The sequence below is a fragment of the Xanthomonas euvesicatoria pv. euvesicatoria genome (assembly GCF_020880415.1).
Lineage (GTDB): Bacteria > Pseudomonadota > Gammaproteobacteria > Xanthomonadales > Xanthomonadaceae > Xanthomonas > Xanthomonas euvesicatoria.
Genome location: NZ_JAJIUJ010000113.1, coordinates 1 through 95,710, shown reverse-complemented (window position 1 = coordinate 95,710; position 95,710 = coordinate 1). Strand labels below are relative to the sequence as shown.

The following is a 95,710-nucleotide window of genomic DNA, read 5'->3' as shown; positions in this document are numbered from 1 at the left end:
CGGTCGGGGTGCATGCGATCGTGCGCTGCCACTGCACTTCAAAATTCGCCACCATTTCGGCTAACGGGCACAGCACCGGTAACCGCTGAAGATTCCACGCTCAGACACGACGCGATCGGTCTGCCAACCGACCGCTTCGCCATGCGCTTACACCGCAGACGGCGCCAATTCGCGCAGCTTGCCCTGGTTTAGCTCCAGCACGCGGTCCAGACGCCGTGCCAAGCCGCGGTCGTGCGTCACCAACACCAGGCTGGTGCGCTGGGCGCGGTTGAGCTCCAGCATCAGCTCGAACACGGTGCCCGCGGTCTTGTCGTCCAGATTGCCGGTGGGCTCGTCGCCCAATACGCAGCCCGGCTTGTTGACCAATGCACGCGCCACCGCACAGCGCTGACGTTCGCCCCCGGAGAGTTCGCTGGGCTTGTGTTCGACGCGATGCCCAAGCCCAACCGATTCCAGCAGTTGCAGTGCCTGACCCTTGGCGACGGCCACATCCTTGCCGGACAACAGTACCGGCATCATCACGTTCTCCAACGCGGTGAATTCGGGCAACAAGTGATGGAACTGGTAGACGAAGCCAAGCGCCTGGTTACGCAGCTTGCCGCGCTGCGCGTCGGACAGCGCCGACATGCGCTCGCCGGCCACATACACCTCGCCGGAGGTCGGAATATCCAGCCCGCCGAGCAGATGCAGCAAGGTGCTCTTGCCGGCGCCGGAGGCACCGACGATCGCCACGGTTTCGCCGGTGGCCACCGAGAGATCCAGGCCATCGAATACCGGCGTGCGCATCTTGCCTTCGGCGTAGGTCTTGGCCAGCGCTTCGGCGCGGATCACCGCAGTTGCCTGTTCTGGTGTTTGCACGGCCGCTTCCCGGATCTCATTCATAGCGCAGCGCCTCCGCCGGCTGGGTGCGCGAAGCGCGCCACGCCGGGTACAAGGTCGCCAGGAAACTCATCACCAATGCCACCACGGTGATCACTACCACGTCCTGGGTTTGCATATCGGTCGGCAGGCCGGTGATGTAGTACACGTCTTCGGGTAGCAACTTGACGCTGAAAATCGTTTCGATCACGCCCAGGATGCGTTCGAGGTTGAACGTCAGCACGATGCCGCCGATCACGCCCATGAAGGTACCCATGAAGCCGATCAACGAGCCCTGCACCATGAATACCTGCATCACCCCGCCCGGCGACAGCCCGAGCGTGCGCAAGATGGCGATATCGGCCTGTTTGTCGGTCACCAGCATCACTTGCGAGGACACCAGGTTGAACGCTCCCATCGCCACGATCAGCGACAGCAGGATGCCCATCACCGTCTTTTCCATCTTCAAGGAGTGGTACAGGTTGGCGTTTTCCTGGGTCCAGTCGCTGACCCGATACGGGCCGTGCAACTTCACCGCCAGATCGCGCGCCACCGGCCAGGCCTGATCCATGTCATGCAGGCGCAGGCGCACGCCGGTGACGCCATCCATGCGCAGCACGCGCGCAAGGTCCTGCATGTTCACCACGGCCAGGCCGCGGTCGATCTCGTTGTATCCGGCCTCGAAAATACCGCTCACGGTAAAGCGCTTGAGCCGCGGCATCGCGCCCAGCGGCGTTGCCTGGGTGTCGCTGAGCAACACGACGATGCTGTCGCCGACATCCACGCCAAGCCACAACGCCAGCTCCTTGCCGATGACGATGTTGTACGAGCCAGGGGTCAGGCTGTCGACCGAGCCCTGCTGCATCTTCTTGGCCAGCACCGACACCTTGCCTTCTTCGGCAGGAATCACGCCGCGCACGATGGCCGGCTGCTTGCGCGGGCCCTGCAATAAGGATTCGGTTTCGATGTAGGGCGCGGCACCGGCTACGCGCGGATCGGACATGGCGACCTCGACCGCATGCTGCCAGTCGCGCATCGGCGCGCCTTCTGCACTGACAGTCGCGTGGGCAGCCATCTGCAGCAGGCGGTCGCGAATTTCCTTCTGGAAACCGCTCATCACTGCAAGCGTGGTGATCAGCACGGTCACGCCCAGGGCGATGCCCAGGATCGACGCCATCGAAATAAACGATATGAAGCCATTGCGCCGCTTGGCACGCAGATAGCGCAAGCCGATGGCAACCGGGATAGGTTTGAACATGCGGTTCAACCGGGAAAGGGATGCTATGGTGCCACTAGCGGCCGCCCCGACGAAATGGCGTGGGCCTGAGCGGCCAGACGCAGTTCACGTCGTTGCGGCGCCGGCAAGGTGTCCGGCCAGAAATGCAGGCGCTCGCGCCGGCCATCCGCTCGCCTCCACGACACCACCGCAAGCGGTCCGCGCCAACGGACCTGCAGCCCTTCCACCTGCATACCGTCAATGCTGGCGGGCGTTTGCGTCCATGGCACCAGCAACTGCCTCACTGGCGAACGCAACAGCTGGCGCACTGCTCGCCCGCCTGCAAACACCGCGTACGCCGACAACGACACGGCCAGCCACGGTGGTACGCCACTGCGCCACACCGCGCACACGGCCAGCGCCACCAACACGCTCAATGCGCAAATCAACCAGCGCGAGGGGCGCCACTCAAGCCGGCAAGGCGCGAATATCGGCGATGAGTGCGGCGTTGGCGGCATCGGGGCAAGCCTCGTATCCCATGAACCAGCGCCACAACTTATCGTCTTCGCAATCCAGTAGCTGTAGGAAAACCGCGCGCTCGGCGTCGGGAGCCTGCGCCCAGCGTTGATCAAGGTAGCGCCCGAACAATTGGTCGAGTTCGCGCATGCCGCGCCGGCAACGCCAGCGCAGTTTTTTCAGCAGGGTTTGTTCGTCCATTCTCACTCTCCACCGCACCGCATGGCGGGCCAAAAACGACAGCGGCACCTGACCCAAGGGCCGGTGCCGCTGCAAACCACATCCCCGTGGTGGGGAATCAATGCCGTGCAATCAGGCGCGACGCGCCATCATCAGCTTCTTGATTTCGGCGATCGCCAGCGCCGGGTTCAAGCCCTTCGGGCAGGTCCGTGCGCAGTTCATGATGGTGTGGCAGCGATACAGCTTGAACGGGTCTTCCAGATCGTCCAGACGCGCACCGGTGTCTTCGTCGCGCGAATCGATGATCCAACGGTAGGCCTGCAGCAGGATCGCCGGGCCCAGATACCGCTCGCCATTCCACCAGTAGCTTGGGCAACTGGTCGAGCAGCATGCGCACAGGATGCACTCGTACAATCCGTCGAGCTTGCGACGGTCTTCCGGCGACTGCAGGCGCTCGCGGTCCGGCGGCGGCGGGGTCTGGGTACGGATCCACGGCTTGATCGACGCGTACTGCGCATAGAAATGCGTCAGATCCGGCACCAGGTCCTTGATCACGCTCATGTGCGGCAGCGGATAGATCGGCACCTCGGACTTGCCGCATGCGGCAATCGCCTTGGTGCAGGCCAGCGTGTTGGTGCCATTGATGTTCATCGCGCACGAGCCGCAAATGCCCTCGCGGCAGGAGCGACGGAACGCCAGCGTCGGGTCGATCTCGTTCTTGATCTTGATCAGCGCGTCCAGGACCATCGGGCCGCATTTATCCAGATCGATCTCGTAACTGTCGGTGCGCGGGTTGGCGTCGACGTCCGGATCCCAGCGGTAGACCTTGAAGGTGCGCGTGTTCTTGGCGCCCTTTGCAGGGTAATGCTTGCCCTTGCCGATCTTTGAATTCTTGGGGAGGGTGAACTCTGCCATAGCTGCTCTCGTTGGCTCAGGCGATGCGCGGTGCGGACGACAACTGCACCGTGCGCATGAAGGTAAAGATGACGGATGCCACTGCCGAAGCAGTCGCACAGCGGCCGGCCATGTGCCGGCGCTGCTCCAGCGTCATGCCACGACCACACTGCTGCACCGACTCGCCGCCACGCGCCGAGGCGATGGCAAGCGATGACAAGGCAACGGTGGGTCGCTGCATGCGCATCGATCAGTAAACGCGCGGCTTCGGCGGGACCACGTCCACGTCCTTGCTCAGCGTGTACATGTGCACAGGGCGGTAATCGAATTCGCACTTGCCCTTGTCGTCGACGGTCACCAGCGTGTGCTTCTGCCAGTTGACATCGTCGCGATCCGGGAAGTCTTCGTGCGAATGCGCGCCGCGGCTTTCCTTGCGCTGTTCGGCCGAATTGATCGTCGCCACCGCGTTGAGCAGCAGGTTGTTCAATTCATAGGTCTCGATCAGGTCCGAATTCCACACCAGCGAACGGTCAGACACCTTGACGTCTTCGAAGGTGGCGAAGATCTCGGCCATCTTGTCCACGCCCTCTTTCAGCGTCTTGCTGGTGCGGAACACGGCGGCGTCCGATTGCATGGTGCGCTGCATGTTGTCGCGGATCACGGCCGTCGGCGTGGAGCCGTTGGCGTGACGCAGCTTGTCCAGCAGGCCCAAGGCCTTGTCGCAGGCATCGGACGGCAGCGTCTTGTGCGGCTGATTGGGCTTGACCGTCTCGGCACAGCGATTGGCAACCGCGCGGCCGAACACCACTAGGTCCAGCAGCGAGTTCGAACCCAGACGGTTTGCACCATGGACCGAGACGCACGCCGCCTCGCCGATGGCATACAGGCCCGGCACCACTGCATCCGCATCGTCGCCCTGCTTACGCACGACCTCGCCGTAGAAGTTGGTCGGAATGCCGCCCATGTTGTAGTGCACGGTCGGCAGCACCGGGATCGGCTGCTTGGTCACGTCCACGCCGGCGAAGATGTGTGCGCTTTCGGCGATGCCGGGCAGCTTTTCGTTGATCACTTCCGGACCAAGGTGGGTCAGGTCGAGCAGGATGTGATCCTTGTGCTCGCCCACGCCACGGCCTTCTCGAATTTCCACCGTCATCGAACGCGACACCACGTCGCGCGACGCCAGATCCTTGTAATGCGGTGCGTAGCGCTCCATGAAGCGCTCGCCATTGCTGTTGCGCAGGATGCCGCCTTCGCCGCGCACGCCCTCGGTGATCAGGCAGCCCGCGCCGTAGATGCCGGTGGGGTGGAACTGCACGAATTCCATGTCCTGCACGGGCAGGCCGGCACGCATCACCAGGCCGCCGCCGTCACCGGTACAGGTGTGTGCGGAGGTGGCGCTGAAGTAGGCACGGCCGTAACCGCCGGTCGCCAGCACCACACCGTGGGCGCGGAACAGATGCAGCGAGCCTTCGGCCATGTCCAGTGCGAGCACGCCACGGCAGACGCCTTCTTCGTCAAAAATCAGATCGAGCGCGAAGTACTCGATCATGAAGCGTGCGTTGTGCGCTAGCGACTGCTGATACAACGTATGCAGCATGGCGTGGCCGGTCCGGTCGGCTGCGGCGCAGGTACGCTGCGCGGACGGGCCTTCGCCATACTTGGTGGTCATGCCGCCGAACGGGCGCTGGTAGATCTTGCCCTCTTCGGTACGCGAGAACGGCACGCCGTAGTGTTCGAGCTCGATGATGGCCGGAATCGCTTCGCGACACATGTACTCGATCGCGTCCTGGTCACCCAGCCAATCGGAGCCCTTGATGGTGTCGTAAAAGTGGTAGCGCCAGTCGTCCTCGCCCATGTTGCCCAGCGCCGCGGAAATACCGCCCTGCGCTGCAACGGTGTGCGAACGGGTCGGGAAGACCTTGGTCAGGCAGACCGTCTGCAGGCCCTTCTGGGCCAGGCCGAACGTGGCGCGCAGGCCGGCGCCACCGGCGCCCACCACGACCATGTCGTACTTGTGTTCTGTGATCTTGTAAGCGGACATCGAATTATGGGTTCCTGTTTGGTCGCTGACGACTCAGCTCATGCCCAGCGCGATACGCGCCACGGCAAATACGCTGACGATGGCGCCCAGCACGGCAACAAAACGCACGAGGGTCTGCGCAATCAGTGCGAGCAGCGAGTCGTGCACGTAGTCTTCCAGTACCACCTGCATGCCAAGCTGGGCATGCCAGAACGAGGCAATGAGGAAAGCGACAAGCAAAATCGCATTCCACGGCTTGGCCACTGCGGCGGTGGCGGCGGCGTGATCGGCACCGATCAGGCTCAGCACGAAGATCAGGAACCAGATCGACAGCGGCACCAGTGCGGCCGCGGTCAGGCGCTGGATCACGAAATGTTCGGTACCGGTCTTGGCGGCGCCCAGGCCGCGCACATTCTTCAGAGGGGTACGGTAGCGGCTCATACGGCACCTCCGGACAGCAGTACGTAAGCCCAGATGGCGATAGTCAGCACAAGGCTCAGAACCACCGACAACCACCCCATGCTGATGAACGAGCGCACGGCGTAGCCTTGCCCGAAGTCCTGCAGCATGTGGCGCAAGCCACCGAACAGGTGGAAGGCAAAAGACCAGGTCCAGCCGAACAGGAATACCTGCCCATACCAGGTGGCAGCCTGATCGCGGAAACAATTCCAATGGTCGGGGCCAAGCATCAAGGTGAGCAAGGCAGCGGCAATTCCCAGTGCGCCGACGGACAGTACGATGCCGGTGGCTCGATTGAGAATCGAGGTCACCATCTGTATCTGCCAAAGGTATACCTGGAGATGCGGGGAGAGAGGACGTTCGCGGATCGCCATTCGCTGGGCTCGTTTTCTCGGCTGGGCGGCACTAGGCCGCTGTGGCTAAAAGCTGCTCAAAAATCGATGCAGCGTCCATTTTTTTCCCAGTCGCCGTAGCGCGTTGGCTCGGGGCCGTCGCGCCCACCAATCTCCTTCGGCAGTTGCTTTTTCTCGGGAATATGCTCCTGAGAAGAAGGCTGCGTCTCGGAATCCTGCGCTGGGGTGGGGGTTGGATGGCCTATCATAGTGCTCTCACAACTTGGCGATTTTAGTCCTCCCCTTCCGTGGCTGACAACCTGAATCTTATTCCGCAGGGTTTTGGCTCCCTGCACGACATGCAATACGTCCGATTGGCCGGTACGGATGCAGTGGCGTTTGCGCATGCCCAATTTGCCAATGACGTACAGGCGCTGGCGGTTGGGCAGTGGCAGTGGAACGCGTGGCTGACGGCGAAGGGGCGCGTGATTGCCATCTTCGCACTCCTGCGTGAGGACGACGCACACCTGCTGATGCTGTTGCCGGACGGCAACTCAGCCGAGATCGCCGCGCAACTCAGCCGTTTCGTGTTCCGCCGCAAGCTGAAAATCAGCGCTGCCGCGCTGCTCGCCTACGGCGGCTTCGTAGCGCCGGAACACGCGCATGCCGCGCAAGCCGATCTCGGAACCCAGCGTATCGAGCTGGATCTGGGTAGCGCAGCGCTGCCGCGCACGCTATTGCTCTACAGCCCGGATGCATTGGCGATGCCTATCGAACTGCCGAGCGCACAGGCGCAGTGGCGGACGACCGATCTGCAACTGGGGCTCGCCCGCCTGGTCGAGAGCCAGCGCGAACAGTGGACGCCGCAGCAGTTGGCACTGGACCGCCTGCAGGCGTACAGCGTCAAGAAAGGCTGCTACCCGGGTCAGGAAATCGTGGCGCGGACGCACTTCCTGGGCAAGGCCAAGCGCGTCTTGCAGCTGCTCGAAACGGATGCGGCCGTGGATGCAGGCGATGCCGTCGCATTGGACGGTAGCGCGATCGGCACGGTGGTGAGCGTGGCCGGCAACCTCGCGCTGGCGGTATTGCCGTTGGAGCTGACGCTGGACGCCGGTGCCGCGTTGCAGGCAGGCACGCAGGTCGCCCGCCCACGCGCACTCACGACGGGGCTGGAGCGTTAGCGGCAAAAAAAGCAGCGAGCCATGCCAGACGGGAATGGACATCGCGCAGCACGCAGTGGCCCAACGACACCCGCCAATTCCGAGCGCCGGCCGTGCCCGTCTGGCGGCTGCGTCGCTGTTGACCAGTTTGCCTAAGCCGCCTCCAGCCGCTGGCCGGTGGCTGGATCGAAAAAGTGCAAGGCCTCGCTGCGCAATGCCAGGCGCAACGGCTGGCCCACCGCCGGCAAGCTCTGCGGCGGGACACGGATCACCAGCGGCTGACCGCCACGGTCGAGATTGAGGAAGATCTCGTTGCCGACCGGCTCGATCACATCGACCCGCGCATCGAAGCCCAGGACCGCATCGTCGGACGGCTGCAAGTGCTCCGGGCGCACACCGACGATCACGTCCTGGCCGAACCAAGCCGCATCGACCCGCGCCGCACCCAGTGGCACGCGCCAACCATCGGCCATGACCAGGTGCAGGCCGTCCTGCGCGTCCAGACGCCCCTGCAGCACGTTCATCGCCGGGCTGCCGAGGAACCCGGCCACGAACAGATTGGCCGGACGGTCGTACAGCGCCATCGGACTGTCGATCTGCTGGATCACGCCATCCTTGAGCACCACGATACGCTGGCCAAGCGTCATCGCTTCGACCTGATCGTGGGTGACGTAGATCATGGTGGTGCCAAGCTTGCGGTGCAGCTGCGCGATCTCGGTGCGCACGCTGTGGCGCAACTTGGCGTCCAGGTTGGACAGCGGCTCGTCGAGCAGGAACACCGAGGATTCGCGCACCATCGCCCGGCCCAGCGCCACGCGCTGACGCTGACCGCCGGACATCGCCTTGGGCAGCTTGTCCAGCATCGGCGTCAGGCCCAACAGCTCTGCGGCGTTGTTGACGCGTTCGGCGATGACCTGCTTCGGATGCCCGCGCAGCTTGAGCCCGAACGCCAGGTTTTCGGCCACGGTCATGTGCGGATACAGCGCGTAGCTCTGGAACACCATGGCGATGTCGCGATCCTTCGGCGCCACGTCGTTGACCACGCGCTCGCCGATCTTCAGCGTGCCGGCGCTGATGTCTTCAAGCCCGGCAATCATGCGCAACAGGGTCGACTTGCCGCAGCCGGACGGCCCCACCAGCACCATCAGCTCGCCGTCGGCCACTTCGAAACTTGCGCCCTGCACCGCCACCTGGCCATTGTCGTAGACCTTGCGGACACCTTCCAACTGCACTTTCGCCATCGTTCGGCCTCAACGTAAGTTGTGCGCCCTGCCCTCGGCCCTCCCGATGGCGGTGACGCCGCATGCGCTTGCGAGGAATTCCCTGCAAACGAATGCATTGGTTTATTCTGACATGTAATCGTTTTCACATGGCAACATCGATCTCTGGAGGACCATGCCGCCACGCAGGTATGACGCATTGCCTGCAGTGCAGCTCGCCGCACGACGCATGGCATGCCATCACGCAGGTGCAGCTATGCCGCCATGGCGCTAACCGCTGATCGCCAGTTGCTGCAACAATCCGGGACTGGGTGTCAGCGTCCATCCCCCGCTGCGCGCACGCAAGTGTCGCTCAGGAACAGACGTACCGACCGCCGGACGACCGGCGCCTTTCCGACAAGCTGCTGATAACGATGTCTCCAGAATCTGAAACGCGGTCCATGCACAACACCCTGATCCTGTTTGGCGCCACCGGCGATCTTGCCCAGCGCTATCTCTTTCCTTCCCTGCTGCGCCTGTTCATCGACGGCCTGCTGCCGGAGGACTTCCGCATCCGTGCGCTGGCGCTGTCGCCGCACGACACCGATGCATTTCGCGAAGTACTGCGGCCACGCCTGACCGAAGCATTGCCGATCGCGACCGCCGAACAGATCGACACGCTGCTGCAGCGAATCGATTACCGCTCGGTGGATCTGCGCGATGCCGAGTCGGTGGCCAATGCGGTCCGCGAGCTGGCCAGCCGCCGCTGTGTGAGCTACCTGGCGATCCCGCCGGGCCTGTACATCAGCACCTGCCAGGGCCTGGCGCTGGGTGGCGCGCTGGAGGCACCGCATCGCTTGATGCTGGAAAAACCGATCGGCCACGACTCCGACAGCGCCCGCGACATCCTGCAGTCGATCGGCGCGCTGATCGACGAGGACCGCGTGTTCCGCCTGGACCACTACCTGGGCAAGGCGGCGGTGCAGAACCTGATCGCACTGCGCTTCGGCAACACGCTGCTGGAGGCGGTCTGGAACCGCGCCTACATCGAGTCGGTGCAGATCCTGGTCGCCGAAAGCGAAGGCGTCGACGGGCGCGACGCCTACTACGCCCGCTCCGGCGCACTGCGCGACATGGTGCAGAGCCATATCCTGCAGCTGTTGTGCCTGGTGGCAATGGAGCCGCCGGCCTCGCTGGAAGCCGACCGCATCCGCGATGAGAAGGTCAAGGTGCTGCGCGCCCTGCGTCCGATGACCGCCGAGCACGCCGCGCATGACTGCGTGCGCGGCCGCTACACTGCCGGCAGCATCAACGGACAGCCGGCGCAGGCCTACCACCCGCCGGAAGGCAGTGACGTGGAGACCTTTGTCGCCGTCACCGCGCATATCGACAACTGGCGTTGGGCCGGCGTGCCGTTCCACCTGTGCACCGGCAAGCGGCTGGCCGAGCGCTCCACCCGCATCGTGGTGACGCTCAAGCCGGTGACGCATTGGCTGTTCGAACGCCCCGACCGCCAGAATGCGGTGCCGAACCGCCTGACCTTCCAGTTGCAGCCGCAGGAAAACATCGAACTCGGCCTGATGAGCAGCCTGGCTGGCCCGGAATGGGGCGCGATCGAACTGCAGCCGCTGGAACTGGAACTGTCGGTGCCGACGGGCCTGCACCGTCGTATCGCCTACGAACGTCTGTTTGTGGACGCCTTCAACGGCAACCCCGCGCTGTTCGTGCGCGACGACGAGGTCAAGGCAGCGTGGTCGTGGATCGACAGCGTCAGCGACGCCTGGAAAGACGCCGCGCTGCCGCTGCAGCCCTACCCGGCCGGCAGCTGGGGGCCCGAATCTGCTGCCCACTTCCTGCCCCCGGCCACCGACGCACAGGGAAACAACGCATGACCGCTCCTTCCAAGCCGGTGCTGGTTGCCGATATCGGCGGAACCAATGCGCGCTTCGCGCTGGCCGATGTCGACGCTTCGGTGCCGTTGCTGGATGACACCTCGCGCGAATTTGCCGTGGTGGACTTCGGTTCGCTGGGCGAAGCCGCGCGCTATTACCTCGACCAGATCGGCGTGCAGGCCACCCAGGGCGTGTTCGCCGTGGCAGGCCGCGTGGATGGCGACGAGGCACGCATCACCAACCATCCCTGGGTGATCTCGCGCTCGCGCACCGCCACCATGTTGGGTTTCAGTACCTTGCATCTGATCAACGACTTTGCCGCGCAGGCCATGGCCATCAGCCTGCTGCGCCCGCAGGACGTGGTGCAGGTGGGCGGCGCCAGCTGGCGGCCGGCGCCGATCGATCAAGCGCGCAACTATGGCGTGATCGGCCCGGGCACCGGCCTGGGCGTGGGTGGCCTGATCATTCGCAACGGGCGCTGCTTTCCGCTGGAAACCGAAGGCGGCCATGTCAGCTTCCCGCCCGGCACGCCGGAAGAAATCCGCATCCTGGAAATCCTGTCCGAGCAGTTCGGCCGGGTCTCCAACGAGCGGCTGATCTGCGGCCCTGGCCTGGTCAACATCCATCGCGCGCTCAGCGAGATCGCCGGCGTCGATCCCGGCCCGCTGCAACCCAAGGACATCACCGCGCGCGCGGCCGCGGGCGACCCGCGGTCCTCGCGCACCATCGACCTGTTCTGCGCCATCTTCGGTGCGATCGCCGGCGACATGGTGCTGATGCAGGGCGCCTGGGACGGCGTGTTCCTCACCGGCGGGCTGGTGCCCAAGGTGCTGGATTCGCTCCAGCATTCCGGCTTTCGCCAGCGCTTCGAGCACAAGGGCCGTTTCTCCGCGATCATGTCGAAGGTGCCATCGCTGGCGGTCATGCACCCGCATGCCGGCCTGCTGGGCGCCGCCGCATACGCGGTGGATGCACAACGTCAGCACCCCGGGGAGCAGCGATGAACCTGCAGGACAACCCGCGCATCGCCCTGGTGCGCTACGACGACCCGGCCGAGTGGACCGAGGCGGTGGCCAGCGAAATGGCCGACCTGCTGGAACAGGAAATCTCCCGGCGCGGCCAGGCACGCATGCTGTTGTCCGGCGGTACCACGCCTGCGCCGGTGTACGAGTCCCTCGCCCACCGGCCGCTGGACTGGTCGCGGGTGGAAGTGGGCCTGGTCGATGAGCGCTGGTTGTCGCCGCAGGATCAGGACAGCAATGCCTGGCTGGTGAATCACAGCTTCCTGACCCACGCACCGGCCGCGACCTTCATCCCGCTGGTTCGCCCAGGCAAGCAATTGCCCGAATGCGTGCACACCGCCAACCTGCAGGCCAAGCATGCCGAACCGGCCTGCCTGGCGGTGCTGGGCATGGGCGGTGACGGGCATACCGCGTCGTTGTTCCCGGGTGCCACCGACCTACCCAAGGCGCTCGCCAGCCCGCAGCCGTATGCCTCGCTGGATGCCACCGGCTGCCCGGGCTCGAACCAATGGCCGTTACGCATCACCCTCACACCTGCAGGGCTTGCCAGCATTCCGACGCGCCTGCTGTTGTTGCGCGGCAAGCAGAAGCTGGACGTGCTCCAGGCTGCGCTGGCAGGCGACGATGTCAACGAATATCCCATCCGCGTGGCGCTGCAGCAGCCTGGTCCGCGGTTGCGGGTGCATTGGTGTGCTTGAATGCGAGTGGTTTGATGCGAGTCCTTCGCAACAGCCGATGCGATGCGAGTCCCTCGCAAAAACCCGCACATCCATGTGCGGGGAATTAAAAGAGCATTTTCTGCCCCCCTGTTTCTCATAGCCGGTAGCCAATGAGCCTGCATCCGAATATCCAAGCCGTCACCGACCGTATCCGCAAGCGCAGCGCTCCCTCGCGCGCAGCGTATCTGGCCGGTCTCGATGCTGCCCTGCGTGAGGGTCCGTTCCGTAGCCGCTTGAGCTGCGGCAATCTTGCGCATGGCTTCGCTGCGTCCGAGCCGGGCGACAAATCGCGCCTGCGTGGTGCGGCCACGCCGAACCTGGGCATCATCACTGCCTATAACGACATGTTGTCGGCACATCAGCCGTTCGAACACTACCCGCAGCTGATCCGCGAGACTGCCCGCGCGCTCGGTGCCACCGCACAGGTGGCCGGTGGCGTGCCGGCGATGTGCGACGGCGTCACCCAGGGCCGCGCCGGCATGGAGCTGTCGCTCTTTTCGCGCGACAACATCGCCCAGGCGACAGCCATCGGCCTGAGCCACGACATGTTCGACAGCGTGGTGTACCTGGGCGTCTGCGACAAGATCGTGCCGGGCCTGCTGATCGGTGCGCTGGCGTTCGGCCATTTGCCGGCGATTTTCATGCCGGCCGGCCCGATGACGCCGGGCATTCCGAACAAGCAGAAGGCCGAAGTGCGCGAACGCTACGCCGCTGGCGAAGCCACGCGCGCCGAGCTGCTGGAAGCCGAGGCCTCGTCCTACCACTCGCCGGGCACCTGCACCTTCTACGGCACGGCCAACTCCAACCAGGTCTTGCTCGAAGCGATGGGCGTGCAGCTGCCCGGCGCCTCGTTCGTCAATCCGGAGCTGCCGTTGCGTGATGCGTTGACCCGCGAAGGCACCGCGCGCGCATTGGCGATCTCGGCGTTGGGCGAAGATTTCCGTCCATTCGGTCGCCTGATCGACGAGCGCGCCATCGTCAACGCCGTGGTCGCGCTGATGGCGACCGGTGGCTCAACCAACCACACCATCCACTGGATCGCAGTGGCGCGTGCGGCCGGCATCGTGCTGACCTGGGACGACATGGACCTGATTTCGCAGACGGTGCCGCTGCTGACGCGCATCTACCCGAACGGCGAAGCCGACGTGAATCGCTTCCAGGCCGCTGGCGGCACGGCATTCGTGTTCCGCGAGCTGATGGACGCCGGCTACATGCACGACGACCTACCCACCGTGGTGGAAGGCGGCATGCGTGCCTACATCAATGAGCCGCGCCTGCAGGACGGCAAGGTGACCTACGTGCCAGGCACTCCCACCACCGCCGACGACAGCGTGGCGCGTCCGGTCGGCGATGCCTTCGAATCGCAAGGCGGGCTGCGCCTGCTGCGCGGCAATCTCGGTCGCTCGTTGATCAAGCTGTCGGCAGTCAAGCCGCAGCATCGCAGCATCCAGGCGCCGGCCGTGGTGATCGATACGCCGCAGGTGCTCAACAAACTGCATGCTGCCGGCGTGTTGCCGCACGATTTCGTGGTGGTGTTGCGCTACCAGGGCCCGCGCGCAAACGGCATGCCGGAGCTGCATTCGATGGCGCCGCTGCTGGGCTTGCTGCAGAACCAGGGCCGGCGCGTGGCATTGGTCACCGACGGCCGCCTGTCCGGTGCCTCGGGCAAGTTCCCGGCCGCAATCCACCTGACGCCCGAAGCGGCACGCGGCGGCCCGATCGGGCGCGTACGCGAAGGCGACATCGTGCGCCTGGACGGCGAAGCCGGCACCCTGGAAGTGCTGGTCTCGGCCGAAGAATGGGCATCGCGCGAGGTTGCACCCAATACGTCCGTTGCCGGCAATGACCTGGGCCGCAATCTGTTCGCCATCAACCGCCAGGTCGTCGGCCCCGCCGACCAGGGCGCGATTTCGATTTCCTGCGGCCCGACCCATCCGGACGGTGCGCTGTGGAGCTACGACGCCGAGTACGAACTCGGTGCCGATGCTGCCGCTGCGGCAGCACCCCACGAGTCCAAGGACGCCTGATCCCCTTCCCTCTGTGCGGCCGCTCCGGCGGTCGCCGTCACCCGGAGTTGCAATGACGATTGCCCAGACCCAGAACACCGCCGAACGTTTGCTGCGCGATGCCGGCATCCTGCCGGTGGTCACCGTGGACACGCTGGACCAGGCGCGCCGCGTCGCCGATGCGCTGCTCGAAGGCGGTCTGCCCGCGATCGAGCTGACCCTGCGCACGCCGGTTGCCATCGATGCGCTGGCGATGCTCAAGCGCGAGCTGCCCAACATCGTGATCGGCGCCGGCACGGTGCTCAGCGAGCTGCAACTGCGCCAGTCGGTGGATGCCGGTGCAGACTTTCTGGTGACCCCGGGCACGCCGGCGCCGCTGGCGCGCCTGCTGGCGGATGCACCGATCCCGGCGGTTCCAGGCGCGGCCACCCCGACCGAGCTGCTGACGTTGATGGGCCTGGGCTTTCGCGTCTGCAAGTTGTTCCCGGCCACCGCCGTGGGCGGTCTGCAGATGCTCAAGGGCCTGGCTGGCCCGTTGTCCGAGCTCAAGCTCTGCCCCACCGGCGGCATCAGCGAGTCCAACGCCGCCGAGTTCCTGGCGCAGCCGAACGTGCTGTGCATCGGCGGCTCGTGGATGGTGCCCAAGGACTGGCTGGCGCAGGGCCAGTGGGACAAGGTCAAGGAAAGTTCGGCCAAGGCGGCGGCGATCGTGCGGCAGGTGCGTGCAGGCTGACGCGCTGACGCCATCTCCAGCGGGTTGATCGTTGGATGACTTCGAATCTGTACGCCGATACAGATGTACGGATTCGCTAAGGACGGCATTGGAGATCGAGTGATCCTGCATGACGGCGATCACTGCAGTGTTCGCCCGTAGGCCGAAAAAAATCTTTCGAAGCATCCTTGAGCGCGGCTTTTCTGCTCGAGGTCATGGCGATGGCACACCGATCTGCTCGAAGCCACGGTAATGAAACACCGAAGCGGCAGCGCGGCCGGCGATCGGCGGAGAGCGGCGCACGGAGGTGTCGCGACGGCGCGTCAGACAGGATGTCTGTCGCTCCGAAGAGCCGATCCCCGGCTGCGCTGTCGCCCCTTACCGGAGCCGCTGATTGGCGGTCGGGTGCTTTGGTTGTCGTACGAGCCGAAGGAAGCAACCGTACCCCAACCCCTCTCCCGGGGGGGGAGAGGGGCTTAACGCCTTACCTCGTTCACGATTCCAACGCTGCGCTCGACCGCCTCGCCTTCGGCACACCACGCGCACGCTGTACCAGCGCAGCCGCACCGCTGCTCATGTCGTCGAGGATCGCGTAGATCGTCGGCAGGAACAGCAGGCTCACCACCGTCGAAAACGCCAGGCCGCCGGCGATGGCGCGCGCCATCGGGAAGTACGGTGGGCCGTCGCTGAACATCGTGGTGCTGGTCAGCGAGATCGGCACCATCGCCAGGATCGCGGTGCCCATGGTCATCATGATGGGCCGCAAACGCTCGCGTGAGCCTTCGACCAGCGCCTGCGTCCGCCCCATGCCGCGGCGGCGCAGATTGTTGATGTGCTCGATCATCACGATGCCGTTGTTCACCACCACGCCCATCAGCACCAGGATGCCGATGAAGGACATGATGCCGAACGAGGTACCGGTGATCCAGAACAGCCAGAACACCCCGAAGATCGAGAACAGCACCCCGCTCATGATCGCCGCCGGGAACAGCAGCGATTCGAACACCGCGGCCATCACCACATAGATCATCACCAGCGCGATCACCAGATTGAACACCATCTGGTTCATCGCCTCGCCGTCGTTCTGGTAATCGCCGCCGTCGAAGGTGTAGCTGTAACCGGCCGGGAAACTCATCGCCTTGAGCGGCGCTTCCATCGCTGCGCGCGCCTCGGGCATGGTGACCTTTTCGGCGAGATTGGCCTTGATCGTCAGCGTCGTCTGCCGATTGGTGCGCCCGATCTGGGTGGCGGCCGGACGGATCTGCACCTCCACCAGACTCAGCAACGGTACGCTGCGGCCGTCCTTGGTGCGCACGGTGAAGCTGGCCAGATCTTCCGGCTTGCTCTGCTCGGCGCCGGCAAACCGCACCCACACCGGCACCTCGTTGTCGCCCCGGCGGAACTCGCGCAGCGGTGTGCCGCGCAACGCCAACCCGACAAAACTGGCCACCTGCTCGGCACTGAATCCGAAGGCAGCCGCGCGCTCGCGATCGACACGAATCGCCAGCTCGCTGGTGCGGTCGCCCGTATCCACATGCACATCACGCAGCTCCTTGCGCTGCGCCAGCAGTGGAATCACATCGTCGGCCAGCGCTTTCAGTGCATCAGTCGAATCGCCGACCAACTGCACCTGCACGCCCTGGTTGCCATTGCCGCCATCGCCCTGATTACCGATGCTGTAATCGGCGCGCGCAGAGCGCGGCAGCTCCTTGCGGATCTTTTCCAGCAGCGGCGGCAGGTCCTTGACCTTGCTCGCATCGAAGGTCACCACCGTATTGCTGCCTTCCACTTCGCTGAACCACGAATAGATCTGCGTGATGTGGTACCTGGCGCGATTGGCTTGGAGATAGTTTTCGACACGGCCGATCTCTTCGCCCAACTGCTCACGTGTGTACGAACCTTTCCACTGATACTGGATAAAGGCTTCGTTGCCCCCGTCGCCACCGAACATGTCGACCTTGGTCAACTTCATGGGCACCAGGCTGATCGCGCTGACCAGGATGATGCCGGTCACGCTCCAGCCGCGGTGCGCCAACGTCCACGCCAGCACCTTGGCGTAACGGCGCTGCAGCCGTGCAATCACGCCGTGCTCGGAGGTCACCATCGGCGGCGTTTTCATGCGTGCCGACAACATCGGAATCAAGCTGATCGCCACCAGCCACGACGCCAGCAACGACACCGAGATGGTGATGGCGATCTGCGCCATGAAAATACTGATGTTGTTGGTTTCGCCAAACAAATTCGGCACGAACACGATGCAATGGCAAAAGGTGCCGGCGCTGAGCGCAATGGCCACGCTGCGCGTTCCCAGCAGCGCGGCAAGCTGCGGTTGATCGGGCATGCGCTCGCGTTCCTGGTAGATGCTTTCCACCACCACCACCGCGTTGTCCACCAGCATGCCCACTGCCAGCAGCAACCCCATCATGGTCAGGATGTTGAGCGTGACCCCGACGAAATACATGAAGCCCAAGGTGATGGCGAAGCAGATCGGGATCGCCAATGTCACCATCAGCGTCGATGGCCAGTGCCGCAGGAAGAAGAACAACACGGTGATCGATAACAGCAGACCCACCGCGCCGGCTTCGGCCAGTTCGGCCAGCGACGAGGTCACCGCCTTGCCATGGTTGTCGATCACCTTGACCTGCACATCGCGCAGCGCCGGTTGGGCGCGGATGTCTTCAACCTCTTTCAACGCCGCCTTCGACACCTCCACCAGATTGGCGCTGCGTTCCTTGTAGACATCCAGGCCGATGGCCGGGCGCCCATCCAGGCGCCGGCCATAATTCATGCGCGTCGGCTTGAGCCGCACCTCGGCGATGTCGCCCAGCCGCACACCTTTGGCATTGAGCACCAGCTCGCGCAATTCCTGCAGGTCGCGCAGCTCGCCGATTGGCTGCACCCGGATACGCTGGCCGTTGTCGTCGATCTGGCCTGCAGACACCGAGAAATTGAGCTTGCCCAAGCGCTCGCTCAGGTCGTTGAGGCTGAGGTCGTGCGCGGTGAGCCGATCCGGTGCGATCGCGATCTCGACCTCGTTCGGCGGCGCACCGGAAATCTCCACCTTGGCCACGCCGGGGATGCGCTCGATGCGCCGCTTGAACTCGCGGTCGAGCATGTCGTACGCACCGGTCAGATCGGTCTGGCTGGCCAGGCGCACCTTGAGCACCGGCTCGTCGCTGCTGGACCACTTGAAGACGTGGAAGCGCTGCAGATCCTCCGGGAAATCGTCGCGCACCGCATCCAATCGCTCGCGCGCATCGGATGCGGCGATGGCGATATCGCGGTCCCAGTCGGAGAATTCGATGAAGATGTTCGCGCCGTCCGCGGTGGCGGTCGAGCGCATGCGCTTGATGCCGGTCATCGTTGCCAGCGCTTCCTCGGCCGGTCGCACCAGGTTGCGCTCCACCTCGTCCGGCGTGGAGCCGGTGTAGGGCAATTGCACGAACAGGAATGGCGCGGAAATATCCGGCAGCGCCTCCAAGGGCAGCCGGAACGCCGCGATCAAGCCCACCACCACCAGCGACACGAAGCACATGATGGTGGTGACCGGGCGACGGATGCTGAAGGCGGCAATGCTCATAGCGCCCCCAGTCCGTCGGCATTGCTCGCCGCCTGTGCACGTTGCCCGGCCATGCGCCGGCCGCGCTCCAGGTAGTACGCATCGGCACGGCGATCCAGCAGGTCGTACACCACCGGGATGACCAGCAGGGTCAGCAAGGTCGACACCAGCAACCCACCGATCACGGTGATCGCCATCGGTGCACGCACTTCAGCGCCCTCGCCCATCGCCACCGCCAGCGGCAGGAAGCCGAACAAGGTGCACAAGGTGGTCATGATGATCGGCCGCAGGCGCGAGCGCGCACCTTCGATCAGCGCCTCGCGCTTGGGCACGCCGTCTTCGCGCAGCTGGTTGACCTTGTCGATCAGGATGATCGCGTTCTTGGTCACCAGGCCCACCAGCAGGATCAGGCCGATGAACACCACCACCGAGATCGGCTTGCCGGTCATCAGCAGGGCCAGCACCGCACCGACCATTGCCAACGGAATGGTGAACAGAATGACGAATGGATGCAGCAGCGACTCGAACTGCGAGGCCATCACCAAATAGACCAGGAAGATCGCCAGGCCGAACGCGAACAACAGCGACTTCACCGATTGCGCCAGCTCCTCGCCCTGCCCGCCGATGTGCATGCCCACGCCGGCAGCAAGCGGGTCCTTGCGCACCATCGTTTCCACTTCGCGTACCGCGCCGCCCAGGTCGATGTCCTTCAGGCTGGCCGACACGATCGCCACGCGGGTCTGGTCGGCACGATGGATCTCGCTCGGCCCCGTCGTCGCCAACACCTCGGCAACGGCCGCCAGGCGCACCGGCCGGCTGCTGCCCGGGTTGACGATCAGCTGACGGATCGCATCGACACTGGCGCGATCGGCTTGTTGGGCACGCACCAGCACATCAATCTTGCGGTCACGGAAGCTGTAGCGCGTGGCCACATCGCCACGTACCTTCTTGACGATGACATCGGCGATCTGCCGCGTGGTCAGCCCCAAGGCACCAGCGCGCTCCTGGTCGAAACGGATCTGGATCTCCGGGAAGCCCTCTTCCACCGTCGATTTGACGTCGGCGTAGTGGCCGTTGGCGCGCAGCATCGCGGCCAACTTCTGCCCGGCGCGTTCCAGCTCGCCCAGATCCTGGCCGCGCAGTTCCACTTCCAGCGGTGTCGAAAAACTGAACAACGCCGGCCGCGCGAAATCCACCTGTGCGCCCGGGTGCCCGACCATGCTGCTGCGCAGCCGCTCGGTCGCCGCCGCCTCCACTGCCGGGCTGCCGCCACCGGCCATCACCACGGTGAGCTTGCCGATGTTCTCGCCGCTCTCGGTGGGGTTGGCATCCAATCGCGTGCCGCTACCGCTGACGCCGTACAGCGAGGCGACGCCCGGGTCCTTGTCGTGCGCCAGCTGCAACTCGCGCACCACTGCATCGGTCTGCGCCAGCGGCGTGCCGGAAGGCAGTTTGACGGTCATTTCGAAGCGATCCTGCGCCAGCTGCGGAATCAGATCCGCGCCCAGCATCGGCACCAGAAACACTGTCCCGATGAACGCCGCCGCGGCCAGCCCCAGCACCAACCAGGGACGCCGCAGCGCCGCCGGCAACATCCCCAGATAGCCACGCTCGGCACGGGCATACGGCGCCATCGCCAGGTCGCTGGCCTTGCGCATCACCGGCCCCACCACGCGGCTCAACCCGCGCCACACCTTCACCACCGCCCACGCCGCACCGAAGAACGCATAACGCACGCTCGCACCCGCGCCGCGCCGCCCGGCCGCCACCGGCTTGAGCCAGCGCTGCTCGGGCCGCCAATCCGGATGGCTCGGCTCGTCCGGGAACGCCATCGGCGGCGCGCCCTTGAGCGAGCTCAGCATCGGAATCAGCGTCATCGACACCACCAGCGAAATCGCAATCGCGATCGCCACCGTCAATGCCTGATCGCGGAACAGCTGCCCGGCGATGCCTTCGACGAACACCAACGGCAGGAATACCGCAATGGTGGTCAACGTGGACGCCATCACCGCCATGCTCACTTCGCGGGTGCCGGCGATGGCCGCGTCCAGTACGCCCAGGCCACGCTCGCGTGCCTTGGCGATGCTCTCCAGCACCACGATCGAATCGTCCACCACCAGGCCGGTGGCCAACGCCAGCCCGCCCAGCGACATCACGTTGAGGCTCAACCCCAGCTGACCCATGAAGAAGAACGTGGTGATGATCGACACCGGCAACGACAGGCTGATCACGAACGTGCTCCAGCCATCGCGCAGGAACAGGAAGATGATCAGGATCGCCAGCACGCCGCCAATCACCGCATCTTTTTTGACATCGCTGATCGCATGCTCGATGAAGTGCGATTGGTCCTCGATCGTGGTGATTTCCACATCGCCCGGCACCGTCGCCTTGAGTTGCTCCAGGCGCTTGCGCAGCGCCGCGGCGGTGGACACGGTATTGGCATCGCCTTCCTTGTAGATCGCCAGCTCCACCGCTTCCTTGCCGCCCAGGCGGATGATCGCCTCGCGTTCCTTGTAGCCCTGGCGCACCTGCGCCACATCCTTCAGCCGCACCGGCATGCCGCCGGCGATGCTGCTGCTGGACGAGGAGGAGGTGCTCTGCACTTCGGCCGCTGCCGCCAGCGCCGCCTGCGAACCGGTGGACGCCGCAATGGCGTACATCTGTTGCATCGCCGCTTCGGCCGCGCTGCCACTGCTGCTTTGGGTGGTCACCAGCATGTTGCGGATCTCGTCCAGATCCACGAACTGGTTGACCGTACGCACCAGGTAACGCTGCGAGCCTTCTTCCAGCCGACCGCCGGAGATGTTGACGTTCTCCTCCTTGAGCCGGGTGATCACGTTGTCGATCGGCAGATTGAGCTGCGCCAGCTTCTGCTGATCGATGTCGACCTGGATCTCGTCTTCCAGCCCGCCGCCGACCTTCACCGCTGCCACGCCGGCCACCGGTTCGAGCTTCTTTTTCAGGTCTTCGTCGGCATAGCGACGCAAGCCGGTGAGCTGGCGGATCGCATCGGTATCGGAGGCCGGCGCCTGCTTGGGCGACAACGCCAGCCGCATGATCGGCTCGGTGGAAGGATTGAAGCGCAGCAGTACCGGCGGCTTGGTTTCCAGCGGCAGCGACAAGGCCTCCATTTTGTCGCGCACCTCCAGGCTGGCCTGGTCCATATTGGTGCCCCAGGCAAACTCCAGCACCACATCGCTCTGCCCTGTGCGCGAGATCGACTTGAGCTTGCGCAGGTTCTTGACCACCCCGACCGCTTCTTCCACCGGCTCGGTCACCAGCGTTTCGATTTCCGCCGGCGCCGCGCCGGTGTATTCGGTGCGTACGGTGAGCGTGGGATAGCTCAGATCGGGCAGCAGATTGACCTTGAGGCTGCGTAACGCGATCAGCCCGAACAGCAGCATCGTTACGGTGATCATGGCGATGGTCACACGCCGCCGCGTGGCGAAGGCCACCAGGCCACCGCCGCCAGGCAGTGGTGCGTGCGGATCATGCACGGGTCCGTGCGGGTTGCCGTTCTCGCTCATGCGTGCGTCTCATCATGTGCGGGCGCAGCGGCCTTGGTCGCGACCGGCTTGCGATCAGGTTGGCCGATCACCTGCACCGCAGTGCCGTCGCGCAGCGCCACCTTGCCGGCAGTCACCACCTGGTCGCCTTCCTTCAGGCCCTGCCGCACTTCCAGCCACGGCCCCTCGGCATAGCCCAGTTTCACCGGCACCCGGCTGGCCTTGCCGTTGCGCACTACGAACACTGCCGGTTCGCCATCGTCCAATAACGCCAGGCGCGGGATCACCAAGGCGTCCTTGCGCTGGTCGTAATCGATACGGATGCGCCCGAACATGCCCGGCTGCAACGCTTCGGCCCCCTGGCCGAATGCGCAGACCACGCGAAACGTGCCGCTGCCCGAGTCCACCACCGGCGCGATGCGATCCACCTTGCCGACGAATTGTTGGCCCGGTAGCGCATCGGCCAGCAAGGTCACCGGCTGGCCCGACTTGAGCGTGGCCAATTCGCGTTCGGGCACGTTGAGCGTGGCCTCCAGCTGCGAATCGTCGACGATGCGGAAGATCGGCGTATTGATCTGCACGAAGTTGCCGGTCTTGATCGAGCGCGATGCGATCACGCCGGAGATCGGCGCCTGCACCGTGGTGTACGACAGCTCCAACGATGCAAGCCGGTGCTGCGCACGGCTGTTTTCGACATCGAATTTGAGCTGGTCCACATCCGCGGCGCTGACCAACTGCTGCCCTACCAACTGGGTGGCGCGGCGATAGCTGTTTTCCAGCTTGCGCAGCTGGGCTTCGCTCTGCGCCACCGCCAGGTGTGCGCGATCCGGATCCAGACGCACCAGTGCCTGGCCCGCCGACACCTTCTGCCCCTCTTCCACCATCACCGACAGCGCAACGCCCGAGGTCTTGGCCACCACTTGCGCCTCGGCACGTGGCTCCAGCGCAGCGGTGCCGGTGTAACTGGCGGCCACCGCACGGCGCGCGGCCTTGGCGATTTCCACCGGCACCGCATCGACGGCCTTCTTTTCCTCGGCGGTCTTGGCCTGGCCCTCTCCTGCCTTGCAACCCCCCAGCAGCAGGCTCGTGGTGATCAACAATGCAGCGGCGCAGGTTCCGCTGCGACCCGGCAAGAAGGAGAGTGGCGACATCGTCGTGTCCTAGTGGATGCGTGAACAGGTGTTGTAGGCAAGTAGACCACCCAGATGCACATGCCGCCAATGCGCCAAAGGTCATGGTCTATTCAACTTTGCCTATTCACCCGGTTTGCGCCGCGCCAAATCGCAGGCATACTCGGTCCGGTTCCGTCACGCCCCCACGTGCGGACGCTCAATCAGTCTTCCGGATACGAAACCATGCGCCCGCAGCCGCTCGCCGCTTGTCTCGCTCTGGTCGTCTTCCTGCCGTTTGGGGGCGCATCAGCAACACCGCAAGCCACACCCGCAGCTCCGGCCCCCCCGGCACCTGCTGCCGCGGTGGCAACCCCTGCCGCGCCGACCGGCAACCCGTCGAATGGGCGCTTGCTCGCCTATACCTGCCAGGGTTGCCACGGCGTCACCGGCTATAAGAACGCCTACCCCAGTTATCGCGTGCCCAAGATTGGCGGCCAGACCAGCCAGTATCTGACCCAGGCGTTGACCGAATATCGCCAGGGCAAGCGCAAGCATCCAACCATGCAGGCGCAGGCGCAGAGCTTTTCCGAGCAGGACATCGCCGACATCTCCGCCTTTCTGTCCACTCTCAAATAAGCGCCCACATGCCGAACGCCCTGCACGCTCCGCGTCTAGCCATCGTCCTGGTCGCTGCCCTGATGATGGCGGCCTGTTCCCAATCCCAGGTTGAGTCCACCGATCACTCCGCTGGCGACCCCGGCCACGCCAGCGGCGAGCACGGCTCCGGCTCGTCGGCAGGTCTGCCCACCGGCCGCGCCGACGCCGGCGACAAACTCGCCCATGCCAAGGGCAAGGCGACCGGCCAGAGCTGCGTGGACTGCCACGGTGCCGATGGCAATGCGCCGATCGATCCCAGCTATCCCAAACTGGGCGGCCAATACGGCGACTATCTTGCGCATGCGCTGCAGGCCTACCGTAGCGGCGACCGTCAGCATCCGTTGATGACCGCCCAGGCCACGGCGCTGAGCGATCAGGACATCGCCGACCTGGCGGCGTACTTCGGCGCGCGTCAGACGCAGTTGCGCGATCTGCACGGCGTCAACTGAGTGCGATGCGAACATCGCACCGTCTCATTCGGGATGAAAAAGCGCTTGCGCGAACATTAACAGGCCGCTATCATTTCGTTCTCAGTTTCGTGGGGCCATAGCTCAGCTGGGAGAGCGCCTGCATGGCATGCAGGAGGTCGGCGGTTCGATCCCGCCTGGCTCCACCACTTCAGACATTAGGCCGTCTCAAGTGGATAACGAGGTTTTGATACGCGTCCCCATCGTCTAGAGGCCTAGGACACCACCCTTTCACGGTGGACACCGGGGTTCGAATCCCCGTGGGGACGCCAATCATCCAAAAGCCCCGGCACTGCCGGGGCTTTTTTTTGCCTGTCACCAGGCCGAATCCGGTTCTGAGCGAGGCTGGGCATGCCTCGGTTCATCGCCATGATGCAGCGGACAGAAAGAGTTGAATCTCTGCCGCGGATGGCACAGCGCTTGGTGTGCGCATCGATACGCACGCACTGCTGTTCGGCAGGCCGCTACTGATGCCAATACCCGCTCGATCCAAGCGCTTGACGAGTTGCGGCATGACTCAAGCGTATGCGCATTCGCGCGCGCACATAATTTTGCTCTCGATGTCCCTGCCCGCCTCGCAGTTGTCACGTTGCCAGAAGCTTCGCGACAGATCGCCGCGCCAAAAACGCAATGTGCGCGATGGTCGCGCTCACGCATGCCGTGATGACGGCGAGCACGGGACGCGAATCCGGTGTTGCTTGTAGACGAGATGCAGCGGACTTGACGCGCGACCCGGCGCGGCAGTTGCTCGCGAATCGACCGCTGTCGAAGTGAGTGCAAACTCGCATCGGCGCATCCAGCGCGCCGATATCGTCGTCACTGCAATCCACTGCACACCCCGAACACCGAGGACTTATGGCGCTTCATGCACTCCAGCTGCGCCGTTGCTGTTCAATCGCCGCGCTCGACGCATGCGGCCCGGCAGTTCGCCCGGCGGCTGCGCCCTTGCTACAACTTTTTTTGCCCAGACCACTTCCCATCGCGCGGCGATGTCGCTATGATTTCCGGCTCGCAGCAACGCGGGGCCATAGCTCAGCTGGGAGAGCGCCTGCATGGCATGCAGGAGGTCGGCGGTTCGATCCCGCCTGGCTCCACCACTTCAGACATTAGGCCGTCTCAAGTGGATAACGAGGTTTTGATACGCGTCCCCATCGTCTAGAGGCCTAGGACACCACCCTTTCACGGTGGACACCGGGGTTCGAATCCCCGTGGGGACGCCAATCATCCAAAGCCCCGGCATTGCCGGGGCTTTTTCTTGTCTGTCCCTAACCTCCGTCTCAGACGTATTTCGAGGCCATTGCGGGCTGGGACCAGTGGCGCGCAAATGCATTTCACTGGCGAGCCTTGTATTCAACTCCCCGCTACGCACTTGCAAGCCATTACATCGCTGACCGATCGTCTCGCCACCTCGCAAATGCGTTAGGGGCGTGTCGCAGCACGCTAATGCGATGAGTAAAACCTCCGTCCGATCTCAAGGCCAGCCACGCAGTGCACGGTGCGAAACACCTCAGGTCTGCCCGCTATCCAGCGCCTTGCGGCCCTCGTGCGTCAGGTCGATGTCGCCATCTTCGGCTTGCGTGGCATAGCCGGCGCGTACCGCCCAGTTTCCCTCTTCGTCGGCCACCGGCTTGGTGTCGTGGATGTCGCGCAGGATGCGCAGCTGTTGCGAAGCATCGAAGTCCATGGGGTCACCCGCTCAAAAGAGACTCCCACGGTACGCAAGCAGCGTGATGGTCGCGTGCCTGCAACGTCATCCATTACCTGCGCACTGCACGGCGCGCGGCAGTTGCGTACCTGATGCGTGGCGTGTCGATGGACGAACTCGGGCGATCAGCATCTGCGCCACGCAGACGCAATGCAAACAAATTGCTCCTGACGCCAGTCGTGCATCGCGCGCCAACCACGCCGTCGTTTTCGCAATCAGTTCGACCGCACTGACGGTCGCCAGCCTCGCTGGTTGCGCCGCATCAACGAAGCCCCACGCCTTGCCGAACGGCACACAGCAAAAAGCCCCACCGGACTTCTCCAGAAGGGCCTTCGCTGGTACTGCAACAACCTGGTGCGAAGGTGGGCAACAAAAACCCTTTGATATCGGGCATCTTGCGCAGCAGTGGCGAAAGATACCGCCAAAGTTACCGCCACGAATGGGCCGCTTAACCTACTTGGCCGTTCGATTCTGCCGCAGGTTTGCCAGCGCCCTGGCCCTGCCGGCCTCGGTCTTCGGGCCTGTGGAGCGCCCTCCATGAAAGCGACAGCGGCGCTTGCCAGGCTCTGGCCTAGCTTGGCACGGCAGGTGGTCACGGTGGCGCGTGGCTCCGCACGTGGTGGCCTGCGGGCGCGTGATCTTGCGGCAGGCCAGTTGCCCGGAGTCATACGCGCCCGCGCGTGCCCGCGATGGGGGCAATAATTCCGGCAGAGAGACCGAAGTCACACGCGCCCGCGCGGAATGGTCAGGTAATTCCGACGCCGGGGCCGGAGTCGTGGGCTGTTCTTCTTGGCTGTACTTAATTCCGGTCAGCTCGGCCCACTCGACCAGGATGGCGTCCAGCACTGCGCTGTTGGTCGCCTCGATGCTGCGGGGCCGCTCCTGCGCCTGCCGCGCGACGAACACCGCCAGCGCCTGCCGGCCCGGCATGTAGTCAATGCGGCGCATCGTGGCCCGCCGCTCCCTTTGCAGTTTCGCTAGGTGGGCCTTGTCGCGGCTCAGGTATCGGTCATGCATCACCCAGCTCCACGATGGGGCTGCTATCGCCCATAGATCCCGCTGACGCTTGGTAGATATCTAGAAGGTGCCCGATAACCGGGGCACCGAAGCGAGTGAAAGCCGCTCTGTAGGACCGACCATCGGGCCACACTGCCCCGATAGTCGTACCTACTGGCGCGCTCCTTGACCCGATAGCCGGGGCGCACTGCCCCAATGGCTGGGGCGGGCATTGCGTTTTCATGCCACAACCCGCAGTAGTGGCATGCGCTTTCGCCAAAGGTTTGACGGGACCGCGTTGGGCTTTACGTCCAGCTTGCCGCCGCATTCGTCAATGCCCATCCAGGTGAAGGCAAACAGTGAACACCAGTGCAGGCCGCCTTGCCGGGTCTGCTCGATCAATCCAGCATCCAGCAGCTCCAACAACGCCTTGCGTAGCGTGTCCTTGGACTTCCAGCCACGCTTGTGCATAACCGACCACGCCGCACTCTGGTCCCCGTTGTTGTAGCCGTTGAATTGCGCACCCAAATCCAGCAGGAGCCCGCGCGCCTTCATGGAGAGGCCGCAGAACGCTGGACTTTCCAGCACTTCGACACTAACCCGGAAAAATGCACCGCCCGACTTGCGGCCTTTGAAGCGTTCCCGTTTCCTGGCGCTCATCGCGTGCCTCCCCGTATGGCGCCGAGCGCGCGGTGGACGCTCCCAACACCGTCGAAACAAGGCCGGCTCACCGGGAACCCTCCAGCGCAGCGCGTGCTGCATCCAACAGATCGGCCGCATCCACGACGGCCCAGTGTGGCTCGTCGGTCAAGCGCGCCCATGCTTCAAGCTGGGCCTGCGCCGCTTCCATGGCCACCGCCGCCAGATACAAGGCCGCCTCCATCGTGTAGTCTCGACTCGCACCCAGCCTGCCAGCGTGTGCGCGGTGGCCCGCCTCGTGCGGGCTGCGTTGTTTATCAGGGAAGCGCATCAGCCACCTCCCCCTGCATCGCGTACTGCGCTACGCGGCTATGTGGCCGCCCTTGGTCGTCCAGCAACCGAATCAGGCGCGTCACGATCGGGTGCCCCTCCTGCCGCAACTCGAATACGCGGACGCCCGGCACGAACACGTTCAAGTCTCGCCGAGCATCCAGTGTCGTTACCGGTCCTCGCCGCAGCGCTGCCAGAAGGCGCGCGCGCTGGGCGGATGCGGAAGTGTCAATGATGTTCACCTCGGTTCCGTTTTCAGCGGCCGGGGCATGCGTGTTGTTCCGGCTCATGGAGCCACCTCCTTGCCGGTGGCTTCGATCAGCGCGCGGATGTCCTCGACGCGCCAGGCGGTGCAGCGCTCGCCCAGCTTGACCGGCTTGGGATAGCGGCCGGAGCGCACGCCGGCCCACCAGGTGGACCGGGATACGGGGATCAGGGCCGGAATAGCCAGGTTGTCAGTCTTGGGATTGGCAGCGCGGCCAACGATTTGATGAAGCCTCAGAAAGCCAGAGTTGGATAGCAAATGGTGACACATGGCATCGCCTTATATCGGCCACCAGCGGGCCGGGCGATACGTATTAAATACCCCTTGGACGAGCTTTCAACGGAGTTGCTAGCGTCTACGCGAAGTCGCTAGCGGTTGGATGGTTGACGTCTCCATTTGGCCACCCAGCGTCGTATGCCATCGACAGTGGTCCCAGGAACCTTCGGAGCAATCCTGTTTGCAAATCTTATGACCGCGCCATGCGCGGCCTGTTCTCTTACTGGCATGCGATCCCAATGCTCTTTAACAGCCTCTTGGGCCGTTCTTCTGGCACGGTTAGTGACATCCGCCCCGCGCCTCCTCGCATCTTTGTGGATCAGTAATTCCCTGATTTGATCCTTTGCTATTTCCATTGCGGCAGCCTCGTGTGCCTTACGGACGCCGTTTTCTTTTTCAAGAACATAGATCATTTCTTCTCGAAGGCTTGCACTATTCTGCACAACGCGCTCCGTCTTCTTTTTTTCGATCAGCAACAGCGCGGCCAGCGATAGATGCTCGGCCAATGCTTCTTTATCCTGCTTCATTGCCCAATTTTTAAAGCGCGCGAGCCGTTTGTAACAGTAGTCATGAAATGCACGATCCTCGGCTTCCTGCCGGGCCTTTTCCGCCTTCTTGCGTTCAATTGCTTCGGTTAAGCTCGGCTCTCCCGCTAGCGCCCATAAAGAAGCAAGTCCGTTCTTTGGTTGTTCGCCCATCACGCGCACCCTCAGCGCCCCTGGACAAGTCCCCGCACCACGCCGGCAGGGTGTCCGGCTTTTCGCCCCGTCGGGCTAGGTGCGGGTGTTCGGTGAAAGCTCAGCCCGCCTTGGCCCGCAGCGGTACGACGTTGCCAACCGAGCGCAGGCCGTCCAGATAGTCGGCCCAAGCCTGCATCATGCGGACACGCTCGTGCAGGTACTGCGCTGCATGCGTGTACGCCTCGCGCACCTTGTTGGTTTCGGCGTGCGCCAGTTGCCGTTCAACGGCATCTGCGTTCCAGCCCAACTCATTGAGTCGCGTTGCTGCCATGCTGCGGAAACCGTGGCCGGTCATCTCATCGCCCGAATAGCCAAGCGCGCGCAGGGCTGCATTGACAGTGTTTTCCGACATGGGCCTATTGGGGCGCAGCCCAGGGAACACGTGGTGGCCGCCACCGGTCAGGGCATGCAGATCGCGCAGGATCGCCACGGCCTGGCTGGACAGGGGCACCAGGTGCGCCGCCTTCATCTTCATGCGCTCGGGCCGAATGCGCCACATGGCGGCATCCAGGTCGATTTCCGCCCACTCGGCCGCGCGCAGTTCACCGGGGCGCACGAAAACTAGCGGGGCCAACTTCAACGCGGCATGGGTCACTGGTTGTCCGCTGAAACCCTCAATGGCCCGCAGTAGTTGGCCGATCTTGGCCGGCTCGGTGACGGCGGCATGGTGGCGCGCCTTGGCAGCTTTGAGCGCCCCCCGCAGGCTGGCGGTGGGATCGATCTCCGCCTTGCCTTCCAGCATGGCGTAACGGAACACCTGCCCGGCCTTGATCTTGGCGCGGGCGGCGGTTTCCAGCTTGCCGGTGGCTTCGATCTTGCGCAGGGCGTCCAGCAGCTCGCGGGGCGTGATCTCGCCGATAGGGCGGGAACCGATCTCGGGAAACAGGAAGGTTTCCAGCAGCCAGCGATTCTTCTCCGCCGTGACGCGCGCGACGGTCTGGCGGGCCATCCACTCCCGGGCCACCACCTCGAACGTCTCGCCAGCGGCATCCACCAAGGCGGCCCGCTCCTGCTTGGCCTGCTTCCGTTGCTCGCCGGGGTCCACCCCAGCGGCCAGCAGCTTGCGCGCTGCGTCGCGCTTCTCCCGCGCATCGGCAAGGCCGGTATCCGGGTAAGTGCCCAGGCTCAGGGTGTTGCGCTTGCCCGTCACCGGGCGCCGGTAGTCCCACCGCCACCAGCGGGCGCCATCCGGCCGCATCAGCAGGTAGAGGCCGCCGCCATCACGCAGTTTGAGCGGGACAGCTCCGGGCTTGGTCTTGCGGATGGCGGTATCTGTCAGCGGCATGGCGGTAACTTTCGGCCTTGGCGAGCGGCAACCACCGCTGTTACCGCCAAAGCTACCGCCACCTACCGCCGGATTTCAACGCATGTCGCTGGACGCAGTTGGACCAACAGGCACAAAAAAACCCGCCAAGTTGCGGGTTTTATTGAAGTTTCTGGACGCTACTGGACATCCTGAAACAATGCACTGGTGCCGAAGGTGGGACTCGAACCCACACGCTTTTAAGGGCGGCGGATTTTGAGTCCGCTGCGTCTACCGATTCCGCCACTTCGGCGTGGCCGCGCAGTATAGCGACTTGTTGTTGAAACGAACAGTGTCAGTTTGCGCCTGACGAATTCAGGTGCAAGCGGGGTCTGCAGCGCTGTGTCCAGGCAGTCCCGATATACTGGCCGACTCAGTGAAGGAGTAAGCAATGTCGGTGTTGCGTGGAGTTCGGGTACTCGTGGTCGAAAACGATGACATGAATGCCATGCTGCTCGACCTGCAGCTTGTTCAGGCGGGTGCCGTCGTCATCGGCCCGGTCGGCGAAGTGCGCGATGCCCTACAGCTGATCAGCGCCGAGCCACCGGATATCGCAGTGCTGGACTATCGCCTGGGTAACGGCGAAACCAGCGAACCGGTCGCACGCCTGTTGTCGGAGCGCGGTATCCCGTTCGTGCTGGCAACCGGCGTGGCCATCGGCAGCATCCCGAGTGGATTCGAACGTGGTGTCATCCTGATCAAACCCTATCTGTCCGAAGAACTGATTGGTGCATTGTCCAAAGCGCGCGAGTTGCGCGGCGCTGAGGGCTGAGCCGCAGTACCGGACGCCCTGCCGGTGCCACTGCCAGGTGCGGCACGCCTGCCCTCTCTCTAACACCTTATCCTTCTGTCACAGGCGCATTGTGTTGCCATGTGCCGGCAGCGATTAGCTGAATCGCCGGTTCCGCGGCGCTGCCGGTGCAGGCCGGTTGCTACTAGAATCTGCCATCGAAGAATGACGGGCGGGTCGCTGGATGGATATCGCCGTGTCGCCGTTTGCCGGCTTGCTGCCGGAGACGAGCGAAACTGCAGCATTACTGGCCGCTTCCGTGCACGCTGCGGACGCGCTGTTGGGCGACAGCCCCGCGCTGCGCACAGCACTCTCGATCTGCCTGCATGCGCAAGTTCCGATGCTGCTCGTATGGGGCCGCGACGAGCGCTGTATCTACAACGATGCCTGCATTGCACGACTGGGACCGCACCACCCGGCGGCATTCGGGCAGCCGCGTGCGGCGCTGACATACGCATCCAATCGCGATGGCGATGACGAGCCAGCCGCGGCAATGGCCCTGGAGCTGGAGCGCTGGTCATGCAGCCCAGTGCTGCAAACGGGCGAGCAGGTAGGCGCGCTCTACATCGGCGTTGCGGATTCGACCGCTGACGTCAGCGAACAACGTCGCAGCAATAGTCGCGACAGTTTTCTATTGATGCTGGAAGACGCACTGCAGCACGTGTCCGATCCGCGGCAGATCATCGACACCAGCGTGCGCCTGCTTGGCGAGCATCTGCAGGCGAACCGTTGCGCATTCGGTCTGGTCGCTGCCGATGGCAGCACCATCCATGTCATCAGCGACCACGTGCAGGACATGCCGAGCCTGCAAGGCGACTTCCCACTGGAGGCCGCACAGGGCCTGCGCGATGCGCTGCTGGCGAACCGTCCCTGGTTCACGACCGATGCGATGGCGCCGGGTGCGCCGGACTATGTGGCCGAGCAGTACCGCCGCTCCGGCTTGCGCGCCTCGCTGGCCATTCCGCTGCACAAGCACGACCGATTGGTGGCCGCGATCGGCGTCCACCAGCGTGCACCGCGGCGCTGGCTGTCGGCGGAGATCGAACTGGTGCGATTGGTTGTGGCACGCTGCTGGGAATCGATGCAACGGGCCAAGGCGCAGCAGCAACTCGCGGCCAACGAAGCGCGCCTGCGCCGCCTCGCCGATACGCTGCCGCAGATCATCTTCATTGCCGATCCGGACGGACGGCCGCACTACTTCAATCAGCGCTGGTACGAGTACACCGGCCTGGATCCTTCCAGCAACGAAGATGCCGCCTGGCACCGCGCGCACACTGCCGATGGTCTGCGCCTGTCCGAGCAGGCGTGGAGCCTGGCATTGAAAGGCCAGCGCGCTCTCGAGGTGGAGTGCGAACTGCTGCGTCACGACGGGCAATCGCGCTGGCACCTGGTGCGCGCGCTCCCGGTGCGCGGCGACGATGGCAGCATCAGCGAGTGGATCGGTACCTATACCGACATTCATCACCGGCGCACATTCGAGCAGCAATTGCGCGAAAGCGAAGTGCGCTTCCGTGCGCTCTGCGAGACGGTGCCAGCGATGATCTGGATGGCCGACGCGCAAGGCGATTGCGTGTACTGGAATCCGCGCTGGTACAACTTCACCGGACAGGGGGAAGACCAGGCACTGGATCAGGGCTGGTGGGATGTGATGCATCCGGACGATGCAGCACGCGTGCGGCATGCCTTCGAACAGGCACTCGAGCAACGCGGCGAATTCCTCGCCGAATACCGCGTGCGCCGCCACGACGGGCAATACCGCTGGTGCATCGATACCGCATCGCCGCACTTCGCCAGCGACGGACGGTTTCTTGGGCACATCGGCTCGCTCACCGACATCTCCGAACGCAAGCACATCGAAGATGCCACCGCTTCGGACCGCGCAATCCTGAGTTTGATCACCACCGGCGCACCATTGCCGGTGGTGCTGGATGCGATCGCATTGAGTGTGGAGGCACGCGGTGAAATCCCGTTGTACTGCTCGGTGATGGTGCGCGATGAGATCCGCCACACCTTGAGTTTCGGCTCGGCACCGCATTTTCCGATCGAGTACCGCGGGCACTTCGAGCCATCGCCGATCGGGCCGGAGGGTCCGCCGTGCGCCCTGTCGGCGCACCTGGGTCGTCAGGTGATCTGCAGCGATCTCCAGGCCGATGCAAGCTTCAGCAGCCACCATGCGATCTCGGCAACGATGGGCATCGCCGCGTGTTGCGTTACCCCGATCCTGGCCAGCAACGGGCAGGTATTGGGCACGCTCAATATCTATTACGACCGCCCTCACCTACCGTCCTTGCGCGAGCAGGCGATGGCGCGCTCGGCCTCGCACCTGGCCGGCATCGTGATCGAACGCACCCGGGTGGATGCCAAGCTCAAGCTGTCGTTGCAGGCGGAAACCGCCGCGCGCGCGCAGGCCGAGCATGCCAACCGGGTCAAGGACGAATTCCTGGCCACGCTCAGCCATGAGTTGCGCACACCCCTCAACGCGATCCTGGGTTGGTCGCGGTTGATGCAATCGGACATCGCCGATCCGGCCAATCTGGGCCGGGGCCTGGTGATCATCGAACGCAGTGCGCGCGCGCAGACGCAGATCATCGACGACCTGCTGGATATGAGCGCGATCCTGTCCGGCAAGATCCGCCTGCAGGCCGAGCATTTCGATATCGCCGGGTTGGTGCGCAGCGTGCTGGAACTCATGCAGCCGACCGCGTTGGCGCGCAAGATCGCACTGGAGCTGGACGCGCCTTGCGATGGCGAGCTGTGGTTCTTCGGCGATGCCGGGCGGCTGCAGCAGGTGTTGACCAATCTGCTCAGCAATGCGCTGAAGTTCACCCCTGCCGGCGGTACGGTGCGAGTGGCGATGGATGTCGAAGATGAGCGCCTGCGCCTGTGCGTGCAGGACACCGGGATCGGCATTGCGGCGGATTTCCTGCCGCATGTGTTCGACCGTTTTCGTCAGGCAGATGCAGGCACTACACGGCGCGTGGGCGGCCTGGGGCTGGGCCTGTCGATCTCGCGTCAGTTGGTGGACCTGCATGGCGGCAGCCTGGGCGCCTCCAGCGCGGGCGAAGGCCAGGGCGCGCTATTTACCATCGTGTTGCCGTTCCAGCACGGGGTCAGCGATCTGCGGCCTGCCTCGGCAGACACTACCCACGTGGGCGCGCTGCCGGACGAGTGCCGCGACCGCCTGGCTGGCGTGCGCGTCCTGCTGGTCGACGACGATCAGGATTCGCGCGAAGCGGTGATGCAGTTCCTGATGCTGGCCGGGGCGCAGGTGCAGGCTGCCGGGTCGGTGGACGCGGCCGAGCACTGCTTGGTGAACGCGCACTTCGATGTATTGGTCAGCGATATCGCGATGCCCTTACGCGATGGCTACGACTTGATCCGCACCGTGCGTTCGGGCCGCGCCGATCTGCCGCGGCATATTCCGGCCATCGCCCTGACCGCCTATGTCCGCGAAGAAGACCGCGACCGCGCAGTAGTAGCCGGCTTCGATGCGCACATGGGCAAGCCGGTGGAACCACCCGGCCTGGTCGACCTGATCGAACGCTTGATCTTGCCCACGCGCAAGGACCCTGCAGCCAAGCCGCCGATCACCCCATGACGTTAGGCGGCGTGCCAGCCGCCAAGGAAACCAACCAGAGTTGCTTCCTACCGATCCCGTCATGATCTGCGGCCAACACAGTTAAGCCAAACCGCAGACTAATCCACCGCCACATTCGATCCGCGCCACGCCACTCAACCACGCCGATCAACCGACAGATCAAAAGCGCGACTTAGCTACGTTTGGCACGCGCGAATGCGGCAGCCAGCGCATTGTCCGCCGGCGGCGCGGTGATCCGCGGTTTGCTATTGGCTTGCGCCTGACCGCGCCCACCACCGTCGCGCCTGCCCTGCCCCGGACCGCCGCTGCCACGGGCTTCGCGCGGTTGCGCTGCGCCATCCGCCGCTGGCGGCGTGTCGGACAGACGACAGGTCAGCGCGATGCGCTTGCGCGCCACATCCACCTCCAGCACCTTGACCTTGACGATGTCGCCGGCCTTGACCACATCGCGCGGATCCTTGACGAAGGTCTCCGACAACGCCGAGATGTGCACCAATCCATCCTGATGCACGCCGATATCGACGAACGCACCGAACGCGGCCACATTGCTGACCACACCTTCGAGCACCATGCCCGGCTTGAGGTGCTTGATGTCCTCGATGCCTTCGGCGAACTGCGCTGCCTTGAACTCCGGGCGCGGATCGCGGCCGGGTTTTTCCAGCTCTTTCAGGATGTCGCGCACGGTCGGCACACCGAATTGGTCGTCGGTGAACATCTCCGGCTTCAGGCCACGCAGAAAACTGCCGTCGCCCAGCAATGCCTTGATCGGCTTGCCGGTGCTGCTCACGATGCGTTCCACCACCGGATACGCTTCCGGATGCACCGCCGACACATCCAACGGCTCCTCGCCATCGGCAATGCGCAGGAAACCGGCGCATTGCTCGAAGGTCTTCTCGCCCAGCCGCGGCACCTTGAGCAGGTCCTTGCGTCGCTTGAACGGGCCATTGTCGTCGCGGTGACGCACGATATTTTCCGCCACCGTGCCCGACAGCCCGGACACGCGCGACAACAACGCCGCCGAGGCCGTATTGACGTAGACACCGACCGCGTTGACGCAGTCTTCCACCCGCGCTTCCAATGCCTTGGCCAGACGGTATTGATCCACATCGTGCTGGTACTGGCCCACGCCGATCGCCTTGGGCTCGATCTTCACCAGTTCGGCCAATGGATCCTGCAGACGGCGCGCGATCGACACGGCACCACGCAGCGACACATCCAGATTCGGGAATTCCTTGGCCGCGAACTCCGAGGCCGAATACACCGATGCGCCCGCCTCGCTCACCACCACCTTCTGTACCTTGGCAGCGCCGCACAGCGCAATCGCCTCACCGGCCAGCTTGTCGGTCTCGCGGCTGGCAGTGCCGTTGCCGATCGCGATCAGCTCCACGTTGTGCTGCATGCACAACTTTTTGATGGTCTGCAGCGACTGATCCCACTGCCGCTTGGGTTCGTGCGGATAAATCGTTTCGGTAGCCACCAGCTTGCCGGTGGCATCGACCACGGCGATCTTGCAACCGGTACGGATGCCCGGATCCAGCCCAAGCACCACCCGCGGACCGGCCGGCGCTGCCAGCATCAGGTCCTTGAGGTTGTCGCCGAATACCGCGATCGCTTCGGCCTCGGCCTTTTCGCGCGCCTGGTTGAACAGGTCCAACAGCAAGTGCATATGCAGCTTGGCGCGCCATGTCAGCCGGCACGCGTCCAGCAACCAGCGATCGGCCGGACGGCCTTCGTTGGAGATACCGGCCTTGCGCGCCACACGGCCTTCGGCGTACTGGTGGCCAGCCTCGGCATCGCTACCCGGATCCAGATCCAGATACAGGATTTCTTCGCGGCGTGCGCGAAACAGCGCCAGCAAGCGGTGCGAAGGAATCTTCGCCAATGTTTCGGCGTGATCGAAGTAGTCGCGGTACTTGGCACCGGCCTCTTCCTTGCCCTCGGCGACCCGTGCGCGGATCACGCCATTGTCGCTCAGCCAACTGCGCAGCTCACCGACCAGCGCCGCATCTTCACCCCAGCGCTCCATCAGGATGGCGCGCGCGCCTTCCAGCGCCGCCTTGCTGTCGGTAACGCCTTTCTCGGCATCGACGAAGGCTTCCGCGGCTACTTCCGGAGATTGCGTCGGGTCCGCCAACAGGCCATCGGCCAGTGGCTCCAGCCCGGCTTCGCGCGCGATCTGCGCGCGGGTGCGGCGCTTGGGCTTGTAGGGCAGGTACAGGTCTTCCAGCCGCGACTTGGTGTCGGCCGCCACGATCTCGTTGCGCAATTCGTCGCTGAGCTTGCCCTGCTCGCCGATGCTGGACAGGATCGCCGCGCGGCGCTCTTCCAGCTCGCGCAGATAGGTCAGTCGCGTTTCCAGGTTGCGTAGCTGCGTGTCGTCCAGCCCGCCCGTGACTTCCTTGCGGTAGCGGGCGATGAAGGGGACGCTGGCGCCTTCGTCGAGCAAGGCGATGGCGGCGTGCGCCTGGGCGGGCTGGGCACCGATCTCATCGGCGATGGTGCGAGCAATCTGCTGGGCGAGCTGGCTATCGTGCATGACGGCGCGGGGTGACCCGCTTCACTGAAAAACGCATTTTCGCAGTGCCGGCCCGCCACGGAAACCCGTTGACAACGCCGCCGTAAACCTATGCTGCCGCGCTCAGCTGACCTGACGAGCGTAATGGGTGGCGGCACGTTCGACCAGAATGCTTTCGTGCAGCGACTCCAGCGCCATCACGCGGATCTTGCCGACATCCTTCAGCGGCACCATGCGTTCGACATACACCTCAGGGCCAGCATCGGTCATCGCACGCGACTTGCTGAAACCGTAAGGCACCACGCCCTTGTCGCCATCTTTGCTGCCACCGACGTACAGGACAATCGACATACCCACACCCTCTTCTGCTGCTGTTGCTGCGTTGTGGCGGCAGGATAACCAGCACGCCGTGAGGAGCTTTCCACGCACGTTAACGCTGGCTGTTTGCCGTTTGGTGACGGCGGCAAGGCCGGGCTCGCCTCACGGCCGCTTCACCCCGCTTGGCGGTCAATCGCCGTCCATCCGCTCGCTGCTCGACACCGCATGGACCTCAAAAGTGGCTACCCGTTCTGGTCGATCCGCAACGGGTTGATGCGCGCGTACCCGCGCCTGGAGCAAGACACCGTCTGCGAAGTGGCCATCGTCGGTGGTGGGGTGACCGCCGCGCTGATTGCCCACGAATTGGTGCGCCATGGGCACGAAGTCGCGGTAGTCGAACAGCGCGACATCGGCTGGGGCAGCACCTCGGCCAGCACCGCATTGCTCCAGTACGAAATCGATACACCGATGATCGAACTGGCCAGACAGCACGGCATGCAGGCAGCGGCACTGGCCTATGGGGCGTGCGCGCAAGCCATCCTCGACCTGCAGGGCCTGTGCAATACCTTCGGCGGCACCGACTTCACGCGCCAGGACAGCCTGTACTACGCCAGCCGCTCGCGCGATATAAAAGACCTGCGCAGCGAGCTGGAGACCCGCCAGGCGCAGAGACTGCCGGTGGAGTGGATCGAACGCGAGCCGCTCTGGCACAACTACGGCGTGCATTCGGATGGCGCGATTCTGAGCCGCCTGGCCGCCAGCGTAGACCCGTACCGCCTGTGCTACCGCCTGTTTTCCGAGTGCGAGCAATACGGCGCACGCATCTATGACCGCACCGCCATTGCCTCGATCGATCCGCACGACCCGCATGTCGACCTGCGCACCGAAGACGGTGTGAGCGTGCGTGCCCGGCACGTGATCCTGGCAGCCGGCTATGGCAACCAGCGCTGGCTCTCGCAGCCGGTGGCGCGCAATCGCAGCAGCTACGCCTTCGTGACCGACCCCCTGCACGACAGCGAAATGGGCGCGCTCAAGCACACCATGATGTGGGAGACCGCGCGCCCGTACCTGTACCTGCGCAGCACACCAGACGGGCGCGTGGTCGCTGGTGGCGAAGACGACAACATCGACATTCCCCCTCGCCGCGACGCACGCGTGCGGGGCAAGCTCAGGACGTTGCTGAAGAAAATTGGCAAGACCATGCCCGATATGCGCCTGCGCCCGGCGTTCGCATGGGCTGGCACCTTCGCAGAAACTGCCGATGGATTGCCGTTCTTCGGGCCGCATGCCGAACTGGGGCCACGTGTATCGTTCGCGATGGCCTATGGCGGCAACGGCATTACCTATAGCGCCATTGGCGCAGGCTTGTTGCGTGCACAACTAGAGGGCACGCCTCACCCGCTGTCCGAATTGTTCGGCTTCGCGCGCTTGGGTTGAATCCCCCACGGCCACCAACCGTGGCCGTGCATCGCATAGGTATCGGCAGCCCGCTCCAGCGGATTGCGCACGTGGATGCCGCCGCACAGAACATACATGGGCAGGAACAGCGGCCCAAGCAGCATGTACTGATAGACATGCGCGCGCTCGTGGTCGCCCAGGCGCACCGGTGGATGCTGGCAACGGCCTGCGGCGTGCGCGTAGGTGCTGCACTGCAGGTCCAGCGATGCACCTTTCAGCAGGATCACGTTGCCCAACGTCATTGCGCCCCCCGGACCCCACGGCCAGGCGTGGAAGACCACTGCATGTTCCCGCGGCGACCAGACGGGACGCGCGCCGAAACACCAGCCGGCCGCGCCGATCGAGAGCCCGATCAAGGTATTGGGCAGCGTCCACAACGCGCCCAGCACCTGCAGTGCAGGCAGGCCGCGCATTACCGGCTTCAATCGGCCTGGTTGGGGATCAGCAGCCACAGAATCAGATACACCAGGATGCCGGGAAACGCGGCCGAGGCAATCGACACGATGACGAACAACACACGCAGCAGCGTCGAGCTCCAGCCAAAACGACGCGCAATGCCGCCAACGACACCGGCGATCATGCGGTCGTTGAGGGAGCGGGACAACGTGGTGGTAGACATGGCAGGACTCCTGCAAGACGTAGCCAACAGTCTAGAAAACGCGGCCGCTGCAGATCGTGATGGCCGCCCGGCCTGCTTGGCGCAGTCACCTGCGCGGCGTGCAGGCAGCCATCTCAGGCATTGCCGCCGCGTTCCTGCAACCAGCGATGGATTGCCACCGGCACCTCGCGCTGCGCACGCCCGGAGACATAGATTCCGATGTGCCCGCCACGGAAGCTCAGTTCGCTGTAGTCGTCGCTGCCGACCAGCCCTCCTAGCGCCCGTGAGGCATCCGGCGGCACCAAGTGGTCGTGTTCGGCGTAGATATTCAGCACCGGCATGTCGAGCACCTGCAGATCGACTGCCTGTCCCCCGATGCTCACCTGCCCGGTGACCAACCCGTTGCGCTGATAGAACAACGTGACGAATTCGCGGAAGGCCTCACCGGCCAGGTCGGGCGAATCGAAGATCCACTTTTCCATGCGCAGGAAATCCTCCAGCGCCTGCTTGTCGTCGAGGATGTCGAGCAGGCCCACGTATTTCTGCAGATTCAGCCGGAACGGCTTGAGCATCAGGTAACTGGCGTTCATCAGGTCCGCCGGCACGTTGCCCATCGTGTCCACGAACAGATCCACATCGACCATGCGCGCCCAGTTGGACAGCATGTTGTCGGGAGTATGGAAATCCACCGGTGTCACCATGGTGATCAGGTTGCGCACCTTGTCGCGTTGCAGCGCGGCGTAGCACAACGAAAACGTGCCGCCCTGACAGATGCCGAGCACATCGACCGCTTCCAGCCCCGACTGCGCCCGCAGGTGATCCACCGCACCGTCGATGTAGCGCAGCAAATAATCTTCCAGCGTGAGGTAGCGCTCGGAGCGGTCCGGGTAGCCCCAATCCAGCACGTAGACATCCTGGCCGTGACTCAATAGCCCCTTCACCAGCGAGCGATCCGCCTGCAGATCGACCATGTAGGGGCGATTGACCAATGCATAGACAATCAGCAGCGGCGTCTTTGCCACCGGTGCCTGCTCGCCGATGAAGCGGTATAGCACCACCTTGCCATCGCGCCAGATTTCTTCGCGCTCGGTGACGCCATAATCCACATCGTCCACGCCCGGCAGCAACTTGAGCCCTTCGCGCAACTTGCGTTGCATCGACAAGGTTTCCTGCATCAGGTCTTCGGCACTGAATCCCAACGGACCTTTCATGCCTGCGCTCCACGTTTTTTACCTGCAGCGGGTTTACGGTCCGCAGGCTTGGGCGGGGATTTCGCCCCACCGCGCTTCTTGACCGAGGTCGTTTTCGTCGACTTGGAGACCGCTGGCGCCTGTTTCGGAGCCGCTTTTTTCGTCGCGGTCCTGTCGACGGACGCCTTCCTGGATGCATCCGGCTTGACTGCCCGTGCTGCCCCCGCCGGCCGCGCTGCCGCACTGGCCCTGGCCGACGACGCGCGCTTGCCCGCCACCGGTGGCACCGGTTCAGGCTGCGGCGCCGCAGCGGGCTTGCTTGCCGGTGAAGCTACGTTACGCAGCATCCGCCTGACCAGGCGTTCCAGTTCGGCAATGCGCCGATGCGCGGCGTCCATCTCCGAACGTGTGGGCATGCCGAAGCGTTCGCTGAGTTGCTCGACCTCTTCCTGCAGCGCAGCGCGCAGACGCATGTGCGCATTGGCAAAACCGCCGTACACCTTGCGGAACTGCTCCGACAAGGCGACATCGGCATAGGATTCTTCAGCCGCCTCGATCCACAGATCGAACAGGGCGCGGGCGCTGGTCAACTGGCTACCGCTGCTCTCGTGCTCGCTCAGCTTGGACGCGAAGCGCGCGAACGCCTGCTCGATCGCCGCCTTGAGTTGCTCGCCATAGGCCTCCGACTGGGCCTGGAACTCCTGCTGTGCGCGTGCCAGTTTCTGCAGGCGCGACTGGTGGTTGCGGTTCAATCCGAACGCCGGCATGTCCAGCCAGGGCGCATTTTCCTCGCGCCACTTCTGCAGCGCCTGCACCGCGTCCTGCAGCCATGGGTCGAACCCGCCTGGGCTGCCGCCGCGCAGCGAACCCAAGGTCCACTGCATCAGCTGTTCGCCCTGCCCTTGTACGGCCTGGCGCCAGGCCTCGGCCACTTCATTGGCCGAGGTGTCGCGCCCGGCAAACTGCGCGGCCACCTGCTGCATGGTCCCGAACCAGTCACCGGCCTGGGTGCGAAAGCGGTCGATGGCCTCCTGCGCCTGCGGGGCGGCCTGGGTGGGCAGCAACTGCGACCACCAATCCACGGCCTTGCGCCAATCCTGCGGAGCATCGCTACCGGACGCGGGCGGTGGTTGTTGCGCGGCGGCGCCGGCCTGGCCGTGGCGCATGGCATCTCCCCAGGCAGCCCAATACTGGCGCGCCTTGTCGTCGAAGTTGCCGTTGTCCGAACCGCTGCTTGCCATCATCCCGTCCAGTGACCTTTACCCAGCCATCCTACCGCGTGCGTGGCGGTGTGCCGCTCAGGGCTTGGGGATACGCAGCGTCTTGCTGATCATCAGCGAGCCGGACACCGCAAATAGCAGCACCAGCGGATGGAACTGCCACGGCCCCAGCTGCCATTGCCCCCACCACAAGGTGTCGCCGATATGCCCGCTGCTGGCGGCAACGGCGAGCAGGATCACCAATACCAGGCTGGTCGGAATGGGCGTGCCTTCGAAATACGGCACCTTGTCGGCCTCGCCAGCGATCTCTTCGGCGGTGACGTTGTAGCGGGCCAGGCGGCTGACCCCGCAGCAGACGAAGTAGCTCAGCACCAGCCAGTCCCAACCGCCGCGCATGCCGCAGGCGTAGCCCAGCGCCGCCGGCGCCACGCCGAAGGAGATCACGTCTGCCAGCGAATCCAGTTCGCGCCCCAGTGTGGAAGACGCTTTGCGCCAGCGCGCCACGTGCCCGTCCAGCGCATCGAACACGAACGCCAGCGGGATCAAGGCCATGCCAAGCAGCAGATCGCCGCGATGCCCCTCTTGCAGGAACCGCATGGCCGCAAACACCGCCCCGGTGCCGCAGAACGCGTTGGCAAGTGTGAACCAGTCCGCGAGTTGGAAATCGCGCAGCATCGAAAAATGGCGTTTCATGCGGAGCCTGAGGTGAGCAAGGCGCAAAGGGTAACGCGCGCGCGCCATGCAGGCGACCGTTTCGCTGCACTCGGCTAGGCTGGCGATCCGCGTGACCGCTCCCGGCCGCGCACCACTTCACGAGGACATCCGATGCGCAGCATCCTGATCACCGGCGCGGGCAGCGGCATTGGCGCCGGTATCGCCAGCCAACTGGCGGCCGATGGCCATCATCTACTCGTCAGCGATGTGCAGCTGGCGGACGCCGAGCGCACGGCCGAGGCGTTGCGCCAGGCAGGCGCCTCGGCCGAGGCGCTGGCGTTGGACGTGACCGATGCAGACAGCATTGCGCAGGCACTGGCCAACGCATCACGCGCCCCGCAGGTACTGGTGAACAATGCCGGCCTGCAGCATGTGGCCACACTGGAGGAGTTCCCGATGCAGCAGTGGGCGCTGCTGGTGGATGTCATGCTCACCGGCGCCGCACGCCTCAGTCGCGCCGTGCTGCCCGGCATGCGTGCAGCCGGCTATGGCCGCATCCTCAATATCGGCAGCATCCACTCGCTGGTGGCCAGCCCATACAAAAGTGCGTATGTCGCCGCCAAGCATGGCCTGGTCGGCCTGGCCAAGGTCATCGCGCTGGAAACCGCCGATTGCGACATCACCGTCAACACGCTCTGCCCCAGCTATGTGCGCACACCGCTGGTGGAGCGGCAGATTGCCGATCAGGCGCGCACCCGCGGCATCGCCGAGGACGCGGTGGTGCGCGATGTGATGCTCAAGCCGATGCCCAAGGGCGCCTTCATCGAGTACGACGAGCTAGCCGGCACGGTGGCGTTTCTGATGTCGCATGCCGCGCGCAACATCACCGGGCAAGCCATCGCCATCGACGGCGGCTGGACGGCCCAATGATCACGCTGGCGAAATTTTGACCAGCCCTCGCGCATGCCGGATGGTGCAAGGGGTGCGCGGACTTGTCCACAGACTTGCGCAGCGTCCATCCACAGGGGGTGTGGAGAACTGGGTGAGGCCTGCCGTTCTCGATAGCGTCGAAAGGCTCCCCGCGATTAATGTCAGACAGCGCACGGTTGAGCCTGGCTGGAATTGGTGCTGCGCCGCGAGCCGGCACGGCTCGCCGATCGGATGGGAAGCGCTGCTCCGCTGCCCCGTCGCACGTCGAGGACATCGCCCTACAACAGTCGGGCTCGGTTGGGCAGCTGCCGGAACGGTGTCGGCGTCACGTCCCCATCGCGTTGTGCACGCGCAGCGATCAGATCCGCGAATACGTCCACGACTGCATGCGCCCGTCGCGATACGGCATGACGCCGTGGAACGGGCGCGGGTCGCCATCGAATACCAGCGGCAGGAAATGGCGGTCGCCTTCCCACATTGGCACCTGGTCCATCCGCTCGATCGCGATCCACTCCAGCGTCCCCTCCGGATTGGAGGTGTGGGGCGTGCCGTCGAAGCTGTGGATCAGGAACACGAAGCCCAGCCAGTCTTCGCCCTGCTTACCGAAGCCGGGCCAGCTGATGGTGCCGCGCAACTGCATTTGCCCGCAGTCGACGCCGGCTTCCTCGCGTATCTCGCGGCGCATGCAGGCCAGCACGTCTTCGTCCGGCTCCATCTTGCCGCCCAGGCCGTTGTATTTGCCCAGATGCTGGTCGCCGGGACGGGCATTGCGATGGATCATCAGCACCTGGGTGCCGTCCGGCGACAACAGGTAGCCGAGCGTGGCGACAATCGGGGTATAGGGCATGGCATGCGATCTGACACGAAGCGCATCAGTATGACCGAAGCGGCACGCCGCACGCGGCGGTAACGCCGGCTCAGCCGACGGCGGCCTGCGGATTCGGGCGCGGCGGTGCCACGTGATCGGTATCCAGGCGCAGGGTCGCAACGCCGTGGCCGCGTTCGGCCAGGTACTCCAGCCACTTGCCCAGGAACGTATTCATGCGCATGCGGTGGCTGATCAGCTCGGCCGGCGGCGGGAACATGCCCATCACGTCCTGCCAGCGCCGACCGACATAGCAATGCGTGGTCTCGGCCTGGCGCGCATCGCGGTACAGCCGCACATACGCCGATGGGTCCGGCTCGCCGGTGACCGGGTCGCACAGGTCGTAGGTCAGGCGCAGTTCCACCGTGTAGCGGTGGCATTCGATCACGTCCAGCCGCAGGTTCAGGCCATCGCCAATCGAGGACACGTACGAGCCCGGCGCAAGATCGGCCGGGGCGAACAGCCGGGTCAGATGTTGGAAGTTTTCTGCATACAAGCCCATCAGCCAGCCGAAGCGGCTCAGTTTGGGAATGCGTTCGAGTTTGCTCAGTGCTTGCGCCATGGACCGATCCTACACGCTGCGCCGCCGCACGGGCAGCATTGACGAGGGCCCAACGGCAGGCCTACCTTGGCGGAGCACTGCCCCGCCCGCTTTGCTCCAACGGCCGCCGCCGCAACCGCACCGGTCGCTCTCCGTCCGATGCGCACGCTCGCACGACCGGCGGGCCGGCGACCACGCCTGATCTCCGATCAAAACATCTCGCGTTGCAGGCCCAGGGTGGACAACACCTTGCTGGAGATTTCTTCGATCGAGGTATTGGTGGTGCTGAGCGAGGGAATGCGCTCCATCTGAAACATGCGCTCGGCGATCGCGACTTCGCGCCGGCAGGTCTCTGCCGCGCTGTAGCGCGAATTGGCGCGCCGCTCCTGACGAATTTGCTGCAACCGCTCAGGGTCAATGGTCAAACCGAACAACTTGCTGCGGTAGTTACGCAACCGCGGCGGCAACTGCTCGTTTTCCAGATCTTCGTCGGTCAGCGGATAGTTGGCGGCGCGGATGCCGTAATGCAAGGCCAGATAGATGCAGGTCGGGGTCTTGCCCGCGCGCGACACTGCCACCAGGATCACATCGGCCTCGTCGTAATTGAGTGCAATGCCATCGTCGTGACTGAGCGCGAAGTTCATCGCGTTGATGCGGCGGTGATAGGTTTCGAAGTCGACCATGCCATGCGCGCGGCCCACACGCGAATGACGCGGCGCATTGAGCTCGCGCTCCAGCGGCTCGATGAAGGGCGCGAACACATCCAGCATCAGCGCGCCACTTTCGGCCAGGATCATGCTCAATTGTGGATCGACGCACGAATTGACCACGACCGGCCGCACCTGGTACCGCTCGCCTGCGGCGCGCACACGCATGGCGGCGTCGCGCGCTTTATCTGCATCATCGATGAACGACATGCGGTCGGTGACGAAGTTGAAACCGCTGAACTGCGTGAGCAGGCTATGCCCAATCGTTTCAGCGGTGATACCGGTTCCATCGGAGACGTAAAACACCGGCCGAATTGTTGACATCAAGACCACCTCTTTGAACTGGTGTCCAAAACTTACGGATTCATGCTTGTGCAGGCTCCGCTGTGCACTGCATCATAGCGGCTTCTTCCTACGGTCGCGGCCATTCAGCCCGCTCGGGCGATGGCCTTACGGAGCATCGCGCTTGAACGAGAATATCCTGTGGTTGCATGAGCTACGCCTGGCCGACCTGGCCCGCGTAGGCGGTAAAAATTCCTCACTTGGCGAGATGATCGGCAACCTGGCTGGGTTGGGCGTCTCGGTTCCCGGTGGATATGCGACGACCGCGGAAGCTTTCAAGGACTTCATCGCACACAACGATCTGTCCAAGCGCATCTTCGACAAGCTGGCGACGCTGGATGTCGAGGACGTCAATGCACTCACGCTGGCCGGCAAGGAAATCCGCGGCTGGGTGATCGATGCCCCGCTGCAGCCGGAACTGGACCGCGACATCCGCACCGCCTACGCCCAGTTGTGCGCCGAGAACGGCGGCGGTGACGTTGCCGTGGCCGTGCGCTCCTCGGCAACCGCCGAAGACCTGCCGGACGCCTCGTTCGCAGGCCAGCAGGAGACCTTCCTCAATGTGACCGGCGCCGACGATGTGGTGCACAAGGTCAAGGAAGTGTTCGCCAGCCTCTACAACGATCGTGCGATCGCCTATCGCGTGCACCACGGCTTCAAGCATGAAGACGTGTTCCTGTCGGCCGGCGTGCAGTTGATGGTGCGCTCGGGGGTAGGTGCGGCAGGCGTCTTGTTTACGCTTGACACCGAATCCGGTTTCCGCGACGTGGTGTTCGTCACCTCCAGCTTCGGTCTGGGCGAAATGGTCGTGCAGGGCGCGGTCAACCCGGACGAGTTCTACGTCTACAAACCCACGCTGACCGCGGGCAAGCCGGCAATCCTGCGCCGCTCGCTCGGCAGCAAGGCCATCCGCATGGTCTATTCGGACGTGCCCGGCGAGCGTGTGCGCACCGAAGACACCCCGGTGGAACTGCGCAACACCTTCTCGATCAGCGACGAAGACGTGCATGAGCTGTCCAAGCAGGCGCTGGTGATCGAAAAGCATTACGGCCGCCCGATGGATATCGAGTGGGCCAAGGATGGCGTCAGCGGCAAGTTGTTCATTGTGCAGGCGCGTCCGGAGACGGTGAAGTCGCGCAGCCATGCGACCCAGATCGAACGTTTTGCGCTGGAAGCCAAGGACGCCAAGATCCTGGCCGAAGGCCGCGCGGTCGGTGCCAAGATCGGTAGCGGCGTGGCACGCGTGGTGCGTTCGTTGGACGACATGAATCGTGTCCAGGCTGGCGATGTGTTGATCGCCGACATGACCGATCCCGATTGGGAGCCGGTGATGAAGCGCGCCTCGGCCATCGTCACCAACCGCGGCGGCCGTACCTGCCATGCAGCGATCATCGCGCGTGAGCTCGGCGTGCCGGCCGTGGTCGGATCGGGCAATGCCACCGCCGTGATCAAGGACGGCCAGGAAGTTACCGTCAGCTGCGCCGAGGGCGACACCGGCTTTATCTACGAAGGCAAGCTGGCGTTCGAGCGCACCACGACCGATCTGGGCAACATGCCGCCTGCCCCGCTGAAGATCATGATGAACGTCGCCAACCCGGAACGCGCGTTCGACTTCGGCCAGCTGCCCAATGCCGGCATCGGCCTGGCGCGCCTGGAAATGATCATCGCCTCGCACATCGGCGTGCATCCCAACGCTCTGCTGGAATACGACAAGCAGGATGCCGATGTCCGCAAGAAGATCGACGCCAAGATCGCCGGCTATGGCGATCCGGTCAGCTTCTATGTCAACCGCCTGGCCGAAGGCATCGCTACGCTGACCGCATCGGTCGCGCCGAATACCGTGATCGTGCGTTTGTCGGACTTCAAGTCCAACGAGTACGCCAACCTGATCGGCGGTTCGCGTTACGAGCCGCATGAAGAGAACCCGATGATCGGCTTCCGCGGCGCCAGCCGCTACGTCGACCCGTCCTTCACCAAGGCCTTCGCGCTGGAGTGCAAGGCGGTGTTGAAGGTGCGCAACGAGATGGGCCTGGACAACCTCTGGGTGATGATCCCGTTCGTGCGTACGCTGGAAGAAGGCCGCAAGGTGATCGAAGTGCTGGAGCAGAACGGGCTCAAGCAAGGCGAGAACGGTTTGAAGATCATCATGATGTGCGAGCTGCCGTCCAATGCGCTGCTGGCCGACGAGTTCCTGGAGATCTTCGACGGCTTCTCGATCGGCTCCAACGACCTGACCCAGCTCACCCTGGGCCTGGACCGCGATTCTTCGATCGTGGCGCACCTGTTCGATGAGCGGAACCCGGCGGTCAAGAAGCTGCTGTCGATGGCGATCAAGTCGGCGCGCGCCAAGGGCAAATACGTGGGGATCTGCGGCCAGGGGCCGTCCGACCACCCGGAACTGGCCGAGTGGCTGATGCAGGAAGGAATCGAATCGGTGTCGTTGAATCCCGACACCGTGGTCGACACCTGGCTGCGTCTGGCCAAGCTCAAGAGCGAGGGCTGATGGGACTGATGGGTGCGATGTGGGCAGCAGCTGCAGGAGCAGCTGCTGCAAGACCGGTTGCTGCAGCAGGAGCGGCAGCCGCGAAGCCCGCCGCGACCAGCGAGCCGGCATTCAACTGGGCCGCCATTCCGTGGGCGCAGTACGCGGTCAACTGGGGAGTGGCACTGCTGATCGTCGTGGTCGGCATGTGGCTGGCCCGGCAACTCAGCCAGTGGTTGCACCGCGCGCTCACCCGCGCACGCGTCGAGATCACGCTGACCAATTTCCTGCGCAACGTGATGTACGCGTTGTTGCTGGTGCTGGTCTTCGTCAGCGCATTGAGTCAGATCGGTGTGCCACCGACCTCACTGATCGCAGTGCTCGGCGCAGCAGGCCTGGCGGTCGGCCTTGCCCTGAAGGATTCGCTGTCCAACATCGCCGCAGGCGTGATGCTGATCGTGCTGCGGCCGATGCGCGATGGCGACCACGTGTTGATCGCCGGGCAGGAAGGCATCGTCGACGAGATCCGGATCTTCCAGACCCGGATCCGTTCGTTCGACGAACGCATGATCACCCTGCCAAACAGCACGATTACCACCGCCCCCATCGTCAACTACAGCACCCTGCCCAACCGCCGCCTGGAAGTGACGGTCGGCGTGGGCTACCAAGACGATCTGAAGAAGGCGCAGCAGCTGTTGCTGCAGATCGCCAAGGACAACCCGAACATCCTGGAGTCGCCTGCACCATTCGTGCAGGTGACCAACCTGGGCGAGAGTACGGTGGACCTGATGTTGTTCGCGTATGCGACCAACGGCAATTTCGGCGCTGCCAAGAGCACCACACTGGAGCAGATCCGCAACCAGTTGCTGGAAAACGGACTCAACATCCCCTACCCGCAGCGCGACCTGCACGTGTATCACCACGATGCCGATGGCAAGCCGATCTCCGACCTGTTGCTGAAAGGCATCGCAGACGATGGCGACCTGAGCAAGGGGCCTTCGTTGGCGCGCTGACGTACACAATGGCGTGATGGAAAGGCAGAAAAGGCCGCATCGAACGATGCGGCCTTTTTTGTTGATGCCTTTCTTGTCGGATGCTTTTGTTGGATGGGTCGCCATCGAGTGACCTGCACCCCGCGCAGTCGGCTGAGGAGTCGACTGGCGCACGCTTGCGTGCCATTGGAATGGGACACCGGCGACACGCCAACAGCCTGCAACAACGCCGTGGCCAACGCTCAGCCCTCCACACCCGCCGCAGCATCGCCACCGAGCGCACCCATGAACTGACGGTAGTGGCGCAACTCGTCGATCGAATCGCGCACATCGCTCAGGGCGGTATGCGCCGAACTCTTGGCAAACCCGTTCGCCACCGAGGGCGCCCAACGTCGCGCGAGTTCCTTGATGGTGGACACGTCCAGATTGCGGTAATGGAAATAGCGTTCCAGGCGCGACATCTGACGGTGCAGGAAGCGGCGATCCTGGCAGATCGAGTTGCCGCACATCGGCGAGGCGCCGGCACGGATCCACTCGCTCAGGAATGCCACCGTCTGCGCTTCAGCCTGCGCGTGGGTCACCTGGCTGTCGAGCACGCGCTGCCACAGACCCGAACGGCGGTGCTGATTGCGGTTCCATTCGTCCATCGCTTCCAGGGTTTCCAGCGGATGCGCAATGGCCAGTTCCGGCCCCTCGGCAAGCACGTTCAACTGCGCATCGGTCACGATGGTGGCGATCTCGATGATGGAATCGCGATCGGTATCCAGGCCGGTCATTTCCAGATCGATCCAGATCAGTCGGTCGTTGCCTGCAAGGTTCTCTGCCATGTCGCCGTCCTGTGGAGGCCGTCGCCGGCCGGATGCTGAAGAGGGCGCGCATCATACCGCGGCCACGTCGCTCAGGGCGCAAGTGGTGGCTTGCCGCGCTTGGCCCTGAAGTAATTGGTCAGCCGCAGGCTCGCCTCGGCCGCAAGCACGCCACCGCACACCTGCACGCGATGATTGTGGCGCGGGTCGGCAAGCAGGTCGAAGACGCTGCCGCAGGCGCCGGTCTTGGGATCGCTGGCGGCGAACACCACGCGCGCGATCCGCGCATGAATCATCGCCATCGCGCACATCGCGCACGGCTCCAGGGTGACGTACAGCGTGCAGCCGATCAGGCGGTGATTGGCCAGGCGGCGCCCGGCTTCGCGCATTGCCACGATTTCGGCATGCGCGCTGGGATCGTGGCTGGCGATATTGAAATTCCAGCCTTCGCCAAGCACGTTGCCTTGCGCATCGACCAGCAGCGCGCCGACCGGGATTTCGTCATAGTCGCGCTCGGCACGCTCGGCCAATTGCAAGGCATGCCGCATCCAGTGCTCATCGATCGCCGCGTGCGGCGTTTCGGTCGGCGCATCAATGGGCACACTCACGTGGCCGCACCGCCCTGGCGGTCCAGGAACGCGGCGAACGCGGCAACCGTGGCTTCGCTGACGTGGTGTTCGATGCCCTCCGCGTCGCGGCGCGCGGTGGCTTCGTCGATGCCAAGCGCAAGCAGGAAGCGCTCCACGATCTGGTGGCGCTGCCGGCTGGAGGCGGCCAGCGCCTCGCCGGCCGGGGTCAGGAACACCCCACGGTAGGGACGCTGCACGACCCACCCATCGCGCACCAGCCGCTTGAGCATCTTGGCTACGGTGGGCTGCGCCACACCCAGGCGCGCCGCGATATCGACCTGACGTGCCTCGCCGCCATCCACCAGCAGATCGGAGATGAGCTCCACGTAGTCTTCGACCAGCTCGGCGCGGCGCGCTTCGCGTACCTGACGGAAGCTCTCCATGTGCACCTGCGCATCGATCAGGACCGGCGCGGCCGCTTCCACCTTTTCGCTCTTGCCCACCCTCGTCCTCGTCATCGTCGCCGGCGTCGATGCCGGGCGCATAGTTTGAAGCACACGACAGATCAATACGATTCAAATTGCCAATGCTCAACAGCATAGCAACTGCTATATCATGCATTGACCCCGTTGTGACCCGAGTGCATGTCCGCCAACACCGCCGCCTCAGCGCCATCGCCAGCCACCGCCACCGGCGGCCTGGGCGACCACCAGGCCAGCGTCTCCGTGCCCAAGGGCGGCCATTGGTGGTTCCGCCTGCTGGCCTTCCTGGGACCGGGCTACATGGTGTCGGTGGGCTATATGGACCCGGGCAACTGGGCCACCGATCTGGCCGGCGGGTCGCAGTTCGGCTACCTGCTGCTGTCGGTGATCCTGTTGTCGAACCTGATGGCGATCGTGCTGCAAGGTTTGTCGGCGCGGCTGGGCATCGCGACCGGGCTGGATCTGGCGCAGGCCTGTCGCGTGCGTTATCCGCGTGGCGTCAACCTGGCGCTGTGGGGCATTTGCGAACTGGCCATCATCGCCTGCGATCTGGCCGAGGTCATCGGTACCGCGATTGCGTTGAAGCTGTTGTTCGGGATTCCGCTCACCCTGGGCGCGATCATCACCGCGGTGGATGTGGTGCTGGTGTTGCTGCTGATGAACCGCGGCTTCCGCGCGCTGGAAGCCTTCGTGATCGCGCTGCTGCTGATCATCTTCGTGTGTTTCGGCATCCAGATCGCGCTGGCCGCACCGCCGGTTGCGGCAGTCCTGGGCGGTTTCATTCCGCGTGCGCAGGTGGTCACCGACCCGCAGGCGCTGTATCTGGCGATCGGCATCATCGGGGCGACGGTGATGCCACACAACCTGTATCTGCATTCCTCGATCGTGCAGACGCGCGCGTATCCGCGGACCGATGTCGGCCGGAAATCGGCGCTGCGTTGGGCGGTCACCGACAGCACCGTGGCGTTGATGTTCGCGTTGTTCATCAATGCCTCGATCCTGATCCTGGCTGCGGCGGTGTTCCATGCGCAGGGCCGCACCGACGTGCAGGAGATCGAACAGGCGCATGCGTTGCTGGCGCCGATGCTGGGCGTCGGCCTGGCCTCGACGCTGTTTGCGGTGGCGCTGCTCGCCTCGGGCATCAACTCCACCGTGACCGCAACGTTGGCCGGGCAGATCGTGATGGAAGGTTTCCTGCAATTACGCCTGCCGCCGTGGATACGGCGCTTGCTCACCCGTGGTATCGCCATCGTGCCGGTGGTCATCGTGACCTGGCTGTATGGCGAAGCCGGTACCGCACGGTTGTTGGTACTCAGCCAGGTGGTGTTGTCGATGCAGCTGCCGTTTGCGGTGATTCCGCTGGTGCGCTTCGTGTCGGACCGGCAGTTGATGGGCGCGCTGGTAGCGCCAGCGTGGCTGGTACGCATCGCGTGGGTGATCGCGGCAGTGATCGTATGCCTCAATCTGAAGCTGCTGTGGGATACCGCGCTGCATTGAGATGCGGCATTGGCTCGGGTGTTGCACCGGCGTTCGATCAATTGTTTCGTATCGCCCGGACAGCTGGAAGACGACGTCGCGCTTTCTTGCCTTCAACGCGCACCATCGCTGTTGGTGATGCTTGAGAGCTTACCCAGCGTGTCCTGCCATGATGGCTGGACAAGCTCTCTGCAGCAGACTCGACTGACTCGAGGCGGCGGTGCCCTCGCCGCTCGCCGCTCGCCGCAAGTATGTGCCATGTAGGCTCGATGGCGGGATCCATGCCGCCAACGGTGACCACATCGCACCAGACAGGTGCTCGGTGAGGTGATCGAAGAGCGAAACATCACGCTACCGCTTGAGCCCGTCGCCAGCGCTGTGCGCATGTTTACGCTTCTTCCATTACGGGCTGCGCATCGCTCGAATCGACCACATTCTGTGCCAGTTCGCGCACTGCGCACGCATGTGCAATCTGCCTCGTGCCCCACGCGCTCTACTTGGCGCATGCACCGGTGTGTCTTTTGCCTGCAGTGGCCTTGCGCTGCGTAGGCATGCCTTGCATGACGCGCCAACGCGCGCATGCGACCGTCGGGCTGCATGCCCTCGCCTGCAGGAGTTCTTATGGATCCGTTCGAGGCGTATCCGGCCGATGCCGGGCGCCGCCACTTTCTCATTTCCGGCACGGCAGCCGTGGCAGCGTTATCGCTGCCACATCTCGCCAGCGCTGCCGCGGCCACGCGCATGCCATCCACCTCCTCGTCCACTCACGGAGTCAAGCAGATGTCCAATTTCGTCAAACGTCCCGACGGCGCCAACATTTTCTACAAGGACTGGGGCAAGGGCCAACCGGTCGTGTTTTCGCACGGCTGGCCACTCAGCGCCGATGCCTGGGATGCGCAGATGTTGTTCATGGGCCAGCACGGCTTCCGCGTGATTGCGCATGACCGCCGCAGCCACGGCCGTTCGTCGCAGACCTGGGACGGCAACGATATGGACACCTATGCCGACGATCTGGCCGCGGTGATCGAGGCGCTGGATCTGAAGGACGCGATCCTGGTAGGCCATTCCACCGGCGGCGGCGAAGTGGCGCATTACGTTGGCCGCCATGGCAGCAAGCGCGTGGCCAAGGTGGTGCTGGTGGGCGCCGTGCCGCCGCAGATGGTCAAGAGCCCGACCAACCCGGGCGGCCTGCCGATGAGCGTGTTCGACGGCATTCGTGACGGTGTGGCCAAGGATCGTTCGCAGTTTTATCAGGACCTGACCACGCCGTTCTTCGGCGCCAACCGCGATGGCCACAAGGTCACCCAGGGCATGCGCGATGCGTTCTGGCTGCAGGGCATGCTGGGTGGGCATAAGGGTCAGTACGACTGCATCAGGGAATTTTCCGAAGTCGATTACACGCCCGACCTGAAGAAGATCGATGTGCCGGCGCTGGTGGTACATGGCGACGACGATCAGATCGTGCCGATCGATGCATCCGGCAAGATGTCGGCCAAGATCATCAAGAATGCAGAATTGAAGATCTATGCCGGCGCGCCGCACGGCCTGACCGTGACCCATGCGGACCAGTTCAACAAGGATCTGCTGGCGTTCGCAAAAGCCTGATCGAAGTTGGATGGATCGGCGAAAGGCCGGCTCGACAGAGCCGGCCTTTTTTGATCTGGCGCTAGTGATCGCGCAAGCACCGCTCACGCCCGGACAGGTTGTTGTCGGGCGGTATCGACGCTGCGCTCGGACCTACACCTTGCCAGTGATGGATCCCGATTCGCACACTGGCCAGGTCTGCCTGACGGTGAGAGTCGTTGCTGTTCGCTGCGCTTCTCAGGCTCAGTCGAGATCTTGGTTGACTGAGGGCATCATGCGCTCGCCGCTCTCAGGACACGCCGCATGCTCCCGGCACCGTGGCGCTTCAGCGCAGCAACCAGTCGGCCAGCAGGAACCCGACGCTCATCGCCACGACGAGCAATGCACCGGTCAGACGTGGCGGAGCGGGCAACGGCAAGTCAAGCAACCGGCAGCCGATGCCGATCGCCAATGCGAGCAGGACCCCGAGCACTGCCAGGCTCATGCATCGCCCTGCCGGCCAACGCGGCCGCTGGGTCCGCCGCAATGCTCTAAATTCCTCGCGGCACGCCGGGCCAGAAAGCGGTCGGCCAGTGCATAGCCGCACGTCATTGCCAGCACCAGCAGCGCGCCGACGAAGGCCGTTGGTGCAGGCGATGGAATGCCGGCCACACGGCAGCCGAAGCCGATTGCCACACCCAGCGCGACACCGCTGATGAACTTCCAATTCATGGCATCAGATATCCGAGTGCGCGTGCGGCGGCAGCGCAGCACCGCCGCCACCGACGAAGTGGCGCACCACCGGCGCGCGCTCGCCGTGATGCAGGGCGCGGATCTGTTCTTGCAATTGGCGGTCGTCGCCGGTGACGCGTTCGTGCTGCCGCAGATGCTCCAGCCATGAGGCGACGATGAAGTATTCCAACTGCACACCCGGCGTTGCAGCGTCTTCGGCAATGCCCCAGACCACGGCGCCGTCGCGGCGGCGCGCGTTGCCCAGTTGCGTCATCAACTGCAAGAACGCGACGCGTGCCTCGGCAGCGATACGGTATTCCACCGTGACCAGCACCGGGCCGCGGTCGTGCTCGACGCGATCGGTTTGCGCAGGTGCAGGCCAATGTCCGCCGGGGGCGAGGTCCAGCTGTTCGGTTCCTGCAATCCGCGCGCGTTTGACCAATAGCGCGGCGATCACTGCACCGGCAGCGGCGAGCTGCAGTGCTGTCGCAATCGACGTGCGTTGCGCCAAAGCACCCCATAACAGCGAGCCGCTGGCCATGCCTGCGGAAAACACCACGATGTACAGCGACAATGCACGCGCACGCACCCACGCAGGGACGGCGGTCTGTGCGGCGATCTGCAACGACGACAGCACCGTGATCCAGGCCAGACCGTTCACCACCATCACCACGCACAACACGCCAAGCAGCCGCGACAACGCCAACCCCAGCAGCGATGCGGCGCACACCAGGGTGGCAACGAACACCAGCAGATCGCGGTCGTAGCGCGCACGCAGGCGCGGCAACAGCAAGGCGCCGCTGATTGCGCCCATGCCGATACAGCCCAGCAAAATGCCGTAACTGCCAGCGCCCAGCTGCATGTCGCGGCGGACCACCAGCGGCAGCAGCGCCGTCAACGCGCTGGCGAACACGAAAAAACCGGCAGCCTTGATCAGCACCGCCTGCAGGCGACCGGCGCGCGCGGCGTAGCGCAACCCTGCGCGCAGGCCTGCGCCAAAGCTCTCCGGCGGCAGCGCCGAGGCACGCACATCGCGGCGCCACCGCCACAGCACGTAAAGCATCACGCCAAAGGTCAGCCCGTTGAGCAGGAAGGCCCATGGCGGGCCGAATTGCGCCACGATCAGCCCACCCACGGCCGGGCCGATCGATCGCGCGATGTTCATGCCGATCGAATTGAGCGCCACCGCCGAAGCCAGCATCGGGCGCGGCACCAGTTCCGACACGATCGCCGCCTGCGCCGGCATCGCCATTGCTGCGCCCACGCCCATTGCAAAGGTGAGCGCCACCAAGACCCACGGCGTCAGCAACTGCAGATGCGCCAATAACGCGAGCATACCGCCCACCAGCAGCATCCAGGCCTGGGTCAACAGCAGGTAGCGACGACGGTCGACGATGTCGGCCAGCGTGCCGGCAACCAGTGCCAATAGCACCACCGGCAAGGTGGTGGCCGACTGCACCGCCGCCACCATCAATGGCGAGCCGGTCTGTTCGGCCATCACCCAGGACGCGGCGACATCATTGATCCAGGTACCGACGTTGCTGCCCAGGATCGCCAGCCACAAGGCACGGAAGACCGGCTCACGCAGCGGCGCCCAGGCACCACCTTCGGCAGGTGCGGCAGAAACAGTCATCGCGGCAAGGCTCCAGGCAATGGGACGAAACAGACAACGCACAGGTGTGCCGCGCGCAACGCACAGGCACGCAGATGTGCTGGCGATACCGCCATCAGAACGCGAAGCACGCGCATCCCAAGGCGCCCCAGAAGCTACGTAGATCAACGGTTGGGACCGCATGTCGCCCGGCGTGCGCGTGCGCGCCGTGGGCACGACACGCGTGGCCGTGTGCATGCGTGTGCGTTGCAGCGGACAGCCCGCTTACCGCGCCTCCAACCTGGTAGCCGCCGAACCGATTCACCGGCGACCAGTCCGGCATGGCAGGCGGCAGCGTGGGAGCGAGCGCAGCAAAGTCGCCATCGCCATGCACAACACGCCCGCCCAGCACGGTCAGCACGCTGGTGATGTCGGCGATGGCCGCATCGTCGATGCGGAAGTAATCGTCAGACAACACGATGAAGTCGGCCAACTGCCCTACCGCCAAGGTGCCCTTGCGGGTCTCGTCGCCGGAAAACCAGGCGCTGCCCTGCGTCCACAAGCGCAACGCTTGTTCGCGATCAAGCAGATTCTCCTCGCCATACAGGGCCAGACCGCCCACCGTGCGGCCGGTGACCAGCCACGACAGCGCCACCCACGGGTTGTAGCTGGCCACGCGCGTGGCATCGGTGCCTGCGCCGACCGGAATTCCCGCTGCGAGCATGCGTCGCACTGGCGGCGTCTGTTTTGCAGCCTGCACACCGTAGCGCTGCACGAACGCCTCGCCCTGGTAGGCCATACGATGCTGCACGGCGATGCCGCCGTTCAAGGCGCGGATGCGGTCGATATTGCGCGGGGTAATCGTTTCGGCATGGTCGATGAACCAATGCAGGCCGTCGAACGGGATGTCGGCGTTGACCTTTTCATAGACATCGAGAATGCGCGCGATGCTTTGGTCGTATGTCGCATGGATACGAAATGGCCAGCGCTTTTCCACCAATAGCCGCACCACCTGCTCCAGCTCGGGCTCCAGCGCCGCCGGCAGCTCTGGGCGCGGCTCGCTGAATTGTTCGAAGTCTGCCGCGGAAAACACCAGCATCTCGCCGGCGCCGTTGTGACGCAGCAGGTCATCGCCCTTGCGCACCGGCAGTAAGTCGGTCCAGCCGCGGAAGTCCTCGACCTCCCTGCCCTTGTTCTGGGTGAACAGGTTATAGGCAATGCGCACGCTCAGTTGGCCGGCTGCGTGCAGCTGTTCGATGACCTGGTAATCCTCCGGATAATTCTGGAAACCACCACCGGCGTCGATCACCGAGGTGATCCCGAGCCGGTTGAGCTCGCGCATGAAATGGCGAGTGGAATTGGCCTGGTATTCCAGCGGCAGACGCGGGCCTTTGGCCAGACTTGCGTAAAGGATCAACGCGTTGGGCTTGGCCAGCAGCAACCCCGTGGGGTTGCCCAACTTGTCGCGCTCGATGCGCCCGCCCGGCGGATCCGGCGTGGTCTTGTCGTAGCCGCAGGCTCGCAGCGCGGCACGATTGAGCAAGGCACGGTCGTACAGATGCAACAGAAACACCGGCGTGTCCGGCGCGATGGCGTTGATCTCCTCGAGCGTGGGCAGGCGCTTTTCAGCGAACTGATGCGCAGTGAAACCGCCAACCACGCGCACCCACTGCGGCGCTGGCGTGCGATCGACCTGCACCTTCAGCATGGCCATGGCGTCGGCCAGCGAGCGCACGCCATCCCAGCGCAGCTCCAGGTTGTAGTTCAGACCACCACGGATCAGATGGGTGTGGCTGTCGTTGAGGCCGGGCAGCAACCGCCGCCCCTGCGCATCGATGGTGCGCATGCCCTGCGCCAAGGCCATGATCTGCGCATCGTCGCCGACTGCCACGATGCGTCCATCGGCAACGGCGATGGCAGTGGCACTGGGCTGGCGCGGATCGAGCGTGGTAATGCGCGCATTGCGAACGACGAGATCGACCATGGGAGACTTCCCTGACGCAGACGAGGCAGCCGGCAATGCACCCAACGCAAGACCGGCTGCGGCGCCCTGCATCCACAAGCGTCGACCGGCATCGTGATTGCCCGCAGTGGGGCTCATGCCGCGCGCCTACGCAGACGATCCAGCGACCAGTCGCCACCACCGACTGCAGCCAGTGACAGCAAGACGACCATCCACATCAGCGGATACTCCATGCCGCCGTGCATCCAGAACCATCCGTTGGGAATGGCAACCAGCACGGTGGTTGCGATGAACAGCGCTGCCAATGCGGCGCTGGCACGCGTCCACATTCCCAGCAAGACCGCCAGCCCGGAGAGGGTCTGCATCAGGGCCAGCAGCAGCGGTAACGGTGCAGCGGATGGAAGGCCGAACTGCTGCAACTCGGCGGCGAACCCGGTCAGGCCCGGTCCACCGAACCAGCCCAGCAACTTGCCCAGCCCATGCGGCAGCAGGAAGCCGCCGCCGGCGATGCGCAGCATCAGCAACGCTGACGAAAGTCCGGCGGTGCCACGTGGTGCCGATAGGTTCAATGCCCGCCTTCCTGCGCACCGAACATGCTCTTGGCGTACTGGATGCCGATCCCGTAGCCGCCAGCATGCGCGCGTGCAATGCCGGTGGTCAGCGCATAGGTGTCGCTACGTGCCCAGTCGCGCTGCAATTCCAGCAGGTACTGCACACTGGTCATGGGCGCAGCGCCGGCCTGCACCATGCGCATAACGGCACGTTCGTGCGCCTCGTCGCTCACGTCGCCGCAAGCATCGGTGATGACGTACACCTCGAACCCTTGGTCGATCGCCGACAGTGTCGGGCCTACGATGCACACGCTGGTCCACAGACCGGCGATCACCAGACGCTGCTTGCCGAGTGCGTTGATGCGATCGATCACGCCCTGGTCTTCCCAGGCGTTCATGCTGGTGCGATCCAATACCGGCTCATCCGGAAAGATGTCCGGCAACTCCGGGAACAACGGGCCGGAGAACGATTTTTCTGCGACGGTGGTCAGGATCACCGGCACCTTGAAGCCTTTGGCGCCCTTTGCAATCAAGGACACATTGTTGCGCAGCGCCGAAATGTCGATGGTGTGCGTGGCGAACGCCATCTGCGATTGATGGTCGATCAGAATCAGGGTGTGATCGCCAGGCGATAGCAAGGATGTGCCGGGCACGGCAATTGCAGTGGTCATGCGGGTTGCTCCATGGAAAGTGACACCGATTCATCGCCGCGCCGCTGCGATGAGGGCATGTGTGCAGCCCCGCATGTCTCCATCGCCGTCTGCGCGGCGAAACGCGCCGGCGTGCACCCGGTGGCGTTGCGAAAGCTGCGAACGAAGTGGCTTTGATCGAAGAAGCACAGATCGGTGGCGATCTGGCTGATGGTGTGGCGGCCTTCGCGCAACATCGCCTGGGCACGTTCGAGCCGACGATGACGCAGGTATTCCATTGGACTGGCGCCGACCGCATCGCGAAATACGCGGGCGAAATGGAAGCGGCTCAGACAGGCAGCTTGCGCGAGATGCGCCACGCTGACAGGTTCGTACAGATGCGTGTCGATGTACTGCATTGCGCGCGCAACAGCGCGCACACGCGGCGCCTGCGTTTGCATGCGTCCTGCAGCACGCGTCTCGGGGCAAGCGATGGCAGTCAGAGGTGCCACGGGGCGTCTCCGGGGGGAATGACCGCATGGTGCCGGGGACAGCCTCGTTGCCCTACCCCTGATGGTGAGGCGAATCTTTCCCTCTTTCGGGGGAGCGCTTGCACGTCTTCGCCACGGGCAGCGGCCTGGATGCAATGCGCGTTCGATCGAGCGCGGCGTCATGCCCCGATGCAGTGCCAGTGCGATCCAGAGAGCGCAGACGCATCGCCACACATCGCGCTGATCAGACGGCGCGCGGTTGTTCAATATCGCGATCAACATGCAACAGCGCGTCGCGGCGACCGCCAAGCAACCGCAACCACAACGCGGTGCAGTGAGGCTGCAGCATGCCGAGGCGTTGCGCGCCGCCCTACGGTTCGCGCATCACGCGCGCGGCCTGAGTCAGTCGCTAAACGAATTCTTCCCGCACGTCCCTCCCCCGAAAGAGGTGGTGGTGCTTCCCCCGATCCCGCCCGACAATGATGCGATGCCGCATGCGTCCGTCATCCATTCGCTTTGCTTGTCGCGCTTGCGCGCGGCAGCGGTGGTGGCGCTGTGGTGGCTACTCCTGCTCTGTCGTCCTGCCTGCGCAGCCGGCATCGCCGCGACTCGCGACGGGCTGCTGCAGTTCCACCACACGGCCTGGAGCATCGAGCGCGGTGCGCCGGCCGACATCTGGGACATCCAGCAAGCCGATGGCGGCGCGCTGTGGCTGGCGACTGGCTTCGGGCTGTTCAAGTTCGACGGCGAACACTTCACCCGGCAGGCAGCGCCGGAGGGCGAAGCCTATGCATCGCACAACATGACCGCACTGTCGCTGACCACCGACGACGGCGCGTGGATCGGCTATTTCAATGCCGGCATCGATCGCCTGGCCGACGGCCATCTCACCCATTTCGTCCCCGGCAAGGATGTGCCGGATGGGATGGTCTTCCGCATCGAGCGCGATGGCAGCGGCCGTCTGTGGGCCGCCATCGATGGCGGGCTGTGCTGGTTTGACGGACAACGCTGGCATCGCGCCGGTGCCGACTGGGGCTACCCGGAATCCAGCGCGCAATGGCTGCTGCGCGATCGCCGCGGCATCTTGTGGGTGAGCGATGGCAGCCGCATCCTGTCGCTGCAACCGGGTGCACGACGCTTCGAATCCAGTGGCCAGCAGGTCGGGCACTTCACCACCATGGCCGAGCACCCGGACGGCGCGATCTGGGTCGCCGATCCGCACCGCGGCGTGTTCGCGCTCACCGATGCGCATGGCGTGGTGTTACCCGCCGTGGCACGCAACCGGCTGCAGTTTCCCGGCTTGTTCGCGCATCGCATCCGTTTCATGCGCGATGGCGCGCTGTGGGGCAGCGACTACATCGCGGGCGGGGTGTTCCGTGTCGCCCAACCCACATCGTCGGCGCCCGTGCTCGAACGCTATGGCCCGGTGCAGGGTCTGACCTCCTCCACTGCCGGCCCGCTGCTGGAAGACCACGAAGGCAACCTCTGGGCCGGCACCAATCTGGGGCTCAACCGCTTCCGCCATCGGGCCCTGCTGCCGCTGGCGGCATTGCTGCCCGGCCAGACCACGGCGGTGGCGGTCTTTGCAACCGTCGCCACGCCAAGTGCACCGGTGTTGCTGGCGGTCCTGCGCGACGAGCGCCAGCTGGCATTGACGCGGACCGGCATCCAGGCCCTGCAACGCGGCGCGCCTGTCGGCGTGCTGCAGGTGCCGTCCAACGCCAACGGCTGGTTGCTCGGCGACAACCGCCTGCTGCGCCTGCACGCAGGCCGCACGCACTCCCTGCCCCTGCCGCAGGATGCGCGCACCGGATCGATCCGCGCGTTTGCCGTCGATGCCCAGGACTCGCCCTGGGCGTGTCCCGATGCCAGCGGCCCGCAGCGCTGGGACGGCCATCGCTGGCAGCCGATTGCGAGCTTGCAGGACCAACCCTGTTCGGTCCTGGCGGCCGCGCCCGATGGCGCGCTGTGGGTAGGCAGCGTCACAGGCGAGCTCAGCGTGCTGCGTGGCGGGCAGGTGCAGCACTACACCGCCAACAACGGCTTGTCGGTCGGCCCGATCACCGCCATTTGGCGCAGCGCAGCCCTCACCCTGGTGGCCGGCGAAAGCGGGCTGGCAATGCTCGGCAGCGATGGCCGCTTCCAGCAGGTGGCCGATCAGGCCAATCCGGTGTTGCAGGGCATCACCGGCATCGCGCGCGACCGTCACGACACCTTCTGGTTGAACGGCAATCGTGGCGTCGTGCAAATCGGCCGGCAGGCATTGCTGCGCAGCCTGCGCAACGGCCTGGTCAGCCCCACGCTGCGCCTGTACGACGTCATGGATGGCCTGCCCGGCGTCGCCCAGCAGGCCACCCCGGTGCCCACCGCGATCGCGGCGGCCGATGGCCTGCTCTGGTTCACCACCAACCAGGGCCTGGCCTGGCTCGACCCCGAGCAAACCTATCGCAACCCAACCGCGCCGAAGGTCTTCATCACCGAGGTGGTTGCCAACGACCGGCCTTACCCGCGTCAGGACGGCCTGCACCTGCCCAAGTGGACCGACCGTCTGCGCATCGGCTACGACGCCATCAGCCTCACCCGCCCGGAGCGCGTGCGGTTCCGCTACCGGCTGGAGGGGGTGGATGCACGCTGGCAGGACGCCGGCAACCGCAACGAGGCCTTCTATACCAACCTTGCACCGGGGCGTTACCGCTTCCGTATTGCGGCCGCCAACAACGACGGCCTGTGGAATGCACGCGGCGACACCCTGGCCTTCGTCATCGAACCGGCCTTCATCCAGACCTGGCAGTTCAAGGCCTGCTGCGCGCTGGCGTCGCTGCTGGCGCTGGGCGTTGCCTGGCGCATGCGGACCCGGCAGGTGGCCGGGCGCCTGCGCGCGCGTTTGGAAGAGCGCTACCGCGAACGCGAACGCATCGCCCGCGAATTGCACGACACCTTGCTGCAGGGCACCCAGGGGCTGATCCTGCGGCTGCATGCTGCCAGCCGCTCGCTTCCCTGGAACGATCCGCGCCGGCTGGAGCTGGAACAGGCGGTGGATCTGGCCGAAAACGCGCTCGCCGAAGGCCGCGATCGCGTCAACGGCTTGCGCGACAGCCAGTCCCTGCACGAAGACCTGGCCGCCGCCCTGCAACGGGCGCGCAACGCCAGCATGCCGCCGCCAACGGCGGCACTGCAGGTCTGCGTCGAAGGCCGGCCCATGCGCCTGCGTCCCCTGGTGGCCGACGAGCTGTTCCAGCTCGGGCGCGAAGCGCTCGCCAATGCCGACCGGCACGCCAACGCTACCGGCATCGCGCTGGAACTGCGCTACGGTTCTCGTGACTTCACGCTGCGCATCCGCGACGATGGCCGCGGCCTGGACCCGGACGTGCTGCACGGCCACGCCCGCACCGGGCATTGGGGCCTGACCGGCATGCAGGAACGCGCGCAGCGCATCGGCGCCAAGATGCAGCTGTGGTCGCGTCCCGGCAGCGGCACCGAAATCCAGATCACCCTGGCCGCCCGTGCCGCCTACCTGCGCGCCAAGCGGTGGTGGTGGCCATTCCACACCGCACGACCCACGGAGAGTTCCAATGGCTGACATGGCCCGACCAACGGGGGTGCTGGTGGTAGACGACCATCCGCTGCTGCGCGATGGGCTCAGTGCCATGCTCGCCGCCGAACACGACATGCGCGTGGTCGGCGAAGCGGAAGACGGCGAGCAGGCAGTGGCCTGCTACATCCGCCTGCGCCCGGACGTGGTGTTGATGGATCTGCAGATGCCGCGCGTGGACGGGGTCGAGGCCATCCAGCGCATCCGCCAGGTCGACTCCGCCGCCAAGGTCATCGTGCTGACCACCTATACCGGCGACGTGCGCGCGGTGCGCGCCCTGCAGGCAGGCGCCTGTGGCTACCTGCTCAAGAGCGCGCTGCGCCGCGAGCTGGTCGACACCATCCGCGACGTGCGCCGGGGCCAGCGCCGGCACGTGCCGGCCTCGGTTGCCGAAAACATCGCCGCCCATGTGCTCGACGATGCCCTGTCCGCGCGCGAGACCGAAGTGCTGAACCTGGTCGCCACCGGCTGCTCCAACAAGCAAATCGGCAGTGCCTTGAGCATCTCCGAAGAAACCGTCAAGGCCCATATGAAGAACATCCTGGGCAAGCTCGGCGTGCGCGATCGCACCCATGCGGTCACCGTCGCGCTGCGGCGGGGGATCCTGTCGCTGGAGACCTGAGCGGCGGCTCGCCCATCCTGGGCGCAGCCAGCGGCGGCTTTTGCTACGCGGTCGACCATTCTTGAACGCGAGGCGACACGCGCGATAGCTCCGCGCGCTCAAACCGATCGGCTTACGCTATCGTATGCACCGCCAAGCGGCATGGGGGCCGCTTCAGCATCTGGTTCGGCAGCCGATAACGGCTACGTCCAGCCGCCGCACTGCGCTGCGGCGGCACTCGACTCACTCATTTAAACGCGTTCAGGGGAATTGCGATGCTTCGTCACTCTTTGCGGGTGCGCCTGCTGTTGCCGGTGCTGGCCTTGGTGCTGGTTGTGGTGGTCACACTGACAGTCGTCCTGTCCATCACGGAAGCCAACCGGGTCCGATCCGAGGCAGAAGCCGCAATCGGCCGGCAATCGCTTTCGCTACAAACGTTGTTCGCTGTCACGCGCACGATGATCCTCGATCGCGTCAATTCTTCGATGCGCCAGCTGCGCAAGGAAGCCGGTACACAAGGCAGCCCCAGCCTGGGTGGCGAAGTTCGCGTAGCCGACCGTAGTGCCAACGATCTGCTGCTGGGCCAGAAGCCGCAGGCCAACAATTTCACCCTGCTGGACGAAGTGACGGCAATCCACGATGGCACCGCGACGTTGTTTTCGCACACCGGCGAAGACTTTGTGCGCATTTCCACCAACGTCAAGAAGAACGACGGCAGCCGCGCGATCGGCACCGTGCTCGACCCAAGCGGCCAGGCGGCCGCCAAACTTCGCAATGGCGAGAACTTCTACGGTGTGGTCGACATCCTCGGCTCACCTTATATCACCGGCTACGAGCCGATCTTTGGCGGCAACGATCGCAAGGTCATCGGCGCCTGGTACGTCGGGTACGAGGCCGATACGCAGGCATTGGAAAACGTGGTCAGCAGCCGTCGCGTGCTCGAGTCTGGCTTCATCGCCGTGTTCGACAGCAAGAACAAGCTGCGCTTCCACTCTTCCACAGGCGCGACCACCGATGCGGCCACCATCGAGCGCATCGTCAAGGAGATGCCCGACGATTGGGTTGTGACCAAGCAGGAAGTACCCGATTGGGGATTTACTCTGGTGTCGGCCTATCCTGAAAGCGACATCAATGGCGTGATCATTCGGCAGTCGCTGTGGATCGCCGGCATCGGCCTGCTGATCTGTGCGCTGCTGGTCGGCGTGCAGTGGGCACTGATCTGGAGCCGGGTGTTGCGCCCCATCCAAAACCTCACCACCGTGGCCGAAGAATTGAGCCTCGGCAAGTGGAACCACACCATCGCAGAGGTCAACCTCAAAGATGAAATCGGTACGCTGGCGCGCGCCATCTCCCGCTTGTCCAACAGCGTCCGGTTGGCCATGGAGCGCCTCAGCAAACGCTGAGTCGCTGTCACCCATTCCGTACCTGATGCTGCAAGGAAGACGCCATGTCCACTGAATTCCGTCCGCTGATCGAGATCCTGCGCGAGCTCAAAGCGCTGGCATTGAAGAAGGCGTCCGGCTTTCTGTTCATCGTCACCGAGGAAAACCACTCCTGCATCGTCCGCATCAACAGCGGGCAGATCGAAGAAGTGGTGTTCCGCATGCTGCGCAATGACGAGGCGGTGCAACGCCTCACCATGGTCAACGCAGCCAAGGCGCGCTTCCAGGCCGACCCCGGGGCGGGCCTGGGCAAACCCTCGCTGTTGAGCGACGACTCGCGGCAGTGGTTGATGGGCGGTTTTGAACAGGATCTCGGCGGCGCACCGTCGCCGGTGCGTGCGCCGGTTGCCCCGACACCGGCTCCTGCCGCAGCTGTCGCAAGCGCGAGTGCGGCGCCGGTCGCCAGTGGCGACAACGCCGGGCCCGACGAGCGCGTTCGCAGCGCACTGGAATCGGTCGCATTGAACTACCTCGGCCCGATCGCCGGCATGCTGTGCGATGAAGCCTGGGACGCCTCCAGCGACATCGAGCAGGTGCTCAGCCAGCTCGCCGCCAACCTGGCGACACCCCAGGAAGCACAGAAGTTCATGGCCGACGCCCGCGTGGCATTGGCCAAGGTTCGCTGAGGAGCATCTCAGTTCGGCTCCTGCATCAAGGCCGCGCACTGCGCGGCTTTTTTTTGTGGGCGCGGCAAGGGCGCCGGCCATGCGTTGCAACATCAAGCCACGTCGAGGAAGGCCGAACATCGGCTATGCGTTGCTGGTCTGCGAGGCGTGCGCAGTGGCCAGCGTGACGATAGATCATGGCATCCGACCCAGGCTCGGCCTGTCGGCTATCAGCAAACGTGCAGCTCATGCAGATCGCAATGCGCCACGAAGCGCTGCAGATTGCCCGACAGACGTTTTTGCCGGTGCTGGATCCGGTAGAAGCGACGGGTCAGCCGCGGCAAGGTGGTCTGCAGAATCACCAGCCGGCCCAGCGTCACCAGGTCCTGCACCGCGCACAGCGATAGGCAGGCCAGCCCCAGTCCTTCCGCCGCCGCCTGCTTGATCGCCTCGGTGCTGCCCGGCTGCAGATCGCTGTGCAGATGATGCAGGTGCGGCAGCAAGACCTGTTCTACCGCCTCGCGCGTGCCGGAGCCGGGCTCGCGAAGCAGCCAGTGCGCCTGTCGCAAGGCCTTCAACGGAACCCGAGCCTGCATGGCGGCCTGCGCCACTGCATGCCTCGGTGCCGCCACGATCACCAACTCGTCCTGTCGCCAAGGCACGACCTGGAGGTCTGCCTCATGGCACGGGCCTTCGATCAAGCCGATATCCACCTCCAACCGGCTCACCGCGGCGGCCACCTCGCGTGTGTTGCCGATGACCACGTCCACCGCCGCGCCCGGCCACGCGCTTCGATAGCTGGCAATCAGCGACGGCAACACATAGTTGCCGATGGTGGTGCTTGCCCCCACGCGAAGACGCGTGAGCAACGGCGCAGCCGCGGCAGCGGCACTCCCAAGGCCGAACTGGCCTTCGATCTGCTGCACGCCATCGAGCAACGCCCTGGCCTGCGGCAGCAATGCACGGCCATTGTCGTTGAGCATTAAACGCTTGCCGATGCGGTCGAACAGCTGCACGCCGAGCAGGCTCTCCAGTTCGTTGAGCGCACCGCTGGTAGCCGACTGCGACAGCGCCACACGCTCTGCGGCCGCGGTAGTGCTGCCGGTATCGGCCACGGCCGTGAAGATCAGGAGTTGCCGCAGGGTCAGGCGCATGGAGCTATCGTTTACCTGTTTTATCGCTAGGTTATAACGAAATTATCCGTTTGTTGGATAGTTCCGGGCAGTCCACAGTGCGCTCCTGCCTGCCGCACGTTGCGATGAAACCACCATGTACAGCACTCCTGCCCCACTCAACCTTTTGCAAGGCCATGCCGCTGGGGCCACCCGGCGCCTGCGCCAGTTGGTGCCCGGTCTTGCATTGACGGGCCTGCTGGCTGGCGCGTCGATGCAGCTGGGCAAGATCGGCGGGCTGCAGGCCAACGGCGTCAGCGCGCTGACCCTGGCCATCCTGCTCGGCATGCTGGCCGGCAACACGTTCTATCCGCGCCTGGCTGCGAACGCCGACCCGGGCGTGCGTTTTTCCAAGGCCACCCTGCTGCGGCTGGGCATCGTCCTGTACGGCCTGCGCCTGACCTTCCAGGACATCGGCAACGTCGGCTGGACTGGCGTTGCCATCGACGCGGCGGTGCTGTGCAGTACCTTCGGCCTCGCCTGTTTCGTTGGCACGCGCGTGTTCGGCCTGGACCGCACCACGGCGATGCTGATCGGTGCGGGTAGCTCGATCTGCGGTGCAGCCGCCGTGATGGCCGCCGAACCCGTCGTCCGCGGCCGCGCCGATCAGGTAATGGTCGCGGTGGCCACGGTGGTGGTGTTCGGCACGCTGGCGATGTTCCTGTACCCGGTGCTGTATCACCTGGTCGCGCACTCCCGCGGGTTCGCCCTGTCGCCGGCGGCATACGGCGTCTTTGCCGGTTCCACCATCCATGAAGTGGCACAGGTGGTCGCTGCGGGGCGCGCCATTGGCGAGCAGGCCGCAAATACCGCTGTAATCGCCAAGATGGTGCGGGTGATGCTGCTGGCGCCGTTTCTTATCGCCCTGTCGGCCTATCTTTCTCGAACCAGGGGAAAGCACGCAGATCCCTCAAATTGCGATGGCGGTACCGACCAGAACGCGCGCACGCAGCCCGGCAGCATCGTGATGCCCTGGTTCGCGCTTGGGTTCATCGCGGTTGCGGGACTCAACTCGCTGGCGTTGCTGCCACCGACGCTGGTGCACCAGGCGATCGACATCGATACCGTCCTGCTGGCGATGGCCATGGCCGGCCTGGGATTGACGACGCACGTCTCGGCCATCCGCAAGGCCGGCATCAGGCCGCTGGCGCTTGCAGCCATTCTGTTTGCATGGCTGGTTTGCGGCGGCTTTGCCCTCAATGTGGGCATCACCGCAATGTTCCATTGACGTGGAATTCGTGATGGGTGCATCCCATCACGGCATGTGGATCTCACCCCCGCGGAATCAGCCAGGCGCTCGCCAACCTGCAGATTGATGCGCCGCAAAACGACAGGGGCGCAATCGCGTGCATCATCTTGCGACCCGCCCCGGGTCAGCCAGCCGTTGCTTCCGTTCCGGAGGACGTCGCCATGCCAACCACCGAGCTTTTCGACACCACGGCGATCCAAGCCGGCGCGCGCCTGCGCTATTGGAAAGACCTGGTAAGAACGGCCTTCGACAACATGGAGATCGAGCCGGCATCGCAACGCTTCTGCGCGCGCATGCAGAGGCGAGGCTTCGGTTCGATGCACCTGACCACCGTCGAGTCGACTCCCGTGGCGATCGATTCCAGGCGCAGCAGCAACTACGATGGCGTCTACCTGATGCGCAACGAGCATGGCAGCTGCGACGTCTATCAGCATGGCCGGCAGGCGCGTTTGCAAGCCGGCGAACTGGTCGTGTTGCGCGCGCGCGATCCGTATCGCATCGAATGCAGCCGCGATCACCGCACACGCGTGCTCTACCTGCCCGGCACCGATCTGGCCGATCAGTTGGCTGCGCAGAGCGCCACCGCTTATCGCGGCGAACAGTTCCAGTTGCTCGGCAATTTCATCGCGCATCTCGATCACCTCGGCGCCGGGCAGCACGTCTCGACGCTGCTGACCACCGCCTGTGCCCTGTTGGCGCTGACCTGGCCTGCGGCTGCGGGCACGCATTCGGGAAGGAGCACCGCGCTCGCCTGGCAGGCGCGCCTGCGCCAGCATGTGCATCAGCATCTCGCCGATCCGGGGCTTGGTGCGCAGAGCATCGCCCGGCATTTCGGCATCACGCCCCGCTATGTGCAACTGCTGTTCGCTGCCGCGCACACCTCCCTCGGTGCGTATGTGCTCGAACAGCGCCTGCAGTGGGTGGCCGAGCGCCTGCGCGATCCGGTCGCCGCGCCCATCGGCGAGATCGCGCTGGAGGCGGGCTTCAGCGACGTCTCGCATTTCTGCCGCTGCTTCCGCAGCAGCGCACGTGCCTACCGCAACGGCGCAAACGCCGGTTAGCGTGCAGCGCCGGATGCCGATTTCGCTCCTGGTCAAGTTTGCTTCGTCGCTCGCCAAGCGCTGCCGCCGTCGCGCTCTCTAAGCTGCGCGTGCCCATGTCGGGTACGAACCACCAGCCGGAGGCGGCACCGCATGAATGCCTTGAGTCGCATCAGCAGCGATATCGATCTGTTTACCGACGACGCGTTGCACGACCCCTACCCGCTCTATGCCGAACTGCGCAATCTCGGGCCTGCCGCCTACCTGCGCACCTATGACCTCTACTACCTGGGCCGCTACGAGCAGGTGCGCAAGGCGCTGATGGATTGGCAGACATTTTCGTCCGCGCAGGGCGCCGGGCTCAATCCGGTCATCAACAAGCAGTGGGAACACGCGCTGATCTGCGTCGATCCGCCCATGCACGGTGGCACCCGCAAGCTGTTCACCGAACGTCTCGGTCCACGCCATCTGCAGCACGTCCAAGACACCATCCATCAACGCGCCGACGAACTGGCAAGAAGCCTGCAGCAGCGCGAGCAGTTCGATGGCGTACGCGACGTCGCCCACGACCTGCCGGTCAATGTCATTTTCGATCTGATCGGATGGCCGGAAGAAGCGCGCGGCGAACTGGCGGCGCTGGCCGCCGGCTGCTTCGATGCCTGTGGCCCGGACTCCTTACGCATGCGAGCGGCCCTGCCACGCCTTGAAGCGATGCGGGCATTCGTCGCCGACACCTACGACCGCGATCGGCTTACGCCCGGTGGCTTCGGTTCCACGGTCGCCGCCGCCGGCAAGCGCGGCGAGATCCCGCGCGAAGCGGCCATCGGCCTGATGGAGGGCTATGTGATCGCCGCCTTCGACACCACGATCAATGCCATCAGCAATGGGCTATGGCAGTTCGCGCAACATCCCGAGCAGTGGGAAAGGTTGCGCCAGGATCCGGGCAAAGCACCTGCCGCCTTCCAGGAGATCGTCCGCATCGACAGCCCGCTGCAGCACCTCTCGCGCGTGACCACCCGCCAGGTCGATCTGGGCGAAGGTGTCGTGCTTCCCGCAGGCGCGCGGGTGATCGTGAGCTATGCCTCGGCCAATCGCGACGAACGCCATTATCCGGAACCGGACCGCTTCGATATCGAGCGCAACCCCGTCGATCACCTGGGATTTGGGCTGGCGACGCACAATTGCGCAGGCCAGGCGCTCGCCAAGCTGGAAGGGATGGCCACATTCGCAGCGTTGGCCCGCTACATCGACCACTTCACGCTGACCGGGCCGGTGCAACGCATTCCCAACAGCATCACCCGTGGGCTGTCGCATCTGCCCATGCGCGCGCACTAGGAAGCGACCATGCCCACCATCACCTACATCGAACCGAGCGGCGAGACCGTGGCGGTCGACCTCGCGCCGGGATGGACCCTGATGCAAGGGGCCATGCATCACGGCATCGATGGCATCGAAGCGCAGTGCGGCGGCTCCTGTGCGTGCGCCACCTGCCATTGCTACGTGGAGGCCGGCGGCCAGGACCTGCCACTGCTGGACATGGAGGCCGGCATGCTCGACAGCGTGGCGGCCGAACGGCGCAGCAACAGCCGGCTGGCGTGCCAGCTCGTACCGACATCGGACATGACCGTACGCTTTCCGGATCGGCAGACATGAGCCTGCGTACGGCAGGTGCGCGATGAGCGGCATGGTCATCGTCGGTGCGGGTCAGGCGGGCCTGCAGACCGCCGAATCCCTGCGCAGCGGCGGCTATACGGGCTCCATCGTCTTATTGGGGGACGAGCCCTGCGCGCCCTATCACCGTCCATCGCTCTCCAAGGGGTTCCTGCTTGGCGAGGTGAGCGACACCCAGCTGTACATTCGCGCACCCGGGGCCTTGAACCGCAAGGGCATCCAGTGGCATGCCAGCGCGCGGGTGATGCGCATCGAACACGCCACCCGCACGCTGCACCTGGACGACGGCAGCACCCTGGGCTACACGGGGCTGTGTCTTGCCACCGGCGCACGCGCCCGCCGGCTGGAGGTCCCAGGCGCCGGGCTCGGCCATGTCTGCATGTTGCGCGGCATGGCCGACACTCGCGCGCTTGCCGCGATCCTGCCGCACACCTCGCGGGTGGTGGTGATCGGTGGCGGCTTCATCGGGCTGGAATTCGCCTCCATCGCCAGGCGGCTCGGCAAGCAGGTCGTTGTGCTGGAGGCGGCCGATCGGCTGATGGCGCGCGTCGTCAGCCCGCAACTGGCGGACTTCTTCCTTCGCCTGCATCGAGACAACGGCGCGACCATCGAACTGGGCAGCAACGTCAGCGCATTGAGCGGCAATCGCGGCGTGGTGACTGCCGTCCACACCGCGGACGGGCGCGTGTTCCCGGCAGACCTGGTCGTCGTCGGGATCGGCGTCATCCCCAACGGCGAACTGGCCCAACAGGCCGGACTGGCTTGCGATCGCGGGGCATTGATCGTGGACGCGTGCGCACGCAGTAGCAGCCCCGGCATCGTCGGTGCCGGCGACTGCACGGTGCGGCAGCGGGCAGGCAGCGGTTTGCTGCGGCTGGAGTCGGTCCAGAATGCAATCGAACAAGCCAAATCCGCTGCCGCCTCACTGCTGGGCGAGCACCGCCCCTACCCTGCGTTGCCCTGGTTCTGGTCGGAGCAGTACGAGGTCAGGCTGCAAATGGCCGGCTTTGCCGCAGGCCACACGCAGGCGGTGGTGCGCGGCGACCTGGCGACCAGCACGTTCTCCCTCTTCTACTACGTCGATGGCGAACTCTGCGCCGTGGACTCGATCAATCGGCCACAGGATCATCTGGCGGCCCGCAAGCTGCTCGAACTGGGACGCTCGCCGACGCCGCAGCAAGCCGCCGACCCCAACTTCGCGTTGACCAGCCTCATCCCCGCCTAGCAATGCGGCTGGTCGATCCGGCTCGAGCCCGCGCGCCTGCGCTTCGGCGGTGCGGCTGCACGCGCGCCTTGCGTTCAAGACCGCACTGCAGCGGCTTGGCGCCCCCTGTCAATGCATGGGTCTGCATGCCTGCCCGCAGATGGCAACCGAGCAGTATTACGGGCTGTCTGGCCTGGTCGAGGGCTGCAGCAGAAGCCGGAGCAGAGGATTCGGGAAACGTCGCGACATGGTCACCGCATGGAAGGTCTCCACGATGTCCGGCAATTGATCGCCTTCCATCAACGCGCCAGCGGCGATCTCGTCCTTGACCACGATCGGCGGAAGAACCGCCAGGCCGATGTCCTCGCGGGCAAGCAGTCGCATCATCGCCATGTCCTCCACTTCCGCCACGATCTGCGGCCGCACGCCCAGCCGGTCGGCCAATGCGTCGAAGCCGATGCGCACGCTGCTATCCACCGTCGGCAGGATGATGGGGTGGCTGCGAAGGCGGTCGGCGAAGCTGGCCGCATGGCCCAGGCGATCCGGCGTCCCCACCAGGCTGACCGGGTACTCCGCGAGCCGGTGAGTGACGAAGGGGGACAGCGCGTCGCCGGCAGGTGCCCGATTCAGCAGCACCACGTCGAGATTGAGCGCCTCCAGTGCGCGCAGCAGTTCACCCGCGCTGCCCGAACGCAAAATGAGGTCGATGTCGGTGCGGCCCAGCAGCGGCCGCAGGAATTCCATCTGGAAGTTGCGCGACAGCGTGGCAAGCGAGCCGACCCGCAGCGCCTGCCGCGCCGCACCTGTCTGCCGCAGCGTGCCGAGCAGTTCATCGCCGGTGGCAAAAATCGCATCGGCATGGTCGAGCACGATCTGTCCGGCCTCGGTCAGATGCAGTTGTCGCCCGCGGCGTTCGAACAGCGCATGGCCCAGGCGCTCCTCCAGCTTGCGGATTTGCACCGAAAGCGCCGACTGGGTGAGGTTGAGACGCTCGGCAGTACGGGTGAGGTTGCCGTCGTGCGCGACCGCCCAGAAGTAGCGCAGATGGTTGTAGTTCAAGGCGGCCATATCATTCGATAATAACGAACGAATCTGCAAGAACAATGAATTTTTATTCAACCCCACCGATCGCTATCGTGGCGCGGCCCGCCACCACGTTCGTTCTTAGGGGATTGCCTTGTCGCTCTATCTACTCCCGCTGTTCGCACCACTCCTGTTGCTGACCGCCGCTGTCGTCGCCTTGGGGCGCGGCGGTCGGCCTCCACTGAAGATTCCCCTCCTCGCCGAAGGCGCCGCGCTCGGCGCGCTCTGCATCGCGATCGCATCGCTGGCGCTGGTGCTCCTGCGAGGAACCGGCGCCAGCCCGCTGATCGGATGGGGCGATATCGGCCTGTCCGCGCGGCTGGACGCGGTCAGCGTGACGATGCTCCTGCTGGTGGCCTTCGTTGGCTGGATCGTGGTGCGGTACGCGCGCACCTATCTCGACGGCGAGGCACGCCAGGGCTATTTCACCGGCTGGCTGTGCATGGCGCTGGCGGCAGTGCTGCTGCTGGTGCAGGCCGGCAACCTGGTCCAGGTCGTCATCGCCTGGATCGCCACCAGCATCGCGATGCATCGCCTGCTGCTGTTCTATCCCGAGCGCGTTGAGGCGCAGCGCGCCGCACGCAAGAAGCGCGTGTTCTCCACCACCGGCGGTATCGCCCTGACCTGCGGCGCGGTGCTGATCTGGAAAAGCATGGGCACGACCGATATCGCCACGATCAATGCGCTGGCCGCGCGCGGGCAGCACTCCTGGGCGCTGGCCGCGCGCGGGCAGCACTCCTGGGCGCTGGTCGCGGCGGCCGCCCTGATCGCACTCGCGGCGGTGCTGAAATCGGCGCAATTCCCGACCCACGGCTGGCTCACCGAGATGATGGAAGCGCCCACGCCGGTATCGGCCTTGCTGCACGCCGGCGTGGTCAACGGCGGCGGCTTCCTGCTGATCCGCTTTGCCGATCTGATGCTCGCCGCCCCCGGCGTGCTCGCCGTGCTGGCCATGCTGGGCGGGTTCACCGCCTTGTTCGGCGCGCTAGTGATGCTGACCCAGCCGGCGGTCAAGACCTCGCTGGCCTGGTCCACGGTCGCGCAGATGGGATTCATGATGCTCCAGTGCGGTCTGGCGCTGTTTCCGCTGGCCCTGCTGCACATCGTGGCGCACTCGCTCTACAAGGCGCACGCGTTCCTGGCCTCCGGCGGCGCGGTCGAGCAAGTGGCGGCCATTCGCCGGCCCGGGCCGGTCGCCGTTGCGAACGGGTCGGCGGTCGGCCGCGCATTTTTGATCGCACTGGCGATCTATATCGGCATCGGCACTGCCTTCGGGTTCACCTTCGGCTTCGAGCACAAGTCGCCACAGGCGCTGGCACTGGGCGCGATCCTGATCTTTGGTGTCGCCTACCTGCTGGCCCAGGGCCTTGCCGATGCCGCGCCACGCCCTCTCACCCGCATGACGGCGATCTACGCCAGTGCCGCAGCGATCGGCTACTTCGCGCTGCAGACCGCTGCCGAATGGCTGACGGCCGGCGTGCTGCCGGGCACGCCCGCACCGGGGCGGCTGGAGTGGACGCTGATGACGCTTGCGGTACTGAGCTTCGGGCTGGTGGCGGTGGCGCAGGCGCTGTTCCCGCTCTGGGCCTCGCACCCCGCGGCCGCCGGGCTCCGCGTCCACCTCTCCAATGGGCTGTATGCCAACGCCACGATCGATCGCCTGCTCGGCGGCTGGTCCATTCGCAAGACCTCCTGAACCCCTTCACCCCAGGCCCCCACGCTGATGACCACCACGCCCACCGCCATGCCTGTGTCCCCGTCCCACGATGTGATCATCGCCGCCGCCCAACGTGCGGCACGCGCCATCCCGCCGCTGTGGCCGCTCGCCTCCAGCGTTGCGGTCAACCCCTTCCTCGGCCAGGGCAGCGAGCCGTTGGAAATGGCGGGGGCGCGACTGCGGCGCGCGTCCGGTATCGCGATCACCATGCCGCGGTCCTGGTATGCAGAGCGGCTACAGTCCGGCCAGATCGCCGAACAGGATCTGCAAGCCGCCTTGCAGAACGCGCCGGCAGCCCTGCGGCCGCCGAACTTGCCCGCCCTGAAACAGGCGGTCCAAGCCGCACGCCCTGCCCCGCAGGCGCTCCCCACGGTCGCCGAGCTGGCCCGCGACGCGGATGCGGTCGACTGGCCCGGCATCGTCAACGAGCGTATCGGTCACTGGGCAGCCGGCTATTTCGACCAGGGCCAGGCGCTGTGGGCGGTCGGCCAGTCCGGTGGCGCCTACAGCACCTGGCGGATCATCGCGACCCACGATCTGACTCCGGAAATCGCCGGCCTGGCAGGTTTCGCACGCTATGTGGCGGAGGCGCCAGCCAATGCCGAAGACGCCATCGTCGACTGCGTCGCTCGCCTGGGACTTTCGCAGGACGCACTGGACGGTTATTTCCACCGCTTGCTGACCACGTTGGGCGGCTGGGGCCAGCTCGCCCGGTATCGGCTCTGGCAGGCAGAGTTGAGCGGCGCAACCGATGCATGCGTCACCGACCTGCTCGCCGTCCGCCTGCTCTGGGAAGCCGCGTTGCTGGGTAACGGCGGCTGCACGCTGGTGCCTGGCTGGCAGAGGGCCGTTGCCGCCTACGCCGAGCCGGTCGCTGCAACGTCGGACGATGTCATCGACAGCATCCTGCAGGAAGCGGCCGAACGTGCCGCGCAGCGCAAGCTCAGCGCCGTGCTGGCCGCGCCATCGCCGGCCCAGGTCGCATCTGGGCGTGTGAAGCTGCAAATGGCGTTCTGCATCGATGTGCGCTCGGAAGTTTTCCGCCGCGCGCTGGAAAGCCTCGATTCGGGCATCCAGACCCTCGGGTTTGCAGGGTTTTTCGGCTTGGGCATCGGCCATCGCCGGTTTGCCTCGGACGTGGTCGAAGCGCGCCTGCCCGTATTGCTCACGCCAGGTGTGACCACCTGCGCGGGAGATGCAACGTCGTCGGCAGCCGCCTCCGACCTCAGCGCACGGATCGCGGCACGTGCCAAGCGCGCCTGGGGCCGCTTCAAGCTGGCGGCCATTTCCTCGTTCGCCTTCGTCGAGGCCACCGGCCCGATCTACGTTGCCAAGCTGCTGCGCGACGGGCTGGACCTGGAGACCCGGCTGACCATGGCCACGCGCATCCTCAAGGCGATGTCGTTCACCGGCGGCTTCGCCCGGCTGGTGGTACTCGCCGGCCATGGTGCGAAAGTGGTCAACAACCCTCATGCGAGCGCGCTGCACTGCGGCGCATGCGGCGGCTATTCGGGCGAAGTGAACGCGCGGCTGCTCGCCTCGCTGCTCAACGACAGCCAGGTGCGCGCCGGTCTTGCCGCACGCGGCATCGTCATTCCCGCCGACACGTTATTCCTGGCTGCACTGCACGACACCACGACCGATGCGGTCACCCTCTACACCGCCGATCACCCTTCGCCCGGGCATGCCGAAGATCTCGCCCAAGCGAGGCAGTGGCTGGGCGCAGCCGGGGCGCTGGCGCGCGGGGAACGTGCCGTGCGCCTGCCCCGCGCGCATCGCAGCCAGGACATCGCACATCGTGCCCGCGACTGGGCCGAGATTCGCCCCGAATGGGCACTTGCCGGCTGCCAGGCCTTCATCGCCGCACCCCGCTCACGCACTGCCGGGCGCGATCTGGCCGGACGCGCCTTCCTCCACGACTACGACTGGCGCTACGACGACGGCTTCGGCGTGCTGGAGTTGATCCTGACCGCACCGGTCGTCGTCGCCAGCTGGATCAGCCTGCAGTACTACGGATCCACCGTCGCGCCCGAGAGTCTTGGCGCCGGCAACAAGCTGCTGCACAACGTCACCGGCGGCATCGGAGTGGTCGAGGGCAACGGCGGGATCCTGCGCACCGGGTTGCCGTGGCAATCGGTGCATGACGGCCAACGCCTGACCCACGAGCCGCTGCGGCTCTCGGTGTTGATCGAAGCACCGCCCGAAGCGATCGCCACCATCCTCGAACGGCACCCGCAGGTCCGCGCCCTGTTCGACAACCGTTGGCTGCATCTGTTCGCCCTGGACGACGAAGGCCGCATGGCGCACCGCTATGCAGGCGACCTGCGTTGGGAGCAGAACGCCAGCGGCGCACGCAGCTGCGATCACTCCGTGCCGATGCTTGCATGACACACACTCGCCTACCCCGCCACCGGACCGGAGGCGGGAGGGCAGGAAGTGGATTTTCTCCAAGCCAACGAAAACCCCGCCGGATCGGATCAACACCTTGGAATGATGGGTTGTCCGCCGGCAATGGCCGAAAGCAGCTGAGTTCGTTCAACCCCATCCTCGGCAGAGCTCCGAATCCACATCCTTGAAGAAGTGGCCGTGATGGGCATAGGCCTCTGCCGTCAGCAGCACAGGTCTTGCATTCGTGGGAGATACAGCGAGCCGGCCGGGCAGCGACAGGCTAACGTCAGTGTCTCGTACCACGGCAGCTTTCAATATTCGCTTGGCAGACGGCACGCGTGAGATTGTTGCGGGTGCACTCACCAGCATCTCCGTCTACCGACAGGATGGGAACGCCGTGTCCGGCGCCCCTGCGCATCCCTGCGTGGTCAGCAGGCTGCCGAAGCGGAGCAGCGAGAAGGCGTCGAACAGGGTCCATGCCTGGCCGGTGGATGATGAAATGCGTCGCTTCGATAATGGATTGGAGAGGGCTGCCGCTCGATAATGTGATCTCCCCGTGTCCTGCGATCCTCTTCCCTACGGCAGCGAGGACCTCTCATGCACTACGCCCAGTTTGGTCGCACCGGTCTTTTCGTGTCGAAGTTCTGCCTCGGCGGCATGACCTTCGGTGGTGCCACGACGCCTGCGGGTGCAGCCATTGGGCGCCTGTCGCAGCAGGAGACGAACGCCATCGTCGACCAGGCCCTCGATGCCGGCATCAACTTCATCGATACAGCGGACGTCTACGGCGGCGGCGATTGACGCGGTGCGCCTCCCTTCAGGCCTACTACTCCATCGCGGGGCGGGACATCGAACATGAGCTGGTGCCTGCGGTCATGGATGCACAGATCGGCCTGCTATGTTGGAGTCCGCTGGCCGGCGGACTGCTCTCCGGCAAGTTCGATCGCCATGGTCACACAGACAACACCGCGCGCCGCGCGTCGATCGCCTTTCCGCCGGTTGACGAAACACGGGTGCACGACATCATCGACACCTTGAAGACCGTGGCCGCGCGGCATGACGCGACCGCTGCCCAGATCGCGCTCGCATGGCTGCTCTCTCGTCCGGCGGTCACCAGCGTCATCGTCGGCCTCAAACGCCCCGAGCAACTGACCGAGAACCTCGGAGCGCTGGAACTGACGCTTTCGAGCGAGGACCTGGCCGAACTCGACCAAGTCAGCCGACCCGCTGCCGCGTACCCGGGTTGGATCCAACGCTATAACGCCAGAAGCCGGGTTCCAGCCGGTCATGCATTCGAGGGACCGAGTTGGAGCCTTGGCGAGCGTCCGCTCTAGCCCGACCTGCCTGCGTCTGGAGCGGACGTGGTCCGGGCCTAGACGGCGAGAACGCCACGGAGCAGTGAGAAGGATGGCAAGTCCGGGATGCAGCTCCAACACGGAGAGGTCGGCGCACCATCCACAAGTTCCAGGACTAGACGTACGTGATGCCGAAGCGGGCTACGCAAGCCGTCCGGCCGTGTAGTCACGTGCCAGCGCGATGAAGGCCTGGAAGGCCGCAGAAGAATTGCGCCGGTTGTAGTAATACAGGCATAGCGGCGCGAGCGGCGGCGTCCAGTCTTCGAGGATGCGCACCAGCCGCCCTGCGGCGATGTCTTCGCGGATATCGGCCTCCATGAAATAGCCGATGCCCACACCATTGGCCACCGCGATCCGCGCCAGCGACGCCTCGTCGAGCGTGATCGGTCCCTGGACCTCCAGCTGCAGCTCTTCACCGCCCTTCTCGAACCGCCACCTGAGCAATGTACCGTCGGGAAGCCGACCGCGAACGCAGGGGTAAGCGAGCAGATCCTGCGGGACTTTCGGGATAGCCCGGTTTTCGAAGAAGGCGGGAGAGGCAGCCACCGCCATGCGCCGCCTCTGCCCCAGCGGTATGGCGATCGCGTCGCTGGGCACCAGATCGGCGCTGCGCACGGCCAGATCGAAGCCCGCCGCCACCACGTCAACCAGTCGCCCCTCGGTGACGATGTCGACATGCACCAGCGGATAGCGCTGCAGGTAGCTCAGCACCAGCGGCGCCATGATCTCGCGCGCCGCGGTGGCGAACGCATTGATGCGCAAGGTGCCGGATGGCGTCTCCTGATGGGAGCGCACCGCGTTCAGCGCATTCTGGATGCCCTCGAAGGCAGGCTTGATGCGGTCGACGAACATCCGCCCCGCATCGGTAAGCGAGACGCTGCGCGTGGTGCGGTTGAACAACCGCACGGCAAGGTCTCGCTCGAGCTTGCCTACCGCGCTGCTGATAGCCGTGGTCGACATGTCCAGTTCCAGTGCCGCCGCACGAAACGAGCCGCAGCGCACGATGGCGAGAACCGCTTCAAGCTCGATCAGCGAATGACGCGTCATTATCCCGCTTTCCGTGATACTCCATGCGCCTTTATCTGGCTTATCAGGCGAAAAGTCCACCGCTAAATTGACGCCATCACCGCCGAGGAGATGACCATGTCAATCAAGCTACCCAACCCGATCGCCGACTACATCGAGGCAAACATCCGTCTCGATCTCGACGGCATGATGAAACACTTCCACGAGGACGCCGTTTTCATCGACAACGGCAAGCAATACGTGGGGCAGGCCAGAATCCGCCAACTGCTTGAGGAAGAAGGGATCGCGGTGAAGGCGATCTTCGAGCCCGATACCGTGCGTGAAGAGGACGGCGTCGTGGTCCTCGAAGGCCCCACCCATGGCGACTTCCCCGGTAGCCCGCTGCGCTTCACCTATCGTTTCACGATGGTCAACGATGCCATCAAGACCCTGGAGACAAGGGTATGGGCATGAAGGCAGATCCGACCGAATTCGCCGGCAAGCGCGTGCTCGTCAGCGGTGGCACCAAAGGGCTGGGCCGTGCCACGGTCGAGCGCTTCCTCGCTGGCGGCGCCCGTGTCATCACCGCGGCTCGCACGATCAACACCCCTATCGAAGGCGTCGAATACGTGCAGGCCGACCTGACGACCGCGGAAGGCGGCCAGGCGTTTGCCACGGCGGCGCTTGAGCGGCTGGGTGGCGTCGACATCCTGGCCCATGTCGTCGGTGGCTCCTCTTCGCCAGCCGGAGGTTTCGCCGCGCTGACGGACGAGCACTGGCTTGCCGAACTGAACCTCAACCTGCTGGCGACCGTGCGACTCGATCGGCTGTTGATTCCGCAGATGCTGGAGCGTGGCAGCGGCGTTGTGGTGCACATCACCTCGATTCAGTCGGTTCTGCCGTTGCCCGAGTCGACGACAGGCTATGCCGCCGCCAAGGCCGCGCTGCGGACCTACAGCAAGTCGATTTCCAAAGAGCTCGGCCCCAAGGGCGTGCGGGTCAATGCCGTCTCACCGGGCTGGATCATGACCGAGGCCATGCAGGACTTTCTGGAAACGCTCAGCAAATCTGGCGGCACGATCGAGCAAGCGCGTCAGTCTGTGCTCGATGCCCTGGGCGGTATCCCGATCGGGCGCGCAGCCGAACCTGAAGAGGTGGCCGATCTTATCGCCTACCTCGCTGCCGATCGTGCGGCGGCGATCCACGGCGCCGAGTTCGTCATCGATGGCGGCACGATCAGGACGGTGTAGGCATGGCTTTGCGGTATTCCCGCAAGCGCGCCGCTCACCTCCCCTTGCCGGTGGATGAAGTGGTTGCCCAATGCCAGCCCGCGGATTGATTGAAGAGAGGCCAACACCATGCCTGAGAACCCATCTTGCGAACGCTGCAGCTGGGCCCAGAACGACCCGCTGATGCGCGACTACCACGATGCCGAATGGGGCGTGCCCCAGCGCGACCCAAGGATGCTCTGGGAGATGCTCATGCTGGAAGGGTTCCAGGCAGGTCTGGCCTGGATCACCATCCTGCGCAAGCGCGAAGCCTTTCGCGCTGCCTTCGCGGGTTTCGATCCGGTCAAGGTCGCCGCTTTCGACGAGCAGGATATCGAGCGGCTGATGGCGAACCCCGGCATCGTGCGTGCGCGGGCCAAGATCGAAGCCACCATCAAGGGCGCGCGAATCTACTGCGACATGCAGGATCGCGGCGAAGACTTCTCGGCCTTCTGCTGGTCCTTCACGGCTGGCGTTCCCATCCTGGGTGACGGTGTAAGCCTGGTGGCCAGTACGCCACTGTCCGAGAACATCTCCAGGGAACTGAAGCGACGCGGCTTCAAGTTCGTCGGACCGACCATCATCCACGCCTGGATGCAGGCGGTCGGCATCGTCAACGACCATTCGCTTGGCTGCTTCCGACGCCATCTCGAGCACCAAGGAACCCGCTAGGGCGCAGGGCTCATCAGCTGGACGCATGGAAGCCAGATTTCAACTGCGGTACCGCAGGGCAAACCTTGCGCCAGCGCTCACTTCGACTTCACGTGCGCGCCGCACAAAACGTCCAACCGACTGAAGGAGAACGACCATGTTTGCCGTCTACGCCAAAGAAGCCAACGTCGACGACCCGCTTGCCTCCGTCGTCGTCGGAGAGCGCCCCGAGCCCATCGTGCAAGAGGGCTGGGTACGCGTGAAGGTGACCCATGCCAGCCTTAACCGGCACGACATTTTCACCCTGCGCGGCATGACCTCCCAGGAGCAGCCGATCCCCTTCCCGATGATCCTGGGCAACGATGCCGCAGGCGTGCTCGAAGACGGCACGCCCGTCGTGCTCTATCCGGTACTGGGCAGCGACGACTGGAAAGGCGACGAGACCCTCGACCCGCACTGGCACGTTATCAGCGAACTCGTGCCCGGGACGATGGCCGATTATGTCGCCGTCCCGAAACGCAACGCGGTCCCTATTCCTGACGGTTTGTCACCGCTTCACGCCTCGCTGCTCGGCACCGCGTGGCTCACGGCCTATCGCTCGCTCTTTACCAAATCACGGTTGATTCCGGGGCAGACGCTTCTCGTACAGGGCGCTTCGGGCGGTATGTCGACGGCGCTCATACAGATGGGCCGTGCTGCCGGCTTCGAAGTGTGGGTCACCACCCGCAATGATGAAGGGGCCGCCATTGCCGAACGCCTTGGCGCCAACCGGGTATTGCGACATGGCGAGGCCTTGCCACGCCGCGTTGACGCAGTCGTCGACAACATCGGCGCGGCGACATGGGCAGATAGCCTGAAGGCGGTCAAGCGCGGTGGCGTCCTGGTGATCAACGGCATCACCACCGGGAACATCGCCGAAACCGACGTGCTGCGCATCTTCGTCGAACAGATCGACATCCGCGGCACCATCATGGGCACGCTTGAGGAAATGAAGGCCATGATGCAATTCGTCATCCGCAACAACATCGCCCCCGAAGTCGGAGCGGTGGTGCCGATGACCGAAGCCCGCGACGCGATCCGCAACATGATCGACGGTCGCACCCAGGGCAAGACCGTGTTCACGAGATAATTGGTAGAGCAGCGTAAAGCACAGAAGCAAAAGCCCGCCCAACGGAGCTTTCGCTGGCTAAAACACTACCCGAACTTGCCAGACCCAAAAACCCAAAGCCCGCAGTTACGCGGGTCTCAGGGCATTTTGCTAGATCGTGCCGGGCAGTGCCGCACGCGGGATCATTCCCACTCGATTATCTATAAGCATAGAAACTCGTTTACTGGCAACAACTTACGAATGGACAGCTAATTGATGCCATGAAAAGTGCCATCCTCAGATCAAGAGGATGAACACTGCCTGCGCTGGTGCCGGGCAATGGCCTCTTCCAGAGTCTCCCCGGGCTGCCATCCGTACAGGTCGCGGACGCTCTTCGTTCTGGCATGGCCGGGGGGCTTGAACTCGTAGCCGGCAGCGGCCATCTCGGCGGCCATGTCCTCGGTGATGAAGAACGGTTCGTTTTCTTCGTGCAGTTTCATGCTGACACCATAGCGACGTTCTAAAAACCAGAAGCCTATCCACCTCCGTCCCAGCCGATCAGTCAAGATCTTCCGGCCGGCTCCAGCACACTGGGACGCGCCACAATAGCCTTGAACAGATTGCCGGCCCGATCATCGATGAGTTCGATCTGCGGCCATGCCCGCAGTGAGCGCAGCAGGCCGCTACCCAATCCGCGATAAGGCAGGAGCTTGGCGGCAAAGGACGCCAGGATGGGGTTGCGCATATTTGAGTTGCCGGCCTTGATGTTCTCGATCGTCAGGTTGTTAGGTAGGTGGCCGGGGCTGATGATTTCGACCCGATCCGCAAACACCAGTACGCGGATCGGCGCACTGACGAAGTAGTCGCGGTGAATGAGGGCGTTGGCGACCAGCTCTTCCCAGACGATGCGGGGGATCTCAGGCTGCCCCTGGGAGTTGAAGCCCTGCTCGCCCTGCGTAGCGCGGGTGTTGGCGACAATAAAGCCCAGCGTCTGCTGGAACACGTCAGCCAGCTTGCCGGCGATGTCGCGGCTGTCGATGTAGCGTTCGTCCTCAATCTGGGTGCCGACAAAGGCGACGGCCTTGACGATGAAGGCGGGTAGCGCGTAGTGCGGTGATTTGGCGAATAGCAGACCGCCCGCCACGTTGAGCTGCCCCTGGTTCATCAGGTTCATGTTGGTCAGCAACTGCGGCAACGGCTGGTTATGCTGGGCGAGCGGCTCACCGAATTGCTGCTCGAAGAAGGTTTCGAAATAGGGCATGTCCACATCGCCCGCGCTCAAGCCCGCCACCGGCGTTTCGTCGGCGTGCACCAAGCCCGCCTGCTGGAACAGGCGCTGCAATTCCTCGCGCGAGGTCGCGCGGCGCTTGTCCGAGCCGTTCTTCACCCAAATCGCGCCGTTCTTGTCCATGTAGGGCTTGTTGACGCCTTCAGCGATGGACAGCACCAGCACCGTGCCTGCCGGGTGGGGCACGTTTTCCGTGAGCGGGTTCACGGCGGGACGCACGACCTGTGAGGCCACGTTGGCGATGAGCATGTTGAGACGAGCAACGTCGGCGCCGGATAGGCCGCGCACCGAACCGTCGTCGTTCACCCCAATGAAGATGCGACCACCAGCGGTGTTGCTGAAGGCAACAATCTCCGCTGCCAAGGCGTCGGCATTGTTCATGTCCGTCTTGAACTGCTGCCGACTGTCCTCGCCCCGGCTGAGCAGGTCGATCAGCTCTGTGGTTTCCATAGGTTGTAGACCTCTTTGCGACGGTTGAAGGCTTCCTGGCCTCCTTCCATGATGTTGATGATGGCGTCCTGCACCGGGCGGGCGTCGATGCTGCCGCTTCGCGTGGCGACCTTCTCGTCCTGGTATTGGCAGGCGTGCACCTGTTCCGCGTCACCCAGCACCGGGAAGTTGGCGTTGTGGGTGGCGAAGATGAATTGGGCGTGAGGCTTCATTTCCCGTAGCAGCTTGATCACATCGTCGTAGATGGTCTGGTTGTCCAGATCGTCTTCCGGTTGGTCGATGATGATCACGTCGTTCTGGCGTTGGCTGAGCACGTACAGCAACAGGGCCGAAGCGCGCTGCCCGAGAGAGTGGTGCTTCAACTCTTTGCCGCGATAGCGGATGACGAAGCGGTTGGGCACCTGCCAGGTGACGAACTCGGTCAGGTTCTGCATGAAGGTCTTTTCGAAGACCTCGGGGGTGCTGCCGGCCTTCGCCAAGGCTCCCGGCAGGGCACGCAGGAGGCCGCCGAAATCTGCATAGTCCTCCATCACTGCGCGCAGCGTGGTTTCGCGGATGTTGCTGCCCTTGAAGAGCTGCTGCATGAAGCTGATGGCGGCTTCCTTGTCACCCTTGAAGTCGGCTTCGATCTGCAGGGCGGTGTGGCCAGCGTTCACGCGGTCCAGCTCTACCTTGATGGTGTTGAACTCGCTCAGCCATAGTTCATTGAGTTTGTCGATCTCGGCAAACAGCGCGTCGCGGATGCTGGTCTGCTGTGATTCCTGCTTGGCCAGCGCCTGAAGCATTTGCTCCGCCTTGGTTTTGCGCTGCTGCTGGGCCAGGAAGTCGTCCGGCTGGATGGCAGTCATGCCGGTTTGCTTGAGCTCCTGAGCCAGTTGGCGCTCGACTTGTGCGAACTCCTCCTGAAGGCTCCTGCTTGCGCCTTCAAATTCGCCCTGTTTGGTCTTGAGGCGAGCAGCAATGACGTTCGCTTCTCGCTCGATCTGCTTGAGCTGATCGACCTTGGCAACGAGGTTGGAGAACTCGGCGTAGTAGGCCGTGAAGAAATCCGGGTTCTGCTTGGAAACGTAGCTCGTTGCGTTCCGCAGCTCGTCCTCATGCTCGGCAATCAGACTTCCTAGAGCGAGGATGAAGCTGTCTGCCCGCTCCATCATGCGCGCGAGCGCTGTGGCGTCCTGCTGGAAGCCAAGTCGCTTTTGGAGCTTATCGGCGACACCGTGCTCGGCGAACTTGGTCAGACGGAAGTTGGCATCATTTAGTTGGGTCTCGAAGTCGCGCTTGAGTTCGGCCGTGTTGCCGAGCTTGAGCCAGCGCTGAGCAGCGTCACGCACGCGCTGGCGTTGAACCTCTATTTCGTCACGCAGCACACGCAGCTTCTCGCCAACCAGCTTTTCCACCAGATCGGTCTCGAAGCCTTCGCCGGTGCTGGAAAGGTCCTTCTGGCCGAAGTAGATCGGACGGCGCAGTACGGTCTCCCGGATCGACACGCCGGGTTGCAACTTGCCGCCCAAATAGACATTCGGGGCTTCGCGGAAGATGCGGGAGATGGTGAATTCCTGTCCGTACACGTCACATGCTGTCAGCGTCACCTTGCCGCCGCTGCCAAGGGTATGGCGGATCAACTCATCCTTGTACTTGGTGTCCTGCGCCTTCTCGCCGCGTGGAATGTCGAGGGCGTAGCGTACTGCCTCCAGGATGGATGATTTGCCGCTGCCCCGGATGCCGATCAACGTGTTGAGTTCGGAAGAGAAATGCAGCACTTGCCCGTCGAGGATGCCGCCGTCGAAGCGGATGCTGCGGATGTGCGACGCTTGATGTTTGGGCGGCTCCATGGCTACCCGCCCAACGGGATCGCTCAAGGCAAACTTGACCGCCTCGAAGGACAGTTCGCCCAGCTTCAGGTAGCTGGCTTTGCCTCGACCGATTTCATCGACACTCTTGGGGTCGCTGCCTTCCAGTTCGGCGGGGTACCAGCTCTGTAGCCAGCTTTGAATCTTGGTGCGGCAGGGTTTGTCTTTGCCTGCGCCGTCGTGCGTGCGTACCTTCTGAAAAGCCAGCGTTCTGCGTCGGAAGAACTCGTTTTGCCCCAACTCAGTAAGCCGGCCGCCATCCAGCTCCGCCCACAGGCCACTCGGGGCTTCGACATGGGCGAAGACAAGGAAGAAGTCCCGGTGATAGCCTTCCAGCTTCTTGATGGTCTCCAGAAGCGACCATGAAGTGCGCCCGTTCTCCTGCTCGTACTGCGCGGGCGTTTTACCTTCGAATGCGCTGGTCAGAAAGGGGTTGATGTAATTGTGTTCATCGATCCATTCGTCGGAGAACACAACAAGCGTGTGGATGCCATTAGCCCCGTCATTGACCGACAACTCAACGCCTGGCAGCAGCGCAATACCCTTCTTCTGGGCCGTCTTGCGCAGTGCTTTGAATTCTTCGAAGTCGAACTTGTTGTGGTTGGTGATGACGCCCAATCGGATGTCCGCTTTCTCCAACGCATCCACATAGTTGCTGTTGTAGAAGTTGTCATCGCCCGTGAACTTGAATTCTCGGTCCGCTCGGGTATGCAGATGAAAGTCAGCACGGACCCACTGCGCCCCTTCTGCAAAGACCATGGATCGAGCCTCTGACTGCTTCGGTCGCAGACTTTCCATCATGGTTCATCCTTATAGTTAGTCCGCGCGTAGCCCACCAGTCGAGCGGTCTGCGGGTCATAGATAAACTCGGTGATCGATCCATCTCGAATGCGCTGAACCGCCTCGTCGATCACATGAAGTGGCACTAGGAACCATTCCTCAGGCTGCACAGGATGACCGAAGCGGTCGTTGATCGTGATGTTCAACCGCGCGGGCGCGAACAGTCTGTGGAACAGGTTCTCCATCCGGGTGCGGTTGACGCCCGCGAGCTTGTAGGTTGCCACCACTTCGACCTTCGCCAGCAGGTAGGTGGAGTCGTGTTCGGCGTTGGCGATGCGCGTCTCCACCCTGCCCCCGGTCACGCCGACCTTGTGGATGATCTCGCGGTGCTGCGCGACATAGGGATGATCGGAGAGGGAGCGCAGGACGTAGATCGTGCCGCTTTCGACATCATCGGCTTCAAGCTCTCCGCCGAAGGAGAGTTGCCCGCTCTCGGGCGAGGCCAGCCGCCGCGCGGCGGGGTCGTTGTAGAACGCTCGCTGGAGCGAGCGCAGCAGCAGATTGCTCTCGGTGCCGTTGGAGAAGATGAGGCGCAGGCGGCGGTCCACTTCCCCGGCGGTGGTCTTCAATGGCTCGCCGACCTCGGCAACGTAGAGCGTGATGCCATCGAGAACGAAAAAGTCCCCGGCCTCAATCGCGCGGCGGCCCGCTTCGATGGGCTGGGACTGGCGCATACCGGTTTTGACCTCCGCTTGCACGCGCTCGAACAAGGGTCGAAAGGTCTCGAAGTCCTCGCAGGGCTTGCGATCCGCGATCTCCTCGGCTGCGCGCTTGTCGGCGCTGGTGCGGACATGGCGTAGGACCGTGATGTCGTCCGCCTCGGCTACGCCCGCCAACTCGGCAGCCAGGTCGTCGATATCGATGGCCTCATCTCCCGGAACGGCAGTGGCTGGCGCAGCGGCAAGCAAGCCCTGATAGTCCAGCGGCTCAAGCAGGGCGCGGCAGTCCGGGAGCGCACCCAAGCGGTCCAGGCGCACGGCGTAGAGGCGCTCGAATATGTCGCGATCCTCACCATGCTGCGGCGCACGCCCGTGCTTCTCGGTGAAGCGTTGGATTTCCTCGAAGCCCGCGATGACGCGCCCCTCACTGGCTGGCCGTCCGCCCTTCGCCTCGGGCGGTGCGAACTCGGCAAGCTCCGCAGCGAGTTCGTCAAGATCGGAGTTACTCATAGCGCCCCTCCGCCTTGAATCGCATAAAGGCGGCCGCGCCTTCGGCCATGCGTCGCTCCCAGGCATCCTGGGAATCGAGTGCAGGAACGCGTCCGCGCTCCTTCTTGAACTGAACGGCGCGAACAGCCATCTCCTTCGCCTCGTCCGGCGTCAGGCTCGTGCGCTTGGCCGAGATGGCCGCCGCAACCTGCTTCAAGCTGTCCTCGCTCATAGTCTTGGCGAGGATGGCGTAGGCTTCGCCGAAGGGGTTGATGCGGTCGATGAGGTCGATGTCCAGCTCGCGCACGTCCATCGCGAAGCGGCGCACGCCGTCGATCAGGGCGGTGTTGGGTGACCCGTCGCTCTCACCTTCGGTGACTAGCCGCTTGGCCTGCTGCGTGAGGTTGAGGGCAGCAATGGCGTGCTGACGCACGGCCTCCTGATCTTCGGCGTCAAGCTCGGGATACTTGTCCTTGATGATCTTGCCCATGCGAACCTGCGTCAGTTCCTCGGGTACCAGCTCCTCATCGAACAGGCCGCGCTCGATGGTGGGCTTGTCTTGCACGAAGGCCGCAATGACTTCGTTCAGGTCTTCCTGACAGATTCGCGCCGCCTCCTTGCTCTTGGGCTCGGCGAGGCCCTTGATCTCGATCTGGTAAGCCCCTGTCTGCTCATTGACATCGACATTGCAACGGTCCGCGTCGTAGCCACCCTCGCCGTAGTTAAATCCCGGCGTCGGGCCGCTGTCGGGGTTCTTGGGCTTGAACTCGAAGCGCGGAGCAAGAACCTGCTCCATCAGCAGGCTGACTGCGATGGCCTTCAACGTATCGTTGACGGCCTCGGTAACAGCTTCCTCGGCCGCGTCCGGCTCGGCGATCAGGTTGGTGAACCTCGCGCGGGTCTTACCAGGCGCGTCGCGGGTTGCACGGCCGATGATCTGAACGATCTCGGTCAGGCTGGCGCGGTAGCCCACGGTCAGGGCGTGTTCGCACCAAATCCAGTCGAAGCCCTCCTTCGCCATGCCCAACGCAATGATGATGTCCACATAGTCCCGGTTGTTCTTCTGCGCCGGGTCTTTGAGCGCGGCGGACACGCGGTCACGCTTGGCAGCATCATCATCGACAAGATCAGCGATCCGCAGCACGCGGCCATCGGGGCGCTTGACGAGCTGGAAGCCGGTGGCGGCGTCGATGCCCTGCCACTCCCCCAGCGCCTCAATGATGTGTTCCACCTCGCGCATCTTGTCCTTCGTGCTCTCGCGCGAATTGACATTCGGGATGTGAATGATGGTCTTCTCGGCGGGATCGAGGACATTGAGGATGTCATCAACGTAAGGCCCGCTGTAGAAGAAGTAGCCGATGTCGAGTTGCTTGAGGTACTCGTAGCCGTTGAGCTGCTCGTAGTAGGTGTAGGTGACGGTATCGAACTTCGACTCATCCTGCGGTGCGAGCACGGCCTCGGCGTCGCCACGAAAGTAGGAGCCGGTCATGGCAACGATGTGCGTCTTGCCCCGCGCGAAGAACAGCCCCAGGTGCAAGCCGAGCTTGTTATCCGGGTTGGCCGAAACGTGGTGGAACTCATCGACCGCAATCAGTCGGTCGTCGAACGCCTCTACGCCGTAGGCATCGACCGCGAAGCGGAATGTCGCATGGGTGCAGACCAGCACCTTGTCGTCGCCTTCGAGGAATGCGCCCAGCGACTTGACCTTGCCGCCGTTATCGTTGCCTGGCGCGTTGCACAGGTTCCACTTGGGTTCGACATGCCAGTCGGACCAGAAGCCGTACCTCGACAGCGGTTCGTCGTTGAAGCTGGCACCGATGGACTTCTCCGGCACAACGATGATGGCCTGCTTCAAACCTTGATTCCTGAGCTTGTCGAGTGCCACGAACATCAACGCACGGCTCTTACCCGATGCGGGTGGCGACTTAATCAGCAGGTATTGCTCGCCCCGCTTCTCGTAGGCCCGCTCCTGCATGGGCCGCATGCCAAGCGCATTGGCCTTGGTCGATGCGCCGTTTCGGGCGTAGGTGACGGAAACGGACGGTACGGACTTGATCTTGTCGCTCATGCGTTGGCTCCCACCTTGCGCTTCTTGCCCTTGGCCGGTGCAACCGAAGCTGTCATCTTGGTGTAAAGGTCAAACAGCTTTTCAAGCCGCTCGGTGTCGTTCTTGAAACGTCGGCCAATGTAGATGCGCTCCAGCACTTCGTCATTGCGATCATGCGCGGTACGTAGGTCAGCAGGCATGCCATCGGGAGCGTAAAGGTCCGCGATGGTCGCGGGGAAGTGATGCTCTCGCGCCAGCAGGATTTCCTCCGCGCAGCGCGTGAGATCAGCCTTGTTCTTCTCGGTCAGTGTCGGCACCGGGAACGTGTTCCAACCAAGGGTGTTGGAGTAGCGGAAGTCCGTTTTCATTTTTCCGCAGACGGAAGCGATCCAAACCAGGTGCAAGCGGCTTGCGATGAGTGCCATATTCCAAAGCGGAGCGTCGTATAGAGCGAAGGCGAGGTTACTAACGACAGTTCCGGCAGGTTCATAACCGCAGGGCAGGTACTCGCGGGATTCGGACGAAACGCTAGGGACGACGAGGGTTGAGTTTTTTCCAATGAACATGCGTTGGAATTGGTGTGACCTTTCGGCAATGTCTCTCGCTGTCTTCCCGCCATTGAGCCGCAGATCCCGCACCCCACGAATGCGTTGAGCAAGAGGGAGGATTGCTTGTGCCTCAGCCAAGTGTTGATCTTCGATCCACAGGCAGTAGCGCTCCAATCCGCGAATGAACTCAGCCGAACCGACAATCCGTCGAATAAAGCGACGTTGTTGTTCGGATGTAAGTTGCAGCGCGTCACGCTCGTCCCGAGAGAGCAACAAAAGACCACCGTCTATTGGCGTGTTTCCGAAAGTCATCTCGCTAAGCGCGGACAGAGGCTGACTGGCCTTTTCCACGATTACGGTTTCGCCCAGTGCCAAATAGGCATTTATGTGTGAACCTTGACGCTCGATGGTGCTTCCCGAACTATCCAAAGAGAACAGACGCCTCGGACTGCGGGGCTGTGTCGTGATGCCAACGATTGCCACGGTCACACCCGCGTTGTGGCTGGCGAGATTGGCCCATCGAAAGGAGGTGTAAGCAAAATCAATCTGACAGCCGCTGGCAAAGATCGCTGGCCATAGGACTGGAACTTGCAAACCTTGACAAATAGAATTCGTGGAAACGAAGGCTGCGATGGCTTCTGTGTGAGTGCAGTAGTCAGCGGCCTTAATCCACCATCCAGCAACATAGTCAAGAGACTTCCAGTTTTCGACCCGCTTATCGAAAAGAAGTCGCAGATCAGCTTTTTGTTCTTCTTTCTGATCTCGGGACCCCAAATACGGAGGGTTTCCGCAGATGTAAGTTTCGCCACCCTCGTTCTCGAAATCGATCTCGGCCTGATCGAGCGGAGAGTCAAATAAATCATCAGCCTGCACCTTCACGCCGGTTCCAGTCGGCGGACAGATGCTCAACCAGTCCAGTCGCAGCGCGTTGCCACAGGTGATCCAGTTCTCGTTGCGCAGGGGCAGAAACTCGGCCAGGGCCAGCTTCTGACCACGATACAGCACATCGCACTGGTACTCGGCGATGACCAGCGCAAGGCGGGCGATCTCCGCCGGGAAGTCACGCAGCTCGATCCCGCGAAAGTTGGTAAGCGGGATTCCTGATGCGCGATCCGGTTCACCACGCCGCTTGTTGATCTCTGCCTCGATGGCACGCATCTCCTTGTAGGCGATAACAAGGAAGTTACCCGAACCGCAGGCCGGGTCGAAAACTCTGATCTTGGCGATGCGCTTGCGCAGGTTGAGCAAGGTGCGCGGATTGTCGCCCGCCTCTTCCAGCTTGGAACGCAGGTCGTCGAGAAACAGCGGGTTCAGCACCTTAAGAATGTTGGGAACACTGGTGTAGTGCATCCCCAGCTCGCCGCGCTCCTCGTCCTCGGCGACGGCCTGGATCATCGATCCGAAGATGTCCGGATTGATCTTGGTCCAGTCCAGCCCGCCGACGTGCAGCAGGTAGGACCGGGCGATCTTGCTGAATCGCGGCACTTCGTCACCGCCAGAGAACAACTGCCCGTTGACGTAAGGGAAGTCTTCGGCCCATCGGGGAACCTTGGCGGCGGCCCGGTCCTCGCGCTTGGTGTTCATGGCACGGAACAACGTGGCGATGACCTCGTGCGTGTTGGACGAGTCCTTGGCGCTCATCTGCGCGACGGTTTCGGTGAAGCGGCCCTTGCCGACGAAGATGTCGGTGTCCTCGGCAAAGAAGCAGAAGATCAGCCGCGCCATGAGGTTGTTCATGTCGTGGCGACGCTCCGCCGTGCCCCATTCAGGGTTGTCTTTCAGCAGTTCGACGTATAGGCGGTTCAGGCGGCTGGTGGCCCGGATGTCGAAGGCGTTTTCGCTGATCTGGCGGACGGTGCTGATGCCCGCCAGCGGCAGGAAGAAGCCGAAGTGGTCGGGAAAGTCCTTGAAGGCACAGGCGACTGTCTCGCCGCTGGTCAGGTCTTCGGCCTCGAAGTCCGCGCCGTCCGTGGCGAGGATGAACTTCGCCTTGGCCTTGGCCGTCGCCGGGCTGGCCTTGAGGGCGGCCAGCGTCTGCGTCACCCGCCCTGCGTCGCAGGTCAGAATGTGGATGTTGCTGGTCTGGAGAACACCGCCAAGGTCGGATTTGTTCGACGCCCCGGCACGAAGGCGCTTGATGGTCGTCGCCTTGTTGCCGAACGCCTCAAGAAAGGCATAGGGGAACTCTGCACCGTCGAACGGCTGCTCCGCAAGGTCTGTGATGGCTTGTTCGATTTCTACGGCGTTCATGGGCGTGCAGCCCTCTCTCTGAACGATTCCGCCTGGCTGCTGCTGTTCTGCGGGGTGCTCATGTCTTGTCCTGCGTTTTTTCGGCTATCTGCGCGGCAATCCAGCGATCCAATTCGCTGCGACGAAACCGCCAGGTGCCGCCCAGCTTGAATCCCGGTATCTCCCCCTGCTGGGCCAGCCGGTAAACGGTCTTCTTCCCTGCCTTGAGGTAGATCGCCACTTCATCCAGCGTGAGAATTTCGCTATCAGGTTGGTTCATGTCAGGCGGCTCGCTTGGTGTCGCGCGGCGAAGTCTTCCAAAGTTTGGCCAAGTTTACCATTTGAGCTGCCCGAATGAACCCCGAATCTCATATGGCGAAGCCACAGATTCGGCCGGCGCTCCGCCCTGCGGCAAGTTCGCCACAACAGCTTGACGGCAATGCCATGTGCTTTGGCCGCCAGGTCGTAATGGGATTACGCCAAGAAGGTGGGCGGCGTGTCTTTTTCCAACGAAAGCAGGCAACGTAGTAGCCTGTGGCCTCATCTGGATGAGACGTGCTGAGCAATATCAGCGTAAGGCGTGCGATGGGCAAAGAGGAAACCGAAAAAGTGGATATGGAACATTGGCTGCATGAACGAATCGGCCCAGCCTACGATGCGTTGAAGGCCGACCCAGGCCGCGCCGTTACCGCTGACCAGGTGCGCGCCCGTCTGGCTGACATCGCCCAAGCTATCGACCTGGCCCGCCGCGTCGATGCGGACCTAGAATCCCTTACGCCCTTTGACCCGGCCGAAGACCTGACCAGCGCCGAAGCCGTGGCCGCATTCTTGGCGGACGCCGAGGCCACGGCCGACCCGGCCTATATCGAGCACGCGCACCAGGTCGCGGCACGTGCGCGAACCATGCACGGCATCGCGTCGTGAGCGAGCTGGCCAGCATCGCCATTCCTGGCGGTGCTGCAGGTGGATCTCATCGCCGGAAATGACGATGCGAGATCCACGCCAAGGGGAAGAGTAAGGCGGGGCGTCATCGCCCGATCTGGCGATGCTCGAGCGCCGGCGCGCATCGCCACTTCCGACGATGCAGGCCCGGAGACAACAAGGGCAGCCATTGGCTGCCCTTGTTGTTCCTAGTATGTGGCTTACGCTGGGTGAAGCGACTGGCGCACGGCATTCAGTGCCTCACGGAAGTCCGCCGGCGTCGCTCGGCCCGTCTCGGCCTGGTAGAAGACGACCATGAAGGCATTGGCGACTGCTTCGGCCAGCGGCCCGAGCTGCCGGGCTGCATCCTGGTCAATCCAGTCTAGGGCCGCGAGCTGCACGGCCGCATGATGCACTGCCTGAGTTGCGTTGGTAGGATTCAAAGTTGCCATGATTCACCTCTCCA

At 64.2% G+C, this 95,710-nt stretch carries 87 protein-coding genes and 5 tRNA genes; 38 read left to right on the top strand and 54 right to left on the bottom strand.

What is annotated here, in order from left to right:
- Positions 1 to 147 precede the first annotated feature (147 nt).
- From lolD to LN450_RS20105, 10 genes are all read right to left on the bottom strand, one after another.
- Complete coding sequence (lolD, locus tag LN450_RS20150) at positions 148 to 882, bottom strand: lipoprotein-releasing ABC transporter ATP-binding protein LolD (protein ID WP_011347452.1); 735 nt, start codon at positions 880 to 882, stop codon at positions 148 to 150.
- Positions 875 to 2,116, bottom strand: a complete 1,242-nt coding sequence (locus LN450_RS20145) for a lipoprotein-releasing ABC transporter permease subunit (RefSeq protein WP_008576657.1) — start codon at positions 2,114 to 2,116, stop codon at positions 875 to 877. Before LN450_RS20145 ends, lolD begins: the two co-directional genes overlap by 8 nt.
- A gap of 23 nt (positions 2,117 to 2,139) precedes the next feature.
- The gene (locus LN450_RS20140) at positions 2,140 to 2,592 is read right to left on the bottom strand and encodes a YgfX family protein (protein WP_011347451.1); all 453 of its coding nucleotides are present in this window, start codon (positions 2,590 to 2,592) and stop codon (positions 2,140 to 2,142) included.
- Positions 2,543 to 2,791: an FAD assembly factor SdhE gene (locus tag LN450_RS20135; protein ID WP_003482785.1), complete on the bottom strand. Its 249-nt coding sequence runs from the start codon at positions 2,789 to 2,791 to the stop codon at positions 2,543 to 2,545. The genes LN450_RS20140 and LN450_RS20135 overlap by 50 nt, the downstream gene beginning before the upstream one ends.
- Before the next feature lie 111 nt (positions 2,792 to 2,902).
- Positions 2,903 to 3,685, bottom strand: a complete 783-nt coding sequence (locus LN450_RS20130; RefSeq protein WP_011347450.1) for a succinate dehydrogenase iron-sulfur subunit — start codon at positions 3,683 to 3,685, stop codon at positions 2,903 to 2,905.
- A 16-nt stretch (positions 3,686 to 3,701) separates the two neighbouring features.
- Positions 3,702 to 3,905, bottom strand: coding sequence for a hypothetical protein (locus tag LN450_RS20125; RefSeq protein WP_039417029.1), 204 nt, complete (start codon positions 3,903 to 3,905; stop codon positions 3,702 to 3,704).
- A gap of 9 nt (positions 3,906 to 3,914) precedes the next feature.
- The gene (sdhA, locus tag LN450_RS20120; RefSeq protein WP_005916748.1) at positions 3,915 to 5,705 is read right to left on the bottom strand and encodes a succinate dehydrogenase flavoprotein subunit; all 1,791 of its coding nucleotides are present in this window, start codon (positions 5,703 to 5,705) and stop codon (positions 3,915 to 3,917) included.
- Between the two features lie 33 nt (positions 5,706 to 5,738).
- Positions 5,739 to 6,125 carry a succinate dehydrogenase, hydrophobic membrane anchor protein gene (gene sdhD, locus LN450_RS20115; protein ID WP_008576669.1) on the bottom strand — a complete coding sequence of 129 codons (387 nt, stop codon included), beginning with the start codon at positions 6,123 to 6,125 and terminating at the stop codon, positions 5,739 to 5,741.
- A complete protein-coding gene (gene sdhC / locus LN450_RS20110) occupies positions 6,122 to 6,517 on the bottom strand; it encodes a succinate dehydrogenase, cytochrome b556 subunit (protein WP_011347448.1) in 396 nt (131 codons plus the stop codon). The genes sdhD and sdhC overlap by 4 nt, the downstream gene beginning before the upstream one ends.
- A 56-nt stretch (positions 6,518 to 6,573) precedes the next feature.
- Positions 6,574 to 6,744 carry a DUF1674 domain-containing protein gene (locus LN450_RS20105; protein ID WP_011347447.1) on the bottom strand — a complete coding sequence of 57 codons (171 nt, stop codon included), beginning with the start codon at positions 6,742 to 6,744 and terminating at the stop codon, positions 6,574 to 6,576.
- Positions 6,745 to 6,783: 39 nt separating this feature from the next.
- On the opposite strand from LN450_RS20105, the gene ygfZ reads away from it, so the two are divergent.
- Positions 6,784 to 7,656 (top strand): CAF17-like 4Fe-4S cluster assembly/insertion protein YgfZ, encoded by an 873-nt coding sequence (gene ygfZ, locus LN450_RS20100; protein WP_011347446.1) that lies wholly within the window; start codon positions 6,784 to 6,786, stop codon positions 7,654 to 7,656.
- Positions 7,657 to 7,787: 131 nt separating this feature from the next.
- Here the strand turns inward: ygfZ and LN450_RS20095 are convergent, their stop codons facing one another.
- The gene (locus tag LN450_RS20095; protein WP_008576674.1) at positions 7,788 to 8,876 is read right to left on the bottom strand and encodes an ABC transporter ATP-binding protein; all 1,089 of its coding nucleotides are present in this window, start codon (positions 8,874 to 8,876) and stop codon (positions 7,788 to 7,790) included.
- A gap of 419 nt (positions 8,877 to 9,295) precedes the next feature.
- Between LN450_RS20095 and zwf the strand changes: the two genes are divergently transcribed.
- The 5 genes from zwf to LN450_RS20070 all read left to right on the top strand — a co-directional run bounded on the left by zwf (position 9,296) and on the right by LN450_RS20070 (position 15,206).
- Positions 9,296 to 10,726, top strand: a complete 1,431-nt coding sequence (zwf, locus tag LN450_RS20090) for a glucose-6-phosphate dehydrogenase (RefSeq protein ID WP_008576676.1) — start codon at positions 9,296 to 9,298, stop codon at positions 10,724 to 10,726.
- The gene (gene glk, locus LN450_RS20085) at positions 10,723 to 11,730 is read left to right on the top strand and encodes a glucokinase (protein ID WP_005929801.1); all 1,008 of its coding nucleotides are present in this window, start codon (positions 10,723 to 10,725) and stop codon (positions 11,728 to 11,730) included. Before zwf ends, glk begins: the two co-directional genes overlap by 4 nt.
- Complete coding sequence (gene pgl, locus LN450_RS20080; RefSeq protein ID WP_008576678.1) at positions 11,727 to 12,446, top strand: 6-phosphogluconolactonase; 720 nt, start codon at positions 11,727 to 11,729, stop codon at positions 12,444 to 12,446. Before glk ends, pgl begins: the two co-directional genes overlap by 4 nt.
- A 131-nt stretch (positions 12,447 to 12,577) precedes the next feature.
- Positions 12,578 to 14,494, top strand: coding sequence for a phosphogluconate dehydratase (gene edd / locus LN450_RS20075; protein WP_008576679.1), 1,917 nt, complete (start codon positions 12,578 to 12,580; stop codon positions 14,492 to 14,494).
- 52 nt (positions 14,495 to 14,546) lie between these two features.
- Complete coding sequence (locus tag LN450_RS20070) at positions 14,547 to 15,206, top strand: bifunctional 4-hydroxy-2-oxoglutarate aldolase/2-dehydro-3-deoxy-phosphogluconate aldolase (protein WP_011347444.1); 660 nt, start codon at positions 14,547 to 14,549, stop codon at positions 15,204 to 15,206.
- A 472-nt stretch (positions 15,207 to 15,678) separates the two neighbouring features.
- Here the strand turns inward: LN450_RS20070 and LN450_RS20065 are convergent, their stop codons facing one another.
- From LN450_RS20065 to LN450_RS20055, 3 genes are read right to left on the bottom strand one after another with little or no spacing between them, the layout of a single operon-like run.
- Positions 15,679 to 18,765: an efflux RND transporter permease subunit gene (locus LN450_RS20065; RefSeq protein ID WP_011347443.1), complete on the bottom strand. Its 3,087-nt coding sequence runs from the start codon at positions 18,763 to 18,765 to the stop codon at positions 15,679 to 15,681.
- Positions 18,762 to 22,271, bottom strand: coding sequence for an efflux RND transporter permease subunit (locus tag LN450_RS20060; protein ID WP_011347442.1), 3,510 nt, complete (start codon positions 22,269 to 22,271; stop codon positions 18,762 to 18,764). The genes LN450_RS20065 and LN450_RS20060 overlap by 4 nt, the downstream gene beginning before the upstream one ends.
- Positions 22,268 to 23,401: an efflux RND transporter periplasmic adaptor subunit gene (locus LN450_RS20055; RefSeq protein ID WP_008576683.1), complete on the bottom strand. Its 1,134-nt coding sequence runs from the start codon at positions 23,399 to 23,401 to the stop codon at positions 22,268 to 22,270. The genes LN450_RS20060 and LN450_RS20055 overlap by 4 nt, the downstream gene beginning before the upstream one ends.
- Positions 23,402 to 23,605: 204 nt before the next feature.
- Here LN450_RS20055 and LN450_RS20050 point away from each other — a divergent pair, with 204 nt between their 5' ends.
- The 6 genes from LN450_RS20050 (at position 23,606) to LN450_RS20025 (ending at position 25,706) form a co-directional block, all read left to right on the top strand.
- Positions 23,606 to 23,998 (top strand): c-type cytochrome, encoded by a 393-nt coding sequence (locus LN450_RS20050; RefSeq protein ID WP_033479153.1) that lies wholly within the window; start codon positions 23,606 to 23,608, stop codon positions 23,996 to 23,998.
- Between the two features lie 8 nt (positions 23,999 to 24,006).
- On the top strand, positions 24,007 to 24,468 hold the full coding sequence (locus tag LN450_RS20045) for a c-type cytochrome (RefSeq protein ID WP_008576685.1): 462 nt from the start codon (positions 24,007 to 24,009) through the stop codon (positions 24,466 to 24,468).
- A gap of 91 nt (positions 24,469 to 24,559) precedes the next feature.
- Positions 24,560 to 24,635: transfer RNA gene (locus LN450_RS20040), tRNA-Ala, on the top strand.
- 47 nt (positions 24,636 to 24,682) lie between these two features.
- Positions 24,683 to 24,758 (top strand) — tRNA-Glu (locus tag LN450_RS20035).
- Positions 24,759 to 25,507: 749 nt separating this feature from the next.
- Positions 25,508 to 25,583, top strand: a tRNA-Ala gene (locus LN450_RS20030).
- Between the two features lie 47 nt (positions 25,584 to 25,630).
- Positions 25,631 to 25,706: transfer RNA gene (locus LN450_RS20025), tRNA-Glu, on the top strand.
- Between the two features lie 287 nt (positions 25,707 to 25,993).
- On the opposite strand, the gene LN450_RS20020 is transcribed toward LN450_RS20025, so the two are convergent.
- The 9 genes from LN450_RS20020 to LN450_RS19980 all read right to left on the bottom strand — a co-directional run bounded on the left by LN450_RS20020 (position 25,994) and on the right by LN450_RS19980 (position 30,993).
- The gene (locus LN450_RS20020) at positions 25,994 to 26,170 is read right to left on the bottom strand and encodes a hypothetical protein (protein WP_003482805.1); all 177 of its coding nucleotides are present in this window, start codon (positions 26,168 to 26,170) and stop codon (positions 25,994 to 25,996) included.
- Positions 26,171 to 26,644: 474 nt separating this feature from the next.
- Entirely contained in the window at positions 26,645 to 27,208 is a 564-nt protein-coding gene (locus LN450_RS20015; RefSeq protein WP_039416749.1) for an HGGxSTG domain-containing protein, read from the bottom strand.
- A 219-nt stretch (positions 27,209 to 27,427) separates the two neighbouring features.
- A complete protein-coding gene (locus LN450_RS20010) occupies positions 27,428 to 27,847 on the bottom strand; it encodes a hypothetical protein (RefSeq protein ID WP_011347436.1) in 420 nt (139 codons plus the stop codon).
- Positions 27,848 to 27,914: 67 nt separating this feature from the next.
- Positions 27,915 to 28,070, bottom strand: a complete 156-nt coding sequence (locus LN450_RS20005) for a hypothetical protein (RefSeq protein WP_155405762.1) — start codon at positions 28,068 to 28,070, stop codon at positions 27,915 to 27,917.
- 73 nt (positions 28,071 to 28,143) lie between these two features.
- Complete coding sequence (locus tag LN450_RS20000; RefSeq protein WP_011347434.1) at positions 28,144 to 28,446, bottom strand: helix-turn-helix domain-containing protein; 303 nt, start codon at positions 28,444 to 28,446, stop codon at positions 28,144 to 28,146.
- On the bottom strand, positions 28,443 to 28,691 hold the full coding sequence (locus tag LN450_RS19995; RefSeq protein ID WP_011347433.1) for a helix-turn-helix transcriptional regulator: 249 nt from the start codon (positions 28,689 to 28,691) through the stop codon (positions 28,443 to 28,445). The genes LN450_RS20000 and LN450_RS19995 overlap by 4 nt, the downstream gene beginning before the upstream one ends.
- Before the next feature lie 98 nt (positions 28,692 to 28,789).
- Positions 28,790 to 29,395 carry a hypothetical protein gene (locus LN450_RS19990; protein ID WP_126952890.1) on the bottom strand — a complete coding sequence of 202 codons (606 nt, stop codon included), beginning with the start codon at positions 29,393 to 29,395 and terminating at the stop codon, positions 28,790 to 28,792.
- Between the two features lie 100 nt (positions 29,396 to 29,495).
- Positions 29,496 to 30,722: a tyrosine-type recombinase/integrase gene (locus tag LN450_RS19985; RefSeq protein WP_011347431.1), complete on the bottom strand. Its 1,227-nt coding sequence runs from the start codon at positions 30,720 to 30,722 to the stop codon at positions 29,496 to 29,498.
- A 184-nt stretch (positions 30,723 to 30,906) separates the two neighbouring features.
- Positions 30,907 to 30,993: transfer RNA gene (locus tag LN450_RS19980), tRNA-Leu, on the bottom strand.
- Between the two features lie 138 nt (positions 30,994 to 31,131).
- On the opposite strand from LN450_RS19980, the gene LN450_RS19975 reads away from it, so the two are divergent.
- Positions 31,132 to 31,512: a response regulator gene (locus LN450_RS19975; protein ID WP_011347430.1), complete on the top strand. Its 381-nt coding sequence runs from the start codon at positions 31,132 to 31,134 to the stop codon at positions 31,510 to 31,512.
- A gap of 202 nt (positions 31,513 to 31,714) precedes the next feature.
- Complete coding sequence (locus tag LN450_RS19970; protein ID WP_011347429.1) at positions 31,715 to 35,128, top strand: PAS domain S-box protein; 3,414 nt, start codon at positions 31,715 to 31,717, stop codon at positions 35,126 to 35,128.
- Between the two features lie 172 nt (positions 35,129 to 35,300).
- Here LN450_RS19970 and LN450_RS19965 read toward each other — a convergent pair whose 3' ends face one another.
- Entirely contained in the window at positions 35,301 to 37,664 is a 2,364-nt protein-coding gene (locus LN450_RS19965; protein ID WP_011347428.1) for a Tex family protein, read from the bottom strand.
- Between the two features lie 102 nt (positions 37,665 to 37,766).
- Positions 37,767 to 37,994: a hypothetical protein gene (locus LN450_RS19960; protein ID WP_008573245.1), complete on the bottom strand. Its 228-nt coding sequence runs from the start codon at positions 37,992 to 37,994 to the stop codon at positions 37,767 to 37,769.
- 192 nt (positions 37,995 to 38,186) lie between these two features.
- Here LN450_RS19960 and LN450_RS19955 point away from each other — a divergent pair, with 192 nt between their 5' ends.
- Positions 38,187 to 39,398: an NAD(P)/FAD-dependent oxidoreductase gene (locus tag LN450_RS19955; RefSeq protein ID WP_011347427.1), complete on the top strand. Its 1,212-nt coding sequence runs from the start codon at positions 38,187 to 38,189 to the stop codon at positions 39,396 to 39,398.
- On the opposite strand, the gene LN450_RS19950 is transcribed toward LN450_RS19955, so the two are convergent.
- From LN450_RS19950 to LN450_RS19930, 5 genes are all read right to left on the bottom strand, one after another.
- Positions 39,356 to 39,832 (bottom strand): hypothetical protein, encoded by a 477-nt coding sequence (locus LN450_RS19950; protein WP_011347426.1) that lies wholly within the window; start codon positions 39,830 to 39,832, stop codon positions 39,356 to 39,358. The two genes, LN450_RS19955 and LN450_RS19950, sit on opposite strands and share 43 nt — an antisense overlap.
- 8 nt (positions 39,833 to 39,840) lie before the next feature.
- Positions 39,841 to 40,038 carry a PspC domain-containing protein gene (locus LN450_RS19945; RefSeq protein WP_011347425.1) on the bottom strand — a complete coding sequence of 66 codons (198 nt, stop codon included), beginning with the start codon at positions 40,036 to 40,038 and terminating at the stop codon, positions 39,841 to 39,843.
- Positions 40,039 to 40,151: 113 nt separating this feature from the next.
- Positions 40,152 to 41,228 carry a class III poly(R)-hydroxyalkanoic acid synthase subunit PhaC gene (locus LN450_RS19940; protein ID WP_011347424.1) on the bottom strand — a complete coding sequence of 359 codons (1,077 nt, stop codon included), beginning with the start codon at positions 41,226 to 41,228 and terminating at the stop codon, positions 40,152 to 40,154.
- A complete protein-coding gene (gene phaE / locus LN450_RS19935; protein WP_011347423.1) occupies positions 41,225 to 42,451 on the bottom strand; it encodes a class III poly(R)-hydroxyalkanoic acid synthase subunit PhaE in 1,227 nt (408 codons plus the stop codon). Before phaE ends, LN450_RS19940 begins: the two co-directional genes overlap by 4 nt.
- 54 nt (positions 42,452 to 42,505) lie before the next feature.
- Positions 42,506 to 43,168, bottom strand: coding sequence for a CDP-alcohol phosphatidyltransferase family protein (locus LN450_RS19930; RefSeq protein WP_011347422.1), 663 nt, complete (start codon positions 43,166 to 43,168; stop codon positions 42,506 to 42,508).
- An 84-nt stretch (positions 43,169 to 43,252) separates the two neighbouring features.
- Here LN450_RS19930 and LN450_RS19925 point away from each other — a divergent pair, with 84 nt between their 5' ends.
- Entirely contained in the window at positions 43,253 to 44,011 is a 759-nt protein-coding gene (locus LN450_RS19925) for a 3-hydroxybutyrate dehydrogenase (protein WP_011347421.1), read from the top strand.
- 358 nt (positions 44,012 to 44,369) lie between these two features.
- On the opposite strand, the gene LN450_RS19920 is transcribed toward LN450_RS19925, so the two are convergent.
- From LN450_RS19920 to ppsR, 3 genes are all read right to left on the bottom strand, one after another.
- Positions 44,370 to 44,858: an NUDIX hydrolase gene (locus LN450_RS19920; protein ID WP_008573201.1), complete on the bottom strand. Its 489-nt coding sequence runs from the start codon at positions 44,856 to 44,858 to the stop codon at positions 44,370 to 44,372.
- A gap of 70 nt (positions 44,859 to 44,928) precedes the next feature.
- Positions 44,929 to 45,438: a DUF1249 domain-containing protein gene (locus LN450_RS19915; protein ID WP_008573198.1), complete on the bottom strand. Its 510-nt coding sequence runs from the start codon at positions 45,436 to 45,438 to the stop codon at positions 44,929 to 44,931.
- Positions 45,439 to 45,626: 188 nt separating this feature from the next.
- The gene (ppsR, locus tag LN450_RS19910) at positions 45,627 to 46,448 is read right to left on the bottom strand and encodes a posphoenolpyruvate synthetase regulatory kinase/phosphorylase PpsR (RefSeq protein WP_003482830.1); all 822 of its coding nucleotides are present in this window, start codon (positions 46,446 to 46,448) and stop codon (positions 45,627 to 45,629) included.
- 142 nt (positions 46,449 to 46,590) lie between these two features.
- Here ppsR and ppsA point away from each other — a divergent pair, with 142 nt between their 5' ends.
- Positions 46,591 to 48,969 (top strand): phosphoenolpyruvate synthase, encoded by a 2,379-nt coding sequence (gene ppsA, locus LN450_RS19905; RefSeq protein WP_011347420.1) that lies wholly within the window; start codon positions 46,591 to 46,593, stop codon positions 48,967 to 48,969.
- Complete coding sequence (locus LN450_RS19900) at positions 48,969 to 49,961, top strand: mechanosensitive ion channel family protein (RefSeq protein ID WP_008577156.1); 993 nt, start codon at positions 48,969 to 48,971, stop codon at positions 49,959 to 49,961. Before ppsA ends, LN450_RS19900 begins: the two co-directional genes overlap by 1 nt.
- 221 nt (positions 49,962 to 50,182) lie before the next feature.
- Here the strand turns inward: LN450_RS19900 and orn are convergent, their stop codons facing one another.
- The 3 genes from orn to mntR all read right to left on the bottom strand — a co-directional run bounded on the left by orn (position 50,183) and on the right by mntR (position 51,818).
- Positions 50,183 to 50,767 carry an oligoribonuclease gene (gene orn, locus LN450_RS19895; protein WP_008577153.1) on the bottom strand — a complete coding sequence of 195 codons (585 nt, stop codon included), beginning with the start codon at positions 50,765 to 50,767 and terminating at the stop codon, positions 50,183 to 50,185.
- Between the two features lie 71 nt (positions 50,768 to 50,838).
- On the bottom strand, positions 50,839 to 51,354 hold the full coding sequence (tadA, locus tag LN450_RS19890) for a tRNA adenosine(34) deaminase TadA (protein ID WP_039416737.1): 516 nt from the start codon (positions 51,352 to 51,354) through the stop codon (positions 50,839 to 50,841).
- Positions 51,351 to 51,818, bottom strand: a complete 468-nt coding sequence (mntR, locus tag LN450_RS19885; protein WP_011347418.1) for a manganese-binding transcriptional regulator MntR — start codon at positions 51,816 to 51,818, stop codon at positions 51,351 to 51,353. The genes tadA and mntR overlap by 4 nt, the downstream gene beginning before the upstream one ends.
- A gap of 141 nt (positions 51,819 to 51,959) precedes the next feature.
- Here mntR and LN450_RS19880 point away from each other — a divergent pair, with 141 nt between their 5' ends.
- The gene (locus LN450_RS19880; RefSeq protein ID WP_011347417.1) at positions 51,960 to 53,294 is read left to right on the top strand and encodes an Nramp family divalent metal transporter; all 1,335 of its coding nucleotides are present in this window, start codon (positions 51,960 to 51,962) and stop codon (positions 53,292 to 53,294) included.
- Positions 53,295 to 54,053: 759 nt separating this feature from the next.
- Complete coding sequence (locus tag LN450_RS19875) at positions 54,054 to 54,878, top strand: alpha/beta fold hydrolase (protein ID WP_011347416.1); 825 nt, start codon at positions 54,054 to 54,056, stop codon at positions 54,876 to 54,878.
- A 304-nt stretch (positions 54,879 to 55,182) separates the two neighbouring features.
- On the opposite strand, the gene LN450_RS19870 is transcribed toward LN450_RS19875, so the two are convergent.
- The 7 genes from LN450_RS19870 to LN450_RS19840 form a co-directional block, all read right to left on the bottom strand.
- Positions 55,183 to 55,341: a XapX domain-containing protein gene (locus tag LN450_RS19870; RefSeq protein WP_008577142.1), complete on the bottom strand. Its 159-nt coding sequence runs from the start codon at positions 55,339 to 55,341 to the stop codon at positions 55,183 to 55,185.
- Entirely contained in the window at positions 55,338 to 55,568 is a 231-nt protein-coding gene (locus LN450_RS19865; protein WP_011347415.1) for a DUF1427 family protein, read from the bottom strand. Before LN450_RS19865 ends, LN450_RS19870 begins: the two co-directional genes overlap by 4 nt.
- A gap of 4 nt (positions 55,569 to 55,572) precedes the next feature.
- A complete protein-coding gene (locus tag LN450_RS19860) occupies positions 55,573 to 57,201 on the bottom strand; it encodes an MFS transporter (RefSeq protein ID WP_011347414.1) in 1,629 nt (542 codons plus the stop codon).
- Positions 57,202 to 57,295: 94 nt separating this feature from the next.
- Positions 57,296 to 59,143, bottom strand: coding sequence for an amidohydrolase (locus tag LN450_RS19855; RefSeq protein ID WP_211261790.1), 1,848 nt, complete (start codon positions 59,141 to 59,143; stop codon positions 57,296 to 57,298).
- Between the two features lie 113 nt (positions 59,144 to 59,256).
- Entirely contained in the window at positions 59,257 to 59,691 is a 435-nt protein-coding gene (locus tag LN450_RS19850) for a DoxX family protein (RefSeq protein WP_011347412.1), read from the bottom strand.
- Positions 59,688 to 60,344: a hydrolase gene (locus tag LN450_RS19845; protein ID WP_011347411.1), complete on the bottom strand. Its 657-nt coding sequence runs from the start codon at positions 60,342 to 60,344 to the stop codon at positions 59,688 to 59,690. The genes LN450_RS19850 and LN450_RS19845 overlap by 4 nt, the downstream gene beginning before the upstream one ends.
- Positions 60,341 to 60,763 carry a helix-turn-helix domain-containing protein gene (locus LN450_RS19840; RefSeq protein WP_029819527.1) on the bottom strand — a complete coding sequence of 141 codons (423 nt, stop codon included), beginning with the start codon at positions 60,761 to 60,763 and terminating at the stop codon, positions 60,341 to 60,343. Before LN450_RS19840 ends, LN450_RS19845 begins: the two co-directional genes overlap by 4 nt.
- Positions 60,764 to 61,280: 517 nt before the next feature.
- Here LN450_RS19840 and LN450_RS19835 point away from each other — a divergent pair.
- The 4 genes from LN450_RS19835 (at position 61,281) to LN450_RS19820 (ending at position 67,054) form a co-directional block, all read left to right on the top strand.
- Positions 61,281 to 64,373, top strand: coding sequence for a sensor histidine kinase (locus tag LN450_RS19835; RefSeq protein ID WP_041855120.1), 3,093 nt, complete (start codon positions 61,281 to 61,283; stop codon positions 64,371 to 64,373).
- On the top strand, positions 64,366 to 65,007 hold the full coding sequence (locus LN450_RS19830; RefSeq protein WP_011347408.1) for a response regulator: 642 nt from the start codon (positions 64,366 to 64,368) through the stop codon (positions 65,005 to 65,007). Before LN450_RS19835 ends, LN450_RS19830 begins: the two co-directional genes overlap by 8 nt.
- A 254-nt stretch (positions 65,008 to 65,261) precedes the next feature.
- Positions 65,262 to 66,389, top strand: coding sequence for a Cache 3/Cache 2 fusion domain-containing protein (locus tag LN450_RS19825; protein WP_011347407.1), 1,128 nt, complete (start codon positions 65,262 to 65,264; stop codon positions 66,387 to 66,389).
- Between the two features lie 44 nt (positions 66,390 to 66,433).
- Positions 66,434 to 67,054 (top strand): DUF8082 domain-containing protein, encoded by a 621-nt coding sequence (locus LN450_RS19820; RefSeq protein ID WP_008577922.1) that lies wholly within the window; start codon positions 66,434 to 66,436, stop codon positions 67,052 to 67,054.
- A 209-nt stretch (positions 67,055 to 67,263) separates the two neighbouring features.
- Here LN450_RS19820 and LN450_RS19815 read toward each other — a convergent pair whose 3' ends face one another.
- Entirely contained in the window at positions 67,264 to 68,187 is a 924-nt protein-coding gene (locus LN450_RS19815; RefSeq protein WP_039418513.1) for a LysR family transcriptional regulator, read from the bottom strand.
- A gap of 115 nt (positions 68,188 to 68,302) precedes the next feature.
- Here LN450_RS19815 and LN450_RS19810 point away from each other — a divergent pair, with 115 nt between their 5' ends.
- The 5 genes from LN450_RS19810 (at position 68,303) to LN450_RS19790 (ending at position 73,390) form a co-directional block, all read left to right on the top strand.
- The gene (locus LN450_RS19810; RefSeq protein WP_011347405.1) at positions 68,303 to 69,433 is read left to right on the top strand and encodes a YeiH family protein; all 1,131 of its coding nucleotides are present in this window, start codon (positions 68,303 to 68,305) and stop codon (positions 69,431 to 69,433) included.
- Positions 69,434 to 69,615: 182 nt separating this feature from the next.
- Positions 69,616 to 70,515: a helix-turn-helix domain-containing protein gene (locus LN450_RS19805; protein WP_011347404.1), complete on the top strand. Its 900-nt coding sequence runs from the start codon at positions 69,616 to 69,618 to the stop codon at positions 70,513 to 70,515.
- 132 nt (positions 70,516 to 70,647) lie between these two features.
- The gene (locus LN450_RS19800) at positions 70,648 to 71,829 is read left to right on the top strand and encodes a cytochrome P450 (protein ID WP_011347403.1); all 1,182 of its coding nucleotides are present in this window, start codon (positions 70,648 to 70,650) and stop codon (positions 71,827 to 71,829) included.
- Positions 71,830 to 71,838: 9 nt separating this feature from the next.
- Entirely contained in the window at positions 71,839 to 72,147 is a 309-nt protein-coding gene (locus LN450_RS19795; RefSeq protein ID WP_008577916.1) for a 2Fe-2S iron-sulfur cluster-binding protein, read from the top strand.
- Between the two features lie 22 nt (positions 72,148 to 72,169).
- Positions 72,170 to 73,390, top strand: coding sequence for an NAD(P)/FAD-dependent oxidoreductase (locus LN450_RS19790; RefSeq protein WP_011347402.1), 1,221 nt, complete (start codon positions 72,170 to 72,172; stop codon positions 73,388 to 73,390).
- Between the two features lie 156 nt (positions 73,391 to 73,546).
- Here LN450_RS19790 and LN450_RS19785 read toward each other — a convergent pair whose 3' ends face one another.
- On the bottom strand, positions 73,547 to 74,437 hold the full coding sequence (locus tag LN450_RS19785; RefSeq protein WP_008577914.1) for a LysR family transcriptional regulator: 891 nt from the start codon (positions 74,435 to 74,437) through the stop codon (positions 73,547 to 73,549).
- A 109-nt stretch (positions 74,438 to 74,546) separates the two neighbouring features.
- Here LN450_RS19785 and LN450_RS19780 point away from each other — a divergent pair, with 109 nt between their 5' ends.
- The 4 genes from LN450_RS19780 (at position 74,547) to LN450_RS19765 (ending at position 79,891) form a co-directional block, all read left to right on the top strand.
- The gene (locus LN450_RS19780) at positions 74,547 to 76,148 is read left to right on the top strand and encodes a proton-conducting transporter transmembrane domain-containing protein (protein WP_011347401.1); all 1,602 of its coding nucleotides are present in this window, start codon (positions 74,547 to 74,549) and stop codon (positions 76,146 to 76,148) included.
- A 27-nt stretch (positions 76,149 to 76,175) separates the two neighbouring features.
- A complete protein-coding gene (locus LN450_RS19775; RefSeq protein WP_046933886.1) occupies positions 76,176 to 78,557 on the top strand; it encodes a YbcC family protein in 2,382 nt (793 codons plus the stop codon).
- A 597-nt stretch (positions 78,558 to 79,154) separates the two neighbouring features.
- Positions 79,155 to 79,358, top strand: coding sequence for an aldo/keto reductase (locus LN450_RS19770; RefSeq protein WP_008571370.1), 204 nt, complete (start codon positions 79,155 to 79,157; stop codon positions 79,356 to 79,358).
- The gene (locus LN450_RS19765; RefSeq protein ID WP_008571369.1) at positions 79,355 to 79,891 is read left to right on the top strand and encodes an aldo/keto reductase; all 537 of its coding nucleotides are present in this window, start codon (positions 79,355 to 79,357) and stop codon (positions 79,889 to 79,891) included. Before LN450_RS19770 ends, LN450_RS19765 begins: the two co-directional genes overlap by 4 nt.
- Before the next feature lie 162 nt (positions 79,892 to 80,053).
- Here the strand turns inward: LN450_RS19765 and LN450_RS19760 are convergent, their stop codons facing one another.
- Positions 80,054 to 80,959: a LysR family transcriptional regulator gene (locus LN450_RS19760; protein WP_011347398.1), complete on the bottom strand. Its 906-nt coding sequence runs from the start codon at positions 80,957 to 80,959 to the stop codon at positions 80,054 to 80,056.
- Between the two features lie 96 nt (positions 80,960 to 81,055).
- Here LN450_RS19760 and LN450_RS19755 point away from each other — a divergent pair, with 96 nt between their 5' ends.
- From LN450_RS19755 to LN450_RS19740, 4 genes are all read left to right on the top strand, one after another.
- The gene (locus LN450_RS19755) at positions 81,056 to 81,391 is read left to right on the top strand and encodes a nuclear transport factor 2 family protein (protein WP_011347397.1); all 336 of its coding nucleotides are present in this window, start codon (positions 81,056 to 81,058) and stop codon (positions 81,389 to 81,391) included.
- Positions 81,382 to 82,167, top strand: a complete 786-nt coding sequence (locus LN450_RS19750; RefSeq protein WP_039418938.1) for an SDR family oxidoreductase — start codon at positions 81,382 to 81,384, stop codon at positions 82,165 to 82,167. The genes LN450_RS19755 and LN450_RS19750 overlap by 10 nt, the downstream gene beginning before the upstream one ends.
- Positions 82,168 to 82,275: 108 nt before the next feature.
- Entirely contained in the window at positions 82,276 to 82,857 is a 582-nt protein-coding gene (locus LN450_RS19745) for a DNA-3-methyladenine glycosylase I (RefSeq protein ID WP_011347395.1), read from the top strand.
- A 136-nt stretch (positions 82,858 to 82,993) separates the two neighbouring features.
- Entirely contained in the window at positions 82,994 to 83,965 is a 972-nt protein-coding gene (locus tag LN450_RS19740; RefSeq protein ID WP_011347394.1) for a zinc-binding dehydrogenase, read from the top strand.
- Between the two features lie 260 nt (positions 83,966 to 84,225).
- Here LN450_RS19740 and LN450_RS19735 read toward each other — a convergent pair whose 3' ends face one another.
- From LN450_RS19735 to mads1, 7 genes are all read right to left on the bottom strand, one after another.
- Complete coding sequence (locus tag LN450_RS19735; RefSeq protein WP_039418936.1) at positions 84,226 to 84,423, bottom strand: hypothetical protein; 198 nt, start codon at positions 84,421 to 84,423, stop codon at positions 84,226 to 84,228.
- 62 nt (positions 84,424 to 84,485) lie between these two features.
- The gene (locus LN450_RS19730) at positions 84,486 to 85,661 is read right to left on the bottom strand and encodes an RNA-binding domain-containing protein (RefSeq protein ID WP_011347393.1); all 1,176 of its coding nucleotides are present in this window, start codon (positions 85,659 to 85,661) and stop codon (positions 84,486 to 84,488) included.
- Positions 85,643 to 88,270 carry a TrlF family AAA-like ATPase gene (locus LN450_RS19725; RefSeq protein WP_011347392.1) on the bottom strand — a complete coding sequence of 876 codons (2,628 nt, stop codon included), beginning with the start codon at positions 88,268 to 88,270 and terminating at the stop codon, positions 85,643 to 85,645. Before LN450_RS19725 ends, LN450_RS19730 begins: the two co-directional genes overlap by 19 nt.
- A 38-nt stretch (positions 88,271 to 88,308) precedes the next feature.
- On the bottom strand, positions 88,309 to 89,520 hold the full coding sequence (locus tag LN450_RS19720; protein WP_011347391.1) for a GIY-YIG nuclease family protein: 1,212 nt from the start codon (positions 89,518 to 89,520) through the stop codon (positions 88,309 to 88,311).
- On the bottom strand, positions 89,513 to 91,567 hold the full coding sequence (locus tag LN450_RS19715) for a DEAD/DEAH box helicase (RefSeq protein WP_011347390.1): 2,055 nt from the start codon (positions 91,565 to 91,567) through the stop codon (positions 89,513 to 89,515). Before LN450_RS19715 ends, LN450_RS19720 begins: the two co-directional genes overlap by 8 nt.
- The gene (locus tag LN450_RS19710; protein ID WP_011347389.1) at positions 91,564 to 94,344 is read right to left on the bottom strand and encodes a class I SAM-dependent DNA methyltransferase; all 2,781 of its coding nucleotides are present in this window, start codon (positions 94,342 to 94,344) and stop codon (positions 91,564 to 91,566) included. The genes LN450_RS19715 and LN450_RS19710 overlap by 4 nt, the downstream gene beginning before the upstream one ends.
- Before the next feature lie 58 nt (positions 94,345 to 94,402).
- A complete protein-coding gene (gene mads1, locus LN450_RS19705; protein ID WP_011347388.1) occupies positions 94,403 to 94,603 on the bottom strand; it encodes a methylation-associated defense system helix-turn-helix domain-containing protein MAD1 in 201 nt (66 codons plus the stop codon).
- 305 nt (positions 94,604 to 94,908) lie between these two features.
- On the opposite strand from mads1, the gene LN450_RS19700 reads away from it, so the two are divergent.
- Positions 94,909 to 95,247: a helix-turn-helix domain-containing protein gene (locus LN450_RS19700; RefSeq protein WP_011347387.1), complete on the top strand. Its 339-nt coding sequence runs from the start codon at positions 94,909 to 94,911 to the stop codon at positions 95,245 to 95,247.
- Positions 95,248 to 95,465: 218 nt separating this feature from the next.
- Here LN450_RS19700 and LN450_RS19695 read toward each other — a convergent pair whose 3' ends face one another.
- Positions 95,466 to 95,696: a type I toxin-antitoxin system ptaRNA1 family toxin gene (locus LN450_RS19695; protein WP_011347386.1), complete on the bottom strand. Its 231-nt coding sequence runs from the start codon at positions 95,694 to 95,696 to the stop codon at positions 95,466 to 95,468.
- Between the last annotated feature and the right edge of the window lie 14 nt (positions 95,697 to 95,710).

What these genes read in the sequence shown, in the direction of transcription:
- LN450_RS19720 (WP_011347391.1), bottom strand. Translation starts at nt 89,520, where the DNA reads ATGAGTAACTCCGATCTTGACGAACTCGCTGCGGAGCTTGCCGAGTTC.
- LN450_RS19815 (WP_039418513.1), bottom strand. Translation starts at nt 68,187, where the DNA reads ATGCGCCTGACCCTGCGGCAACTCCTGATCTTCACGGCCGTGGCCGAT.
- LN450_RS20095 (WP_008576674.1), bottom strand. Translation starts at nt 8,876, where the DNA reads ATGGCGAAAGTGCAGTTGGAAGGTGTCCGCAAGGTCTACGACAATGGC.
- LN450_RS20140 (WP_011347451.1), bottom strand. Translation starts at nt 2,592, where the DNA reads ATGCCGCCAACGCCGCACTCATCGCCGATATTCGCGCCTTGCCGGCTT.
- LN450_RS19855 (WP_211261790.1), bottom strand. Translation starts at nt 59,143, where the DNA reads ATGGTCGATCTCGTCGTTCGCAATGCGCGCATTACCACGCTCGATCCG.
- LN450_RS19730 (WP_011347393.1), bottom strand. Translation starts at nt 85,661, where the DNA reads ATGGAAACCACAGAGCTGATCGACCTGCTCAGCCGGGGCGAGGACAGT.
- LN450_RS19750 (WP_039418938.1), top strand. Translation starts at nt 81,382, where the DNA reads ATGGGCATGAAGGCAGATCCGACCGAATTCGCCGGCAAGCGCGTGCTC.
- LN450_RS19875 (WP_011347416.1), top strand. Translation starts at nt 54,054, where the DNA reads ATGTCCAATTTCGTCAAACGTCCCGACGGCGCCAACATTTTCTACAAG.
- LN450_RS20005 (WP_155405762.1), bottom strand. Translation starts at nt 28,070, where the DNA reads ATGGAGGCGGCCTTGTATCTGGCGGCGGTGGCCATGGAAGCGGCGCAG.
- LN450_RS19925 (WP_011347421.1), top strand. Translation starts at nt 43,253, where the DNA reads ATGCGCAGCATCCTGATCACCGGCGCGGGCAGCGGCATTGGCGCCGGT.
- LN450_RS19960 (WP_008573245.1), bottom strand. Translation starts at nt 37,994, where the DNA reads ATGTCGATTGTCCTGTACGTCGGTGGCAGCAAAGATGGCGACAAGGGC.
- sdhD (WP_008576669.1), bottom strand. Translation starts at nt 6,125, where the DNA reads ATGAGCCGCTACCGTACCCCTCTGAAGAATGTGCGCGGCCTGGGCGCC.
- orn (WP_008577153.1), bottom strand. Translation starts at nt 50,767, where the DNA reads ATGGCAGAGAACCTTGCAGGCAACGACCGACTGATCTGGATCGATCTG.
- mads1 (WP_011347388.1), bottom strand. Translation starts at nt 94,603, where the DNA reads ATGAACCAACCTGATAGCGAAATTCTCACGCTGGATGAAGTGGCGATC.
- LN450_RS20065 (WP_011347443.1), bottom strand. Translation starts at nt 18,765, where the DNA reads ATGAGCATTGCCGCCTTCAGCATCCGTCGCCCGGTCACCACCATCATG.
- LN450_RS19955 (WP_011347427.1), top strand. Translation starts at nt 38,187, where the DNA reads ATGGACCTCAAAAGTGGCTACCCGTTCTGGTCGATCCGCAACGGGTTG.
- LN450_RS19900 (WP_008577156.1), top strand. Translation starts at nt 48,969, where the DNA reads ATGGGACTGATGGGTGCGATGTGGGCAGCAGCTGCAGGAGCAGCTGCT.
- LN450_RS19775 (WP_046933886.1), top strand. Translation starts at nt 76,176, where the DNA reads ATGACCACCACGCCCACCGCCATGCCTGTGTCCCCGTCCCACGATGTG.
- phaE (WP_011347423.1), bottom strand. Translation starts at nt 42,451, where the DNA reads ATGATGGCAAGCAGCGGTTCGGACAACGGCAACTTCGACGACAAGGCG.
- LN450_RS20045 (WP_008576685.1), top strand. Translation starts at nt 24,007, where the DNA reads ATGCCGAACGCCCTGCACGCTCCGCGTCTAGCCATCGTCCTGGTCGCT.
- LN450_RS19880 (WP_011347417.1), top strand. Translation starts at nt 51,960, where the DNA reads ATGTCCGCCAACACCGCCGCCTCAGCGCCATCGCCAGCCACCGCCACC.
- LN450_RS20010 (WP_011347436.1), bottom strand. Translation starts at nt 27,847, where the DNA reads ATGAGCGCCAGGAAACGGGAACGCTTCAAAGGCCGCAAGTCGGGCGGT.
- pgl (WP_008576678.1), top strand. Translation starts at nt 11,727, where the DNA reads ATGAACCTGCAGGACAACCCGCGCATCGCCCTGGTGCGCTACGACGAC.
- LN450_RS19790 (WP_011347402.1), top strand. Translation starts at nt 72,170, where the DNA reads ATGAGCGGCATGGTCATCGTCGGTGCGGGTCAGGCGGGCCTGCAGACC.
- LN450_RS20105 (WP_011347447.1), bottom strand. Translation starts at nt 6,744, where the DNA reads ATGATAGGCCATCCAACCCCCACCCCAGCGCAGGATTCCGAGACGCAG.
- LN450_RS19735 (WP_039418936.1), bottom strand. Translation starts at nt 84,423, where the DNA reads ATGAAACTGCACGAAGAAAACGAACCGTTCTTCATCACCGAGGACATG.
- LN450_RS19700 (WP_011347387.1), top strand. Translation starts at nt 94,909, where the DNA reads ATGGGCAAAGAGGAAACCGAAAAAGTGGATATGGAACATTGGCTGCAT.
- ppsR (WP_003482830.1), bottom strand. Translation starts at nt 46,448, where the DNA reads ATGTCAACAATTCGGCCGGTGTTTTACGTCTCCGATGGAACCGGTATC.
- LN450_RS19785 (WP_008577914.1), bottom strand. Translation starts at nt 74,437, where the DNA reads ATGGCCGCCTTGAACTACAACCATCTGCGCTACTTCTGGGCGGTCGCG.
- LN450_RS20000 (WP_011347434.1), bottom strand. Translation starts at nt 28,446, where the DNA reads ATGAGCCGGAACAACACGCATGCCCCGGCCGCTGAAAACGGAACCGAG.
- LN450_RS19915 (WP_008573198.1), bottom strand. Translation starts at nt 45,438, where the DNA reads ATGGCGCAAGCACTGAGCAAACTCGAACGCATTCCCAAACTGAGCCGC.
- LN450_RS20055 (WP_008576683.1), bottom strand. Translation starts at nt 23,401, where the DNA reads ATGTCGCCACTCTCCTTCTTGCCGGGTCGCAGCGGAACCTGCGCCGCT.
- sdhC (WP_011347448.1), bottom strand. Translation starts at nt 6,517, where the DNA reads ATGGCGATCCGCGAACGTCCTCTCTCCCCGCATCTCCAGGTATACCTT.
- LN450_RS19835 (WP_041855120.1), top strand. Translation starts at nt 61,281, where the DNA reads ATGCCGCATGCGTCCGTCATCCATTCGCTTTGCTTGTCGCGCTTGCGC.
- LN450_RS19795 (WP_008577916.1), top strand. Translation starts at nt 71,839, where the DNA reads ATGCCCACCATCACCTACATCGAACCGAGCGGCGAGACCGTGGCGGTC.
- LN450_RS20015 (WP_039416749.1), bottom strand. Translation starts at nt 27,208, where the DNA reads ATGCATGACCGATACCTGAGCCGCGACAAGGCCCACCTAGCGAAACTG.
- lolD (WP_011347452.1), bottom strand. Translation starts at nt 882, where the DNA reads ATGAATGAGATCCGGGAAGCGGCCGTGCAAACACCAGAACAGGCAACT.
- LN450_RS20070 (WP_011347444.1), top strand. Translation starts at nt 14,547, where the DNA reads ATGACGATTGCCCAGACCCAGAACACCGCCGAACGTTTGCTGCGCGAT.
- LN450_RS19990 (WP_126952890.1), bottom strand. Translation starts at nt 29,395, where the DNA reads ATGGGCGAACAACCAAAGAACGGACTTGCTTCTTTATGGGCGCTAGCG.
- LN450_RS19940 (WP_011347424.1), bottom strand. Translation starts at nt 41,228, where the DNA reads ATGAAAGGTCCGTTGGGATTCAGTGCCGAAGACCTGATGCAGGAAACC.
- LN450_RS19830 (WP_011347408.1), top strand. Translation starts at nt 64,366, where the DNA reads ATGGCTGACATGGCCCGACCAACGGGGGTGCTGGTGGTAGACGACCAT.
- LN450_RS19995 (WP_011347433.1), bottom strand. Translation starts at nt 28,691, where the DNA reads ATGTGTCACCATTTGCTATCCAACTCTGGCTTTCTGAGGCTTCATCAA.
- LN450_RS19820 (WP_008577922.1), top strand. Translation starts at nt 66,434, where the DNA reads ATGTCCACTGAATTCCGTCCGCTGATCGAGATCCTGCGCGAGCTCAAA.
- LN450_RS20145 (WP_008576657.1), bottom strand. Translation starts at nt 2,116, where the DNA reads ATGTTCAAACCTATCCCGGTTGCCATCGGCTTGCGCTATCTGCGTGCC.
- LN450_RS20125 (WP_039417029.1), bottom strand. Translation starts at nt 3,905, where the DNA reads ATGCAGCGACCCACCGTTGCCTTGTCATCGCTTGCCATCGCCTCGGCG.
- sdhA (WP_005916748.1), bottom strand. Translation starts at nt 5,705, where the DNA reads ATGTCCGCTTACAAGATCACAGAACACAAGTACGACATGGTCGTGGTG.
- LN450_RS19800 (WP_011347403.1), top strand. Translation starts at nt 70,648, where the DNA reads ATGAATGCCTTGAGTCGCATCAGCAGCGATATCGATCTGTTTACCGAC.
- LN450_RS19805 (WP_011347404.1), top strand. Translation starts at nt 69,616, where the DNA reads ATGCCAACCACCGAGCTTTTCGACACCACGGCGATCCAAGCCGGCGCG.
- LN450_RS19745 (WP_011347395.1), top strand. Translation starts at nt 82,276, where the DNA reads ATGCCTGAGAACCCATCTTGCGAACGCTGCAGCTGGGCCCAGAACGAC.
- LN450_RS19770 (WP_008571370.1), top strand. Translation starts at nt 79,155, where the DNA reads ATGCACTACGCCCAGTTTGGTCGCACCGGTCTTTTCGTGTCGAAGTTC.
- LN450_RS19725 (WP_011347392.1), bottom strand. Translation starts at nt 88,270, where the DNA reads ATGGTCTTTGCAGAAGGGGCGCAGTGGGTCCGTGCTGACTTTCATCTG.
- LN450_RS20050 (WP_033479153.1), top strand. Translation starts at nt 23,606, where the DNA reads ATGCGCCCGCAGCCGCTCGCCGCTTGTCTCGCTCTGGTCGTCTTCCTG.
- edd (WP_008576679.1), top strand. Translation starts at nt 12,578, where the DNA reads ATGAGCCTGCATCCGAATATCCAAGCCGTCACCGACCGTATCCGCAAG.
- LN450_RS19865 (WP_011347415.1), bottom strand. Translation starts at nt 55,568, where the DNA reads ATGAATTGGAAGTTCATCAGCGGTGTCGCGCTGGGTGTGGCAATCGGC.
- LN450_RS19840 (WP_029819527.1), bottom strand. Translation starts at nt 60,763, where the DNA reads ATGCAAACGCAGGCGCCGCGTGTGCGCGCTGTTGCGCGCGCAATGCAG.
- LN450_RS19920 (WP_008573201.1), bottom strand. Translation starts at nt 44,858, where the DNA reads ATGCCCTATACCCCGATTGTCGCCACGCTCGGCTACCTGTTGTCGCCG.
- LN450_RS19950 (WP_011347426.1), bottom strand. Translation starts at nt 39,832, where the DNA reads ATGCGCGGCCTGCCTGCACTGCAGGTGCTGGGCGCGTTGTGGACGCTG.
- LN450_RS19845 (WP_011347411.1), bottom strand. Translation starts at nt 60,344, where the DNA reads ATGACCACTGCAATTGCCGTGCCCGGCACATCCTTGCTATCGCCTGGC.
- LN450_RS19930 (WP_011347422.1), bottom strand. Translation starts at nt 43,168, where the DNA reads ATGGCGCGCGCGCGTTACCCTTTGCGCCTTGCTCACCTCAGGCTCCGC.
- LN450_RS20060 (WP_011347442.1), bottom strand. Translation starts at nt 22,271, where the DNA reads ATGAGCGAGAACGGCAACCCGCACGGACCCGTGCATGATCCGCACGCA.
- LN450_RS19740 (WP_011347394.1), top strand. Translation starts at nt 82,994, where the DNA reads ATGTTTGCCGTCTACGCCAAAGAAGCCAACGTCGACGACCCGCTTGCC.
- LN450_RS19965 (WP_011347428.1), bottom strand. Translation starts at nt 37,664, where the DNA reads ATGCACGATAGCCAGCTCGCCCAGCAGATTGCTCGCACCATCGCCGAT.
- LN450_RS19695 (WP_011347386.1), bottom strand. Translation starts at nt 95,696, where the DNA reads ATGGCAACTTTGAATCCTACCAACGCAACTCAGGCAGTGCATCATGCG.
- LN450_RS19870 (WP_008577142.1), bottom strand. Translation starts at nt 55,341, where the DNA reads ATGAGCCTGGCAGTGCTCGGGGTCCTGCTCGCATTGGCGATCGGCATC.
- LN450_RS19860 (WP_011347414.1), bottom strand. Translation starts at nt 57,201, where the DNA reads ATGACTGTTTCTGCCGCACCTGCCGAAGGTGGTGCCTGGGCGCCGCTG.
- LN450_RS19985 (WP_011347431.1), bottom strand. Translation starts at nt 30,722, where the DNA reads ATGCCGCTGACAGATACCGCCATCCGCAAGACCAAGCCCGGAGCTGTC.
- LN450_RS19810 (WP_011347405.1), top strand. Translation starts at nt 68,303, where the DNA reads ATGTACAGCACTCCTGCCCCACTCAACCTTTTGCAAGGCCATGCCGCT.
- LN450_RS20130 (WP_011347450.1), bottom strand. Translation starts at nt 3,685, where the DNA reads ATGGCAGAGTTCACCCTCCCCAAGAATTCAAAGATCGGCAAGGGCAAG.
- glk (WP_005929801.1), top strand. Translation starts at nt 10,723, where the DNA reads ATGACCGCTCCTTCCAAGCCGGTGCTGGTTGCCGATATCGGCGGAACC.
- LN450_RS19755 (WP_011347397.1), top strand. Translation starts at nt 81,056, where the DNA reads ATGTCAATCAAGCTACCCAACCCGATCGCCGACTACATCGAGGCAAAC.
- LN450_RS19710 (WP_011347389.1), bottom strand. Translation starts at nt 94,344, where the DNA reads ATGAACGCCGTAGAAATCGAACAAGCCATCACAGACCTTGCGGAGCAG.
- LN450_RS19970 (WP_011347429.1), top strand. Translation starts at nt 31,715, where the DNA reads ATGGATATCGCCGTGTCGCCGTTTGCCGGCTTGCTGCCGGAGACGAGC.
- zwf (WP_008576676.1), top strand. Translation starts at nt 9,296, where the DNA reads ATGCACAACACCCTGATCCTGTTTGGCGCCACCGGCGATCTTGCCCAG.
- LN450_RS19975 (WP_011347430.1), top strand. Translation starts at nt 31,132, where the DNA reads ATGTCGGTGTTGCGTGGAGTTCGGGTACTCGTGGTCGAAAACGATGAC.
- LN450_RS19760 (WP_011347398.1), bottom strand. Translation starts at nt 80,959, where the DNA reads ATGACGCGTCATTCGCTGATCGAGCTTGAAGCGGTTCTCGCCATCGTG.
- LN450_RS19945 (WP_011347425.1), bottom strand. Translation starts at nt 40,038, where the DNA reads ATGTCTACCACCACGTTGTCCCGCTCCCTCAACGACCGCATGATCGCC.
- LN450_RS20020 (WP_003482805.1), bottom strand. Translation starts at nt 26,170, where the DNA reads ATGGACTTCGATGCTTCGCAACAGCTGCGCATCCTGCGCGACATCCAC.
- LN450_RS19715 (WP_011347390.1), bottom strand. Translation starts at nt 91,567, where the DNA reads ATGAGCGACAAGATCAAGTCCGTACCGTCCGTTTCCGTCACCTACGCC.
- LN450_RS20135 (WP_003482785.1), bottom strand. Translation starts at nt 2,791, where the DNA reads ATGGACGAACAAACCCTGCTGAAAAAACTGCGCTGGCGTTGCCGGCGC.
- LN450_RS19825 (WP_011347407.1), top strand. Translation starts at nt 65,262, where the DNA reads ATGCTTCGTCACTCTTTGCGGGTGCGCCTGCTGTTGCCGGTGCTGGCC.